Below are 114,047 nucleotides of genomic sequence, written 5' to 3'. Positions count from 1 at the left end.
CGGATCGCCGACAGCCTGTCCTCGCGGCGGCGCGGCCTGGCCGGCATGTCGCTCGGGCTGGACCCCACCCGGCGCTGACCACGGGGCTACGTCGCGTCGGTGTCGAACGGGGTGCGTTCGGGCGGAGGCGGCGGGGGCGTCTTGTTGGGCTCCGGCGCGCTGGCGGGTTGATCGAAGTTACCGGTGAAGATCGAGTCGTCGCCGTCGAGCAGGTGTTTGGTCAGCGCCGCGCGTGGGGTCATGCCGCGCAGCTTCTGCAACTCCCCGATCTGGCCGCGCAGATCGTCGAACTCGGGCCCGATGTCTTCGCGCAGCTGGTTGGTCATGCCGCTGAGGTAATCGCGGGCCTGGCGCAGCGCGCCGGTGGTCCAGCGGATGGCGCCGGGCAACCGTTCGGGTCCCAACACCACCAGCCCGACCACGAGCAGGACGAGCATCTCGCCCCAACCGATGTTGGCGAACATCAGCTGGGACGGTGATGACCCGCGGCGCCCGGCTGCGCCGCGCTTGCGATCATCAGGGTCGAATGGTGATGACCCGCGGCGCCCGGCTGCGCCGCGCTTGCGATCATCACGAGCTCGTGTCGGCGTCTGGTTTGACGGTCAGGGTGACCGGGCGTCCGTCGCGGACCACCTCGATCTGAGCGTCCTGGCCGATGGTGAGCTGCCGGACCGCCACGACCGCCTCGTCGGAATCGGCGACTTTGCGCCCGCCGATCTTGACGATCACGTCGTTCTCCAGGATGCCGCCCTTCTGCGCGGGCCCGCCCGCCTTGACATTGGCCACCTGGGCGCCCGAGGCGATCGCGTTGCTCACCGAGCGGGTGCTGATCCCCAACGTCGGGTGCTGGATCTTTCCGTCCTTGATCAGGGTTTCGGCCACCAGCTTCATCTCGTTGACCGGGATGGCGAAGCCGAGCCCGCTGGCGCTGTCGGACAGCGACTTGCCGGCGCTGTTGATACCGATCACCTGGGAGTCCATGTCGATCAGGGGCCCGCCGGAGTTGCCGTGGTTGATCGAGGCGTCGGTCTGGATGGCGTCGAGCACGGTGTCGGTGTCCGAACCCTCGCCGGACAACGGCACCGGGCGGTGCAGCGCGCTGACGATGCCGTGGGTGACGGTGCTGCGCAGGCCCAGCGGCGCGCCGGCCGCAATCACCTCATCACCCACCCGCACCTTGTTGGAGTCACCCAGCCGCGCCACGCTCAGGTTGTTGACGTTGTCGACTTTGAGCACGGCCAGGTCGGTCTTCGGGTCGCGCCCGACCAGGCTGGCCGGCACCTCTTTGCCGTCGTTGAAGACCACGGTCAGTTTGAACTGGCTGGGATTGTTGGCGGCCTCGGAGATCACGTGGTTGTTGGTGACGATGTAACCGCGCCCGTCGATGACGACGCCGGAACCCTGCATGCCCTCCTGGTCGCTTTTGGCTTCGATGGTCACCACCGAGTCGGCCACCGCGGCAGCCACCTTGGTGAACCGGCCGGCCGGTTCCTCGGCGTTGCCGGCGGTCGACAACGTCACCTTGGAGGTGGTGAACGCCTCGACCACCTCTGCCGTCTTGCGGCCGATCACACCACCGAGCGCGCCGATCACCAGCGCGATCAGCAGCAGCACCGCCAGCGCGAGGTAGGACACCTTGCCGCCGAACAGCACGTCGCGCACTCCGAGCTTGCCGGTGTGCCGCTGCTCGGCGTGTGTGACGACCGGCGGCAGCGCGGGGGTGCCCAGCGCTGCGCCCGCCGCGGGGTCGCGCCACGGATCGTCGGGCTCGTCGTCCCCGTCGCCGTTCTTCTCGGCGGCCAGCGCGGTGGCGTCGATCGGATGCCGTTGCAATGTTTCGGTGGCACCGAACGGCCGGCCGAAGGCGTCGGCCAGCACCGGGTCGGTGGGCCGGTCGTGCGGCCGGAACTCGGACTGGTCCCGGTACTTCGGCGGGCGCACCCGCTCGGCCACGAAGGATCCCTGCTGACCGGCCGGGCGGCCGAACGTCTGACGGGAGGACGGGTCGACCGGCGGCCGGTAGATGGGGCGCGGTGCCAGCCGTTCGGTGTCCTGGCCGATGTTGTTGCCTTCGTCGGAGGTCACAGTTCCTCTTCTAGATCCATTGCTGAGCCCGACACGGGCATGTCCGCATCCACCCTAGTATCCACGGGTCACCGCGGGGCGGCGTGAACCGCGGCAGGCAAAGCTCAAGCTAGCTGCGCTTCCGCTGATCACCGGGGTCGGCGAACGGGTCGGAAAATGGCGCCGAACCCTGGTGCGGACTGTGCGGGATCTGCGACAGCAACCCGAGTAGCGAACTGGGGACACGGATCGGGTGAGAGTCGCGCAGCGCGGCGCGCGCGCGAGTGTGATCGTCGACCTCGGCGGCACATTCCTGGCACAGCGACAGATGATGCGCGGCGCGCAAGTGTGCGTTCATCCGCAACTCACCGTCGACATAGGCCGCGATGGCCTCGATGGACAGGTGCTCGGTGGACCGGAACTGACGCGGCGCACCGATCGGGGCGTCACTCTGGGAGGCGAACTGAGCCGGCAGCCAGGAGAACGCGCGCCGGAACACATGCCCCCGGTCGGTCATCACTGAATCCCTTCGCACCCGCACTAGCCCTCGATACCTCGAATGTAGCGCGGCGCGGTGCTCGATAACCATGTTCAGCCCTTATAACCACCGGATTCGGAACCAGTTGGCAACCATGCGGTAGCCGAACCGGCTCACGACAGGTTCAGCTGGCCGCTCGTGCCGACGGGTCGTAGGCGCCCAGGCCATGCCCGGGATGGGCGGCCAGGTAGTCGCGCAGGGCTTGCCGCCCACGGTGGATCCTGCTGCGCACGGTGCCGAGCTTCACGCCCAGCGTGGCGCCGATCTCCTCGTAGGACAGCCCCTCGATGTCACACAACACCACCGCGGCGCGGAATTCCGGCGGCAGCGAGTCCAGCGCGGCCTGCAGATCGGGTCCCAGCCGGGAATCGTGGTAGATCTGCTCGGGGTTCGGCTCGTCGGCGGGAACCCGGTCGTAGTCGTCGGGCAGTGCTTCCATCCGGATCCGGGCGCGGCGCCGGACCATGTCGAGGAACAGGTTGGTGGTGATGCGGTGCAGCCAGCCCTCGAAGGTGCCGGGCTGGTAGTTCTGGACCGAACGGAATACCCGGATGAAGGTCTCCTGAGTCAGGTCCTCCGCGTCGTGCTGGTTGCCGGTCAGACGGTAGGCCAGGCGGTACACCCGGTCGGCGTGCTGGCGCACCAGCTCGTCCCACGACGGCAAGGTGGACTTGTCTCCCGTTGCGTCGAAGACGGCTGTGCCCAGCAGCGCGTCCGACGGCTCCACCCACTCGTCGTCGCGGACCTGCTGCGGGTGGGACATGCTGGTCGGGCTCATGGTGGTGATGGTCTGCTCCTCTGGACTTCCCCTGCCATCCAACGTCGACAGTTCGTCAACCGCGGCAACGCGCAGTTGCCACTGGGTATTCCCCATTTCGTCGCTCCAACCCACACCGCGTTCCATACCGCTCACCGTCGCCTACCCGAGTGTGGTTGAGGTATGAGCAATCTGAGCTTTGGCTGAGAAACCATACTGTTACCTGCGTTTTCCAGCGCTGATGGCGACCGGAGTGACGTTCATCGCGCCGCCGGCTCCGCGCGTGTCCGGGCGGCGCACACCGGGCGCGCCTGACCGACGGCGCAGCCGGTTCGGCATACTCTGCGGACATGTCCACTACCGACGATTCCGCCGGCCGGGTGACCCCCAGCAGAGCTGATGCGCTGGTGGCGCACGCCGAGAAATCGATATCTGAGGATGCAATCCTGACCGGCGCTCGGGAGCGGGCCGCCGACAGCGGAGCCGGCGCGGTCACCCCGGCGGTCGGTGCGCTGTTGAGCGTGCTGGCCAAGCTCAGCGGGGGCAAGGCGGTCGCCGAGGTCGGCACCGGGGTGGGCGTCAGCGGGTTGTGGCTGCTTTCCGGCATGAGCGACGACGGCGTGCTGACCACGATCGACATCGAGCCCGAGTACGTCCGGCAGGCCAAGCAGGCGTTCACCGAAGCGCAGGTGGGGCCGTCGCGTACCCGGCTGATCAGCGGGCGTGCCCAAGAGGTGCTGACCCGCCTCGCCGACAATTCCTACGACCTGGTCTTCATCGACGGCGATCCGATCGATCAGCCGGAGTACGTGGTCGAAGGCGTGCGACTGCTGCGGTCGGGCGGGGTGATCGTGGTGCACCGGGCCGCCCTGGGTGGCCGCGCCGGCGACCCGGAGGCGCGCGACGCCGAGGTGGCGGCGGTGCGCGAGGCCGCGCGACTGATCGCCGAAGACGAGCGCCTCACCCCGGCGCTGATCCCGCTGGGCGACGGCCTGCTGGCCGCCGTCCGGGAGTGAGTTACAGCGCTCCGAGCAGCGTCTCGGCGAGCGCGAACGGGAAATGCACGGTGGCCGTTGTGACCTCGCGAACGCCGTCGCGCACCGCGTTCACGATGGTCGCCGGGTCGCCGCTGAACAGCGCCGTGCCCACGTCGTAGCCCGCGAACTGCGGCGCGGTGATGAAGTTGCGCACGTCGACGAACAGCTGAGTCGGCAGGTTCGCCGGCCCGACGGGCGCGCCGTTGTAGCTCACCATGGTCCAGCCGGTGCCGGGACTGCCCTGCACCACCACCGTCCCGGTGTTCGGCAGCGAGCCGGTGACCAGCAGCAACGGATTGGGATTGTCGACCATCATCATGGTGCCGGTCTCGATGGCCAGCGCGCTGGAGTAGGCGGCGACCGTGTGACTCGGCTGTGTCAGGGCGGCGTTGTACATGGTCTGCACCGCGTCGTTGAAGTTGCTGGCGAAGGTCAGGCCGGTGGGGTTGACGGCGGAGATGCCCAGCATGGGGAAGGCGGGGAAGCCGAGCGTCCACACCACGGGTCCGGCCAGGTAGAGCAGGCCGGCCGGGATCTGCGGCATGTCTTCCAGGAGGCCGGCGTTGATCTCGTTCAGGCCGGGCAGGATGACTTGCGATATCGGCTGCGTGCCCAGCCCCACCAGGTAGGAGGCCGTCTCCTGCGTCCTGATCATCTGCGACGAGAAGATCCCGGCGAAATCGGGCTGTTGGCCGTTGAGCAGGTTGGCAATGGCCTGCGCCTGCTGCACGCCCACCGCGGTCAGCGGCGGCCCGGGCACCGCCGTGTCGAGCAGGTTGGCCACATTGCTGGCGGTCTGCCCGTGCCGGATGAACTCGATGGTGACGGTCTCGGTGCTCGGCGGGATGAAGGTGGGCCCGCCCTGGCCGATGAACAGTCCGGGGTAGCCGCGCGCCCCGATCGGCCCGGTGGTGAGCCCGGTGCCGCCGGCCCCGCCGTAGCCACCGTTGCCGAACAGCAGGGCCTGACCGCCCGCGCCGCCCGCACCGCCGGTACCACCCGCAAGAGCCCCGCCGGCACCCCCGAGCCCACCATTGCCCATCAGCCAACCGCCGACCCCGCCGGTGCCGCCGACCCCGCCGCCGAATCCGGCACCACCCATGCCGCCGGTCCCGATCAGTCCCGCATTGCCGCCGTTGCCGCCGGTCGCCAGCACCCCGCCGGTGGGGCTGTAGCCGGCGCCGCCGTCGCCGAACAGGATGCCGCCGGCACCACCGGTCGGGTTCGCCAGCGTTCCCGCGGCCCCGTTTCCGATCAGATCCCGCCCGAACAGCAGGTTGGTGGGTGCGTTGATGATCGGGTCGACCGCCTGGCCGAACGGGCTGGCTATCCAGGCCTGACCGACCGTGTGAACCGGGTTGTAGATGAGCGTCTGGAACCCGCCGGAGACGATGTCGTTGATCGCCGCCAGGGGCGCCGCGGCCGCTCCACCACCGAGCAGGGTGGCCTCCAGCTGCTGCAGGGCGGCGGCTTCGGCAGCACTGTATGACGTCGCGGCGGCACCCAGGTTCTGCACGAACTGCTGGTGGTAGGCGGCTGCCTGCGCCGCCGCTGCCTGGTATTCGCCGGCGTGGGTGCCGAACAGCGCGGCGATCGCGACGGAGACTTCGTCGGCCGCAGCCGAGGCTGGCAGTAGCGCGCTGAGGTTGCCGGTGCTCAGTGCCGATCCGATCTGCGATGCGCTTGCGGTCGCCGACTCGATGCCGTCCAGTGCCACGGTGACGAATGACATTTCGCTACTCCTCGATGCGTAATTGGCCCGACGGTCATTTTGGCACCTGAACGGCGAAAAGTTGCGGAAATCGACCAAAGTCGCCAGCCGCCGTCGCCCGCGACCTTGACGACGACTGAACAGACGTTTAGTGTCCTGAACATGCGTTCAGTCGACTTGACCGCAGCCGCCCGGATCCGCGACGCGGCCATCGCCCAGTTCGGCGAACACGGTTTCGGGATCGGCCTGCGCGCCATCGCCGAAGCGGCCGGAGTGAGCGCCGGCTTGGTCATTCATCACTTCGGCTCCAAGGACGGTCTGCGCAAGGCCTGTGACGACTACGTCGCCCAAGAGATCCGTGACTCGAAATCCGAGGCGATGAGGTCCAGTGATCCGGCCACGTGGCTGGGGCAGCTGGCCGAGATCGAGTCTTATGCACCATTGATGGCTTATCTGGTACGCAGCATGCAGTCCGGTGGCGAGCTGGCGAAGATGTTGTGGCGAAACATGATTGACAACACCGCGGCCTACCTTGAAGAGGGTGTGCAAATCGGCACCATCAAACCGAGCCGCGATCCACAGGCCCGGGCCAAATACCTGAGTATCACCGGCGGCGGCGGATTCCTGCTGTATCTGCAAATGCACGACACACCCACCGATCTGCGCAAAGTTCTGCGCGACTACGCCGAGGACATGGTGCTGCCCGCCCTCGAGATCTATTCCGAGGGCCTGCTGACCGACCACACCATGTATGACGCGTTTCTGGCCAACGAGAAAGGAGATTCCGATGTCAGCTGACCACCCGGCACCCATCGACATTCGCGGCCTCACCAAGAAATTCGGCAGCGTCCGCGCACTCGACGGTCTGGACCTGTGTGTCCGCCAAGGTGAAGTGCACGGCTTCCTGGGCCCCAACGGCGCCGGCAAGTCGACCACCATCCGCATCCTGCTGGGCGTGGTCCGGGCCGACGGTGGCACGGTCCGACTACTGGGCGGCGATCCCTGGACCGATTCCGTTCAACTGCACCGCCGAATCGCCTATGTGCCAGGCGATGTCACGCTGTGGCCGGCCTTGACCGGAGGCGAGACCATCGACCTGCTCGCTCGCATGCGCGGTGGCATCGACCAACAGATGCGCGCCGAACTGATCGAGCGGTTCGAGTTCGACCCGCACAAGAAGGTGCGGGCCTACTCCAAAGGCAACCGGCAGAAGGTATCCCTGATCTCGGCGTTCTCGTCGCGTGCCGAACTGCTGCTGCTCGACGAACCCACCAGTGGGCTGGACCCTTTGATGGAGAACGTCTTTCAGCAGTGTGTCGCTGAGGCACGCGACCGCGGCGTGACGGTGCTGCTGTCCAGCCACATCCTGGCCGAGACCGAGGCACTGTGCGAACGGGTCACCATCATCCAGTCCGGCCGGACCGTCGAGAGCGGATCGCTGGAAGCCATGCGGCACCTCAACCGCACTTCGATCAAGGCCGAACTGAGCCGCGACCCAGGCGATCTCACCCGCATCAAGGGAGTCGAAGACGTCAGCATCGAAGGCAACACGCTACGGGCCCAGGTAGACAGCGAAAGCCTGGGCGAGCTGATCCGGGTGCTCGGTGACGCCGGGGTGCGCAGCCTCATCAGCCAACCCCCCTCGCTCGAGGAATTGTTCCTGCGCCACTACCGCACCACCGGGGGCCGGCACGAACGCACGGAGGTGCCGGCCCGATGAGTACTGCCGTCCTGCAACGTCCCGCACCTGCCGCGCGGCGCAGCACGAACTTCACCGGGACCCTGAAATTGTTGCGGCTCTACCTGCGTCGAGACCGGATCGTGCTGCCGCTCTGGGTATTTCTGCTGTCGGCTCCGCTGGGCAGCGTATACATCGGCAGCATCGAAAAGGTCTATCCCACCGCAGCAGAGCGGGCTGCCTTCGCGGCGTCGATCACGGCCAGTCCCGCCCAGCGCGCGCTCTACGGTCCGATCTACGACGACGGCCTCGGCGCCGTCGGCATCTGGAAAGCCGGCATATTCCACGTTCTGATCGCGGTGGCCGTCATCCTCACCGTGATCCGGCACACCCGCGCCGACGAGGAATCCGGGCGCGCCGAGCTCATCGACTCCACCGCGGTGGGCCGCTACGCCAACCTCACCGCCGCATTGCTGTTGTCGTTCGGCGCGTCGCTGGCCACCGGTGTGATCGGCGCGGCCAGCCTGCTCGCCACCGACGTCGACCCGGCCGGGTCGGTAGCCTTCTGCGCGGCGCTGGCCGCCTCGGGCCTGGTCTTCACCGCGGTCGCCGCGGTCGCCGCGCAGCTGTCCCCGAGTGCCCGGGCGGCCCGCGGCTTCGCGTTGGCGGCGCTGGGTGCCGCGTTCACCCTGCGGGCGGTCGGCGACGCGGGTTCCGGTGCGCTGTCCTGGCTTTCGCCGTTGGGGTGGTCACTGCAGATCCGGCCGTATGCAGGCGATCGCTGGTGGGTGCTGCTGCTGCACTTGGCGGCGACCGCGCTGCTGACCGGCGTGGCTTATCGATTGCTGGCCGGCCGCGATGTCGGCGCCGGTTTGATCGCCGAACGCGCCGGACCCGGCACGGCACCGGCCACGTTGGGCAACGCGTTCGGGCTGGCCTGGCGCCTGGACCGCGGCGCGCTGCTGGTGTGGACGGCGGGACTGTCGCTGTACGGCCTGTTGATCGGCAGTGTGACGCACGGGATCGGCGACGAACTGGGCGGCGGCGCCACCGCACGCGACATCGTGGTGCGCATGGGCGGTACCAGTGCCCTGGAGCAGGCCTTCATTGGGATCGGTTTCGTGATGCTCGGCATGGTGGCGGCCGCGTTCGCCATCTCGCTGTCGCTGCGGCTGCACCAGGAAGAAGCCAGCCAGCGCGCCGAGACGGTGTTGGCCGGGTCGGTGTCGCGGACCCGACTGTTGGCCAGCCACCTGGTGCTCGCACTGGCCGGATCGGCGTTCGCCATGTTGTTGGCCGGTGTGACAGCCGGACTCGCTTACGGCCAGGCGGCCGGTGACGTGGCCGGCAAGCTGCCCGCGGTGATCGGCACCGCGGCTGTGCAGCTGCCTGCGGTGTGGCTGCTGGCAGCGGTCACCGTCGTCTTGTTCGGGTTGGTACCGCGGTTCACCCCGGCCGCATGGGGCGTGCTGGTCGGGTTCGTCGCGGTGTATCTGCTCGGTTCGCTGTCCGGGTCGCCGCAGTGGTTGCTCGATCTGGAGCCGTTCGCGCACACCCCCCGGGTCGGCGGCTCAGACTTCACCGCGGTGCCCCTGCTGTGCCTGCTGGCCCTTGACGGAGTGCTGATCACGTTGGGAGTCATAGCTTTTCGACGGCGAGACATCCGGCCGTGAACACCGCGGCGCGGCTCATATCATCCTCGGCGCTCGGTTTGATCGCCTTCGGCGCCATGCTGTTCATCCCGGCCGGCACGTTCCACTATTGGCAGGCGTGGGTTTTCCTCGCGGTGTTCGCCGTCGCGTCGCTGGGGCCCACCAGCTATCTGGCCCGCACCAATCCGGCTGCTCTGCAGCGACGTCTGCGCGTCGGGCCGGGAGCCGAAACCCGGACGATCCAGAAATTCGTCATTGCCGGCATCTTCGTCGGGTTCGGCGGGACCCTGGTGGTCAGCGCGCTCGATCAGCGGTTCGGCTGGTCGTCGGTGCCGACGGTGGTTGCGCTGACCGGTGACGTGCTGGTCGCGGTCGGTCTGGGCATCGCCATGCTGACTGTCGTCCAGAACAACTACGCCGCGTCGACCGTCACGGTAGAGGCGGACCAGTCGGTGGTCACCAACGGCCTCTACGGCGTGGTGCGGCACCCCATGTACGTCGGGAACCTCGTGCTGATGGTGGCCATACCGCTGGCGCTCGACTCCCTCTGGGGCCTGCTGTTCATGGTCCCGAATACGCTGCTGCTGGTGATACGCATCCTCGACGAGGAGCGGGCTCTGACAGCGCAGCTACCCGGGTACCGCGAGTACACCCAGCTGGTGCGATACCGGCTGGTTCCGCACCTCTGGTAGCGGGCCTAAGGTTGCGGACGTGACCCCGCAACCGGCACCCGCGCTGGACCGTCCGTGGCGTCGCCCGGGGGCGCTGCGCTATGCCCGCGACAAGCTTCGCGGCATGGCCAAACCCCCTGTCACCGTCACCGACCCGCCGTCGGACCTCGTCGTGGACCGGGACGTCGAGGTACCCACCCGCGACGGAACGGTGTTGCGCATCAACGTTTTCCGCACCCAGGCCGGGCCGCGTCCGGTCATCCTCAGCATCCACCCCTACGGCAAGGACAAGCTGCCGACCAAACGGCGCAAGCGGTGGACCTTCTCGCCGCAGTACCGGCTGCTGCGGCAAACCAAGCCGGTGAGCTTCTCGGCTTACACCGGTTGGGAGGCACCGGATCCGGCGTGGTGGACCGCTCGCGGTTTCGTCGTCGTCAACGCCGATAGCCGCGGGTGCGGCCATTCCGAGGGCACCGGCAGGTTGCTGTCGCGGCAGGAGGCCGAGGACACCTACGACGTGGTGCAGTGGCTGGCCGGACAACCGTGGAGTGACGGCCGCGTGGTCATGCTCGGTGTCTCCTACCTGGCGATCAGCCAGTTCGCGGTGGCCGCGCTGCAGCCACCGGCACTACGCGCGATCTGCCCGTGGGAAGGGTTCACCGACGCTTACCGCGACCTGTTGTTCCCCGGCGGAATACGCGAGTCGGGCTTCACCCGGTTGTGGTCACGCCAGGTGCAGGGCGCGACTCGTCAAACCTATGACCTGACCCGGATGCAGGACGAGCACCCGTTGCGCGACGAGTTCTGGCGCTCACTGGTACCCGATCTGTCGGCCATCACGGTCCCCATGCTGGTCTGCGGCAGTTTCTCGGACAACAACCTGCACAGCCGGGGCTCCATCCGGGCGTTCACCCGGGCCGGGTCGCAGCACGCGCGGCTCTACACGCATCGTGGTGGCAAGTGGGCGGAGTTCTACTCCGCTGAAGTGCGCGCCGAACAGCTGAAGTTCTTCCGCGACGTGTTGGACGGTGCGCCGCCGACCCGCAGCGTGCGCCTCGAGGTACGCGAAGATCGTGACACCATCGCCGCGGTGCGTGAGGAAACCGAGTGGCCGCTGACCCGCACCCGTTGGCGGACACTGTATCTCGCGGGCGCTGGTCAGTTGTCAGCTGAGCCGCCGCGAGCGGCAGGCAGCGTCACCTTCGAAAGTGGTTCTCGTGCCGCACTGTTCACGTGGACCGCGCCGACAGACACCGAGCTGACCGGCCCGATGGCGCTGCGGCTGTGGATTCAGCTGGACGGGTGTGCTGATGCGAATCTGTTTGTCGGAGTCGAGAAATGGCGCGATGGTCGGTATGTCGGATTCGAGGGGTCCTACGGATACGGCCGCGACCGGGTCACGACCGGGTGGCAGCGGGCCTCGCTGCGCAGGCTGGATCCCGCGCTGTCCCTGCCGTGGGAACCCGTGCCGGCATGCGATGAGCCGGAACCGATTCCGGCCGGTGCGGTGATCCCGGTGGATGTGGCACTGGGGCCGTCGGCCACGCTGTTCCGCGCCGGCGAACAGCTGCGACTGGTGGTGGCCGGGCAGTGGCTGTGCCCGCGCAATCCGCTGACCGGTCAGTTCCCGGCGGCCTATCCCGGCCCGCCGCGTGGCCTGGTGACGTTGCGCTGGGGGCCGCGCTACGACGCGCACCTGCTGATCCCGGAAATCCCCTGAGCAGGGGTCAGACCCAGACTCCCTTGCCGACGGCAACCACCCCGCCGGAACTGATCGCGAATCGCTCCCGATCCCTGTCCAGATCGACGCCCACCATCTCACCGGGCCCGACGACCACGTTCTTGTCCAGGATCGCGTGGCGTACCACCGCGCCGCGTCCGACGCGCGCCCCCGGCATGATCACGCTGCCCTCCACGATCGCGCCGTCCTCGACCACGACGTTGGAGGACAATACCGAATTGCGTACCGAGGCCGCCGAAATGATGCTGCCCGCTCCCACCACCGACTCCTGGGCTGAGCCGCCGTTGACGAATTTGGCCGGCGCCAGGTTTTCCGAGGCGCCGAGGATAGGCCAGCGCCTGTTGTACAGGTTGAACACCGGATGCACCGACACCAGATCCATGTGCGCGTCGTAGAACGCGTCGAGGGTTCCCACGTCCCGCCAGTAACCCCGGTCCCGGTCGGTGGCGCCCGGCACGTCGTTGTCTTTGAAGTCATAGACCGCGGCCATGCCGTCGGCCACCAACCGCGGAATGATGTCGCCGCCCATGTCGTGATCGGAATGGTCGTCGTCGGCGTCGGCACGGATCGCGTCGATCAACACCTTGGTGGTGAAGATGTAGTTGCCCATCGACACGAAGGTGGCGTCCGGATCGTCCGGGGTGCCGGGCGGATCCATCGGCTTCTCGACGAAATTGCGGATCCGGCCGGATTCGTCGGCGTCGATGCAGCCGAACGCGCTGGCCTCGGCTCGCGGCACCCGGATGCCGGCCACCGTGGCGCCGGCGCCGCTGTCGACGTGGAAGCGCACCATTTGCTCGGGGTCCATCCGGTACACGTGGTCGGCGCCGAAAACCACGATGTAGTCCGGATCTTCGTCGTAAATCAGGTTCAGCGACTGATAGATCGCGTCGGCCGAACCGGTGTACCAGCGCGGTCCGAGGCGCTGCTGGGCCGGGACCGGGGTGATGTACTCGCCGGCCAGACCGGACAACCGCCAGTTCTGCGAGATGTGCCGGTCCAGTGAATGCGACTTGTACTGCGTGAGAACGCAGATCCTCAGGTAGCGCGCGTTGACGAGGTTGGAGAGGACGAAGTCGATCAGCCGGTAGCCGCCGCCGAAGGGGACTGCAGGCTTGGCGCGGTCGGCTGTCAAAGGGTACAGGCGTTTGCCTTCACCGCCGGCCAGCACGATGCCCAGCACCTGTGGCGATTCCCTCATGCGCTTCAACCTATCGGCACCTGCGGACCCCTGCCACCGATCCCTCGCTCGCTCGAGAGCTCGACGACCGGATAGGTCAAGGATATTCGGCTCGCCGGCCGGCTCCACAGCAGCCCGCCATCCGCGCTCCGCCGCGCCCGAACTACGGTGCGGGTATGCGGGTGGCGATGATGACTCGGGAATACCCTCCGGAGGTCTACGGCGGTGCCGGAGTGCATGTCACCGAGTTGGTATCCCAACTGCGCAAGTTGTGCGCGGTCGACGTGCATTGCATGGGCGCGGAGCGTCCCGATGCCACCGCCCACCAGCCCGATCCGCGGCTGCGCACCGCCAACGCCGCGCTGTCCACCCTGTCGGCAGACCTGGTGATGGCCAACGCTGTCAGCGCGGCCGCCGTGGTGCATTCGCACACCTGGTACACCGGGTTGGCCGGACATCTGGCCAAACTGCTCTACGGCATCCCGCACGTGCTGACCGCGCATTCGCTCGAGCCGATGCGGCCGTGGAAGGCCGAACAGCTCGGCGGTGGCTACCAGGTGTCGTCCTGGGTGGAGAACACCGCGGTGCTGGCCGCCGACGCGGTCATCGCCGTCAGTTCCGGGATGCGCGACGACATCCTGCGCGTCTACCCGACGCTGGATCCCAACCTCGTGCACGTAATCCGCAACGGCGTCGACACCGAGGTCTGGTATCCCAGCGGACCGGTCCGCGCCGGCTCGGTGTTGCCAGAACTCGGCGTTGACATGCAACGACCCATCGTGGCCTTCGTCGGACGGATCACCCGGCAGAAAGGTGTCCCGCACCTGGTGGCGGCCGCGCACCAGTTCAGCCCGGAGGTCCAGGTGGTGTTGTGTGCCGGCGCGCCCGACACCCCGGAAATCGCCGAAGAGGTGCGGTCGGCGGTGACCGACCTGCAGCGCAGCCGCGCCGGGGTGTTCTGGATACGGGACATGTTGCCCCAGCACAAGTTGCGCGAAATACTCTCGGCTGCATCAGTTTTCGTGTGCCCGTCGATTTACGAGCCGTTGGGCATCGTGAATCTGGAGGCAATGGCCTGCGCGACGGCGGTGGTGGCGTCCGACGTGGGCGGGATCCCCGAAGTCGTCGCCGACGGCGTCACCGGCTCCCTGGTGCACTACGACGCCGACTACCCCGACGCCTACGAGGCGCGTCTGGCCGAGGCGGTCAATGCATTGATCGCGGATCCCGAGAGGGCCGAACAGTACGGCCACGCCGGGCGTCAGCGCTGTATCGAAGAGTTTTCCTGGTCACACATCGCCGAGCAAACCCTGGACATCTACCGCAAGCTGTGTGATTAGCGCAGCCGGCCGGCACGCTGACTCAGCTGGTGACGCCCTTGAGTTCGTCGCCCAGCGCGGCGGCTTCGTCGGGTGTCAGCTCGACAACCAGCCGGCCACCGCCTTCAAGTGGTACCCGCATCACGATGCCGCGCCCCTCTTTAGTCGCTTCGAGTGGACCGTCGCCGGTCCGGGGCTTCATCGCCGCCATCGAGTGCTCCCTCCAGATTCGATCTGGCCCGCACCCGCGGACCTGGTCGGCGCCGAGCATGCCCCGACAGTGAATTTCCAGCCATACCCGACATTGAACTGACAAATCACCACTCTATTGTTCCCTATCGCGGTGACCACGTGCACAAAGGCCCACTTCTGGCGGCAACGGTGGTTGTCAATCCGCGTTGGGCGGCACCCAGCAGGTGCCGATGTGGTCGTCCACCATGCCGGTCGCCTGCATCAGCGCGTAGGCGGTGGTGGGCCCGACGAAGCGGAACCCGCGGCGTTTGAGCTCGCGCGCCATCGCCTTTGATTCGGCACTGGTTGAAGGTATTTCAGCAAGGTCGGTGAACCGGGGACGGGCGGCCGGCGCGAACGACCACAGCAGCTCGGACAGGTCCTGCGGCGATCCGAGTTCGAGGGCGGCGCGTGCGTTGCCGACGGTCGCCTCGATCTTGGCCCGGTTGCGCACGATCGTCGGGTCGGTCAGCAGGCGCTGTACGTCGGCCTCGGTGAAACGGGAGATCTTCGCGACGTCGAACCCGACGAAGGCGCGGCGGAAGTCGGCCCGTTTACGCAGGATGATCAGCCACGAGAGGCCGCTCTGGAAAGCTTCCAGGCTCATCCGTTCGAACAGCGCCGTGCCGTCGGTGAGCCGCCGGCCCCACTCGTAGTCGTGGTAGTCGCGGTACAACTCGGCGTCCGGCCCCGGCGGCAGTTCCGCCCAGCCGCAGCGAACCCGGCCGTCGCTCACGGGCGGGTCACGTCGGCCCGGAACGATCCGACCCGACGGCGTCCGCGTCGGTCAGGTCGACCACCCCGGCCCCGGTCTCGGCGCTGGAGGCCTGCAGGGCGGCGACCTGAGCGCGCAAGGTGTCCAGTTCCCGGCCGAGGCGCTCCAGCACCCAGTCCACCTCGCTGGTCTTGTAACCGCGCAGCACCTGGGTGAATTTGACCGCATCGACGTCGGCGCCGGTGACACCGAACGCCGGCAGGACGGTCGCTGTGGTGGCCCGCGGCAGGGGCGGCAATGGCTCGCCGCGGCCGAACAGCAGGCTTGCCGCGCCGAACAACACGATCGCCACCAGGATCAGGACCACCAGGTAGAGCAACACCAACGCCACGGGACTGATCTTGCCCTATGACCTGACCCGGGACCGACAGCCGTTCAGCGCGGCCGGAACACGTTCATCGGCGGCCGATCGGCCAGCGACACCGGCCAGGTGTGTTGGGTGTAGCCGTCCCCGACCGGGAAGAACTGCGTCAGGCCGACGCCGGAGTCGGGAATCCCGCACCGCGACAGCAGGGTGGCGATCACCTGACGGCTCATCGCGCCCAACTCCTCGATCGGACGGTTGCGGTGCTGCCGTACACCCAGGTTGACCTGCGCGATCGCGTCCAGGCCCAGCCGGTCGAAGGTGTCCACCAGCAGGCCGATCTCCACGCCGTAACCCGGGGCGAACGGCAGCGCGGTGAGGAGCTCACGGCTGGCCGCGTATTCCCCACCCAGTGGTTGCAGCACGCAGCCCAGCTCGGGCCGCAGTGCGGCGAGCAGCGGTCGGGCCACGAGTTCGGTGACGCGCCCGCCGCCGGTGGCATTGCCGCCGGTCAGCGGTCGCCGGTAGAAGCCCTTGACCAGTGCGATGTCCTGGCCGGTGAGCAGCGGGCCGACCAGGTACGGCACGAACATCGGGTGCGGGTTGACCAGGTCGGAATCGATGAACACCACGATGTCGCCGCTGGTGGCGGCCAGCGAGCGCCACAGCGCCTCCCCTTTGCCGGGGCGGGCGGGCAGCTCGGGCAGCGCCTGCTCGCGGCTGACCACGCGGGCGCCGGCGGCGATGGCGCGGATCTCGGTGTCGTCGGTGGACCCCGAATCCAGCACGATCAGCTCGTCGACCAACCCGTCGACCAGCGGGGAGATGCTGTCGATCACCGATCCGATGGAGTCTTCTTCGTTGAGGGCCGGCAGCACCACCGAGATCGTCCGCCCGGCCTTGGCGGCGACCAGCTCGCCGACCGTCCAGCGCGGCAGGTTCCAGCTGCGGTCGGCCAGCCAGGCGTCCCCGGGTTGCGCCGAGAGCCGGGCCAGGTCCAGCTCGGAAGCCGTCATGCCAGTCCTCTCACGGTGCGCGTCGGCGCGCGCGTCCCCTGGATGGAGGCCACCATCTCCAGTACCCGCCGGGTGGCCGCGACCTGGTGCACCCGGAACATGCGCGCTCCGGCGGCCGCCGCGAGCGCGGTAGCCGCCAGCGTGCCCTCGAGCCGTTCGGTCACGTCCACACCCAGAGTCTCCCCGACGAAGTCCTTATTGCTCAACGCCATCAGCACCGGCCACCCGGTCTCGACGAGTTCGGCCACGTGCCGCAACAGGATCAGGCCGTGGAACGTGTTCTTGCCGAAATCGTGGGTGGGGTCGATCAGCACCCGGTCACGGGCCACTCCGACCGCAACGGCCCGCTCAGCGGCGGCGGTGACCTGGCGAATCACGTCGTCCACCACCCCGCGGGTAGTCGTACCGTAACTCACCCGGAAGGGTCGCGTCCTGGGCAGCGCACCGCCGGTGTGGGAGCACACCAGGCCGACGCCGAATTCGGCGGCCACCTCGGGCAGGCCCGCGTCACTGCCCGCCCAGGTGTCGTTGATGATGTCCGCGCCGGCCGCACACGCCAGCCGGGCCACCTGGGGGCGCCAGGTGTCGACGCTGATCAGCTGGTCGGGATAGGCGCCGCGCAGCCATTCGACGAACGGCACCAGTCGGGCGATCTCGGTGTCGGCGTCGACGATCTCCCCCGGTCCGGCCTTGACCCCGCCGACATCGATGACGTCGGCACCCTCGGTGATCGCCCGGTGCACGGCGTCGCGGGCAGCCTCCTCGGCGAAGGTCGCGCCCTGGTCGAAGAACGAGTCCGGGGTGCGGTTGACGATCGCCATGATCAGCGCGCGATCAGCCGCGACGGGGCGACCGCAGAAGGTTGACGACACGACTCCATGGTGCCCGGTCACCGGCGTTGACTCTGCGCTCAGGGCACGGTCTACTCGCACTTCCCCGCCCCAGACGCAGAGTCGCCGGGGGTGCGGGTCAGCCCTGCGGGCGCTTCCCCGCCGCAACCTCGCCCGGGTAGTCCTCGTAGTACTCGACATAACCCTCTTTGCGCCCGGCCAGCACGTACAGCGGGTCCTCGATATCGGAGCCGTAGGCCTGTTTGCGTAGTTCCACCTTGCGGCTCTTGAACGTGGTGGTGTGCTCCAGCGACTCCACCAACCGCACGAACAACGGCAACGCATAGGCCGGCAACTTGTCATACACCGCCCCGGCCAACGATTTCCCGTCGAAATCCTTGCCGTCGCGCAGCTTGACCGCGGCCATCCCGGCACGCCCGCCGGTATCGGGCACCTCGACGCCGAAGACAGTGCACTCCTCGACGTTCTTGTCCGACGCCACCGCCGCCTCGACCTGTGTGGTCGCCACGTTCTCGCCTTTCCAGCGGAACGTGTCGCCCAGCCGGTCGACGAACGCCGCGTGGAACATGCCCTGCGGCCGCATCACGTCGCCGGTGTTGAAGTACGTGTCGCCCTCTTTGAACGCGTTGCGCACCAGCTTCTTCTCGGTGGCTTCCTTGTCGGTGTAGCCGTCGAACGGCTGCAGCCGGTTGACCGGGCTGAGCAGCAACCCGGGCTCGCCGGCGGGCACCCGACGCACCCGCCCGTTGTCGTCGCGGACCGGCTCGCCGGTGTCCGGGTCGTATTCGACATAGGCCAGCGGCATCGGCGAAATACCGGTGGTGCGGGGCATATTGAAGAAGTTGATGAACGCGGTGGTTCCTTCGCTGGCGGCGTAGAACTCACACACCCGCTCGATGCCGAAGCGCTTGGTGAATTCGTCCCAGATGTCCGGGCGCAGCCCGTTGCCGGCGATGACGCGGACCTTGTGCTGGCGGTCGGTGGGCTTTTCCGGCTGGTTGAGCAGGTAGCGGCACACCTCGCCGATGTAGATGAACGCGGTGGCGTCGTAGGCGATCACCTCGTCCCAGAAGCGGGACGCCGAAAACGACTTGCCCAGCGCCAGGGTCGCCCCCGAGTTGATCACCGACGACACCGCGACCGTCAGCGCGTTGTTGTGGTAGAGCGGCAGGCAGCTGTACAGAGTGTCGGAGGCCTTCAACCGCAACCCCAGCCCGCCGAACGCGCCGAGGGCCTTGAGCCACCGGTAATGCGTCATCACGCTGGCCTTCGGGTAGCCGGTGGTGCCCGAAGTGAAGATGTAGAACGCGGTGTCGCGGGCCCGCACCGACGACGCCGCGGCCGGGTTGGTCGCGGGCGCGGTGGTGGCGAAGCGCTCCAGGTCTTCGATGGTCAGCACCTCACCGGCCGAACCGCCGGACTCACTGACCGCACTGACCAGGTCGGATTCGGCAATGAGCACCTTGGCGTCGAGCAGGCCCAGGCTGTGCGACAGCACGTCGCCACGCTGGTGGTAGTTGAGCATGCCGGCGACCGCGCCCAACTTCACCACCGCCAGCATCGTGAGCACCGCGTTGGGCGAATTGCGCAGCATCACACCGACCACATCACCCGGGCCCACACCTCGCGCGGCCAGCACGGCGGCGTAGCGGTTGGCGGTCGCGTTGGCCTCGCGGTAGGTCAACTGCTGATCGCCGAACTTCAGGAAAACCCGGTCGGCGTAGCGGGCCGCGCGCTCCTGGAACACCGCGCCGATCGAGGTCTTCGAACTCGGCCGCGGCAGCAGGCCGGTCTTCACCGCGCGCAGGATCGAGGGCGTGTCGGCCACCAGAGCGGGCAGCCGAAGAGCGATATCGGTCAGTTTGACTCGTGTGTGTGACTCGTGCTCGGCCACGTGGTCCCTCGATTCCCTAGCAAGCCCGCTGATACCCAATACATACAGCCCGGCCCGGCCGGGCTGTCACGCTGGTGCGCACGCCTGCAGCGCATCGCCGACCTTATCGACCACCACCAGCCGGTTGACCGCTGCCTGCGAGATGTAACCGCTGTCGAGCAAACCGAAAATCCAGGCGCGCACCCCGTCGTAATGCCCCCACGGGTCCAGGATCACGATGGGCTTGTCGTGCACCCCCAGATATCCCTCGGTCCACGCGCTCAGCAATTCGTCCAGGGTGCCGACACCGCCGGGCAACGCGATGAACGCATCTGCCCGTTGCTCCATCACCTGCTTCCGTTCGCTGAGGGTGTCGGTGATAATCAGCTCGTCGGCCTGCTGGTCGGCCAGTTCACGGTCCAGCAGCATGGTCGGGATCACCCCGACGGTCCAGCCGCCGGCGGCCCGCGCCGCGGCGGCCACCGCGCCCATCGCCGACACGTGGCCGCCGCCCCACACCAGCGTCCAGCCCTGCTGCGCTATCCCCTGACCCAGCGCGGCGGCGAGTTCGAGCAACTCCGGGTGCGTCGGCGTGGCAGCGCAGTAGACGGCCACCGCCCGCCGGCCGCCGTCGCTGTTGTCTGAGGGCATCACCGCAACGTAGACCAACTGCGCAGTTGCCATAAAGTCGAACAGTGCCGATCCGCTGGAACGTCCCGCAACACACCGAGGCGCTGGAGCGGCTGCACGGCGCGTTGCGGGAATCCGGGGGCGGGATCGTGGTCGGACCCGACGGCGTCGGCAAGTCGACGCTGGCCCGACTGGCCGCCGAACGCTGCTGCGCCGAGCACCCGAACACCGTCACCCGCTGGGTCATCGGGACCCCCACCGAGCAGGTGGTGCCCTTCGGCGCCTTCGGACATCTGATCGAATTCGCCGACATCGGGAAACCGGCCGCACTGTTGCGGGCCGCCCGGACGTCGCTGACCCGGGCCGCCCAGGAGAGCGATCTGCTGCTCGTCGTCGACGAGGCCCACGACCTGGACATCCTGTCGGCGACCCTGGTCTACCAGCTCGCCCGCGCCGGCACCGCCCGGATGATCGTCACCGCGCGGGCGGACGCGGCACCGGCCGCCATCGCCGCGTTGTGGACGGACGGCCTGCTGGACCGCATCGACATCGCTCCGCCGGGTGGGCTGACCACCGCGGCGGAGGTCGACGAATTCCTCGCCGAGCTGCCGGCGCCGGCCCGTTCGGTGCTGGACTACCTGGCCCTGGTCGAGCCGCTGACGTTGGCCGATCTCGCCGTGCTGGCCGGCGAGGGCGCGGTCGAGGAGGCAACGGACCTCGGCGCCGCCGAGACCCGGGTACGCAATGACGACGAGCCGGTCGCCTACATCGCCCATCCGCTGTTCGGCGAGCGCGTCCGGGCGACCTCGGGTGGCGACGTGCTGCGACGACGGCGCACCGAGCTGGTCGAGTTGCTCTCCGGACACCCGTGCGAGCACCCCAGCGACCGGTTGCGGCTGGCGTCGCTGGCGCTGGACTGCGACGCGTTGCAGCCGGTCGCCGAGGTGGTCGCCGCCGCGCAAGAGGCGCTGCGGCTCGGCGATCTGTGGCTTGCCGAACGGTTGGCGCGCGCCGCGCTGGACCGATCGGGCGGGCTGGATGCCCGGCTGGTGCTGGGCCAGGCACTGGCCTGGCAGGGACGCGGCCGTGACGCAGGCCAGGTGCTGGCGGCGGTGCAGCCTGCCGACTTGTCCGAAGCCGATCTGATGGCCTGGGCGGTGCCGCGGGCGGCCAACCAGTTCTGGATGTTGGGCGAGCCGGAGAAGGCCACCGCGTTCCTGCAGACGACCCGCAATCGGGTGACCGAGCCGGCCGCCCAGAATGTGCTGGACGGGCTGACCGCCACCTTCGCCATGAACTCGGGAAATCTGCAGCGTGCCCTCGCCGTGGCCACCGACGTGCTGGCCGCGCCGTCGGCCGGCGACATGGCGGTGGCGTGGGCCGCCAGTGCCGCCGCGTTGTCGTCGGCGCGGATGGGACGCTTCGCCGATGTCGGGGCCCTGGTCGACAAGGCAACGGCAGCAGAGCATCCCGGACTGCTGCGGTTCACCGCGGGACTGGCACAGATCACCTCGCTGCTGATGGCGGGTGAGGTCGCGCAGGCGCAGACCCTGGCTCAGCAGTTCACCGACTTCGCCGAACTGCAGCAACCGGGCCGGGCCATCGGTGAGGTGCTGATAGCCCTGGTGCTGAACATCCGAGGTGAATTCGGTGCTGCCGCAAAGCTGTTGGAGCCCGCCGCCGCCGAGCTGGAACGTTCGGGCTACTCCTGGGGTCCGCTGTCGCTGATCTTGTTGACCACCGCCATCGCGCGCCGGGGCGACATCCCGGGGTCGGCGAAAGCGTTGCGGCGCGCGGAGAACCGGCACGGGACCAAGTCGGCGCTGTTCGCCCCCGAACTCGGTCAGGCGCGCGCGTGGACCAGGGCGACGGCGCGCGACCGGATGGGTGCGACGTCGGCGGCGCGCGACGCCGCCCGGATGGCCGAACGCGCCGGGCAGTCGGCGGTGGCGCTGCTCGCCTGGCATGACGCCGTCCGGCTCGGCGATGTCCGGGCCGTCGAGCCGGTCACCCGGCTCGCCACTGAAATCGACTGCAAGGTAGGCGAAATCGTCGTCCGGCATGCGCGCGCACTGGCCGGCCGGGACACCGCCGGCCTGCGAGCGGTGGCCGACGAATTCGCCGCGATCGGGATGGGCGCGGCAGCGGCCGACGCCGCGGCTCAGGCGCAGGGCTGAGGCCGCTGCTCAGCGCGCAACGACGCGGACCGGGCCGTCGAGTCCGCGGCAGCGAGGTGCGCCACAGCCTGCTACCGGCTCAGGTAGCGGCGCAGCATCTCTACTGACGCCGCAATGTTGGCGACGGGCACCCGCTCGTCACGCTTGTGCGCCAGATTGGGATCGCCGGGCCCGTAGTTGACCGCCGGAATGCCCAGTGCCGCAAAGCGGGACACGTCGGTCCACCCGTACTTGGCCCGGACCTGTCCCCCTGCGGCCTCGACCAGAGACTTCGCCGCGGGATGCGTCAGGCCCGGAAGGGCGCCCGCCGCGGAGTCGGTCAGATCGATCTCGACGTCCAGCCCGTCCAGCACCTCGTGCACGTGGTGTAAAGCCGCTTCGGGCGAGCGGTCCGGGGCGAACCGGAAATTGATCGTGACCGCCGCCGCGTCCGGGATCACATTGCCGGCGACGCCGCCGTCGATACGCACCGCCGACAGGCCCTCGCGGTAGCCGCACCCGTCGATGTCAACGCTGCGCGCCCGATAGCCGGCCAACCGGTCCAGCACCGCACCGAGTTTGTGAATTGCGTTGTCGCCCAGCCACGATCGGGCCGAGTGCGCCCGGGTACCGGTGGCGCGGACCACCACCCGCAGGGTGCCCTGGCAGCCTGCCTCGATCCAGCCGTCGGTGGGCTCACCCAGGATGGCCACGTCGGCGGACAGCCACTCCGGCAACTCGCGCTGGATGCGGCCCAATCCGTTGGCCGCCGACTCGATTTCCTCACAGTCGTACATCACCAGGGTCAGGTCGTGCACCGGGTCGGCGAGGGTGGCCGCCAGATGCAGAAAAACCGCATCCCCGGCTTTCATGTCGGCGGTGCCGCAACCGTGCAGCTGGCCGTCCACCAGCCGGCTGGGCAGATTGTCGGCGACCGGAACGGTGTCCAGATGCCCGGCCAGCAACACCCGCGTCGGACGGCCCAGCGCCGTGCGCGCCAGTACCGCGTTGCCGCTGCGGACGATCTCGAAGCGGGGCGCCTGGGCACGCAGGGCCGCCTCCACCTCGGCGGCGATGCGCGCCTCGTCGCGCGATTCACTGGGAATGTCCACCAGCGCCGCGGTCAGCGCCACCGGGTCGCCGCACAAGTCCAACACGGCACCAAGTATGCCGAGCAGTCGCAAAAGCCCCTATTTTGACCGGCAAATGGGTGCTTTTGTGTCTGCTCGCGCGGGAAAGTAACCTGACCGCCGTGACTGGAGCTGCAGGCATCGGCCTGGCGACGCTGGCATCCGACGGATCTGTCCTGGACACGTGGTTCCCCGCACCGGAACTGACCGAGTCCGGCGACAGCGCCACCTCCCGGTTGGCCCTTTCCGACGTGCCCGCCGAACTGGCCGCGCTGGTCGGACGCGACGACGACCGCCGTACCGAGACCATCGCCGTGCGCACTGTGCTCGGGTCGCTGGACGATCAGGCCGCCGACGCGTACGACGCCTACCTGCGGCTGCATCTGCTGTCGCACCGCTTGGTAGCGCCGCACGGGCTGAACGCCGGCGGCTTGTTCGCAGTATTGACCAACGTGGTCTGGACGAACCGCGGCCCCTGCGCCGTCGAGGGTTTCGAGGCGGTGCGGGCGCGGTTGCGCCGGCACGGGCCGGTGACGGTCTACGGCGTCGACAAGTTCCCCCGCATGGTGGACTATGTGCTGCCCACCGGGGTGCGGATCGCCGACGCCGACCGGGTGCGCCTGGGTGCGCACCTGGCGCCGGGCACCACGGTGATGCACGAGGGTTTCGTCAACTTCAACGCCGGCACCCTGGGCGCATCGATGGTGGAGGGCCGCATTTCGGCGGGTGTCGTGGTGGGTGACGGCTCGGACGTCGGCGGCGGCGCTTCGATCATGGGCACCCTGTCCGGCGGCGGCGAGCAGGTGATCTCGATCGGCAAACGCTGCCTGCTGGGCGCCAACGCGGGCCTGGGCATCTCGTTGGGCGACGACTGCGTGGTGGAGGCGGGGCTGTATGTCACCGCCGGCACCAAGGTCAACACCCCCGACGGCAGCACACTCAAGGCAGCCGAGCTGTCCGGCGGCAACAACCTGCTGTTCCGACGCAACTCGCTGAGCGGCGCGGTCGAGGTGGTGCCGCGCGGTGGCCAGGGCATCGCGCTCAACGCGGACCTGCACGCCAACTAACGCGCGTCGAGTTCGGTCCCGCTGGTTTCCGGCAGTCGGTAGACCGAAATCAGGCTCAGTCCCGCCAGCGTCAGCAACAGGTACGCGATGCCGGCCGCGCCATAGGCTGCCAGCAGCCAGCCCGCGACCAGCGGTGGCACCGCACCGCCGGCGATACCCGCCAGATTGATGGACAGCGCCGTCGCGGTGTAGCGGTAGCGGGTGGCGAACAGTTCGGGGACGAAGGACGCAATCGGTCCGAAACAGCTCGCGGACACGGCGTACATGCCCAGAATCGCCACCGCGAACAGGACCGGGTCACGCGAATCGATCAGCGGCATCACCGCCACCGCCCAGGGCAGTGCCGCGGCCCAGCTGACCAGCAGCACGCGGCGCCGCCCGAACCGGTCGCACAGGGTGGCCGTGAGTGCGGCGAACACCAGGCAGGTCAGCCCGCCCAGCACCCCGACGGCCAGGATCAGGTTGCGGGAATACCCCAGTTGGGTATGCGCGTAGCTGGGCAGATACGCACTGGCGAGATAGGTGAAGGCGAAGCACCCCAGCACGCTGCCGCCGGCCAGCATCACCTCGGCGCGTTGCAGTCGCAGCACCTCGGTCAGCGGGGCCACGGCCGCGTGGGTTCGCTGACCGGCGAACACCGGCGTCTCGCCGACGTTCAGGCGCACGTAGAGCGCGATGGTGATCAGCACCGCGCTCAGCAGGAACGGAATCCGCCACCCCCATTGCAGGAAGGCGTGGCTGCCTTCGCCGATGGTGGCGTTGACACCCAGGAACGTCAGGCTGGTCAGCACCAGCGCGATGCCGCCGCCGAGCACGGTGAACATTCCGTAGAACCCGCGCCGATCGACCGGCGCGGATTCGGCGCTCAGCAACGCCGACCCGGCCCATTCGCCGCCGACGGCGAACCCCTGCAGCACCCGCAGCACGATCAGGATCAGCGGGGCCGCCAGGCCGACGGTCGCCGTGCTGGGCACCAGACCCACCGTCACGGTGGACAGCGCCATGATCAGCAGGGTGGCGACCAGGGTTCGCTTGCGGCCCAACCGGTCCCCGAAATGTCCGAAGACGGCCGCGCCGAGCGGTCGGGACAGGAACGCGGTGGCAAAGGTGCCCATTGAGGCGACAGTGGCCATCGTCGGACCCAGGTGCGGGTAGAACACCGTGGGAAACACCAGGGCTGCTGCGGTGCCGTAGATGAAGAAGTCGTAGTACTCGACGGCCGAGCCCACCAGACAGGACAGGGCCACCGCTCGCATCGGGCTGGACGCGGGAGCTGCGGCTTCAAGCGTGGTTGGTGGCACCCTGAAAACGGTAGCGGCCCGCAGGTGCGCGTTTGCCTGGGAAGTGCTGGCAGGATGCTGCGAGCCGGTGCGCTGCGGTCACCACCGCCACCACCGACACCACCGCCGAAGTGGCCTCCGTGCTGTTCCGTCAGCCCTCGTCGATCAACTGCTTTTTGAGCACCTTGCCCAGCGCGTTGCGGGGCAGCGAGTCCACGATCCGCACTTCGCGAGGCCGCTTGTGCGCTGACAGTTGTTGGGCGACATGGTCTATCAGCTCGGCAGGATCGGCCTGGCCTACCACGTAGGCCACGATCCGCTGGCCCAGATCCGCGTCGGGCAGGCCGACCACCGCCACCTCGGCCACGTCGGCGTGTCCGAGCAGCACGGTCTCGATCTCGCCTGCCCCGATGCGGTAACCGCCCGACTTGATCAGGTCGACCGACTCCCGGCCCACGATCCGGTGCATGCCGCCGTCGTCGACGACGGCGACGTCGCCGGTGCGGTACCAGCCGTCCGCGGTGAATGCCTCAGCGGTGGCCTCGGGGCGGTTGAGGTACCCGTCGAACAGGGTGGCGCCCCGAACCTGAAGTTTGCCAACGGTTTCCCCGTCGTGCGGAACCGGATCGCCGTGGTCGTCGACCATCCGGGTCTGCACGCCGGTCAACGGCCACCCGACCCAACCGGGGCGCCGTTCCCCGTCGGCCCGGGTGGACACGGTGATCAACGATTCGGAGGCACCGTAGCGTTCGATGGGCCGGTGCCCGGTCAACGCCTCCAGGCGTTCGAACACCGGCACCGGCAGCGCCGCACTACCGGACACCAAAAGTCGTGCTGCTCTTAGTGATTCGGCTGCCGCAGGCTCGGCCACCAGCCGCGACCAGACCGTCGGCACCCCGAAGTACAGCGACCCGCCCGCGGCCGCGTACCCGTCCGGCGTCGGTTTTCCGGTGTGCACGAAGCGATTCCCGACCCGCAGCGAGCCGAGCAGTCCGAGTACCAGACCGTGGATGTGGTACAGCGGCAGGCCGTGCACGAGCACGTCGTCGGGTGTCCACTGCCAGGCTTCGGCCAGCGCATCCAGATCGGCCGCGATGGCCCGCCTGCTCACCTGCACGCCTTTGGGCAAACCCGTTGTGCCCGAGGTGTATACCACCATCGCCAGCGCATCCGGTGCCGGTTCGGCGTACCGGTGCCAGGACCGCGCATGCAGGCGGACCGGAACGTGTTGCAGGCCATCGGGATCGTCCGGCACCGGACCCAGCCAGGCCTGGGCGCCGGAGTCGGTGAGCATGTGCCGGCGCTCGGCCACGCCGACGTCGGCGGGCACCGGCACCACCGGCACGCCGGCGATGAGGCAGCCGACGATCGCCAGGACCGTGGACGCCGTCGGGACGGCCAGTACTGCGACCATCCGCGCGCCCGCCACCCGCTCGGCGACCGATGTCGCGCCGCCGACCAGGTCGCTGCGGCTGAGCCGGAAGCCGTCGATGCTGACCGCGTCGGGGATGTCGTCGGCGGTGGCGACCGCAGGATTCAGCGAGGTCAGCAGCACGTGAGCGAGGCTACCGGGTCAGCCACGCTCGTCCCAGATCTTCATCAGGGTGGACAGGATCTCCTCGCCGCGGCCCAGGCCGGCGAGGTGGCTCTCCTCGGGCAGGTGGAACAGTTCGGCGTCGGGCAGCCGGGCGACCATGTGCTCGCCGTGCGAGAACGGGATGATGTGGTCGTGGTCGCCGTGCCACCATTTGACCGGTACCTGCACCTCGTCGAGGTGGAATCCCCAGTCCCGCGCAAACAGCATCACGTCGTTGAACGGCGCCGCCAGCTGCCGGCGGCTGCCGTTGAGCAGGTCGTCGAGGAACATCGCCTTGAATTCGGGACGGGTCAGCAGGTGCCGATCGGCCTCAGGCGAAAGCAGCGCGTAGATGTCGAGCGCGGTCGAGGCGACCGGCCGGATGCCCTGGATCAGCATGCTGGCGCCGATCCGCAGCGGGTTGCCACCGAACTTCAGCAGTGGTGCGACCCGCACGCCCAGTGTCATCGCGCCGCCGCTGATGCCGTCGGGACCCTGCGTCGGCGCCACGCCGCCGAGCACCCCGACCGCGACCACCCGGTCAGCCAGCCGCGCGCCACATGCCAGCGAATAGGGTCCGCCCCCGGACAATCCGACGACTGCCATGTGCTCGATGCCCAAGGTGTCGGCGATGGCGCGCAAGTCGCCGGCGAACTCCGAGATGGCTTCGTAGCGGTGCGGCGTCGAGGAGCCGATGCCGGGCCGGTCGATACCGATCAGGCGGATGTCGTGGTGTTCGGCGTAGATGCGGGCCTCGGTCGGGATCTGGCGCCGGGCACCCGGAGTGCCGTGCAGCCAGAACACCGCGCGCCCCTGCGGGGCCCCGAACTCGGCGAAACCGATCTGCCGGTTGTCGCCGACGGCGATGTTCCCCTCGAGTTTCGGACGGTCGATCGCGACGGCCATGCCGAACACCTTTCTATCGGATACGTTAACGCATTGGAAATCTTATCAGTGCAGCTCAGACGACTCGCGCCGGTCCACTTCGGTCCGGTTCCCGCCGGCTCGCTTGGCCCGGTACATCGCCGAATCCGCACTGTCGATGAGACGGTGCACCACATTCTGCACGGTCGCCGACGAGCAGACGCCGGTCGCGATACCGATGCTCACGGTGAAACCGGGGCCTGCCGCATCCGCGGCGAGCGCGGCATGTATCCGACCGGCCACCGCGCGTCCGGCGCTGGAGTCACCGCGCAGCACGATCACGAACTCCTCGCCGCCGATCCGCGCGGCGGCCGTATCCAACGATGCATCGGCGACACCGGCGCGGATGCACTCGGCGATGGTGGTGAGCACCCGGTCCCCGACTTCGTGCCCATGGGTGTCGTTGATCGCCTTGAATCGGTCGACATCCACCGTCAGCACCGTCACCGGTGTCACCGTCGCACCCACCAGGCCGTCCAGACTGTTCTCCAGGCCGCGGCGATTGTTCAGCCGGGTCAACGGATCGTGAAGCGCCGCAACGGCACCGGTGCGCAGCGTCAGCAGATACGCCTGCATCACGACGGGAAATCCCAAGACGATCGGCACGACTATCAGCAGGTTGATGGTGGTGACGTTGCCGGGAAACAGATGCTGGCGCAACGATTCGGCGTAGCACCAACCGATCGACCCCGCCGAGAACATCAGATGCGCTGTCAGCGCCCGCGGCCCGTGCAGGACAACGATGTAAAAGCCGTTGATGGCCAGCACCGTCAAGCCGGGCATGGCCAGGAACGTCTGACTCACGTTGACGACAGTGCCGAGGATGCACAGATTGGAAACGAGGATGAACAGCGCCGAAACCCGCTCGGAGGGGAACGGTCCGAACGCCCACCCGATGCCTGATACCGCCGCCACCGCGACGATGAAATAGCTGACTTCGGGGATCTTCAGGTAGGGGTAGACGGCGGTGAGGATGCTGATGCCGGCGTAGAACACCATCAGGATTCCCATGAACACCTGGTGTAGCCGCAGCAATCCGCGGTTGCGCAGCTGCTGCACCGTCCAGTCGAAACCCGACGGCTGGTTCCACCAGCCGACCACGAAGTCTCTGAACGCCCTGCGCACCGGCCCGACGCCCCCTCTCTGTCCAGGGCAGTCTAGGACGGCATCGGCCCGGCGCTAGGCGTTCAGCACCCGTTCGCCGATGATCCGCTGGTCGCGCAGTTCGGCCAGTGCGTCGTCGGAAAGCCCGAGCGCACGCAGGATTTCGTCGTTGTGCTGACCGAGGGTGGGCGGGGCGGTGCGGTGGTGCCGACCGGGCCCGGGTGTGATCCGGAACGGCCAGCCCGGAAAGCGGCGCGGTCCGGTGACGGGATGCTCGAACCGTTCGTAGAAATCCCGGGCGGCGAGCTGAGCAAACTCGTACATCTGGTCGCCGGTGACCACCTGCTCGGCCGGAATGCCCTGTGCGCGAAGCTGTTCGACGATGACCTGTGCTCGCTGAGTACAGGTCCAGGCGGTGACCAGTTCGTCGAACACATCGTGGTCCAGGGACGGGTCGTCGGGCAGCGACAGCGCCACCCACGTCCCGTCCTGGGTCGGGTAGACCCCTTGCAGGTGGCCGCGCCGCCGATTGCCGGCACGGGGGCACACCACACCGTTGCGCGAGTACTCGATCACCGGTTCGGCGGTCACGCAGGCGGCGACCTCGATCTGGGCGACCTCGATCAGCTGGCCCTGTCCGGTGCGGCGCCGGTGTTCCAGCGCGGCCAGCAAGGCGACCCCGGCGTGCACGCCGACGATCGGATCGGCCGGACCCTGCAGGTTGCACGGCGGCCCGTCGGGGTAGCCGGTCACCGCCGTCATCCCCGACGTCTGCTCGATGTTCAGCGCCCAGCCGACGTAGTCGCGCCACGGCCCGTCCAGTCCGAAGCCGGGCATGCGGACCGCGATCACATCCGGGTTGAGCGCCACCAGCGACTGGTAGTCCAGGCCGAATTGCTCGACCACGCGCGGGGAGAAGTTCTCCACCACGATGTCGGCCTGCGCGGCCAGCCGGTGCGCGATGTCGCGCCCGCGCCGGGTGTTCAGATCCAGGGTGAGGTCGCGCTTGTTGAGGTTGGTGGCCTGCCACAGTGCGCTGCGCTCGTACCAGTCCTCACCCTCGAAGGGATAGGCACCGGAATAGCGGTGGCCGTCGGGACGCTGGATGGACTCGATCTTGACGATGTCGGCGCCGAACGCACCCAGATAGCAGGTGAGGTAGGCGCCGGCCCAGAAGGTACTCAGATCTAGCACGCGCAGTCCCTGGAAAGGGGATTCCGGCGGCGGGGGCGGCGCAGTGGCGCAGTGCGGCGGGGCAGCATCACCGGCGCCCATCCGGAAGGGCGGACCGGGGCGGCGAAATCCGTTGCCCTCGATGAAGAATCCGCGCTCGGCGTACTGCGGCGAATCCAGGATGGTGGCGCCATCGTTGACCGGGGCCGCCGGGATCCGCATCGCCTGGCTCAGTTCGACGAGTTCGGCCACCGTCTGCGCGGCGAGCAACGGCGCTGCCTTGGCGAAGAACTCGGCACGCTCCGGGCCGCCCAGCATGATGGCGATCTGGTGCTCACCGAACTCCGGCAGTCCCAGCATCGCGCACACGTCGAGCCAGTGCTGCCCGGTCAGACAGTTGATACCGACCCACCCGTCGGCTGCGCGCACCACACCAAGCATCGGCGCCGCCCGGACATTCGGTTCCAGCCCAAGGCTTTTCATCCGCTCGGCCATCAGCATCGGATACGGCAGGGTGGACAGCAGCGACTCGAACTCCGAGACGTCGACCTGCCGGAAGCCCGTCGATCGCAACGCGGTCAATGCGGCCATCCCACCGTAGACACCGGCGACGTATTCCGAGATCCGGGCACCGGCCTGCACCGGCGGGCGCTGCGGATCCCGGGTGCTGATCCAACCGGACACCGCCTGCATGGTCAGCGGGGTGGCGATGCGGTCACGCCACGGCCCGGTCTGTCCGAAGGGAGAGATGCTCAGCAACACCAGGTTCGGGTTGATCCGCGCCAGCGTGACGGTGTCCAGGCCCCAGCCCGCCAGCGTGCCGGGTGCGTGGTTCTCCACGAGTACGTGGGTCCGCGCGATCAGGCCTTCGGCGGTCGCCCGGTCACCTGGCTGAGCGAAATCCAGTGTGATGCACTGCTTTCCGGCATTGAGATATTCGAACAGACCACTATGCTGCGGGTCGGGTATCCCGCTGGGGAAAGGCCCCCACCGGCGCAACGGATCACCGTCCGGAGGTTCGATCTTGACGACCTCGGCACCGAGGTCGGCGAGCAACTTGGCGGCGTACGGTCCGGCGATCTCGGTGGCGATTTCGACCACGTGCAGCCCCGACAGGGGCCCGGTCACGCGGGCACGCCGATGGCCATCGACTCCATGTACTGGTGCACCCCGCCGATCCCGCCGCCTTCCCGGCCCAGCCCGCTCAACTTGAATCCGCCGAACGGCGCCGCGCCGGCACCACAACCGTTGACCGCTACCTGTCCGGTCCGGATCCGGCGGGCGACGCCCACCGCCCGCTCCACGTCACCACTCCACACCGCGCCGGAGAGGCCGTAGCGCGAGTTGTTCGCGATCGCGACCGCATCGTCGTCGTCGCGGTAGCGCACCACGCTCAGCACCGGTCCGAACACTTCCTCCTGGGCGATCACCGAATCCGGCTCGACCTCGGTCAGGATCGTCGGCTCGAAGTAGAACCCGACGTCCAAGCCGGCCGGCCGGCCGCCCCCCGTCACCAACCGGGCTCCGCCGTCCAGCGCGCCGGCCACGTGGGCCGCCACCCGGTCGCGTTGCGCGTCGCTGATCAGCGGGCCCATCTGCACCTCGGCGTCGGTCGGGTCACCCACTTCGACCTCCCGGGCCAGTGCCACCAACCGGTCCACGACGTCGTCGTGCAAGGCATCGGGCAGCAGCAGCCTGCTCTGCAGAATGCAGGCCTGCCCGGCGTGCAGTGAGCAACAGTCGAACAGCAGCTGCTGCAACATCTCGTCGGTGACCTCGGTGTCGTCCAGGAGGATGCACGCCGACTTGCCCCCCAGTTCCAGCAGAATCCGCTTGAGGGTGTCGCCCGCGGCCGCCATCACCTGGCGCCCGACCACCGAGCTGCCGGTGAAGCTGACCATGTCGATCCGCGGATCGGTGGTGAGCAGCTTCGCCGCGTCGACGCCGGACGGGGTGACGACGTTGACCACCCCGGGCGGGATGTCGGTGTGCTCATCGATGAGCCGGGCCAGCGCCAGCCCGGCCAGCGGGGTCAGCGGCGAAGGCTTGAGGACGACGGTGTCGCCGGCGGCCAACGCGTGGTTGAGCTTCATCACGTTGAGGCAGTGCGGGAAGTTCCACGGCGTCAGGATCGACACCACACCCAGCGGCTGGTGCCGGAGCAGCGTGGTCCCGGCACCGATCCCGGTCACAGCGTCGTCGGCCAACTGGGTGGCCAGCTGGGCGGCGTGCATGGACATGAACGCCGCCCCGTCGACTTGCATCAGCCGCTCGTTCTGGATGCAGCCCCACTCCTGCTGAGACAGCGCGAAGAAGTCGTCGGCGTGCTTGAGCAGCGCCTCCCCGAGTTGGGTGAGGCACCTCGCCCGGTCTTCGGGTGTCGAACCGGCCCAGGGGCCGTCGTCGAATGCGCGCCGTGCCGCGCCGATCGCATCGCCGACCTGGCCGGTGCTCGCGTCGGGTGCGGTGGCGATGACCTGCTCGGTGGCCGGCGAGATGTCGTCGTAGCGACCGTTCTCCGGTTCGACCCAGCGCCCGTCGATGTAGAGCTGGTAGCTGTCCACGAGCGCCGGTAACACAGCCATCTGCTTCCTCACCCCAGAGATCGATGATGTCGGTCATCTATTCCCCTGGTGTACACCCGCCGAACCCGGGCGTCAATCACTGCACAACTGAATTCTGCGCTGTTTCATGGTGTTGCGGGCGTGTTGACAGCGCGATTACCAGCAGAGTAGACACAATGCACAAGACACTTTCGATAAATGTGTCGGATCGGAGGAACGCCCCGCCGTGCACACCGACATCCCACTGCACTCACCGGAGTTCTATGCCGGCGACCCGTATCCGGCCTACCGGGAGCTGCGTGCGACATCGCCGGTGCATTGGAACGACGTGACCGGATTCTGGGCGCTGCTCAAGTACGAGGACATCCGGTTCGTGTCGAGCAACCCGGCGCTGTTCACTTCCACCAAGGGCATCAGCATTCCGGACCCGGACATGCCGAACCCGGTGCAGGACGGCAACCTCATCTTCACCGATCCGCCGCGGCACCGGCAGATGCGCAAGCTGATCAACGCCGGCTTCACCCGGCGCCGGGTTTCGGTGCTCGAGCCCAAGATCCGCGAGATCGTGCGCGGCATCCTCGACGAGGTCGAACCCGACACGGTGCACGAATTCGCCGAGGAGATCGCCGCCCCGCTGCCCACCCGGATGATCGCCGAGCTGATCGGTGCGCCCGCCGAGGATTGGGAGCAGTTCCGGACCTGGTCGGACGCGGCCACCGGGACCGCCGACCCCGAGATCGAACTCGACGCGTTCGTGGCCATGGGCCAGCTGTTCGAGTACTTCCAGAAGCTGATCGCCGCCCGGCGCGCCGATCCACGCGACGACCTGCTCTCGGTGCTGGCGGCGGCCGAGATCGACGAGCACCGGCTCAGCGACGAGGATCTGCTCAACTTCGCCTTCCTGCTGCTGGTGGCCGGCAACGAGACGACCCGCAACCTGATAGCGCTGGGCACCCTGGCCCTGATCAACCACCCCGACCAGGCCCGCCTGCTGGTCGAGGACCCCACGTCGATTCCGGTCGCAGTGGAAGAGATGCTGCGGTGGAACAGCCCGGTGGTCAGCATGTCGCGGGTGGCGACCGCCGACGTCGACATTCGCGGCCGGCTGATCCGGGCCGGCGACGTGGTGACGATGCTCTACGGGTCGGCCAACCGCGACGAAGACGTATTCGGGGCTGACTCAGAGGACTTCAAGGTCACGCGCCATCCGAATCCGCACATCGCGTTCGGCTGCGGTGAACATTCCTGCATCGGTGCGCAATTGGCGCGGCTGGAGGCGACCGTGCTGTTCGAGGAGTTGCTGCGGCGCTTCCCGCGCCTGGACCTGGTCGGCGACGTCGACCGGATGAAGGCCACGATGGTGCCCGGGGTCAAGCGGATGCCGGTACGGCTGGGGGTCTGAGACATGGATCTCGAATACACCCCGGAACAGCAACGGCTGCGCGCCGAGATGCGTGCCACACTGCAACAGGTGATGACACCCGAACGCGTCGCGGCGATCGGCAAGAACATCGAGGGCGGCCCCGCTGTCCGGGACTGCGTACGCGCGCTGGCAGCGGCCAACCTGCTTGGCGTGGGATGGCCCAAAAAATATGGTGGACAGGGTTTTTCGGCAATCGAGCAGTACATCTTCGGCGAGGAGGCCCGCCGGGCCGGGGCACCGATCCCGTTGGTGACGCTCAATACCGTCGGTCCGACGTTGATGCAGCGCGGCACCGAGGAGCAGAAGCAGAAGTTCCTGCCGGCCATTCTGGACGGCAGCGTCGAATTCGCGATCGGTTACTCCGAACCCGGCGCAGGCAGTGACCTGGCCTCGGTGCGCACCACCGCCGTCCGCGACGGCGACGAATACGTTATCAACGGCCAGAAGATGTTCACCAGTGGCGCGGCCTACGCCGACTACATCTGGCTGGCGGTCCGCACCGATCCGAATGTGAAGAAGCACAAGGGAATCTCGATTCTGATCGTGCCGACGTCGGCGCCGGGTTTCTCCTGGCAGCCGCTGCACACCATGCCGGGCATCTCGACGTTCTACACGTTCTACGACAACGTGCGGGTTCCGGTCAGCGCGCTGGTCGGCGAGGAGAACCAGGGGTGGGAACTGATTACCACCCAGTTGAATTTCGAACGCGCCGCGCTGGGCAACCTGGGCGCACTCGAGCCGTTGTTCGAAAAGACGGTGGCCTGGGCGACCGAGACCGAACTCGACGGTGCCCGCGTCATCGACCAGCCCTGGGTCCAGCTGGCACTGGCCCGGGTCGAAGCTGAGGTCGCTGCCTACAAGCTGGTCAATCTGCGGGTGAACGCCGCGATGACCAAAGGTGTGCTGAACATGGGTGAAGCTTCGGCGGCGAAGGTGTTCGGCACCGAACTCACCCAGCAGGTGGCCCGTCAGCTGCTCGAGGTGCTCGACGGCAACGGAGTGCGCCGCGGCGCGGACGCTCCGCTGCGGGGCGCCCTGGAATCGGCGTACCGGCAGGCCGTGATCAACACGTTCGGCGGCGGCGCCAATGAAATCCAGCGTGACATCATCGCGATGGCGGGACTGCGCATGCCGCGCGCACCTCGTGATCTTCGCGCGGCCGCAGACAAAGGAGGATCGACCTAAGTGACCGACGCAGAAGTGCAAGACAGGGTGCGGGCCCTGGTCGGCAAACCGACCGGCGGCACCGGAAAGCCCTCGGTGGCTCCAGATCCGGTCAATCAGCCGATGATCCGGCACTGGGCCTACGCCATGGACGACCTGAATCCGGTGTACATCGACCCTGATTTCGCGGCGACCTCGCGGTTCGGTGGCATCGTCTCGCCGCCGGTGATGCTGCAGACCTGGACCATGCCCTCGCCGAAGCTGGACGGGATCGGGGACCGCGGGGGCGCGCCCGTCGAAATCAGGAGCAACCCAACGGCTTTCCTGGACGAGGCCGGATACCGCAGTACGGTGGCCACCAATTCCGAATTCGAGATCGAGCGTTATCCGCGGCTGGGCGACCTGATCAGCGCGACGACGGTCTACGAGTCGGTGTCGGAGGAGAAGAAGACGGCGCTGGGCACCGGATTCTTCCTGACCTGGCTGACCACCTATACCAATCAGGACGGCGAAGTGCTTGGGCGACAACGTTTCCGGGTCCTGCGATTCAAGCCGGCCAACTGATGACCACCCGGATGGCGCCCACCATCAGCGCCGACACCGAGTTCTTCTGGAACGGATTGAAGCAGAACAAACTCCTGATCCAGCGCTGCAGCGGCTGTGCGACGCTGCGGCACCCGCCCCGGCCGATGTGCGCGCAGTGCCGCTCGCTGGAGTGGGAGCCGATCGAGGCGTCCGGGCGCGGCACGGTGTACAGCTACGTGATGCCGCACCAGCCGCGCGTCCCGTTCTTCGACTACCCCTACATCGTGGTGTTGGTCGAACTCGAGGAAGGGGTTCGGCTGGTGTCCAACCTGACCGACATCGATCCGGCTGAGGTGGAAGTCGGTATGCCGGTGCAGCTGTACTTCCAGACCTACGACAACGACTTGACGCTGCACCAGTTCCGGCCGAGTCGGTAGCCATGGATTTCACCTTCACCGAAGAGCAGGAAACCATCGCCAAGCTGGCCCGGGAGATCTTTGATCGCCGGGCCACACCGGAACGGCTCACCGAACTGGAGGCCGGTGACACGCGCTACGACGAGGCCCTGTGGAAGGAACTCGCCACCGTCGACCTGCTCGGGACCGCACTGCCGGAATCGTTCGGCGGCAACGGTGGTGGCTTCGTGGAACTCGGCGTGCTGCTGGCCGAAGTCGGGTGGGCGGTGGCCCCGGTGCCGGCCTACCCGACGCTGGTGCTGGGCGCCGACCCGATCGCCCGGCACGGCAATCCCGGCCAACAGCACCGTTTCCTGCCCGATGTCATTGCCGGGCAACGCATCCTGACGGCCGGCCTGGCCGAGCCCGGCCGGTCCGACCCGACACGTCCGGCCACCACCGCCCGCCGCGACGGCGCGACCTGGCGCCTGGACGGGGCCAAAGAACTGGTGCCGGCTGCGCAACTGGCCGACACGGTGCTGATTCCGGCAGCGGTCGACGACGGGAACGTCGCGGTGTTCCTGGTGGCGACAGACGCACCCGGGGTCGAGGTCCGGGCGGTGCCGACCACCGATCGCGAACCGCACGCCGACGTACTCCTGGCCGGTGCAACCGTTTCCGACGACGACCGGATCGACGTCGACGTAGCGGCGCTGTACACGCGCGCACTGGTCGCGCTGTGCGCGGTCCAGCTCGGCGTCGCCGACCGGGCCCTGCACATCGCCGCCGAATACACCACCGGGCGGGAACAATTCGGCCGGCCGATCGGCAGCTTCCAAGCCGTGCAACAGCGGATGGCCGACGCCTTCATCGATGTCGAGGCGATCCGCTGGACCACCTGGCATGCGGCGTGGCTGATCGGCGCCGGGCAATCCGCCGACCGGGCGGCCCGCATCGCCAAATTCTGGGCCGCCGACGCCGGGGCCCGGGTCACCGCCACAGCCCAACACGTGCACGGCGGCATCGGGATCGACACCACCTATCCGCTGCACCGCTACTTCCTGTGGGCCAAACACAACGAGCTGACCCTGGGCCCGGCCTCCCAGCAACTTGCCCGCCTCGGCGCGACCTATTCGGAAGGACGCTAGATGACGACCACCGCCAGCCGGACCAGCACGTTGAAGTGGGCTGACATCGAGGTCGGTGACGAGCTCAGTCCCCTCGAAATCCCTGTCGACACCACGAAGATCGTGGCCGGGGCGATCGCCTCACGCGACTTCATGCCCGTGCACCACGACCGCGACTACGCCAAGAAGCAGGGCTCCCCCGACCTGTTCATGAACATCCTGACCACCAACGGGTACTGCGTGCGATTCCTCACCGACTGGGCCGGCCCCGAGGCGATGGTGAAGAACCTCGCGATTCGCCTTGGCGTGCCGTGCTTTCCGGGCTCCAGGCTGAGCTTCACCGGCAGCGTGTCCGCCAAGAACCCCGGCCAGGACGGCGAGAATTTCGTCGAGGTCACCTTCCGCGGCTCCAACAATCTCGGCGATCACGTCTCGGGCACCGCGGTGCTCAGTCTGCTGGACGGGCCGCAGGCATGAGCAGCACGCAACGGGGCACCCTCGCCGGCCACTGTGCAATAGCCGGGATCGGGCAGACCGAGTTCTCCAAGGAGTCCGGCCGCAGCGAGCTCCAATTAGCTTGCGAGGCAGTCAGTGCCGCGCTCGACGACGCCGGTCTGGCGCCGGCCGATGTCGACGGCATGGTCACCTTCACCATGGATTCCAGTGACGAGATCGAGATTGCCCGCAACGTCGGCATCGGCGATCTAAGCTTCTTCAGCCGGGTACACCACGGCGGTGGCGCGGCCGCCGGCACCGTGGTGCACGCCGCGATGGCGGTCGCGACCGGCGTCGCCGACGTGGTGGTGTGCTGGCGGGCCTTCAACGAGCGCTCGGGTTTCCGGTTCGGCGGCAGCGGGCGCACCAGTGCCGAGACGCCGCTGTTCATGGCGCACTATGCGCCGTTCGGTCTGATCACGCCGGCGGCGTGGGTGGCGCTGCACGCCCAGCGCTATATGTCCACCTACGGCGTCACCAACGAGGACTTCGGACGCATCGCCGTCGTCGACCGCGCGCACGCCGCCCGCAACCCCGACGCGTGGTTCTACGAGCGTCCGATCACGCTGGAAGACCATCAGAACTCGCGCTGGATCGTCGAACCCGTGCTGCGCCTGCTGGATTGCTGCCAGGAGAGCGACGGTGGCGTGGCGCTGGTGGTCACCAGCGCCGAGCGGGCGCGCGACCTGCGTCGACCGCCGGCGATCATCGCGGCGGCCGCCCAGGGCGCGGCAGCCAACGGCGAGATGATGACCAGCTACTACCGCGACGACATCACCGGACTCCCGGAGATGGGCGTCGTCGCCGACCGGCTCTGGCGTGACTCCGGGCTCAAACCGGCCGACATCCAAACCGCGTTCATCTACGACCATTTCACGCCGTTCGTGTTCACCCAGCTGGAAGAACTCGGCTTCTGCGGGCGCGGCGAGGCCAAGGACTTCGCCACCGTGGAGCGGCTGTCGCTGGGTGGTGAGTTCCCGATCAACACCAACGGCGGCCTGCTCGGCGAGGCCTACATCCACGGCATGAACGGCATCACCGAAGGTGTCCGGCAGGTCCGCGGCACGTCGTACAACCAGGTCGAGGGTGTCGAGCACGTACTGGTCACCTCGGGCACCGGGGTGCCCACCAGTGGGCTGATCCTCGCCCGGGACGGCTAGCCCGATGACCCAGGCTTCCACTTCCACCGCGACGCGTGACCTCATCCTGGAATCTGCGTATGCCTGCTTCCGCAAGCACGGGCTGTTGAAGGCGACGATCGTCGACATCGCCCGGGAGGCGGGGGTGTCCCGCAGCACCATCTACGAGTATTTCCGCGACAAGGGCGAGATTCTGGAGGCGTGCGCCGAACATGCCTCCGAGCAGTTCTACCGGGAGATGTCCCGGGCGATGGCGCCGGGCAGTTCGCTGGAGGACAAACTCGCCAATGCGGCGGTGTTCGTCACCCAGGCCCGCAGGGCCATCGCCTCTGAGGAGTACTTCGACGAAGATGCGATCAGCCTGCTGCTGACCAAGGACGCCGCGGTGCTGTTGCGGGAATGCATCGACTTCTTCGCGCCCTACCTGTCGGCCGCGAAACTCACCGGTGAGGTCCGCAAAGACCTCGACGTCGAATCGGCCGGCGAATGGTTCGCCCGAATCCTGTTCTCGTTGTTCAGCACTGCCTCACCGATCCGCGATATGGGCGATCCCGCAGTGGTGGCCGAATTCGTCAGCGCGCACGTGGTGCGCGGATTCGCCAGCGACACCACGCGTCGCGGCCCGTTGCGGAGTCGGTGAGCCGAGCCCGGCCGTCGGCGTCACTTTTGCCCGCCGGCAGGGCCGAGGCGCAATAGTTATCCTCACGCTGAACGTAACGGCAAGAGTTGCAGCGGTTTTGCGTCCGGTTAGGCTGCGATCGTGGTCGATCATCCCTCGTCGTATCTGGTGCTGGCTTCCCAGCGCAGCGGGAGCACCCTGCTGGTCGAATCGCTGCGCGCGACCGGGGTGGCCGGCGAACCACAGGAGTTCTTTCAGTACCTGCCCAGCACCAGTCAGTCCCCGCAGCCCCGGCAGTGGTTCGCCGACGTCGACGACGAGTCGATCCTGAGCCTGCTGGATCCGTTGGACGAGGGCAAACCCGACCTCGCACCTGCCGAAATCTGGCGCGACTACATCCGCACGGTGGGCCGCACGCCCAACGGCGTGTGGGGTGGCAAGCTGATGTGGAACCAGACGCCACTACTGCTGGACCGGGCCGCCGCGTTGCCGGACCGCTCCGGCGAGGGGCTGTTGTCGGCTATCCGCGACGTGGTCGGCGAGGATCCGCTGCTCATCCACATTCACCGCCCCGATGTCATCTCGCAGGCCGTGTCGTTCTGGCGTGCGGTGCAGACCCGGGTCTGGCGCGGACGGCCCGACCCGGTCCGCGACGCCCGCGCCACCTATCACGCCGGCGCGATCGCGCACGTCGTCACAATGCTGCGGGCGCAGGAGGAAGGCTGGCAGAACTGGTTCGCCGAGGAAAACGTCAAGCCGATCGAGATCTCCTATCCGGTGTTGTGGCGCAACCTGACTCAGGTAGTGGGCGACATCCTGGAGCAGTTGGGCCTCGATCCCCGGCTGGCACCCGAACCGGTACTGCAGCGCCAAGCCGATCAGCGTTCCGACGACTGGGTGGACCGTTATCGTGCTGACGCCGAAAGAGAAGGACTACCAACATGATTCGTGCCAACCACGATGCACGGCGAAACGGACAGGAGCCGCACCGATGACGACAGCGGTAGAAGCGCGGCGTGTCGACGAGCTGCGACTGCTGGAAGCCGAGGCGGTCCACATCATCCGCGAAGTGGTCGCCGAGCTGGAGCGCCCGGTGTTGCTGTTCTCCGCCGGCAAGGACTCCATCGTGCTGCTTCGGCTGGCGGAGAAGGCATTTCGGCCACTGCCGTTGCCGTTCCCGGTGATGCACGTCGACACCGGGCACAACTTCCCCGAGGTCATCGAGTTCCGGGACCGCCGGGTCACCGGCGAGGGCCACAAGCTGATCGTCGCGTCGGTGCAGGAGTCCATCGACAACGGCCGGGTACCCGATCCCGGCCCGTCGGCTTCCCGCAACCGGGCCCAGACCCGCACCCTGCTCGACGCACTCGAAGCAGGCGGCTTCGACGCGGCGTTCGGCGGCGCCCGCCGCGACGAGGAACGCGCCCGGGCCAAAGAACGGATTCTGAGTTTCCGCGACGAGTTCGGCCAGTGGGATCCGCGCGCGCAGCGTCCGGAGCCGTGGTCGCTCTACAACGGCCGGATCAAGAAGGGCGAACAGGTCCGGGTGTTCCCGCTGAGCAACTGGACAGAACTCGACGTGTGGCGCTACATCGAGCTGGAAGACCTTGAAATACCGTCGATCTACTACGCGCACGAGCGCGAGGTGTTCGCGCGGGACGGCATCCTGCTGGCGGTGTCGGAGTACACCAGCCCGGCCGACGGCGAAGAAGCGAAGAAGGAATGGGTGCGGTACCGCACCGTCGGCGACCTGACCATCACCGGAGCGGTGCGCTCCGAAGCCACCGACATCACCGGTGTGATCACCGAGATCTCGGCGGCCACGGTGTCCGAGCGCGGCGAGACGCGGGCCGATGACCGCACGTCGGCCGCCGCGATGGAGGACCGCAAGCGAGAAGGGTACTTCTGATGACTGTTTCCGAGAAGGCCGAGAAGGCCGAGAAGGTCGACAAGATCGTGCATCCCAAGGGTGTGACGCGTCAGCTGCTGCGGATCACCACCGCGGGTTCGGTGGACGACGGCAAGAGCACCCTGATCGGCCGGCTGCTGCACGACACCGACAGCCTGCCGCTGGACCACCTCGAAGCCGTCACCGACGACGAGGGCGTCGCCGACCTCGCGGCACTGTCCGACGGTCTGCGCGCCGAACGCGAGCAGGGCATCACCATCGACGTCGCGTACCGCTTCTTCTCCACCGAGACCCGCAGCTACATCCTGGCCGACACCCCCGGCCACGAGCGCTACACCCGCAACATGTTCACCGGGGCCTCCAACGCGCACGTCGCGGTCCTGTTGGTGGATGCGCGCGAAGGCGTGCTCCGCCAGACCCGCAGGCACGCGCGGATCGCAAAGTTGTTGGGTATCAAGCATTTTGTCGCGGCGGTGAACAAGATCGACCTGATCGACTTCGACCAGGCTAAGTTCGCCGAGGTGGAGGAGCAACTGAGTCAGGTCGCGGGACGGCTGGGCGAGGTGGACCTCAAGGTGATCCCGCTCGCGGCCAAACACGGCGACAACGTCGTGCACCGTTCCGACCGGACACCCTGGTATGACGGCCCCACGCTGCTGGACTACCTGGAGGGCGTCGAGCTGGCCGCGCCGCAGGCCGAAGCCTCCCGGCTGCGCCTGCCGGTGCAGTGGGTTTCGCGCCCGACCGACCACCAGCGCCGCCGCTACACCGGGCGGCTGGCGGCGGGCACGCTCAGCGTCGGCGACCCGGTGATCTCGCTGCCCGCGGGCACCACGTCGACGGTGACGGCCCTGGACACCCTCGACGACGACCGCAAGACCGCGGTGGCCCCGCTTTCGGTGTCGATCGAACTGGAAGACGATATCGACGTCGGCCGGGGCGACGTCCTGGTCAGCGGGGCCGAGGACGCGGTCCTGCCGGTGCTGGCCCGGGAACTCGACGCCACCGTGTGCTGGTTCATCGACAACCCGCTGCGGGCCGGCGACCGGTTGGCGCTCAAGCAGACCACCCGGACGGTGCGGACCACCGTGCAGGAACTGCACTCGCGCCTGGACCCCGAGACGCTCGACGAGATCGACCAGCCGGTTGAGTTGACACTCAACGACATCGGCACCGTGACGCTGCGGACCAGCTCGATCATCATCGCAGATCCCTACACCGACAACCGCGACAGCGGCGCGTTCATCCTCATCGACGAAACCACCAACGACACCGTCGGCGCCGGCACCATCATCGAGGCCCGGGAGGTCAAGCCGGGCGCCAGCCAGCGCACCGACATCCGTTGGCACCCTTCGGCGTTGGACCGCAAGCACCGTTGGAAGGCGACCGGGCAGCCGGGTGCCACCATCTGGTTCACCGGTCTGCCGGCATCAGGGAAGTCCACCGTCGCGGTGGCCGTGGAACGTGCGCTCGTCGAATCCGGGCGCGTCGCCTACCTGCTCGACGGCGACAACCTGCGCCACGGACTGTCCGACGATCTGGGCTTCTCCCCCGGCGACCGCACCGAAAACATCAGGCGGGTAGGGCATTTGACACGGTTGCTGGCCGACGCCGGCGTGGTGGCCCTCGCCTCGCTGGTGTCGCCGCTCAAATCCGACCGCGAAACCGCCCGCGCCCTCAACGACGCCGCCAAACTGCCGTTCATCGAGGTGCACATCTCCACCTCGCTCGAAGAGTGCGAGAAGCGCGACCCCAAGGGGCTGTATGCGCGGGCGCGCAGCGGCGAACTGAAAGGCCTGACCGGGGTGGATGCCCCCTACGAGCCCCCGGAGAACGCTGACCTGGTGCTCGACACCACCGGCGCCGACATCGACGAGCTCGCCGCCCAGGTGATCAGGCTGCTCGACGAGCGCAGCCCACGCAGCGGCTAGGTAGCGGCGGTGGCGCTGTCCTTGGCATGCGCGGCCGTGTAGACCTCGGCCAGAAACTGCTCCACCGCCACCGCGGCGTGCGCGGCCCGGGCGGAGCCGAAGATGTCGAAAGCATGCTGAGCACAAGGCAATTCGGCGTATACGACCGGCTGGCGGCTGACCTCGCGCAGCCGCGCGACGAAGCTGCGGGCCTGCTCCACCGGGATCAGCGAGTCGTTGACGCCGTGCAACACGAAAAAGGGCGGCGCGTCCTCGGAAACGTGCGTGATGGACGACGCCAGGCGGAACGGTTCGACGATCTCCTTGCGGCCGAGCTTGAACACCCGCTTGGCCATCATCGCGTGCATCATCGGATGTACCGCGTCGTCGCGGGTGAAGTCGTAGAACCCGTAGAACGGCACCGCCGCCTGCACCCGGGTGTCCAATTCTTCGAAGCCCGGCTGAAACAACGGGTAGTTCGGGGTGAGTGCGGCAAGGGAGGACAGGTGCCCGCCGGCCGAACCGCCGGTGATCGCGATCCAGTCCGGGTCGCCGCCGTACTCGGCGATGTGTTCCTTGGTCCAGGCGATGGCGCGCTTGACGTCCGCGATCTGGTCGGGCCAGGTGGACCGCGGGCTGAGCCGGTAGTTGACCGATACGCAGACCCAGCCCAGCTCGGCCAGGTGACTCATCAGCGGATGCGCTTGTCCGCGTTTGTTTCCCACCATCCAGGCGCCGCCATGCACCTGCAGCAGCACCGGGGCTTTGCCGCCACGGTCCAGATCGGGCCGTCGCCAGATGTCGAGGTGGTTGCGCGAACCGTACTCCCCGTAGCTGATGTCGGAGTCGTGCGCGTAATCGCGCCAGATCCGCAGCATGCGGGCCGGGCCGGGTTTCTTCGCCGTCGCACCGTCGGGCGCCGGCCGCTTCCACAGGTCGCCGGACTCGGTGCGGCGGCCGGGACCCAGGCCTTCATCCAGTGCTGCGGTCAGGGGTTCGTCGGCCTGCCGTCCCGCGCGGGCCAGACCCAGCAGGCCCAGCCAGGACGCCGCCGACAGCAGCCAGCTGAACCCGAGCACGCGGGCCGGCAACCCCCGGGACAGCGCGGCCAGCGCCGCGAAGTGTGCGGCCAGCGACGGCAGCGGAAGTTCGGAGGCGAACAGCCCGAAGCCGAACGCATATCCGGCCCCGTACCCGCGCTTGCTCAGCGGCCGGTAGCCGTTGGCGGTGAACACCACCCCGGCCAGAGACACCAGTACCGCTGCGATCCGCTGCACGGCTTTCCTCCCCAATCATCAAGTCCTGTCGAACTTAGAGTCAGCCGGTCTCGCCGGCTGCACCCGCCCCTCCTGCGTCGTGGGTCTCCACGGGCTCCTCGACCACGCTATAGCTGGGGTCGACCATCCACATCGGCCGATTCCCGCTCTGCCGGGCCTTGCCGGTGACGCGCAGCAGTTGGCCGGGCGCAATGTCGTCGCCGCCGCGTCCCGGACGGAACCTGATGCGCACCTCTCCGCTGTCGTCGCCGAGCACGATCCACCGGAACGTCCCGCGGCGCTTGGCGATGTCCTCGACCTCGGTGACCCGGCCCTCGACAGTGGCCCGCTGGCCGGGGATCAGCCCGGCCACCGTGATCACCGAGGACGACGAGGCCGGATGTTCGTAATTCTCCACGCGCCGGTCCTCACCCTGGGAGATCCACGCCTCGAGCTTGTCGATCTCGCGGGCGATGCGCTGTTCGAAGCGCTCGGGGTAGGCATCCTTGATCCGGGACTGCACGTCGTAGGGCACGATGGTGGCCGCCGCGTCGGGGATGAGGCTGACGGCTCGGGCGATCTTGTCCGCGGTGCGGTCGTGCAGCAACCGCCCCAGCAGCGGCGCATAGGTCCGACGCGGCAGCAGCACCGTCACGTTGGTGTCGGGACTTTCTTTGCTCGACTTCGCGACCAGCAGCTGGGCGGCGCGGTTGACGCGCCGGTCCGGACAGTCCACCAACCGCAGCCGGGTGTCGAGTTCGAAGTCTTCCCAACGCTTTCGGAGCTGAGCGGCATGGATCGCGTCGACCATGAAGTGCACCGCGATCAGCTCGTCGGCCCGCAGCCCTTTTCCGTACCGCAGCGCTTCGAGCACGGCCAGGTCGACGGAGTTCACGAAGATGAACACCCGGTGCCGCGCATACTTGACCAGCTCGGGCCGGTCGGTGCGGAACATCTCGAGAATGGCGGCCTCGGCCCGGTATTCACGGTTGAGCCGGATGAGCATGAACACCAGCAGCGGGAAGACGATCACCACCAGCCACGCACCCTCGGTGAACTTGGCGACCGCGAAGATGCCGACCACGACCGTCGACAGGATCCCCGCCGAGAGGTTGATCGCCAACCGACGCCGCCAACCCGGTTCCCGTTCTCGCAGATGGTGTTTGGTCATCCCGTAACCGGCCATCGAGAATCCGGTGAACACGCCGATCGCGTAGAACGGGACCAGCGCGTTGACCGATCCGCCGGTCGTCACCAGCAGCACCACCGAAAGCCCGGTCAGCGCGATGATGCCGTTGGAATACACCAACCGGTGCCCGCGCTTCATCAGCTGCCGGGGCAGGAATCGGTCCTCGGCAACGAAACTGGCCAGTGCCGGGAAGCCGTTGAAACTGGTGTTGGCGCCGGTGAACAGAATGGCCGCCGTCGACGCCTGGACCAGGAAGAAGCACACGTCGCCCACGGCGCCGTGGCCAAATACCGCGCGTCCGATCTGGGAGAGCACCGAAGGGTATTCGGAGAGGTACGGCGTGGCGTGGGTGGCATAGGCGAGGTAGGCGACACCAGCCAGCAGGAAACCCAGGATGCAGGCCATGGCGGTCAGCACCCGACGGGCGTTGCGCCCCTGCGGTTTCTGGAACACCTCGACGGTGTTGGAGATGGCTTCGACACCGGTCAGCGACGAACCGCCGTTGGCGAACGCGCGCAGCAATACCAGGATCGTCGCGCCCATCACCAGACCGTCGCCGTGCTGCACCGGCACCGCTCCGCTCAGATGCTGCGCGTCGTAGGTCGGCAGACCCCAGACGAGATGCCGCACAACGCCGGTCACGATGGTGGCGGCGATCATGAGGATGAACAGATAGGTCGCCGCCGCGAACGGTTTGCCCGCCTCCCGCATGCCGCGCAGATTCAGATAGCAGATCAGCAGGACGACGCCGATGGTGATCTCCAGGCTGAACGGGCCCAGCTTCGGCAATGCCGACACCACGGCCACCGTGCCGGCCGCGGACTGCACCGCCACCGTCACCACATAGTCGATCAGCAGCGCCGCAGCGGACACCTGGGCGACCTTCGGCCCGAAGTTGTCCCGCGCGACGATGTAGGAGCCGCCGGCCCGGGTGTAGGCCATCACCACCTGCCGGTAGGACGCGGCCACCAGCACCAGGATCAACAGGATGACCCCGGTGATCGGCAGCAGCAACGCGAACGCTGCCAGCCCGGCCTGCGGCAGCAGTTCGATCAGGATCTGCTCGGGGCCGTAGGCTGTCGACGAGATCGCATCCGGGGACAGCGCGCCGAGGGCGACGGGATTGGACAACCGCTCGTTGTTCAGCTCCTCGGTGATCAGCGGCTTGCCGAGGAACACCCGTTTGACGATGTCGCTCAACGTCAGCGGGATCCGCAGCTTGCCGACCGAATCGTCTGCCGCATCCGTCACAGGTTGCATTCTGCCGTCCCGGGGACCAGGACCGAAGAGGCGACGCGCCCCGGACGAGCAGGGGAAACTAGCGCAGGCGGGCGACCGCGGCGTCGATGCGCTCGTCGGTGGCGGTCAGCGCGATGCGCACGTGCCCGGCACCGGCGGGACCGTAGAAGTCACCGGGGGCCACCAGGATGCCGCGCTCAGCGAGCCAGGCGACGGTTTCGTGGCATCCCTCTCCCCGGCCGGCCCACAGGTACAACCCGGCTTCGGAGTGGTCGATGGTGAAACCGGCAGCACGCAGCGCCGGCAGCAGCACCGCCCGCCGCTGCGCATACCGCTCCCGCTGAAGCTTCTCGTGGTCGTCGTCGTCCAGGGCGGCCACCATGGCCGCCTGCACCGGGGTCGGCACGATCATCCCGGCGTGTTTGCGCACCGCCAGCAGCTCGGCCACCACCGCGGCGTCCCCGGCGACGAAGCCGGCCCGGTAACCCGCCAGCGACGAAGTCTTCGACAGCGAATGCACCGCGAGCAACCCGGTATGGTCGCCGTCGGACACCGACGGATGCAGCACCGACAGCGGCTCGGCCGCCCAGGCCAGGCCCAGATAACACTCGTCGGAAGCCACCAGCACGCCGCGCTCGCGGGCCCAACCGACCACCTTGCGCAGGTGCTCGACGCCCAGCACCCGGCCCGTCGGGTTACTCGGCGAGTTCAGGTACACCAGCGCCGGGGTCTGCGGGCCCAGCTGGGTCAGCGAATCCGCGCGCACGATCTGCGTCCCGGCCAGCCGCGCACCCACGTCGTAGGTCGGATAGGCGAGCTCGGGCACCACGACAGTGTGCGAGGCGCCTAAGCCGAGCAACGTCGGCAGCCAGGCGATGAGTTCTTTGGTGCCGATCACCGGCAGTACCGCCGATTCGGCGAGGCCGGTGACGCCGTAGCGACGCGCCAATGCCGACACCGCGGCCTGCCGTAGTTGCGGCGTACCGGCGGTGGCGGGGTAACCCGACGCCGAGCTCGCGGCGGCCAGCGCCTCCTGGATCAGCGGCGCGACCGGATCCACCGGCGTGCCGACCGACAGGTCGACGAGGCCATCCGGGTGGGCGGCCGCGACGGCCTTCGGGCCGGCCAGGGTGTCCCACGGGAACTCCGGCAAGGACGCCGACACGGTCTGCCGGCGGTGCACCGGCGCGTTCAGTCCTCGCCCTGCGGAGGCAGATCCTTGACCGCTTGCGGGTCGTTCTCGGTCAGGCCGACCTTGGCCGCACCGCCCGGCGATCCGAGCTCCTCGAAGAAGTCGGCGTTGATCTGCGTGTACTGCCCCCACTGTTCGGGCACGTCGTCTTCGTAGTAAATCGCCTCGACGGGGCAGACCGGTTCGCAGGCACCGCAGTCGACGCATTCATCGGGGTGGATATAGAGCATCCGGGCACCCTCGTAGATGCAGTCGACCGGGCACTCCTCAATGCACGCCTTGTCTTTGATGTCGGTGCAGGGCTGGGCAATCACGTAAGTCACGGACGTCTCCTCAACGTGTCCTCCATGAACATATGGGCTGCATTTCGCCTCACCCAAGGGGCTTCTAGGTGAGCGTTCGGTTACTGATACTAGACGTTGCACATACACCCGGCGAAAGGGCACGCCCGTAGCTGTGTCCAGTCGGTGCCTCGGTGGTCTGTGACAATGGCCGGGTGACCGTTGGGCGAGTGATGCGGTGGTTCAGGACCGCGCCGCGGCAGCCACGCCACCTGCCCGAAGGCGTCGCACCCCGGCGCTGCGTCCAGGTCGCGAAACCGATCCTCCCGGGTTCAGCGGGCGCCCGCCGATGACCCCGTATCCGCACTTGCTGTCCCCGCTGGACCTCGGTTGCACCACCCTGCGCAACCGGGTGGTGATGGGGTCGATGCACACCGGGTTGGAAGACCGAGCCCACCACATCGACCGGTTGGCCGCGTATTTCGCCGAACGCGCCCGCGGCGGCGTCGGATTGATCATCACCGGCGGTTACGCCCCCAACCGCACCGGGTGGCTGCTGCCGTTCGCCGCCGACCTGACCAGCTCGCGCCAGGCCCGACGGCATCGCCGGGTCACCGGCGCAGTGCACGACGAGGGCGGCAAGATCCTGCTGCAGATCTTGCACGCCGGACGCTATGCCTACCACCCGCTTTCGGCGAGCGCGTCGTCAATCAAGGCCCCCATCAACCCGTTTCGCCCACGCGCGCTCACCGGCCGCGGCGTGGAGTCGACTATCGCGGATTTCGTGCGGTGTGCGGAGCTGGCCCGCGAAGCCGGCTATGACGGTGTCGAAATCATGGGCAGCGAAGGCTATCTGGTCAACCAGTTCCTGGCCCCGCGCACCAATGAACGCACCGATTCCTGGGGCGGCTCGCCGGCCAACCGGCGCCGGTTCCCGGTCGAAATCGTGCGGCGCACCCGCGCCGCCGTCGGCGACGACTTCGTCATCTGCTACCGGATGTCGATGGCCGACTATGTCGAAGACGGCCAGAGCTGGGACGAAATCGTCGCGCTGGCAACCGGCGTCGAAGCCGCCGGCGCCACCATCATCAACTCCGGGTTCGGGTGGCACGAGGCGCGGGTGCCGACGATCGTCACCTCGGTGCCCAACAGCGCGTTCGTGGACATCAGCAGCGCCCTGGCCGAACACGTGGGTATTCCGGTGGTTGCGTCCAATCGGATCAACATGCCGCAATCCGCCGAGCAGATCCTGGCCGACACCCAGGTTCAGCTGATTTCAATGGCGCGGCCGCTGCTGGCGGATCCGGAGTGGGTGCGCAAGGCAGCGGCCGACCGGCCCGCAGAGATCAACACCTGCATCGCCTGCAACCAGGCCTGTCTGGACCACGCGTTCGCCCACCAGACGGTGTCCTGCCTGCTCAATCCACGCGCCGGACACGAGACCACATTGGTGCTGGAGCCGGCCCGCCACACCCGCACCGTGGCCGTCGTCGGCGCCGGACCCGCCGGACTGGCCGCCGCGGTCGCCGCTGCCCAGCGCGGACACCGGGTCACGCTGTTCGACGCCAACGAGTTCATCGGCGGCCAGTTCGACCTGGCGCGGCGCATCCCGGGCAAGGAGGAGTTCAGCCACACCATCCGGTACTTCTCGACGATGCTGGCCAAGCTCGGCGTCGAGGTCCGGCTGAGCACCCGGGTGGGCGCCGCAGATCTCGTCGACCACGAGTCTGTCGTCCTGGCCACCGGCGTGACTCCCCACGTGCCGGCCATCCCCGGCATCGACCATCCCAAGGTGCTGACCTACGCCGAGGCCATCACCGGTGTCAAAGCAGTGGGAAAGACGGTGGCCGTCATCGGCGCTGGCGGCATCGGCTTCGACGTCAGCGAACTGCTCACCACCGACCGGTCGCCGACGCTGAACCTCAAAGAGTGGCGGGCCGAATGGGGGGTGGCCGATCCGCAGGAAGCCCGGGGCGCCCTGACTACTCCCCTGCCCGCGCCGGCGGTCCGCCAGGTGTACCTGCTGCAGCGCACGAAGGGCCGGCAGGGTAAGCGGCTGGGCAAGACCACCGGCTGGGTGCACCGCGCGTCGCTGCAGGCCAAGGGCGTGCAGCAACTCTCCGGAGTGAACTACGAGCGGATCAGCGACGACGGCCTGCACATCAGCTTCGGTGCGGACCGGCAGCGCCCGCAGGTGCTCGCGGTGGACCACGTGGTGCTGTGTGCCGGGCAGGAATCGGTGCGCGACCTGGCTGACGACCTGCGCAGCCGCGGCGTGGATCCGCACATCATCGGTGGTGCGGCGGTGGCGGCGGAGTTGGATGCCAAGCGAGCGATCAAACAGGGCACCGAGCTCGCGGCCAGGCTGTGAAAAACCTTTGAAGCCGGCTCATCGAGCACCGTCATCCGGCAGTTTCGCCCTCGGCGAAACTTCCGCCAGTACGGCTCTGACCTGCGGATAGTTACGTTCGGCGGGACTATTGCGATAGAAACTTCGATAAGAGCAAGCCCAGCGAGCCTGGTAGCCTTGACCGAAGACGGCAACCGCTGGGCAGATGTCGTCGCCGTCGTGTCGGCGGTGCAATAGTTGGGGAAGGTGTCCGAAAAATGTTGTCGTTTACTAAAGCAGCTGTGGTTGCCGGGGGCTTGGCAGTGTCGCTGGGTCTTGGCGCAGGGGTCGCGTCGGCAGATCCGCTGGATGCGGCCGTCAACTCGACCTGTAACTACGGGCAGGTCATGGCCGCGCTGAACGCGCAGGACCCGGGTGCCGCCGCGCAGCTCACCGCGTCGCCGATGGCCATGGGCTGGCTGAACTCGTTCCTGGCCTCGCCGCCGGCCAAGCGTCGTTCGATGGCTCAGCAGATTCAGGCCATGCCGGGCGCCGCGCAGTACGTGGGACTCGTCGAGTCCGTCGCAGTCTCCTGCAACAACTACTGAGTAACCTCTGATCCGCGAGCGTAACGCTGCGGGGTCCCTCGAGGATTCCGCCGGCGTTACGCTCGCGGTCTTTCAGGCTGCCAGTGACGCATAGGTCGTCGTGCGCTGACGTGCGGGACGACCAATGCCCTCGGCTATCGCCACCAACTCAGCGACCGTTTTGGCCGAGCCGTGCTCAGAGCCGGCCATCCGGGAGATCGTCTCCTCCATCAGCGTGCCGCCCAGATCGTTGGCGCCGCCGTTGAGCATGGCCTGGGTGCGTTCGACCCCGAGCTTCACCCAACTGGTCTGAATGTGCGAGATGCGACCGTGCAGCATGATCCGCGCCAAGGCGTGCACCGCGCGGTTGTCGCGGTGCGTGGGCCCGGGCCGCGCCGCCCCCGCCAAGTACAGCGGTGAGTTCTGGTGCACGAACGGTAGCGGCACGAATTCGGTGAAACCGCCGGTGCGGTCCTGAATCCCGCGCAGCACGTTGAGGTGGCCTATCCAGTGCTTGGGGCTGTCGACGTGCCCGTACATCATGGTCGACGACGACCGCAGACCCACCTCGTGCGCGGTCGTCACGATCTCGATCCACAACGACGTCGGCAGCTTGCCCTTGGTCAGCACCCAGCGCACCTCGTCGTCCAGGATCTCTGCCGCCGTGCCGGGAATCGTGTCCAACCCGGCCTCGCGCAGACTGATCAACCACTCGCGGATGCTGAGCCCGCTCTTGGTCACCCCGTTGGCGATTTCCATCGGCGAGAACGCGTGCACATGCATCGACGGCACCCGGGCTTTGACCGCGCGCACCAGATCGGCGTAACCGGTCACCGGCAACTCGGGGTCGATGCCGCCCTGCATGCAGATCTCGGTGGCGCCGGCGGCATGCGCCTCCCACGCGCGGTCGGCCACTTCCTCCGCCGACAGCGAGTAGGCGTCGGCGTCACCCTTGCGCTGAGCGAAGGCACAGAACCGGCAGCCCGTGTAGCAGATATTGGTGAAATTGATGTTGCGGTTGACCACGAACGTCACGTCGTCTCCCACCACCTCCCGGCGCAACGAATCCGCCAGCGCGGCAACCGCTTCCAGCGCCGGACCGTCAGCTGTCGCCAATGCCAGGTACTCGGCGTCGGTGCACTCACCCGGAGCGCGCTCCGCCGAACGCAACGCCGCGAGCACGTCGGTGTCCAGGCGCTCTGGCGCTCTGGCGCCCTGCGCGGCCAGCTCGTGCACCCGGGACCGGATGGATTCCCAATCACCGAAAGCACTTTCGAGATCGCTACGGGTCTCGGTGTTACGTCCCTCGGTGTCGATCGCGGCGCCCAGGTCCACCCGGCCGGCCGAGGCCACCTCGTCGGGCTCCTGCCACGGCAGCCCCACCGGGGTGACGTCGCGGGCCAGGCCCGTCGTCGGATCGGCAAGCGCCGCAACGTGTTCGCGCACCCGCGGATCGATCCACGCCGCACCGGCCAGCACATATCGGGGTTGTGCGGTCAGTCGCTGCACCAGGTCATAGCCGGCCTGTTCGGTGACAGCGGCCAGGTCATCCAATGCGGGCCAGGGCCGTTCGGGGTTCACATGGTCAGGCGTCAGCGGCGAGACGCCACCCCAGTCGTCGACGCCGGCGGCCACCAGGGCCAGGCATTCCTCGCGCGACACCAGGTTCGGCGGCGCCTGGATACGCATGCCGGGCCCCAGCACCAGCCGGGCCACCGCCACCGTGGCCAGGTAGTCGTCGATGCCGGCGTCGGGAACCGCGGCCATCGCGGTGTGCTCCTTGGCCCGGAAGTTCTGCACGATCACCTCTTGGACGTGCCCGAACTCCTTGTGCGACTTACGGATCGCATGCAACGTGTCGGCTCGTTCGGCCAGCGTCTCGCCAATGCCCACCAGCAGACCCGTGGTGAACGGGATGGACAGGCGGCCGGCGTCGGTCAGGGCGCGCAACCGCACCGCGGGATCTTTGTCCGGACTGCCGTAGTGCGCAAGTCCTCTGGTTTCGAACAACCGGCGCGATGTCGTCTCCAGCATCATGCCCATCGACGGCGCCACCGGCTTGAGCCGCGACATCTCCGACCAGGTCATGACGCCCGGATTCAGATGCGGCAACAGCCCGGTCTCCTCCAGCACCCGGATCGCCATCGCGCGCACGTACGACAGGGTGGCGTCGTAGCCGCGTTCGGTCAGCCACTGCCGCGCCTCGGGCCAGCGGTCCTCCGGGCGGTCACCGAGGGTGAACAGCGCTTCCTTGCAGCCGAGCGCCGCGCCGCGCCGCGCCACGTCCAGAATCTCGTCGGGCTCCATGTACAAGCCCGCCCCCTGGGCGCGCAGCCGCCCCGGCACGGTGACGAACGTGCAGTAGTGGCAGTTGTCCCGGCACAGGTGGGTGACCGGAATGAAAACCTTGCGCGAATAGCTGATCGGCAACCGGCCGGACGGCCCGCGCCGGCCCGCCGACTCCAGGCCGGCGTCGCGAACCCGGGCCGCGCTCGCGCACAGGTCGGCGAGGTCGTCGCCACGAGCGGTCATCGCGACCGCCGCCTCGTCGACGTTCAGGGCGACGCCGTCCCGGGCGCGCCGCAGCACCCGACGCAACGCCGAGCTGCTGGCTCTGGGCGGGACTACAGGATTGGGCAGAGCCGTGGGCTCCGGAAGGTCCGGATTCAGGGGCACGTTGGTGTAACTTCCCCGCGCGACGATTTCATCCGCACGACTCTTTCTGCGGGAAACCTGAGCATCCCTGGCGCCATACGCGCAACAGTAGCCGCAGGCCGGCCGCTCGATTCGCCGGGTTGTTCGGCCAGATGGGACAATAGTTGTCACCGACAGCGATACGATCACAGGTGGGCACCGCGCGGAAGCAGCCCCGCAAGGTAGCCGCACCGATCTCGAGTAAAGGTGAATGGGATGTCGTCGTACATGCGCGCGGCGCCGGAGGCGCTCAAGGCGGCCGCGTCCAATATCGCCGGCATCGGCACCGAGATCAGCTCGGCCAACGCAGCCGCGGCGCTGCCCACCACCGGCGTGGTGGCCGCCGCCGCCGATCAGGTCTCGGCCCAGGTCGCCGCCCTGTTCTCCTCGCACGCGCAGGGATACCAACAGCTCAGCGCTGAGGTGACGGCGTTTCACGAAAAGTTCGTGCAGGTGTTGGGAGCGGGGGCGAACGCCTACTCCAACGCCGAGTCCAGCGCGGCGCGGACCCTGCTGAACGCGGTGAACGCGCCGGCCCAGCAATTGTTGGGACAACCGCTCGCCGCGGTGGAAAGCCTGGCCGGCCAGGCCGCGACCCGGGTGCAGAGCGTGCTGTCCGCCCTCCCGGGCGCCGGCGCCGCCAACCTGTTCGGCGCGCTGGGGTTGGCGCCGACCGGCGGCCTCGGCGCCCTGACCACCGGGCTGCTGGGACCTGCCGCGGCAGCGCCCGCTGCCGTCCTCCCGGTCTCGTGGGCCACCGCGATCGAGAACCTGTACCTGGAGGTCGAGCCGTGGGTGGCCTACGGTTTCGACCTGGCCTCCTACGCGGTGGGCTGGTTGCCGTGGATCGGCATCCTGGGGCCGCAGATCAACTTCTTCTATTACCTGTTCGAGCCGATAGTGCAGAGCGGGCTGTTCAACATCCTCGACTGGCTCAGCGGCACGGTCAGCTTCAGTCAGGGTCTGAGCAATTTCTGGTCGGCCACCACGTCGTCGATCAGCCAGTTCATCAACACCGAGATCAACTGGTTCTGGAGCTTCTTCCCGCCGCTGCCGCCGCTGCCGCCGTTCCCCTGAGCCACGCTTTCAGTGGCGGCGCCGCCACAACATCCACACCGGGGGTGCCACCCCGAACACGATCAACAGCAGCGCCGCGTAGGCCATCACGCCCTGTCCGCCCAGGACGATGTCGCCACCCGGTCCGCCCAGACTCAGCACCGCAACCGTCAACAGCCAGGTCCACAGCGGCAAAGCGGCCAGCCGCGGCGACGTAGTCCACCGCGCCGCAGCCCACACCAGCGCACCGTTGAGCAGTCCGCTCAGCACAGCGCTCAGTGGGAATGGGACAGAGCCGATGTAAAAGGGCAGCAGGAGCGCCCCGGCCAGGGCTGACAACACACCGTCGACGGCCAGCAGCGCCAACACGACAAACCGGATCGCCGGATCCGTCGCGCCCACCTCTTCGATCGAGGTGGCGCGTGGCTTGGTATCGGTCAGGTTGGGACGCTGTCGATCTGCGAGACGATCGATCCCAGCACCCACTGCAGGCTGTCGAGGCGGTCCTGCCAGTGCTGCAAGTTGGGGTCCAGGTCGGGGTCCATGTGAGTTTCCTCCGGTAAGACTCTCAAGGCTGCCTTATTAAAGCCTACGTGCCCGGGCCGTTGAAGCCCAGCCCGGCCAGCAGATCCGTCTCCCAACCGCGCTCGTCGCGGCCACCCGCCGCGCCGTCAATAAGGACGTAGTGTTCGGCTGCCATGATGGGCAGCGCCAGGTTGTTCGACAGTGCACAGGCCCGGCCGGTGGGGCCCACCGTCACCTGCGTGGCGTGAGCGGTGAGCGCGGCGGCCTTGGCGGCCTGCGCGTCCGCGTCGGCCTCGACGACGGCGGTGACGCTCTCGTCGGGGAAACCGAACGGAGTGTCCAGCGGCGGCAGCACCCAGTCGGGGCGCAGATCGTCAGGGACCAGCGAGCGCAGTTCAGCCGCCACCGCCGCACGCGCCAGCACGGTCCAGTAGAACTTCGGCACGCTCCACGGGTCACCGGACCCGTCCGGCTTGCCGGCCTGGGCCACGGCGGCGGTACACACCGCGTGGGTACGAATGTGGTCGGGGTGTCCGTACCCGCCGTCGGGGTCGTAGGTGACGACGACGTGTGGTCGCAGCTCGCGGATCAAGGCGACCAGCTCACCTACTGCCGCCACTTCGTCGGCGTCGACGAACCTTGGGACGGTGCGGTAGCCACCGCGCGGCTCGGTGCCGGCCATGCCCGAATCGCGCCAACGTCCGGCGCCACCCAGGTAGATGGGGTCGCCGACGCCCAACGCGGCCAGGGCTTGCCGTAGTTCGCCGATGCGGTAGCCGCCGAGCTGGTCCGCGCGGTCGGCGGCCAGTTGCGCCCAGCGGTCGCCGATGACCTCGCCCTCTTCACCGAGGGTGCACGTGACGACGTGGACCTGCGCACCGCGGGCGGTGTAGTGCGCAATGGTCGCGCCGTTGCTGAGGCTCTCGTCGTCGGGATGCGCATGCACGAACAGCAGCCGCGGCTTGGACATGGACGAACCCTACCGCCGTCGGGGAAATCGCCCCGCTGCCGCCGAGAGCCCACCCGGCTGCGGCCCCGCTGCCGCCGAACGTCACGCAGCTGCGGCCCCTTTGCCGCCGAACGTCACGCCAGCGTGACGCTGGACGCCGAACGTCACGCCAGCGTGACACTGGACGCCGGCGCCCACCCAGCTACGGCCCCTCTGCCGCCGAACGTCACGCAGCTGCGGCCCCTCTGCCGCCGAACGTCACGCCAGCGTGACGCTGGACGCCGAACGTCACGCCAGCGTGACACTGGACGCCGAACGTCACGCCAGCGTGACGCTGGACGCCGGCGCCCACCCAGCTACGGCCCCTCTGCCGCCGAACGTCACGCAGCTGCGGCCCCTCTGCCGCCGAACGTCACGCCAGCGTGACGCTGGACGCCGAACGTCACGCCAGCGTGACGCTGGACGCTGGCGCCCACCCAGCTGCGGCCCCGCTGCCGCCGAACGTCACGCCAGCGTGACGCTGGACGCTGGCGCCCACCCAGCTGCGGCCCCGCTGCCGCCGAACGTCACGGCCAGCGTGACGCTGGACGCCGAACGTCACCCCAGCGTGACGCTGGACGCTGGCGCCCACCCAGCTGCGGCCCCCGTAAACGACCAGTAGGAACGCCAACGGCTACTATCGTCAGATGTCGCAGGTGAGCCACACTGTCGGCCGGAGCCGCCGGCGCGGCGAAGTACTCGAGCGTGCGCTCTACGCCGCGACGGTGGCCGAACTGGCCGCTGTTGGATACGGCGGCCTGACGATGGAGGGCATAGCTGCGCGGGCCCACACCGGCAAGGCGGCGCTGTACCGGCGCTGGACCAGCAAGCACGACCTGGTGCAGGCCGCGCTGATCCACACCGTGCCGCCACTGCCCGAGCCGAGACCCGGGCAGTCGGCCCGGGAGAACCTGCTGACGGTCTGCACGGCGCACAGCGACGTGCTGGCCGGCAAGACCGACTTTCCCGGCCTGCAGATCATCAGCCAGCTCATCCACGAACCCGAGTTGCGCGCGATCTTCGCCGACGCCGTGGTGGCGCCCCGCATGAAGATCATCGAGTCGATCTTGCAGACCGCGGTCCGCGACGGCGAACTGGATCCCGCCACCCTGACCCCGTTGACCGTGCGGATCGGCCCCGCCTTGATCAACCACCACTTCATGCTGACCGCCACGCCACCAACGCGGCGCGAGTTGGCGCTGATCGTGGATACCGTGATACCGCCCAAACCCGTTGCAGCGCAGGCGGATTAGGCGCTGAACGGCTCGGTGACCAGCCCGACGAAGTTGAGGCCGGCCGCCAGACCCTGACCGAAAGCTCCTGCAACGCCGCCGATTTGGCCGCCGTTGTAGGACTGCGCCCCGGTACCCTGCAACAGGGTGGACGTGAAGTTCGCCGGCTCCTCGACACCGAAGAACAGGTTCACCGCCTGCTCACCGGTACCCAGCAATAGGTTCCCGGCGTTGAAGCTACGGTTGAGCACCCCGTTGAAGGCGCTGTCGGTGCCGAAGAGTTGCTGCTCGAACGCCACCTCGTTGGCCACCAGCGCCTGATTGAAAGCGATCTCGTTGGCCAACAGGTTCGAGGTGAACCCGATGTGCGACGCCTCCAACTGTCCGAACGGGATCGACGGGATCCCCGCTATGGCCACCGTGGGCGCCAGACCCAGCACATTGGCCGGGACCGTCAAGCCTTGATAAAAGGCGCCGGCCAAACCGCCGACCTGCCCACCATTGAATGGTTGTGCGCCGCTACCCAGCAGCAGGCTGGAGGTGAAACCGGCCGGCTCGGGTGCACCGAAGAACAGGTTCACCGCCTGCTCTCCAGTACCCACCAACAGATTGCCGACGTTGAAGCTGCGGTTCAGCACTCCGTTGAGTGCGCTGTCGGTGCCGAAGATCTGGCGCTCCAGCGCCACCTCGCTGGTCACCAGCGCTTTGTTGAACGCCAGCTCGTTGGCTACCAGGTTGGTGTTGAAACCGATGTGCAGCTGCTCCAGCTGCTGCAGCGGCCTCGCGGCCGCGGCATTCGCGGCCGCCTGCAGCGGAGTGGCGTTGGCCGCCTCCGCACCGGCGTAGGCATTCGCGCCGGCCCGCAACACCTGCACAAACTGGTCGTGGAACTGCGTGGCCTGGGCACTGAGTTGCTGGAACGCCCGCCCGTGCGAATCGAACAATCCCGCGATCGCCGCTGAAATCTCGTCGGCGCCGGCGGGTAGCACCCCCGTCGTCGCCCCCGCGACCGCCGAACTGGCCGCCCCGACCGCCGAACCGATACCGGCTAGATCGGTGGCCGCAGCCGCCACGAATTCCGGCACCGCCGCTACAAATGACATCGCACACCCCCGTTAGCGCCACTGCAGCCTCCCCGACTGCACATGTGGCTATCGACAATGAGCGAATGCTAGCGATATCCGTGGCGCCGCACCGGGGTTTTCTCTGAATTGCATTGGAAAATCCGGTGCAGCCCGCTGAGCAGCTGAGATCGCTACGTGCCGACGGAACCGCCGACGCTCACGCCGCCCGACAGGGCGGTGGACAGCTGGGTGAGCAACGCCGGCAATCCGCCGGTGAGCGTCAACTGAATCGGGAAGCCGAGCAGGCTGAGCAGCGCCGCGTCGAACAGCCACTTCTGTTCGAAGGCGCCGAGCAGGCCGCCGGTCTCCAACCCGCCGAAGACGTCGGCCTCGCCACCGAGTTGCAGGTCGCCGACGAATCCGCCGCCTACCGGCGCGCCGAGCAGCACATTGATGGTCTGCTGCCCCGCCCCGATCGTGAAGTTGATCATGTTCCCGAAGTTGTTCAGCGCGCCGTTCAGCGGACTGGCGGTGCCGAACAGGCCGACCTGCAACGCGATCTGGTTGGCCACCAGGTTCTGATTGAACTCCAGCTGGCTGGTGAGCAGGTTGGTGGCCAGGTCTGCCCGGAAGGCGCCGAACTGCTGCACCAGCGACGCATCGCCGCCCAAGGCCGCGTTGAGCAGCAACAGCTGGTCCACGATCCCGGTCAGGCCGCCGGTCGGGGTGATGCCCGGTACCGCGCCGCCGATGAGCAGGCTGCCAATGAAGTCGTAAGGCATCTCCGCACCCAGCAGCACGTTGACGGTTTGTTCTCCGGTGCCCAGCACCAGGTTGAACGCGTTGAAGCCGTTGCTGATGGCGCCGTTGAAGGCGAACTCGCTGCCGAACAGGGCCCGCTGCAGAGCGATTTCGCTGGAGACCAGGGCCTGGTTGAACGCCAGCTGCCCGTTGACAAAGCTGGCCAGCAAGCCGGTCTGGATCAGACCCGCCTGCGTCAGAGCCAAACTCGGCGCGCCGGCCGCGAGGTTCACCAGCGCGGCCACGCCGGAGAAGTCGCCGTTGACCGCCCCGGTGAAGGCAGCGTTGACCTGGGCGCCCAGCCCCGACAGCGCACCGTTGAAGTTGGCCGTCAACGCCGGCAGATCCAGCCCGAACGAGCCCACCAGGGCGGGCAGGCCGACATTGAAGCCACCGCCCAGGCCGGCCAGTGCGGCATTGAAATCGCCGACCAGCCTGGCTCCGGTCTGGCTCAGCACAGACAGATCCGGCAATCCGAGGTTTCCGGACAACGCCCCGGTCAGGGCGGCGTTCAGTTGCGCGTTCAGACCCGAGAGCCCGGCGTTGAGGCTGGCCGCCAGGCCGGTGAGATTGAACGGGAATCCACCCGGCAGGGCGGGAAGTACCAAACCGAAGTTCAGCGCCGGCAGCCCGGCGATGAAGTCGCTGAACAATGCGGCGCCGGTCTGCGTCAGGGCCGAGAAGTCGGGCAGGCCGACACCGAAGTTGCCCGACAGGGCTGCGTTCAGCGCCGCGTTGAACCCGGCACCCAACCCGGAGAGCTGTCCGCTGACGTTCGCCGCCAGGGCAGGCAGGTTCACCCCGAAGCTGCCTGCCAGCGCCGAAAAGTCAGGCAGCCCCCCGGCAAAGGCCCCGGTGAGCGCCGTACCCAACTGGGCGCCCAACGAGCTGCCGGTCTGAATCAGACCGTTCAGACCCGCGATCCCCGAATTCAATTGCGCGATCACCGAATTGCCCGTCTGCACCAGTGCGGAAAGGTCCGGCAGACCCGCGCTGAGGTTCCCCGAGAGGGCGGCATTGAGTTGAGCGCCGAGGGCGGACAGGTTGCCGCCGAAGGCACCCGACAACCCGCCGAATCCGACGTTTCCGGTGCCGTTGACCGCCAGGCTGGCGTTGAAGTTAGCCGGAACCTGCGCTCCCACAAGAAGATTCAGGCCTTGCTGACCCGCCCCCACAACGGAGTTGAATGCGTTGAAGCCAGCGTTGACCGCTCCGCCCAGTGCGTTGTCGGTACCGAAAATCAGTTGCTGCAAACCGAGCTCGGCGCCCACCAACGATTGGTTGAACCCGATTTCGGCGTTGACCAGGTTGGTGGTGAACGCGGCGTGCGCCTGAGCGAACACGTCCAGCGGCGCGGCCGGCGCGGCCAATAAACCGGCCAGCGCCTGCGCGGCGCCGGCTTCGGCGGTCGCGTATGCGCTCGCCCCCGCGGCCACCGTCTGGACGAACCGCCCGTAGGACTGGGCCACTTGTGCGCTGAGCTCCTGGTAGCCCACCGCATTCTGGGAGAAGAGCGCCGCTATCGCCACCGATATCTCATCCTCGGCGGCGGACAGCAGCGCGGTGGTTGATCCCGCCGCGGCTGTATTGGCGGCGCCCAGCGCCGAGCCAATTCCTTCCAACTGCGACGCGAACGAGGCAACTATTTGTGGCTCGACAAAGACAGATGACATGGTGACCCCTCACCTAGCAAGACGCTGGTTGACCCCAACTCGCCATGTTGCCCCCGACGGCACCCGGGCGAACGTATCGCGGGTGTTGACCGCTCGAGCGAAATCCAAACCATATTTTTCGTAACAATTTGGCACGAGCGCAATTAGCCGCCGAAAGCCCCGGCCAAAGGGCCGTGTGGAGGTTGATTTCCGCTGGTGAGGGCCGTCAGGGGCCGGTCTTCACCCACTGGCCGGCGTCCCCGACGATGCCCACCGGGACCGCTCCGGTCAGGCTGACGTTCTGCACGCTCGGTCCCGCCCCGACGATCGTGGTGTCCTGCAGGATCGGCAGCACCGTCGACATGTTCCACAGCCGAGGTTCGACGGCGGTGATCACGTCGTTGATGTTCTTGCTGCCGTTGAGGGCGGCGTCGATGTTGGACTCGAGGCTGGGATCGCAGGTTCCGGTGAGGTTGGACGGCGCCTTGACCAGCGCTCCCGGCTCCGGTGGGCGGCTGGAGGTCGTCGGTACCGGGGTCGTGGCCGGTCCGGCCGACGGGCTGGACGTCGTCGAGCCGGCCGGGCTGGTCGTCGACGCGATCGGCGGTGAGACCTGGGTCGCCTGCAGCGCGGCACAGCCGAACCGGGAGGCCAGCGACGCGGCGAGGTTTCCGCCGGCCTGATGCCAGCCGACCAGCGCGTCCACCTGGTGGTTGGTCAGGGCTTCGCGGTACAGCGTCACCGGATCCAGCGCCAGCACGCTGGCGGCGATGCCGACATTGCGCAGCTGGTCGGCAGCGGTGTTCGCGACTGCCACTGAGGTCGGGTCGTTGACCGCCACCCCGATCACCAGCGACAACTGCTTGCCGTCCTTGCTGATCCGGCCGTGAATGCCCTCCGATGGTCCGGTACTCACCGCAGCGCTGGGCGGCGTAGCGGATGCGGTCGTGGTGTCGACCTGGAAACCGGCGGCCTCCAACAGACCCAGCGCCGCGACCCTGCTCATCGCCGCGGGCGCCGTCGGGACATAGCCCGGGTCACTGGGCGAACGGATCAGAGCCTGGTCCAGGGTGACGGTGTTGTCACTGCCGGCCCCCACCGCCGCGAGCAGGTCGACGCCCAGCAGCCCCAGCACTGCTCTGCGGACCTGCACGTCGGCCAGCTTCGGTTCGTTCGCGCGCAGCGTCAGCTGCATGACGCGCGGTGTCACAATGCGCGCGGTCCGCACGTCGGGAATCGCCGACAGCTGGGCGAACGCAGCCGAACCACCGTGTACCTGGGCCACCTGGGTATCGCCGTTGCGCACCGAATCGGCCAACGCGGCCGGCGCCCCGGCGCGGCGGAACTGGATCAAGGCGGGCTTGGCGGGGGCACCCCAGTACCGGTCGTTGCGCGCAATCAGGATCTCGTCGCGCTGCGGGTCGATGTTCTCCACCCGGAACTGGCCGCCCGTCACCGGCAGCGCACGGGCCAGCCCGGAGGCAAACCCGCCCGGCACGTCCTTGACGATGTGCGCCGGCAGCAGGTTGTTGAACAACTCCCGCCACGCCGGGTAGGGCTGGGCGAAGGTGACGACGGCCTGCTTACCGCCCTCGAGCGACTGCACCGACGTGATCAGGTCATACCCGGCCGGGTCGACCACTCCGGGCTGGCTGACCATTTGGCGCCACAGGTACCAGAAGTCGTCCGCGGCGATCGGCGCATTGTCGGTCCATTGCGCCTCGGGACGGATCTTGTAGGAGACGGTGAACGGGTTTTCGCTGGTCACTTCGGCGGACACCAGCAGGGTTGGATCCATTTCCCAGCGCGATCCCGTTGCGGCATTCGGGTCGGGCACCGGCCGGAAGGCGCTGGGCAGCACCAGCGCGCTGATCGCGGCGTTCACCGGGGACAGATCTGAGAGCAGATGCGGATTGAACCCGGCGCCGATCGAGTCGATGCCCATGATGATCTGGGTCGGGTGCTGCGGAGGGGGCGGCGTGTTGCGTGGGGTATCGGTGCTCTGCGGCGCCGGCGGCGGACTCACCGTGCAACCTGAGAGCACCAGACCGATCGCGGCCACCAGCACGCCGAGCACCACCAGGACGTAGCGGGCTCGGTGCAGCACGCCCCACAGCGTATCGAGCAGCACCCGATTTAACCCCGAGCCTTCGCGCGCGACCGCGAGCGGGCCCGGGATGTCGCATCCAGTTCTACTTTGCGGACCCGGACGATTTCCGGGGTCACCTCGACGCATTCGTCGGCCGCACAGAATTCCATGGCCTGTTCCAGGTCGAGTTCCAGCGGCCTGGCCAGTGTCTCCATCACGTCGGCGGTCGAGGAACGCATGTTCGTCAACTTCTTCTCGCGGGTGACGTTGACGTCGAGATCCTCAGCGCGCGGATTGATCCCGACGACCATGCCTTCGTAGGTGTCCTGGCCCGGTTCGACGAAGAACTGGCCGCGGTCGGCGAGTTGCAGCATGGCGAACGGGGTGATGGTGCCGGTGCGGTCGGAGACCAGCGACCCGGTGTGCCGCGCGCGGATCTCGCCGGCCCAGGGCCGGTACCCGTCGAACACGGCGTTGGCGATGCCGGTGCCGCGGGTCAGGGTCAGGAAGTCGGTGCGGAAGCCGATCAGACCCCGGCTGGGCACGATGAAGTCCATCCGGACCCAACCGGCGGCGTGGTTCTTCATCTCCTCCATCCGGCCTTTGCGCCCGGCCATCAGTTGGGTGATGGCGCCGACGAATTCTTCGGGACAGTCGATGGTCATCGCCTCGAACGGCTCGTGCAGCTTGCCGTCGATGGTGCGCGTCACTACCTGGGGCTTGCCGACGGTGAGCTCGAAACCCTCCCGGCGCATCTGCTCGACCAGAACCGCCAACGCCAGCTCACCGCGGCCCTGCACTTCCCAGGCGTCGGGCCGGCCGATGTCGACCACCCGGATGGAGACGTTGCCGACGAGTTCGGCGTCCAGGCGGTTGCGGACCATGCGGGCGGTCAGCTTGTGCCCGGAGACCTTGCCGGCCAGTGGCGAGGTGTTGGTGCCGATGGTGACCGAGATCGCCGGTTCGTCGACGGTGATGCGCGGCAACGCGTGCGCGTGGTCGGGGTCGGGGTCGGCCAGCGTGTCGCCGATCATGATCTCGGGCAGCCCGGCAACGGCGACGATGTCCCCGGCCACCGCCTCGCTGGTGGCGCTGCGCTCGACGCCCTCGGTGGCCAGCAGTTCGGTGATCTTCGCGTTGGTGATGACCGGCAGTCCGTCCACCTCGCGCATCCACGCCACCTGCTGGCCCTTGCGCAGCTTGCCGTTGTAGATGCGCACCAGCGCGAGCCGGCCCAGGAAGGCTGACGCGTCCAGGTTGGTGACCAGGGCCTGCAGCGGCGCCTCGGGGTCACCGGTCGGAGCGGGGACGTGTTTCTCGAGGACTTCGAACAGCGGATCCAGGTTGGTGCCGTCCGGAACCTGTCCGTCCAGGGGTTGGGTGGTACTGACGACCCCGGCCCGCCCCGATGCGTACAGCGTCGGCAAACCCAGCGCATGTTCGGCGGCGGCGGCGGCCTCGTCGTCGAGGTCGGTGGCGACATCGAGCAGCAGGTCGTGGCTGGCTTCGACCACTTCGGCGATGCGCGCGTCCGGCCGGTCGGTCTTGTTGACGACGAGGATCACCGGCAGATGCGCGGCCAGCGCCTTACGTAGCACGAACCGCGTCTGCGGCAACGGCCCCTCGGACGCGTCGACCAGCAGCAACACCCCGTCCACCATGGACAGTCCGCGTTCCACCTCGCCACCGAAGTCGGCGTGACCGGGGGTGTCGATGACATTGATTACGGTGACCGTCCCATCCGGACCGTGGCGGTGCACGGCAGTGTTCTTGGCCAGGATGGTGATGCCTTTTTCCTTCTCCAGGTCACCGCTGTCCATGATGCGTTCCTGGGTGTCGTCGCCGCGGTGGGTCAGTGCGCCGGACTGCCGCAGCATCGCATCGACCAGGGTGGTTTTGCCGTGGTCGACGTGAGCGACGATGGCGACGTTACGGAATGGCACGTCGGTGATTGTGGCAGCGGGGCTCGCGGATAGCGAACTGGGTTAGGCCTGGATGGGCTGATTGTCAGCCGATTCACTCTGCGGCCAAGGCGGAGAAGTGCGAGTTCAAGACGCCCCCAGCGCAGAATCAGCGCTGGGAAAGAGGTCGCGGGTCAGAGCGCGCGGGCCAAGTCGGCCAGCCAGGCGCGGTCGGCCGGCACCCAGTCGACGTCGGGCAACTCATCGGCGGTCACCCACCGCAGCGCCTGGTGGTCGTGGGCGCGCGGTTCGCCACCGAGCAGCCGGACCCGGTAGGCCCGCAGCGTCGTCGCCGCATTCACGGTGATGTCTTCGCCCAGGCGCTCGACGACTGCCACGTCGACCCCGAGTTCCTCACTCAACTCGCGCACCAGCGCATCGGGCTCGGTCTCGCCGGGTGCCACCTTGCCGCCGGGCAGTTCCCAGCGTCCCGCCAACTCCGGTGGTCGATTGCGCTGCGCCACCAGCAGAGTCGCGTCGCGGATCAGGGCTCCCGCTACGACGATCTGGTTTGGCATGGGCAGTGAGGGTATACCTACGAGCCATGGCTGTGTTATCCGACGAGCAAGTAGACGCCGCACTTCCCGACCTCAACGGCTGGGAACGGGTCGACGGCACCATCCGGCGGGCCGTGAAGTTCCCGAAGTTCCTGGACGGTATCGACGCGGTACGCCGGGTGGGCGAGCACGCGGAAGCCAAGGACCATCACCCGGATATCGACATCCGTTGGACGACAGTCACTTTCGCCCTGGTGACGCACGCCGAGAACGGCATCACCCAGCACGACATCGACATGGCGCGCGATATCGACGGGATCGTCGGCGACTGACTCAGCGATCGCCCGGCTGCGCGGGTGCGGGCGCCTCGGTTGACGTGCGGCGCGTCCCGGCGATCCAGACCAGCGTCACCATCGCGGCCACCGGGTAGACCAGGCCCGCCCACGCCAGATACCACGGCCGGCTGATCACCCAGATCGTCGGCTGGGCGAAGCTCAGCAGCCATGGCACGCCGATCGCGGTGAGCAACAACCAGCCCCAGCCCAGAATCGTGGCACCGGCCCGTTCCCGCAGCGGCCCGTGGATCAGCCAGATCATCAACGGCACCAACCAGACCCAGTGGTGCGTCCAGGAAATCGGTGACAGCAGCAACCCGAATATCTCCACTACCAGCAACCTGCCCAGCTGGTCGGCGGCCGCCAACGCCCGCCACGCCAGGACCGCGACCAGGGCCGTCACCGCGATGGCGATCAGCACCAATGGCCCGTAACCGGCGTCGTAACCCAGGATCCGCGAGATGGCGCCGCGCCAGGACTGGTTGAACGACGTCGCGACCGGCCCGATCCGGTGCGCGTCGCCCAGCAGGTCGGTGAAGTAGTAGCGGGCCTGGTCGCCCACGATCAGTAGCGACACCCCGACCGTCGCCAGGAAAACGATCGCCGAGAACAGCGCCGCCGCCCACCGACGCGCACCCAGCAGGTACAACCCGGCCACCGCGGGAGTCAGCTTGACGCCGGCCGCAAGCCCGACCAGCAGGCCCGACCACCACCACCTGCTGGTGCACACCGCCCACAACACGGCAAGGACCAGGAAGACGTTGATCTGCCCGTAGTCGAAGTTGCTGCGCAGCGGCTCGATCCAGATGGCGGCCGCAGTCCACAGCATCGCCGCGCGCCGGTCTGCAGCCACCCCGAGCAACCGTTGGCTCAGCCGCACCACGCCATAGAGCGCCGCCACGGTCGCGGCCTGCCACAGGAAGGCCAGTACCCCAAACGGCAGGACATGCAGCGGGTAGAACACCACCGCAGCAAACGGTGGATAGGTGAAGGGCAGCGGAAAGTCGGGGGTCTGATCGGCGTAGACGTAGCTGTACAAGGTGCCGGGGTGGTTCAGAGCCGAGGCGCCTCCCACGTATACGTGCAGGTCGACGAAGTTCGCGCCGTGCGGGGCCAGGTACGTCCAGCCGAATCGCGCGCCGACGCTGAAGATCAGCGCCAGCGGTGCCAGCGAAGCGACCCATCGCCGGTTGGTGGGCATTGCCGCCGGGGCGGCCGAAGTGGTGTCTATCCGCCCGACTTTAGTCAGCGCACCATTCTGCGGGTGTGGCGCCGCGTTGCATCACGGCGGCGTAACGAATCCCAGGTGGCCGGTCACTGCTGCCACTCGTATCAGTAACGATCCCGTAAATGCCACACGTGTCACTTGAGTCACTTCTGTACCAGGCTAGCTTCGTCCACAGGGGCCTCCGGGGGCCTGCTGAAGCCAGTTGAAGACAACCAGGGAGAGTCATGCCATCCATTTGGACCTACGCACGGGCCGCCGCCGTTCTGGTCGGTTCGTCCGCCGCACTACTGACCGGCGGTATCGCCCACGCCGACCCCGCGCCGGCGCCGGCGCCGCCCAACATTCCTCAGCAGCTGATCGCTTCGGCCGCCAACGCCCCGCAGATTCTGCAGAACCTCGCCACCGCTCTGGGCGCCACCCCGCCGTTGGCGCCGGCGACGTCGCCGGCTCCGCAGGGTGTGCTGCGCGCACCGGACCCGGCGCCCGCCGCTCCGGGCGGGTTGAGCCTGCCTGCGGTGATCCCGGGTCAGGCCGCACCCGCACAGGCCGCACCCGCACAGGCCGCACCCGCACCTGCCGCGCCCTCACCCGGGACGGTCCCGACGATTCCCGGGGTGAATGCACCGATCCCAGGGATCGGCGCTGCGCCTGCTCCCGTGGCACCTGCCCCGGCCAGTGTCCCGTCCATTCCGGGCGTCAACACGCCGCTGCCGTCCCTCGCCGCGCCGGCGGCTGCCGCCCCGGCCCCGGCCGCTGTGCCGGGCATCCCCGGTGTGACGTCGCCACTTCCGGGTTTGAGCGCTCCGGCGGCGGCTCCGGCTGCACCCGCGGCGTCGCTGCCCGGGCTGGCGTCGTCACTTCCTGGACTCGCTGGCGCGATTCCGGGTCTGAGCGGAGCGATTCCGGGGTTGTCGGGCGCCGGGGCACCCGCCGCCGCCGCGCCCGCGGCAGCAGGTCCGCAGACCCTGCTTGCGGCGCTGCCCTGAATCCTGTCCGCCGACGGCTGACCAACTACTGAAAACCGGGAGAAACACCGTGGCAAGCACTTGGAGTCTGTCCAGAGGTTTGGCCGCAGTCGTCGTCATATCGGCTGCCGCGTTCGCACTCAGTCCGAGCGCGGCAGCCGACCCGGCGGCACCGCCGACCGACCCTGCCCAACAGCTACCTGGGCTGCCGGCGTTAACCCAGTTGAGTCCGATCATTCAGCAAGCAGCCAGCGACCCGACCCAAGCCACGCAACTGTTGATGGCCGCGGCGCAGGCGTTCACCCGCAACCCGGCGGCACCCGCCGAATCCAAGAACGTCGCGTCGTCGGTCCATCAGTTCGTGGCCGAACCGGCCGTGCCGGCGGCCAACCCCGCCGAGTCCGGTCCGGTGCCGCACGTCCCCGCGCCCGGGGTGGTGCCCGGCGTCCCCCAGCACCTGCCGGCCGGCGTCGATCCCGTCTACGCCGCGGGCCCGCCACCGGTGGGCGAGCCGGTCAATCCCCGTCCGGTGTCGCCACCGCTGCCCGGACCTGCGCCGGTCCGTGCCGAGGTCCCGGCACCGAGTGCGCCACCGGCCGCACCCGCACCCGTCGCCGCTCCGGCGGCCGCCGCGGCCACACCCGCACCCGCCCCTGCCCCGGCAGGCGCCCCCGCTCCCCCGCCGGGTTTCGGCCCGGACACCCCGCCCACCCAGGACTTCATGTACCCCTCGATCGGCACCAACTGCCTGGGTGAGGGCTCGAACGCCCTGGCCACGGCGCTGTCGGTGGCCGGTCCGGCCGCCATCCCGACGCCCGGCCCGGCGGCAGGCCAGACCGCCTACGTCTTCACCGCGGTCGGCACCCCGGGACCCGCCGAGGTGCAGCGGCTGCCGTTGAACGTCACCTGGATCAACCTCACCACCGGCAAGTCCGGCAGCGCCACGCTCAAGCCGCGCACCGACATCAACGGTGAGGGGCCGACGACGCTGACCGCGATCGTCGAGACCGGTTCGGGCAGCATCATGTCGACGATCTTCGGCCAGGTGACGACCAAAGACCGGCAGTGCCAGTTCATGCCCACCATCGGCACTACGGTCGTGCCCTAGCACGCAACCGCCTTCGCCAGGCGGCGCGGGGACCTGCAGCTAGTAGGCCATGAACAAGATCGCGTCGCGGTCGTAGTCCAGCCCCGGGTGCACGCTGGCCAGGTGAGCCTGGGTCAACTCCACCAGCTCGTCCTCGTCCTTGCCGACGATGGCTTCACCGCACGGACACGTAATGTGCGTCTTCACTTGGCCGCCTTTCCTGTTGCGTTCTCTTTGGCCGCAGCTTTCATCTGCTTCTTGTACGACCGCACCCGGCCGAGCGACTCGGCGTCGACGATGTCGGCGACCGACAGATGGCTGCCGGCCTTGCCGTACTCGCCCGCTGCAGCCCGCCAACCCGTCGGCGTCACGCCGTACTGCTTGCCGAGCAACGCCAGAAAGATCCGCGCCTTCTGCTCGCCGAAACCGGGCAGCGCCTTCAGGCGCTTCAACAGTTCCTTGCCGTCGGGGTCCCCGGCTTGCCACACCGCTGCCGCGTCACCGTCGTAGCGGTCCACGATGATCTGCGCCAACGTCTGGATCCGCTTTGCCATCGAACCCGGAAACCGGTGTATCGCAGGCTTTTCCGAGCACAGCGCGGCGAACTTGTCTGGGTCGTAGTCGGCGATCTCGGCGGCGTCGAGGCCACCCATCCGGTCGGCGATCTTCTTGGGGCCGGCGAAGGCGACCTCCAGCGGAATCTGCTGATCGAGCAACATGCCGACGAGCAACGCGAAGGGATTCTCGCTCAGCAGGCCGTCGGCGGCCGGCTCCTGGGCAAGCTGCAGCTTCGGCACGAGCTCAGTCTAGAACTGCACGGGCGCAACACCACAGGCTGACCGCGATCCGACGTCGACCCCGCCGTGAGTGCACCAGGACCATCTTGGTCGGACAACAGCTTTCGCGGAGCCTGACTAGCCGCTCTTGCGGCGGAATTCCCGACGATTGCCGACGGCACCGTGCGCCCGTGCCTGCTTACCGCTGCCATCCTTATGGTCAGATCCCCCCGCCGACTTCGCGGACTTGCGTTCCAAGGCTTCCCGAAACTTGCGCTTGGTCTCGTCCTCCGGGGATTGCGATTCAGCCATGCTCGGCAGCCTATCGCTTGCCGGGCGGCATCCCGTACACGTGCGAGATCGGCAACGTCAGCAGCACCCGCCGGTCGGTGACCATAGTTTCGCGGTATTCGTCCCAGTCCGGGTGTTCACCGGCGATGTTGCGGTACAAGCTGATCAACGCCTCGACCGTGGCGTCGTCGGGCGCGGCGGCCGGCGGGGTGAGTTCGGCGACGCCCTCTGCGACGGCGTAGGACCAGCCGTCGTCGGCGTCGACCAACAGCGAGGCGCGCGGATCGCGACGCAGGTTGCGCGTCTTGGCCCGCGGCTCGGTGACCGAGACCTGCAGCAGCAGCTGCCGCGGGTCGAAGTGGTACTGCACGTTGGACAGCTGGGGACGCCCGTCGCGTTTGATGGTGGCCAGCACCCCAATCGAATTGCAACTGATCACGGCAAGCAGCTTGTCGTCGAAGACTTGACGCCCCATGCCGAAAGCCTACGTCCGATACCGGCCTGGTGAAATTGAGCCATGACCAAGTACGCGGCATTCTTGCGGGGCGTCAACGTCGGCGGCGTCAATCTCAAGATGGCCGACGTGGCCGCGACCCTGACCGAAGCCGGGTTCGAGAACGTGCGAACCATCCTGGCCAGCGGCAACATCCTGCTGGAGTCGTCGGCCGGGGTCGCCGCCGTGCGTGAGAAGGCTGAGGCCGCCCTGCGCGAGAGGTTCGGGTACGAGGCGTGGGTGCTCGCGTACGACATCGACACCGTGCGCGCCATCGACGAGGCGTACCCCTTCGAACGCGAGCGCGACGGGTACCAGTCCTACGTCACGTTCGTCAGCGACGCCGACATCCTCGACGAACTCGCCGACCTCGAGCCCGTCCCGAAGGAGCAGATCAGCCGCGGCGACGGCGTCATCTACTGGCAGGTGCCCAAAGGCAGCACCCTGGACAGCACCATCGGCGCGACCATGGGCCAGAAGCGCTACAAGTCGTCGACCACCAGCCGTAATCTGCGCACCCTGGGCAAGGTGCTCAGGTGAGCCAGCAGCCGCACCAGGTGACGCTCACCGGTGTCTCGGAAACGGCGCTGCTGACCCTGAACGCCAGAGCCGGCGAAGCGCGCCGCCCCGACGCCATCATCGAGGACCCGATGGCGGTGACCCTGGCGGATTCCATCGACTTCGACTTTGCCAAGTTCGGCCGCACCGGCCAGGACATCGCGCTGCGGGCGCGGGCCTTCGACAGAGCGGCCCAGGAGTATCTCAGTACCCACCCCTCGGCCACCGTGGTAGCGCTGGCCGAGGGTCTACAGACCAGCTTCTGGCGGCTGCAAGCCGCTCTGCCTGACAGTCAATTCCGTTGGCTCACGGTCGATTTAGCGCCGATCGTGGATATCCGACGGCAGCTGCTGCCGGCGACGCCGCGGATGTCGGCGCTGGCTCAGTCGGCGTTGGACTACAGCTGGATGGACGCGGTGGACCCCACCGACGGGGTGTTCGTCACCGCTGAGGGGTTGCTGATGTATCTGCAACCCGAGCAGTCGATGGAACTGATCACCGAATGCGCCAAGCGGTTCCCCGGCGGTCAGCTGATCTTCGATGTGCCGCCGCGCTGGTTCAGCCTGTTCACCCGGGTGGGCCTGCGGACGTCGTTGCGCTACAAGGTTCCGGAGATGCCGTTCAGCCTGTCGGTGGCGCAGGCCGCCGACCTGGTCAACACGGTGCCGGGGGTGAGCGCGGTACATGACGTGAAGCTGCCACCCGGGCGCGGCCGGGTGCTCAATGCCGCCATGTCGACGGTCTACCGGGTGGGCCTGTTGGACTCGTTGCGGCCCAACATCACTCTGCTGGAGTTCAGTCGTCCGGGACGTTCGTGAGGTAGCGCATCGCGTCGTTCTTGGTCAGCCCCAGGGCGTGGGCCACGTCGACGTACTCTTTGGCGGCGGCGGCCATCGCGGCGTCGGTCGGATCGAACCGGGAGATGAAAGTGCCGAACCGCCCGCGCGTTTCGACGACGGCCGCGGACTCGAGTTCGCGGTAGGCGCGGGCCACGGTGTTGGCCGCCACGCCGAGCTGGCCGGCCAGCTCGCGCACGGTCGGCAGCCGGGTGCCCGGCGGCAGCGAACCGGCCCTGACCCCGTCGATCACCTGGGTTCTGAGCTGGTCGAACAGGGGCTTGCCCGCCTTGACGTCGACCCTCAGCAAATCGCGCAGTTCCACAGTCCCAGTATTGCCCACGCGCAGCTATGTTTGTGGGATGCGAGTGGCGGTGCTGAGCGGCGCGGGCATTTCCGCGGAGAGCGGGGTGCCGACGTTCCGGGACGACAAGAACGGTTTGTGGGCCCGCTTCGATCCGTACGAATTGTCCAGCGTGCAGGGCTGGGAACGTAATCCCGAGCGGGTGTGGGGCTGGTATCTGTGGCGCCACTACCTGGTGGGTGGCGTCCAGCCCAACGACGGTCACCGGGCGATCGCGGAGTGGCAGAACCATGCCGACGTCACCGTCGTCACCCAGAACGTCGACGACCTGCACGAGCGCGCCGGTAGCGCCCGGGTGCACCACCTGCACGGCAGTCTCTTCGAATTTCGTTGTGCGCGTTGTGGTTCACGGTATGAGCAGCAGCTGCCGGTGATGACCGAAGCCGCGATCGAAGTGGAGCCGCCGGTGTGCCACTGCGGGGGGCTGATCCGGCCCGACATCGTCTGGTTCGGTGAGGCGCTGCCACAGGGGCCGTGGCGGCACGCGATGGAGGCGACCGAGAACGCCGACGTGGTGGTGGTCGTCGGCACCTCGTCCATCGTCTACCCGGCCGCCGGCTTGCCCGAGCTGGCCTTATCGCGCGGCACCCCGGTCATCGAGGTCAACCCCGAGCCCACACCGTTGAGCAGCAGCGCCACCCTGAGCCTGCGTGAGTCGGCGAGTACGGCGCTGCCCGGGCTGCTGGAACGCCTCCCGGCGCTGCTGAACTAGAGCCTGGGCGCGTCGAACCTGCACTGGAGGCGCCGACCCTGTACTCAGGCCGTCGGCTGGGCCGGGATAGCGCCCTCACTTCAGGCTCGGCTGCGCACAGATCCAGGTTGGTGCACAGCAGCGCGTTCGCCGGGCTCATTCGGTCAGGCACCATCCTTCGAAGGCGTGATCCTGCCGTGATGACGAACTCGGAATCCTCCCCCTTCATCGGCAGCGAAGCGATAGCCTCCGGCCGGCTGCGGCGGTGTCAACTGCGGTCTCGGTATCGCGCGGTGCTGCCCGACGTCTACGTCGAGCGTGATGCAGTGTTGACGCTGCGGCAGCGTACCGAGGCGGCATGGTTGTGGTCGCTCCGCCGAGGCGTAGTGGCCGGGCTGAGTGCTGCAGCCTGGCACGGCTCGCGATGGGTGGACCAGCAATCGCCGATCGAATTGATCTGGCGAAACACCCGACCACCACGTGGTATCCGCACCTACGACGTGCACCTTAGGTCCCAAGACCACTCGGTGGTTGCCGGGCTCGCTGTCACGACGCCGCGACGCACCGCATTCGACATCGGTCGACGCAAGCCACTCGGCACGGCGGTAGCTCAGCTGGATGCGCTGCTGCGGGCCACCGCCGTCACCGTCGAGGACGTTGACGCATAGCGCAACAGCACCGCGGCGCCCGCGGACTGAGGCAACTGGAAGCGGCGATGCAGCTGGTGGATGCCGGTGCGCAATCGCCCCGAGAGACCGCGCTGCGGTTGTTGCTACTCCGGGCAGGCCTGCCCCGTCCCACTACCCAGATACCGGTGACCACCGACCCGGGGCAGCTGTACTACCTCGACATGGGTTGGCAGCACCTGATGGTCGCCGTTGAATACGACGGGGAACATCATCGCGTCGATCGTTGGCAGTACACCAGAGACAACCATCGGCGCGAAGCGTTGGAGCGGCTCGGCTGGATCGTCGTTCGGGTGACAGTGACCGATAGTCCGAACCAGATCGTCGCGCGAGTGCGCGATGCGCTGAACTATCGGGCGGCGAGCCTGTAATGGTGACGCCGACCCGGTACCCAGGCCGTCCGTGGGTCCGAAAACACGGCCTCACGACAGGCTCGGCGCAATGAGTCAGGCCCGCCGCGCCCGGCCCAACGCCAACTCCGAGACCGGCAGCGGCGCCCAGGCCGGCAGCGTCCACTCCCGGCGCGACGTGTACACCTCGAACCCGGCGTCGACGATCGCCTGCTCGGTATCGCGGTGGGTGTGACAGTTTCCGAACAGCTTCGGCCAGAGGGTCGCGTCGGCGACCCGCTGCAGTCGACCCCGGCCGCCGGTACTGGCGATGTGCTCCAGGAACCGCAGCTCCCCACCGGGCCGCAGCAACGAATGCAGCCGGCGCAGCACGCCGGTCTGATCGTGCACCGAGCACAACACCAGCGAGCAGACGACCGCGTCGAACGTCTGCCCGTCGTCGAGGTCCTCGGCCGTCTGATCGGTGACGAGCACCGAGACCGGTGCATCCGCAGCCGCCGCCCGGGCCCTGGCCACCAGCCGTGGCTCGGGTTCGGCGGCGACCACCTGGGTCACGGTGTCGGGATAGTAGGCGAAATTCGTGCCGCAGCCGGCGCCGACTTCCAGCACCCGGCCCGAAAGCCCGGCCAGATTCTCCCGACGCAACGCGCGCACCGCTTCGGCTTCGTGGGCGGCGAACACCGGCCACACCCGGGCGAAAAACGGGTTCTGCACCTTCGCGGCCGTCATGACCGCTCCCGCGCACGGTGTCCCAGCACCCACTCCGCCGACTGCTGGGGGCTGGCACCCGCGCCGACGATCCCGGCCACCAGATGCCCGCACAGCACCGTGGCCAGCACCCGGTCGGCGAATGCGTCGATGTCACCGAACGGCAGATGCGGCTTGGCGATCAGGATCGCCGCCAGCCCGTGCATCGCGGCCCACATCTCCAGCGTGATCACGGTCGGATCGTCGGCCCGGTACACGCCCTCGTCCATCAACGTCTGCACCGACGCGCGCAGGTGCCTGAACGCCGCGCTGTCCAACGCCATATCGACGTTGCTGCCCGAGCGCCACTCACCCATGGTGGCCAACCGGTACAGCTCCGGGGTGTGCAGCGCGAACCGCACGTAGGCCCGCCCTTGCGCCCGCAGCACCTCGACGGCGGATGGCTGCCCGACGACGGCATGCGCCATCTCGTCGTCGAGCCGGTCCAGGTAGTGCGCGCACACCGCGTCCAGCAGTGCGTCCTTGTCCTTGAAATGCAGGTAGATCGACGGCGACGTGACGCCCACCCGCTCGGCCACCGAGCGGATTGAGACCGCCCGGGCCTGGCCGGTTTCGAGCAGCAGATCGGTGGCCGCAGCCAGGATTTCGTGGCGCAGCCGATCCCCCAGCCCGCGGGGAGCGCGCCGGCGGCGCAGTCCGCCCCCCGCCACGTCAACCATTGCGGGTCACCGAGGCATGGATCTCGCGGCCGTTGTTGCCGGGCTGAGCCGCGGCCGGGCCGGCGTCCGCGACCGCTGCGTCCCGAGCGACACCGGTCTGCTCGGCGGCACCGCCTTCGCTGATCCCGAACCGCTCGTGCAGCCACACCAACGGCTTGGGGGCCCACCAGTTCCAGCGGCCCATCACATGCATGAAGGCCGGCACCAGGACCATTCGCACCAGGGTGGCGTCGGCGATCACGGCGAGCGTCAAGCCCAGACCGAACATCCGCATGAACGACACGTGGGCGGCAATCAGCGCCGCGAACGACATCGACATGACCAGCGCCGCCGCGGTGATCACCCGGCCGGTGCGGGCCACCCCGCGTGCCACACTCTCGTCATTGGCGGCGTGCGCCTCGGCGGGGGTCGGTGTGGCCGGTCTGGCCGCCCCGGACGCCAGCCAGTATTCGCGGATCCGGGATACCAGGAACACCTCGTAGTCCATCGAGAGTCCGAACGCGATACAGAACAACAGCACCGGCATGTTCGCGACCAGGGTGCCGCTGGGGGTCGTCCCGAGCGCGCCGAGATGACCGTCCTGGAAGATCCACACCAGCGCGCCGAACGCCGCGGTCAACGACAGCATGTTCAACACCAGGGCTTTCACCGGGAGCACCACGCTGCCGGTGAGCAGGAACAGCAGCACGACCGTGACCCCGGCCATCAGGCCGAGTACCAACGGCAGGCGATCGGTCACCGCGTCGACGCTGTCGCGGTTGACCTGTGCGACGCCGGCCATCTCGACCACCCGGTCGCCCGGACCGGCCACCTGGTGCAGCCGTTTGAGTTGGGTGTCGGAGGCCTGCGAGAACAGCGGCGCGGTGCTGCTCACGGTCAGCAAGGCGCTGCCGCCGGACATCCCGGTGGCGCCGCCGGGCGGGCCGGCGGGTTTACCTGCCACGAAGGAACCGGTCGGGGCCGCTACCGCCGCCACGTCGGGAACCTGGGACAGCGCCGCGGCGTAGGCGCTCAGGTCGTCGGGATTCAGGCCGCGGGCATCGGGCACGACGATCGGCACCGCGGTGGCCGAATCACGCGCGAAGTTGGTGCGCAACTGGTCGCCGACCTGATGCGACGACGCCGACGTCGGCAATACCCGGTCGTCGGGAAAACCCCACTTCACCGAGAAGAACGGCAACCCGAGCAGCAGCAGCAATGCCACCACCGCGCCGCCGAGTGGCAGCCAGCGGCGCATCACCAGCTTGCTGGACCGGTACCAGAACAGCTGCTCGACCGGCTTATGCACCGGTTCGGGGCGACGGAAAACGCGGCGCAACAGCCGTCGCACGTCGAGTGCGTCGATGCGCGAACCCATCAGCACGATGGCGGCGGGGGTGACCACGATCGAGGCGGTCGCCACGAAGGCCACGGTCGCAACGCCCGCGTAGGCGAAGGATTTGAGGAAGTACATGGGAAACAGCACGGTCGCCGCCATCGACAGCGCCACCGTGACCGCCGAGAAGATCACGGTCCGGCCGGAGGTGGCCATCGTGCGGATCAACGCCTGCTCGCTGTCGCACCCGTCGGCGAGTTCGTCGCGGTATCGGCTGATGATCAACAGCGTGTAGTCGATCGCCAGGGCCAGGCCCAACGCGGTACTCAGGTTGAGCGCGAAGATCGACACCTCGGTGGCGAAGGTGACCAGCCGCAGCACCGACATCGACCCCACCACGGCCAGCGCGCCGAGGGCCATCGGCAGCGCCGCGGTCAGCAGTCCGCCGAACACCCAGACCAGCACCAGGAAGCTGAACGGAATCGCGATCATCTCCATGACCAGCAGGTCGGCCTGGTTCTGTTTGTTGATCTGTGCGTATTCCATCGCCGAACCGCCGGCCTCGACCTTGACGCCGTCGCGATCGTGCACGATGCGGTCGGCGAGGGTCTGGGCGTTCTTCTGCGCGTCGTTCTCCCCGCCTTTGAGGTTGACGACGATCAGTCCTGCCCGACCGTCCTTGCTGACCAGTTCGGTCGCGGCGGCGGGCGGCGCGGTCCACGGCGACGTGGCGTTGTACACCAGCGGAGATTGTTTGAGTTCGTCGACGATCTCCGTGCCGACCTTGCGAGCCTGCTCGCTGTCAGCCCCGCCGGGGGCGGTGACCAGGATCAGCATCTGCTGGCCACTCTGCCCGAACTTGTCGGTGAGCACCGCGATAGCGCGCGCGGACTCGGAGTTCGGGTCCTGAAAGCCGCCCGGCGACAGACTGTTTGCGACCGGGATGCCGAAGATCGCCGCGGCGATGAAAACCAGGACGGCGATGCCGATGATGCGTCGTGGTGCCGCGATGGCCAGCCGGGCGATTCCCTGGAGCATGTCGATGTCCCTCCGTGGCTGCGTAAGCCACCCCGCCCGGACCCCGCACTATACTCCGCGAAAACTTAGCAACGTTAACTTACGAGTGTCAAATAGGACTCGGCGCCAGCGACGACTGCAGCTATCCGACGGTTCATCGGGTGCCGTAGTGGGTATCCTCGCGCGGCCGTGGCGAACCTACCCGTGGGTAAGAATTGCCACCATTTTCCGAATCGTGACTCAAAGATCCCTTAATCCACGCCCTTACGCTCAGTGTCATGTGGATCGACGACACCAGTGCCGATGTCATCAAAGCTGACTTCGAGGCCCTCTACCACGGCGACATGCTTGTCGAGGGCGAGACCTCGGAGCAGTTCGAAGAGTGGCAACCCCTCCCGACCGCGAGCTGAGGTGAGAGTATGGGCGTCATAGCACGGCTGCTGATGGCCGAACCGACCGCGTCCCGCTGGTTCCGCCGATAGGCGAGCAACCGCGGTTCCCGAAGTGAGCCCCCCGCATAGCGCGGGGGGCTTTTTCGTGCCTGGGGGTGGGGCCGGTGCGCCGAGCCTGAACGGGTGGCGCCGAGCCTGAACGCAGGCCGCCATAGCGCGAAAACCTACGCCCTCACTACAGCCTCGCGGCTACGGACGCGGAATGGGCTACCGCGGCGCCATCCGGATCGCACCGTCGAGCCGGATGACCTCGCCGTTGAGCATCGGGTTCTCCACGATGTGCACGGCCAGCGCACCGTACTCGTCCGGGTCGCCTAACCGGGCCGGGTGCGGCACCTGCTTGCCCAGCGATTGCTGCGCCTCCTCGGGCAGCGACCCCAGCAGCGGCGTCTTGAACAAACCCGGCGCGATGGTGACCACCCGGATCAGCTCCCGCGACAGGTCGCGTGCGATCGGCAGGGTCATGCCGACCACACCGCCCTTGGACGCGGAGTACGCGGCTTGGCCGATCTGGCCCTCGAACGCGGCGACCGAGGCGGTGTTGATGATGACGCCCCGCTCCTCTCCGATGGGTTCGGCCTTGGCGATGCGCTCTGCGGACAGCCGCAACACGTTGAACGTGCCGATCAGGTTGACCCCGACCACCTTCTTGAACGCGTCCAGCGGAAACGGTCCGTCCTTGGACAGCGTCTTGATGGCATTGCCGATGCCGGCGCAGTTGACGTTGATGCGCAGCGTGCCGAGCGATTCGGCGACGTCCAGCGCGGCGCTGACGGCGGATTCGTCGGTGACATCGGCCGCGACGAAGCGGGCGCGATCGCCCAGAGCGCTGACCGCGTCCTCACCGCGCAGGTCCAGCACCACCACCTGCGCGCCGGCGTCCAGCAACCGCTTCGTGGTGGCCAGGCCCAGACCCGATGCCCCACCGGTGACGACTGCGACGGCGTCCCTGATCTCCACGTGTATGTCCTTCCCGTCCCGCTTCCCTACCTACTGGTTGGTTGGGACTATACCCAGTCCCGCAGCACCGCTTCGACGTCCCCCAGCTCGGCCTGGCGTGGGGTGTCCGCCGGGGTCCGGGAGAACCGTGGCGCCGGCATCGGCTGCAGACCGCCATTCACCTCGTAGAAGGTGTTGCGTTCGGTGATGTGCGGCTCGGTCTCGACCTCACCGAACGCCAGGATCGGAGTCACGCAGGCGTCGGAGTCGGCGAACACCTTGGCCCAGTGGTCGCGGTCGTGGGCGGCAAACGTCCGGGTCAGCACTGCGCGCAGCTCCGGCCAGCGCGAGACGTCGTTCTGGTCGGGCAAATCGGCGGCGTCCAGGCCGAGCCCGGCCAGCAGCGCCGCATAGAACTGCGGCTCGATGGAACCCACCGCGACGTAGCGGCCGTCGGCGCACTCGTAGGTGTCGTAGTAAGGCGCCCCGCCGTCGAGCATGTTGGTGCCGCGCGTATCGGTCCACATGCCCGACGTGCGCATCTGCCACATCATCTGGATCAGCACGCTGGACCCGTCGATCATGGCGACGTCCACCACCTGACCCTGGCCGGAGGTCTGTCGTTCGAACAGCGCCGACAAAATGCCCAGTAGGCAGAACATCGAGCCCCCACCGAAGTCGCCGACCAGGTTCAACGGGGGTACCGGCCGCTCGCCCGCCCTGCCGATCGAATGCAGGATGCCGTTGAGCGAGATGTAGTTGATGTCGTGACCGGCTTGCTGGCTGCGCGGGCCGGTCTGTCCCCAGCCGGTCATCCGAGCGTAGATCAACCGCTCGTTGACCTTGGCGCAGTCTTCGGGTCCCAGACCCAGTCGTTCGGTGACGCCCGGCCGGTAGCCCTCGATTAGCACATCGGCTTTCGCGACGAGCTTGAGCACCAGCTCGCGCCCTTCGTCAGACTTCAGGTCGGCGGCGACGATCCGCCGGTTGCGATTCGTGGTGTCTTTGACGGCGCCAGCGGGGTGCGCCGATGGGCGGTTGATCCGTACTACGTCGGCACCGAGGTCGCCCAGGATCATCGAGGCGTGTGGGCCCGGGCCGATGCCGGCCAGCTCGACGACGCGCAATCCGTGCAGTGGTCCCGCCATGGTGTCCGACCCTTCGTCAGCTTCGTTGCCTAACAACCGGTTGATCACATATTCGCAGCCGCGGTCGACGGCGATGCAGCCCGGTCACTTAATCTGGGCCTCATGCCCGCATCTGCAATCGCCACCCTTGCGCCCGTCGACGGCCTCGACGTCCAGCTGACCGACGGCGTGCTGTCGGTGACCATCAACCGGCCGGACAGCCTCAACTCGCTGGTCACCCCGGTGATCACCGGCCTGGCCGACGCCATGGAGTCCGCCGCCACCGATCCGGCGGTCCGGGTGGTGCGACTGGGCGGCGCGGGGCGCGGTTTCAGCTCCGGCGCCGGGATCAGCGCCGACGACATGTCCGGCAGCGGTGGGGTGCCCCCGGACGAGATCATCCTGGAGATCAACCGGCTGATCCGGGCCATCACCACGCTGCCGCACCCGGTGGTAGCCGTCGTGCAGGGCCCGGCGGCCGGCGTCGGCGTGTCCATCGCACTGTCCTGCGACGTCGTGTTGGCTTCGGAGCAGGCGTTTTTCATGCTGGCGTTCACCAAGATCGGGTTGATGCCCGACGGCGGCGCGTCGGCCCTGATCGCGGCCGCGATCGGCCGGGTGCGCGCGATGCGGATGGCACTGTTGCCCGAGCGGTTGAGCGCCGCCGAGGCACTGCAGTGGGGGTTGGTGACGGAGGTCTATCCGGCCGAGCAGTTCGACGCCGAAGTAAACAAGGTGATCACCCGGTTGGTCGAAGGCCCGGCGGTGGCGTTCGCCAAAACCAAGACGGCGATCAACGCAGCGACGCTGACCGAACTGGACGCCGCCCTGGAGCGGGAATTTCAGGGGCAGTCCGGCCTGCTGCAGGCGCCCGATTTCAAAGAGGGCACCCGGGCTTTCCAGGAGCGCCGCTCCGCCAACTTCAGCGATTCCTAGCGATCACCGACCCGTCCACGCCGCTGTCGGCTCCGAATCACTGCCGTGACGACTGATCAAATTCGCTGCCTGGTGACCGGGGCGACCGGATATATCGGTGCCCGGCTGGTTCCGAAATTGCTCGACGAGGGCCACCGGGTGCGGGCGTTGGCCCGCACTCCGAAGAAGCTGGAGGACGTGCCCTGGCGGGACCGGGCCGAGGTGGCCAAGGGCGACCTCAGCGACGTGGACTCGCTGATCGAAGCGTTCGACGACGTCGACGTGGTCTACTACCTGGTCCACTCCATGGGCGGGTCGAAAGACTTCGCCGCCGAGGAGGACCGTGCGGTCCGCAACGTGGTGACCGCGGCGCAGCGCACCGGCGTCCGGCGCATCGTGTATCTGGGCGGCCTGCACCCGGAGAACGCCGACCTGTCACCGCATCTCGAGTCGCGCAAAGCGGTGGGCGATCACCTGATCGAGTCCGGCATCGAGACGGTGGTGCTGCAGGCCGGCGTGGTGATCGGATCCGGGTCCGCGTCCTTCGAGATGATCCGGCATCTCACCGACCGGTTGCCGGTGATGACCACCCCGAAGTGGGTGCATAACAAGATCCAGCCGATCGCGGTGCGCGACGCGCTGCATTACCTGGTCGAAGCGGCGACGGCGGCGGTGCCGGCATCCCGGACGTGGGACATCGGTGGGCCCGACGTCCTGGAATACGGCGACATGATGCGCACCTACGCCGAAGTCGCCGGCCTGCACACCCGGCGCCTGATCGTGCTGCCGTTCCTGACGCCGGGCATCGCCAGCCTCTGGGTGGGCACCGTGACTCCGATCCCGTCCACGTTGGCGCGGCCCCTGATCGAATCCCTGGAGTGTGACGCGGTGATGCGCAACTCCGACGTGGACTCCATCATCGAACCGCCGCCCGACGGTCTGATCGGCTACCGCCGGGCCGTCGAACTCGCGCTGGGCCGCGCCGCCCGCGGCCTGACCGAAGCGGACTGGGATTCGCTGTCGTCCGAGCCGGCCGACCCGCTTCCCGGCGACCCGGACTGGGCGGGCGAGATCTCCTACACCGATGTCCAGACCCTGGCGACCGCCGCGCAACCCGACGACGTCCGCCGCGCCGCCGAACTCGCCGCCGTCGACCGAGGCTGGCAGGTTGCGGTGCGCGGACCCGGTCGCACCGTGCGGTTGCGCGGTACCAGGCGCGCACCCGGACGGGACTGGCTGGAACTGACGGTCGAGCCCCGCAACGGCAGGGGCAGCGTGTATACCCAACGCGCGGCATTCATCCCGATCGGCATTCCCGGCCGGGTCTACTGGTTCGCGGTGCGCCCGGCGCGCCGGGCGGCGCTGCGGGCGCTACTGCGCGATGTGCAGAGCCGCCTGACGGTGGTCAGGCACCTGACTGTCGTCAAACCCCAAACAGGGGAGGCAGTACAAGCACCATGATCAGACCCCAGAAGAAGTGCGTCAGCATCGAGGCCAGGATGCCGCCGGTGGCCCGGCGCAGCAGCGCGCTGACCGTGCCGAGGATGATCCCGGCGAAGCCCAGCATGAAGTTTCCGGCGGCCATGGTGGCCAGCACGTACAGCACGGTCGAGATCACCAGCGGATGGTGCCGGCCCAGCGCGGTGTAGAGCGCGCCGCGGAAGAACGTTTCCTCCGCCACCCCGTTGACCAGGGTGATCAGCACAACCAGCAGGAACGACCCCTGGTTGGCATACTGCAGCACCCGGGTGATCAGGGCGGCCACCGGAGTTATCTCGCGGACGATCAGCGCGCCCACCACGAAGGCGCCGCCGAGCAGCAGCCCCACCGACGTGCCGGTGATCACCGGGCGCTGGTTGCGTCCGCGCCAACAGATCCCGCCCAGATGCAGCGGGCCGGAGACGAAGGCGCCGGCGAACCAGACCGCGGCCAGCGTCAGCGTCAGCCAATAGAAGGCCGGGTCGCCGGGCTTGCTGCGCAGCGAAAACCCGAGCACCACCGCACCGGCGACCAACGTGATGCCGACAACGATCCGCCGTCGCAACACGACGGCGGGCGGCTCGTGGTGCGGCACCGCCACTTTAAAGATCGCGTTGCGGAACTCTTCGAACGCGGAGGCGCGGCGCGGACAGGCGGCTTGGGCGGTCTGTGTCATGCAGGGCGGACCTTCGGGGTCAGGGCGAGCAGGATGTCCAGGTAGGTGCGCAGCGCACCGGCTAGCGGGCCGGGAACGCTGTTCACCAAACGCAGCGTAGGCCGCACCAGCGGCGGTGTCACCGACCCGGCCAACTGCCGGATGCGAAACGCGTCGCCGCCTGCCCACACCGGATCTGTGTCGGCGAGGTGATGTGGATCGGCCAGCGCGTTGACCGGGCGCGGCGGGGCGAAGGTGTGGCCGGAGAGCGCCAGCGCGATCGCCTGGTCGGCGGACAGCAGACCGCCGGGCGGGTCGGGGACGTGGTCGCTGAGCACGCTGGCCGAGGCTCGCATCGGGTGATCCAGCGACTCGACCAGGTCGCCGGCCAGGCCCTTGGGTACCGGCAACGCCACCGCGGTGAACAACGACGCCACCGAGGTGTCGACACCGGGTATCCGCACACCGGCGTGCCAGCGACCCGAGATACGGGCGTACTTCTTCAGCATTTCGCGGTAGGACGTGGTCTCCGGGCCGGCGATGTCGTAGGCGCCGGCCGGCACCTGCGCCGGGTCGGCCGCGGCGACCAGATAGTGCAGCACGTCGCGGATGGAGATGGGGTCCATCGGGTTGTACATCCACGCCGGCAGCGGCAGGAACGGAAACCGGTCGGCGACGTAGCGCAGGATCTCGAACGACGTGGAACCCGCGCCGATGATCATCGCGGCACCCAACCACACCAACTCCGGCCCGCCGTCGACCATCAGGGCCGCGGCCACCTCCGCACGGCTACTGAGGTGTTCCGACAGCGCCTCGTCCTCAGGCACGAACCCACCCAGGTAGATGATGCGGCGTACGCCCGCCTCCTTGGCCGCGGCGGCTACGTTGGCGGCCGAGATGTTGTCGGCGTCCCGGAAGTTGGCCTGTCCGATTCCGTGGATCAGGTAGTACACCGCGTCGATGACGCCGGACGCTTCGGTACCGCTGACGAAGGCGGCGCGCGCTGCCGCGGGGTCACTGGCGTCCAGCTTGACCGGAATGACCTGCTCGAACCAGCCGAACTGCTTGAGCCGTTCCGGATTCCGGGTGGCCGCCAGCACCTCGTGCCCCTCAGCCAGCAACGCCGTGATCAGGCGCGAGCCCACATATCCGGTGGCTCCGGTCACCAGAATCCGCATGTTGTCTACCTATCCGTCGAATGTCGGCGATCTCGTCGCCCCGAAAGTCCCCGTTGTTACGTACCCCGCCACGAGCCGTCGCAAATCGACGCAGGTCAGGACGTCGTCTGGACCCGGACCGGCCCGGCATCGTGACCCTGATCACCCAGTCGATACCGGGGGCCGAGTTAGGTTCCCGGACCAGGCAGCGCAAAGATAGCTTGGTGGCATTCGATCGGGACGACAGTGGCGGCGGCATCGCCCGTCGACCCGGAATCGGTGCCCGGCCTGGTGAAGCGATGGTAGAGCCGTGTATCAACTGCTGATCCTGGCGGTCGTGCTGGAACGCCTTGCCGAACTGCTGGTTTCGCAGCGCAACGCGAAGTGGTCTTTCGTCCAGGGCGCCAAGGAATTCGGTCGCGGCCACTACCTGGTCATGGTGGCCGTGCACACCGCGCTGCTGATCGGCTGCCTGGTCGAACCGTGGGCGCTGCACCGGCCGTTCATCCCGTGGCTCGGCTGGCCGATGGTGGTGGTGGTGGCGCTGTGCCAGGGTCTGCGCTGGTGGTGCATCAAGTCGCTGGGCAAACGCTGGAACACCCGGGTGATCGTGCTGCCGCATGCGCAGCTGGTGAAGCGCGGCCCGTACCGGTTGATGAATCACCCGAATTACGTTGCCGTTGTCGCCGAAGGAGTCGCGCTGCCGCTGGTGCACACCGCGTGGTTGACCGCGTTGTGTTTCACGCTGGTCAATGCCGCCCTGCTGGTGGTCCGGGTGCGGGTCGAGAACGCGGCCCTGGGTTACACGTGACAGGCTACGACGCGGATCTGCTGGTCGTGGGCGGCGGTCCGGGCGGTCTGGCCACCGCGTTACACGCACGGGCGCAGGGGCTTTCGGTGATCGTGGCCGAACCGCGGGAGGGCCCGATCGACAAGGCGTGCGGCGAGGGCTTGATGCCCGGCGGCCTGGCCGAATTGACCTCGCTGGGCGTCGACCCGGCCGGCCTGCCGTTCCACGGCATCGCCTACGTCACCGAGCGCCGCCGCGCGGAAGCGCATTTCCGCACCGGTCCGGGGCGCGGGGTGCGTCGCACCACACTGCACGCCTCGCTGGCGGCGCGCGCCAAAGAGCAAGACGCCGAATGGATTCGGACAAAGGTCAGCTCTGTGCAGCAGGACGCACACGGGGTGAGCGCCGCCGGGGTGCGCGCCAAGTGGCTGGTCGGCGCCGACGGGCTGCATTCAGCGGTGCGCCGCGCCGTCGGCATCGCGGCGACGACGGGCACCCCGCGCCGCCATGGCCTGCGCTGGCATTACCGGGTGGCGCCCTGGTCGGAGTTCGTCGAGGTGCACTGGTCGCGGTGGGGTGAGGCCTACGTCACGCCGGTGGAACCGGATCTGGTCGGAGTGGCCATCCTGTCCCGGCAGCGGCCCGACATCGACTGGTTCCCGACGTTGGCCCCGCGCCTGCGCGATGCCGTGCGCGGACCGGCCCGGGGGTGCGGGCCGCTGCGGCAGGTGGTGTCGCGGCGGGTGTCCGGGCGGGTGTTGCTGGTCGGCGACGCTGCCGGCTACGAGGACGCGCTGACCGGCGAGGGCATCAGCCTGGCGGTCAAGCAGGCCGCCGAGGCGGTACGCGCGATCGTCGAGGACGCACCGGCCTCCTACGAACGCGCCTGGCACCGCGTCACCCGCGATTACCGCTGGCTCACCCGGGGTCTGGTGCTGGCCAGCACACCGTGGCCGGCCCGACGCGCGATCGTGCCGGCCTGCACGCTGGTTCCGCCGTTATTCCGTTGGGGCGTCAACACATTGGCATCCTGAGCGCCGGTCCCCGATGCGTGGTCTCTGCGCTTCTCTATCGCACCTGAAATCTTGGCATTGCCGGTGCAACTACGGTGGAAAAATCGACGAAATCCCACCCTGGACTCACTCGCAATGCCCTAATGTCACAATCAATGCCGGGACTTCCGCATACTTCCCGAGTGCAACTGATCAGGATCTGCCCGCCCCTAGCGCGCCTGCCAAACCGGCTCCCGTTTCTCCGCGAACGCCAACGGCCCTTCCTTGGCGTCCTCGGAGCGGATCAGCGTCTTCATCTCCCGCACGGTGCGGTCCCAGCCGGGTTCGTCCCCGGTGATGACCCCGTCGTCCACGCCGTAGGCGATGCGTTTGCTGGCCTGCACCGATAGCGGCGCATTGGCGGTGACGCGCCCGGCCAGCGCCAGCGCCGCGTCCAACACCGAACCTTCGCCGACCACCTCGTTGATCAGACCCCACCGCAATGCATCCGCCGCGCTCAGCGGCTCCCCGGTCATCAGCAGTTCCATCGCCACCTTGCGCGGCAGGTGGTCCATGATCCGGAACACCCCGCCCGCCGCGGCGATCAGCCCGCGCTTGACCTCGGGCAGCCCGAACTGGGCGCGCTCGTCGGCCACCACCAGGTCACTGGCCAGCGCCAACTCGGTGCCACCACCGAGCGCTGTGCCGTTGACCGCGGCGATGGTCGGCTTGTCGATGAAATGGTGGACGTAGCCGGCAAAGCCGTATTCCGGGTGATCGGGGTGGTACAGGTTTTCCCGACGCGCGATGGCCTTGAGATCTGCACCGGCGCAGAACGACTTGTCCCCCGCCCCGGTGATCACCACCGCCCGCACCGCGGGATTGTGCTGTGCCTGCTCCAGCGCGTCACCGACGGCAATGCTGACCGAGGCGTTGATCGCGTTTCGCGCCTCGGGCCGGTTGATCGTGATGATCAGGACATTGCCGCGGCGCTCGGTGAGAGCGCCCGGCACGTCCGTCACAGCAGCTCGAGGATCGTGGCGTTGGCCTGCCCGCCGCCCTCACACATCGTCTGCAGTCCGTAACGAATCCCGTTGTCCCGCATGTGATATAGCAGCGTGGTCATGATCCGGGCGCCGGAGCCGCCCAGCGGGTGGCCCAGCGCGATCGCGCCGCCGTTGGGGTTGAGCTTGGTCTCGTCGGCCCCGATGTCCTTCAGCCAGGCCAGCGGTACCGGCGCGAACGCCTCGTTGACCTCGTATGCGCCGATGTCGCCGATGGACAACCCGGAGCGCTTGAGCACCTTCTGGGTGGCCGGGATGGGCGCGGTCAGCATGATCACCGGGTCGGCACCGGCCAGCGTGGCGGTGTGCACCCTGGCGATCGGCTTCATGCCCAGTTCCTTGGCCTTCTCGGCGGACATGAACAGCAGGGCCGCCGAACCGTCGGAGATCTGCGAGGAGTTGCCGGCGTGGATGACGCCGTCCTCTTTGAAGGCCGGCTTCAGTGACGCCATCTTCTCCATCGGGGTGCCGCGGCGAATGCCCTCGTCTTTGAGGACGACGTTCCCCTCACTGTCCTTGATGCCCACGATCTGGTCGTCGAAGGCACCGGAATCCTGTGCGGCCGCAGCCTTTTCGTGTGAGTCGAGAGAGAACTGGTCGAGGGTCTGCCGCGACAGTCCCCACTGCTCGGCGATCATCTCCGCGCCGATGCCCTGGTTGGGGATCTGACCGTTGTAGCGGCCCAGGAATCCCTCGGGGTAGGGACGTCCGCCGTTGGCCAGCGAGGCACCCATCGGGGTGCGCGACATCGACTCGACACCGCCGGCGACCACCACGTCGTAGTGGCCGGCCACCACGCCGGCCGCGGCGAAGTGCACCGACTGCTGGCTCGATCCGCACTGGCGGTCCACGGTCACCCCCGGCACGGTCTCCGGCCAGCCCGCGGTCAGCAGAGCGGTCCGGCCGATATCGAGGGCCTGCTCGCCGGCCTGCATGACGCAGCCCCAGATGACGTCGTCAACCAGTTCGGGGTCCAGGCCTGCCTTGTTGACCAGACCGTTGAGGACCTGCGCGGACAGTTCGGCCGGGTGCACCCCGGACAACCCGCCGTTGCGCTTGCCGACCGGGGAACGTACTGCTTCGACGATGACTGCTTCAGCCATGGGGATGTCTCCTTTGACACGTGTTATTTCTTCGATTGTCGACCAGCACGCTGCACGGTCCGGTGGCGGGGTGGGTTTAGCGGGTGTTGGTGACGACGGTCACGCCGATGAGCGCACAGTAGGCCGGCGGTCGACGAGACCAGGTCTTCGTCCGCGCGTTGAGCGTCGGTCACGTTTCGTTCACTTCGTGCAGGGCCGGCGAAGTAGGGTGCCGCCACATGACCACTCCCGCACCCGTGTCCCGGTGGGAAAGCTCGTTCATCTCGCATAAAAATGAGTCGCTGGAAGCGGTGATCGAAGAGGCACGGCACGCCGCGAACGCGCTGGGTGCGCAGGGATGGGAGATCGTCGGCTCCTCGGTGCAACGCACCCAGGTGGCCCATCACTTCAAGGACTACGACAAGGGCGGGGACCGCCTGCTGGAGTGGAGCATCGTGTGCACGTTGAAACGGCCGCTGCCGGCCGAGTAGCGGTCCGTCCTGGACTCGGGCTGGGCGGCGGTAGATTCGGGGCGTGTCGGTCCAGACCTGACGCGCCCTCGACGAAACGGAGTCCCACCATGCCATCCGTGGCCAATCCTGTTCCCGCGCAGGACCTTTCCGGAATCCTGGGCTGCCGGTTCATCTACACCTACGCCAACGGTTGGCAGTACGAGATGTACGTGAAGAATCAGCACACCATCGACTACCGGATCCACACCGGACACGTCGGTGGCCGCTGGGTCAAAGGCCAACAGGTCGACCTGGTGCAACTGGACTCCGACAGCTTCAAGATCTCGTGGACCGAACCCACCGGCACCAGCGTGGCCGTCAACGTCATGCCCGGCAAGCGGCGACTGCACGGCGTCATCTTCTTCCCGCAGTGGATCCGTCAACACGGCGAACGCACGGTGTGTTACCAGAATGACCATCTCGACGAGATGCACGCGTACCGCGATCAAGGACCGACCTACCCGATCTTCGTCGTACCCGAATTCGCCTACATCACCCTGTTCGAGCAGGTCGGTACTGACGACGAGTCAGTGATTGACCGGGCGCCCGCCGAACTCCCGCAAGGCTGGGCAGACCGCACCGACGTCCCGCACGCCTCGGACCGTTGATTCGATACGGATCGGGTGAGCCGGTCGTGCTGTTGCACGGCGTGACCGGCAGCGAGTTGATGTGGCGGCGGGTGGTGCCGTTATTGGCGCAGCAACACGAGGCGATCGCGTTGACCGCACTCGGTCACCGGGGTGGCCGCAACCCGACGGCCAGACCCGTCCGGATCGCTGACGTCGTCGACGACGCCGAACGGGCACTCGACGAACTCGGGCTCGACCGTCCACATCTGGCGGGCAATTCGATGGGCGGATGGGTGGCGCTCGAACTCGCCCGCCGGCACCGCGCACGAACGGTGTGCGCGCTGTCGCCGGCCGGTTGCTGGACGACGGGTACCGGCGACCAGCAGCACGCCACCACCGCGCTGCGGCGCGTCGTCTGGCTCACCGAGCACACCAGGCAGGTGCTCCCGGTCGCGGCACGAGTCCCGCTCGTACGGCGAATTGCCCTGCGAGACAACGTTGTTCACGGCAACCGTCTGACTCCAGAAGAATTCGTCGACCTCGCCGACGACCTGCTCGGCTGCACTGCCCGCACTGACCTCCTCAGCAGCGACGAACAACTGGAGCCGATGCACCCGCTGCCTTGCCCGGTCGTGCTGGCCTGGGCGGCACGCGACCGGATCTTCCCGCCCGCCGTCAACGGTGCGCGCGCGCGAAAGTTGTTCCCGCAGGCCCAATACCGGATCCTGCCCGATGTCGGTCACGTCGCGATGCTCGACGATCCCGACCTCGTCGCGCGCACAATCCTGGAGACGACCCAGCTTCGCTGAGCCCGCCGGCTCAGCCCGCGGGGTACCCCACCGTCTTGACCTCGGTGTACTGGTCGAATCCGACGACGCCGTTCTGACGACCCACCCCGCTGTCCTTGTATCCGCCGAACGGGGCGTCGGCCGCATACGGAGCGCCGCCGTTGACTCCCATGAAACCGGCCTTGATCCGGCGCGCGACGGCCAGCGAGCGATCCAGCGATCCGGACATCACGTTGCCGGCCAACCCGTACTTGCTGTCGTTGGCGATGCGGATCGCGTCTTCCTCGTCGTCGAAGGGGATGACCGAGAGCACCGGGCCGAAGATCTCCTCCTGGGCAATCGTCATCGAGTTGTCGACGTCGGTGAAAAGCGTTGGGCGGACGAAGAATCCCTTGTCGAAGCCGGTCTCGGCATCCGGTCCGCCGACCAGCGCGGTGGCCCCTTCTTCGACACCCTTGCGGATGTAGCCCATGACGCGGTCGCGCTGCACCTGCGAGATCACCGGGCCGCACAAGGTGCCGGGGTCCTGCGGGTCACCGCAGGTGACGTTCTCGTAGATGCTCTTCAGGATCGCCACCCCCTCCTCGTAGCGGGATCGCGGCAACAGCATCCGGGTCGGGTTGGCACAGCCCTGCCCGGCGTGCATGCACGGCGCGATGCCGATCGCGCAGGCCATCCCGAAGTCGGCGTCCTCCAGCACGATGGTGGCCGACTTGCCGCCCAACTCGAGGAACAGCCGCTTCATGGTGGCGGCACCCTTCTCCATGATCCGTTTGCCGACCACCGTCGAACCGGTGAAGGAGATCAGGTCGACCTTGGGCGACAACGTAAGTTCTTCGCCGACAAGGTGATCCGATGCGGTGACGACGTTCACGACGCCGGCCGGGATGTCCGTCTTCTCGGCGATCAGCCGGCCCAGCCGGGTGGCGTTGAACGGCGTATTGGGCGCCGGTTTGAGCACCACGGTGTTGCCGGCGCCCAGCGCCTGGCCGAGCTTGTTGACGGTCACTTCGAACGGGAAGTTCCACGGCACGATCGCGCCGACCACGCCCACCGGCTCCCGCCAGACTTTGATGGTGGTGTTCGTGCCGGTCAGGCTGATCACCCGGTCACCCAGGTCGGTCTCCCACGCGTACTCGTCGATCAGGCGGGCCGGATACTTCAGCCCGTCGGCCAGCGGGGCGTCCAGCTGGGGGCCGAACGTAATCGCCCGGGGCGCGCCGACCTCGAGGATGAGCTCCTCGCGCAGCTCCTCCTTCTCCTCCTCGATCGCGTCGTGCAGCTGCAACAGACAGCGCTTGCGCAGCTCGCGGTTCGTCGACCAGTCGGTCTCGTCGAACGCCCGGCGGGCGGCGTCGATGGCCCGCTGCATGTCCTCCTTGGAAGCATCCGCGACCTCGCCGAGCGGCTCCTCGGTGGCGGGGTTGATGTTGGTGAAGGTGCCGGCCTGACCGTCGACGAGCTTGCCGTCGATCATCATCTTCGGCTCAAACCGGACCTTTACAGTTTCAGTCATACCTGTCACTCTCTTCTGACTCGTACGAGGGGCTACGGAGAGCCTTACCGGAAACTAGCCGATTGGCAAGTTGCGGCCGCTGCGGGGTCCCGCTACCGGGGGTCGAACAGCACCGGAACCGAGGTGGGCGACCGGAAGACCTGCCCGCGGACGTGCGGGTCGTCGGCGTCGGGGTCCAGCCGCAGGTTGGGCAACCGGTCCAGCAGCAGATTGATCGCGGTGCGCATCTCCAGCCGGGCCAGGTGCATGCCCAGGCAGACGTGGACGCCGTGTCCCCAGCCGAGGTTCGCCTTGGGAGGGCGGTGGATGTTGAACGTGTCCGGGTCGTCGTACCGGTCTTCCTGCCGGTTCGCCGAACCCAGCATCGGCATCACCGTGGCACCGGCCGGGATGGCCACCCCGCCTAATTCGGTGTCACGGGTGGTCACCCGGGTGATGGTGAGCAGCGGCGACTCCCACCGCACGCCTTCCTCGATCGCCTGCGGCAGCAGCGAGCGGTCCGCGCGGATCGCTTCCAATTGGGCGGGGTCTTTCAGCAGTGCGAGCAGCAGACTGCCCAGCGACCGGTATGTCGTCTCCACGCCGGCCGGCAGCAACAGGCGCAGAAACGAGAAGATCTCCTCGTCGGCGAGCTTCTGCCCGTCGATCTCGGCCGCGCCGAGGGCACTGATCAGATCGTCCTTCGGCTCGGCGCGCCGAGCCTCGAGAATCGGCGCGAAGTACTCACACAGCGCCGCGGCGGCGGCGAGCCCGCGCTCGGGGTTCATCAGCCAGCTCAGCAGCGAGATCGACCACCGCTGGAACTGCGGGTAGTCCTCTTCCGGCAGGCCCAGCAACCCCGCGATGATCTGGCTGGGGTAATCGAAGGTGAACTCCTTGACCAGATCCGCCCTGCCGTTGGGCGCGAACTCGTCGATCAGGCTGTTGGCCACCCGGGCGACCAATTCGTCTTGGTAGCGCGCCAGGGACTTCTGGGAGAACGCCTTGGAGACCAGCGACCGCAGCCGGCCGTGGACCGGCTCGTCCATGCCGAGCATCACCCGGTCACCGAGCACCGGACCGAAGGCCGCAATGACCGCTGCCGAGGAGTAGGTTTCGTTGTCGCGCAACATCTGCTGGATGTCCTCGTGCCGGTACACGATGAACATCGGCAGCGATTCCTCGTGCGGCAGCGCCCCCGACGTCTCGAGGCGCTGTACCGGCTCCTCGCGGCGCAGCCTCGCCAGTTCGGTGTACGGGTCGCGGACATCCCCCGAGATCGCGTCGTCGAAAGCGCCGAAGTCGTCCAGATCGTCAAACAGCTGTTCCATGCGCATCCTCCCCATCACTTGCCTCCCGGCGGCGCGCCGCCAGGCGCTGCAGTACCGACTGCGGCAGCACCCGTGCCGCGAACACCATGGCGCGCTGATCGATCGTCAACGGCCATGCCCCGTCCTGCATAGACCCTTGTCTCGGTATGCCCAGGACGACCCGCGACATGTGGTGCATACCTGCTGCGGGCAGAATCCTGCTCAACGCCAACAACATTGACGCATCCGGCCCCACCCCGCGGCGCCGGAACGGCACCCGGTCGTCCAGTGCCTTGACCAGTCCGTCGGTGAAGCGCTCGGGCGGCCTGGCGAGTTTCATCGCAAAGCGCCCGCGGGTGTCCATCGTGGTGTGCAACCGGGCGTACGGCCCACTGAAGTCGCGGTCGTCGATGGTGCCTGCGTCGGTAATGATGTCGGTGTCGTAGGTGCCGGACACCAAGACGGTGACGCCGAGGCCGAATGGCGCGACTTCGCAGGCCATGGCTTCACCCCAACGCTCCAGTGCGCCCTTGGCCGCCGAGTACGGCGCGGTGGCAGGCTGTCCGCGCACGCCGGCGGCGCTGGACACCAGCACGATGCGCCCCCGTCCGGCGGCGCGCATCGAGGGCAGCAACGCCTGCGTGAGCGCAACGGGTCCCAGGACGCTGGTGTCGAACATCCTCTGCCACAACGCCATATCGGTCTCTTCCACCATTCCGGCGGCGGAGATGCCCGCGTTGTGCACCAGCGCATACGGAGCGCCGGCGGCTGCTTCGATCGACTTTGCAGCCGCCGCAATGGACGCGGCGTCGGTGAGCTCGAGCTCCACCCCGATCAGCCGGTCGTCCTCCGGTGTCGCCCCGGTGGCCTGTCGCAGCAGCGCAAGTGCCGCTTCTGGCGATCGCATGGCCGCAACAACGCGCCACCCCTCACGGTACAACCGCACCGCGGAGGCGAATCCCAGCCCGCGGGACGCCCCGGTGATGACGACGGTGCGCGGCTCAGCCATGTTTGTCGGTGCCTTGCCCGACGGCGCACGCGCCCTCACCCGGCGGCGGCGGGTCGACGTGCGGCCGTCCGTTCGGCATCCCACTCGCCCACGTCGACCAGATGCCCACCGAGTACGGTCCCGGGGCACCGGCCTTCTCGTAAAAGCCCTGCGGGTCATACACTTTGGCTTCCGGGTACGGCCACGGACAGGCGACCGACGTGGCCAACCCACTGGCTTTGATGGCGGCGAACCAAGCGCCGTAGGCGAAGTAGGACACGTTGATGATGGCGAACATGACCAGGAAGGTGCCCAGCACCGGTCTACTCGGGAAGAGCTTCGCTTTCGCGGCCAGCTTTTCGGCCACAGCTTTTCCGGTGTCGTCGCGATAGCAGAGGATCGCCGCGGGCACCATCACGAAGGTCACCGAGAACGATTCCCAGATCAGCGGGAACTGGAAGGTGGTCCCGGTGAACACCGATCCCCACGGAATCACCTGCGAGTAGATGTACATGCCCCAGTGCACAAGGGTGTTCTCCAGCAAGGCATCCATCACGAAGCCGATCGCACAGGTGATCAGACCCAAACTGACCAACGGGTGCTTGGACACGAAATGCTGGGGCCCTTTCCTGGCCTGCAGTTTGCGCAGAATCCACACCGCCGGGAAGTACGGGCCGAAATAGAACATCACGTAACCGAAGACGACGAACGGCTCCACCGTCGGCGACAACGACACCAGCGGCCAGGACTCCGGCCAGTGGATGAGGTCGGGGTTGTAGACCGCGAACGGCGCCCAGTTCATGATCGGGTCCTGCCACACAATCAGCGTGGTGCACAGGAACATCAGCATCGCCGGACTGCCCGGATTGCGTCGCCATCCCCTGATGAACACCACCAGCAGCACCACCAACGCCACCGCGGTAGCACTGTCCAGGAAGGTGATGTAGTCCAGGCCGAACATGAATTCGACGGGGCGTGGCCGGCCCTGCACGTTGGGGTTGGCCACCCGCGGATCAAGGGCGGTGCGGCAGTTGACGATGAAGAACAGCGCGAACGCCGCCAGCGCGGCGCCCGCGACCCAGCCGCCCCACTTGCGCTTCTCGGCCGGCGCGAGTGACTTCTGTTCTGCCACAACGGTTTGATCAGTACTCATCGCTGGCGCGCCTCACTCTCCGAACCGATCGACCAAATGCGAGTTGACCCCATCGGCGTCCAGGGTTCGCGCCACCAGATAGCCGGCGCCCATCCACGCCCGACGGGTCCACTTGCCGAACGACACCCGAGTGCCGGGCGCGCCGGAGGCCGCAGGCATCATCTTGACCCGCTCCAGTGCTTCCTTGACCCCGCGTGGACTCAGCGGGTGGGCATCGGTGAACGCCCGCACCAGGGTGGCGGCGACATCGCGATTCACCACGGTCACACAGAATTCGGGGCGACTGCCGTCGTATTTCTGCGCATAGGCGTCCAGGAAGTCCTGCCCGATCTGGTTGGCCTCGTCGTACTGGTCCACCCCGGTCCAGCCCATGAACGCGTTCCACATGATCGGGTTGACCCACGCGTTCTGCCAGGCGGTGGTGGTGAAGCGGGGCGGGTCCCAGTCGACGGCCTGCAACGCGGGATTGATGAAGACGATCCCGAAGCCGAAGCCCAGGTGCACGATCGCTTCGGACTTGGCCTCGTGCAGGGTTCGCACCGCCTCGTTGATGTCCTGGGCGGTCTGTGCCACCGTCACCTCGGCGACGATTCGAATCCCTTTGCGCCGACAGGCACTTCGCAGGTTCTTCAGGTAGCTCTCACCGATCAGGCTCTGCTCCACCAGAACCCCGATCTCGGTGAGTTCGCGTTTCGCGATGAGGTCGGCCAGGAAGATGGGCTCGTCGGTCATCGAGCCCTGGGGGAACGCGAAGGTCCACTCCCCCAGCCAGTCGTCGGTGCCCGTCACGCTGATGGCCGGAACCTTGAATCGCTCCTCGATCGCTTCGCGCAACGGAACGCAGTTGTCGGTGATGTTCGGACCGAAGACCACCAGACAGCCCTCGTCGACGAGTTCGCCGTAAGCGTCGATCACCGCTTTCACCGAACCTTTGGGTAGACCTTCGACCTCGCGGTAGATCATCTGCACCGGACGGTCCATCAGGCCCTGGGCGACGGCCTCTTCGAAGATGAGGTCGAAAGTCTGGGTGAAGGAGGCGAACAGGTCCTCCGGGAAGCCCGGCGGCAGCTTGAAATCCATCAGGTAGCCGACCTTGATCGGTTCCGCCTGGCTTTCGTAGGACATCTGACCTCCCCGGACGACTGCGTGGGACCGCAATCATCACAAACCTAATATTTGTTCAGACCCTAACGCCGGTGATATGCGGCGTCAATTGCCAGCCCCGTTGGCAGCGCCGAGGTACACCTCGATCATCTCGGCCAGGGCCTTACCCACTGCCGCGTCGTCGGTCAGCGGTCCGGCTATCGCGGCCAGCGCCGCCTCCGGCATGCTCAGCCCCTCCGCCACCAGCCTGCCGGCTGCGATGAGCACCCGGGTCGAGGCGACCTCGCGGAGTCCACCGGTCTCCAGCCGGCGGATGGCCTGTCCGAATCGCACCAGTTCGGCAGCCGTGTCCGCATCCACCCCCGCCTCGTGCGCCACGATCCCCTCTTCGACATCCGGTGCGGGGAAATCGAATTCGATGGCGACCATACGTTGGCGCGTCGAGTCCTTGAGATCCTTGAGCACGCTCTGGTAGCCGGGGTTGTACGACACCACCAGACCGAATCCGGGTGCCGCGTCCAGCGTTTCGCCCAGCCGCTCGATGGGCAGTTGCCGCCGGTAGTCTGCGAGCGGATGCAACACCACCGTGGTGTCCTGCCGAGCCTCCACCACCTCGTCCAGATAACAGATCGCGCCTTCGCGCACCGCCCGGGTCAGTGGGCCGTCCACCCACACCGTCTCGTCGCCGCGCAACAGATACCGCCCGACCAGATCGGCAGTGGTGAGGTCGTCGTGACAGGCGACGGTGATCAATGGCCGGCCCAGGTCGTGTGCCATCGCTTCGACGAACCGGGTCTTGCCGCAGCCCGTCGGGCCTTTCAGGACCAGCGCCAGGCCCTGGCGGTACGCCGCTTTGAACACGGCCTCCTCCCGGCCGACCGCCTTGTAGTAGGGCCGCAAGTTCTTCACCTCAGGGGTTGCGCCGTTCCGGTAAGCGAGTCCGGACTCGTTGGCCATGGCTTCCCTTCTCCCGCCGTAGGTAGCAGCGTAGCCGGAACAGATGTTTGTTTCAAGTGCGAGGGCCGCTGCTGTACCGATCGGCGTGAACACGCGAACGCTGTTCTGGGACAACAGATCATGACACGCGGCGCTGGACCTCCGCGGCGCGCAGGGCGGACCTAAACAGTGGACCGATCACTCCGGCGAGCTGATCCGGGCGGGCGATTGTCGCGTGCGCGGTGCTGCCGAAAACACGGCGCAACGACTGCACATCCGTTCCCGCGCCGATCGTCAGACACACGCATCCGGTGCCTCGCCGACGCGCTTCGGACAAGGCGCGGCGCGCGTCGGCCGCACCGTAGGGCCGCTCGTAGCCGTGGTCATAGGCCAGGCCGTCGGACAACACCACCAGCAACCGTCGCGCCGTGCCGCCGCGCGCCTCCAGCACCGTCGAACCGTGCCGGATCGCCGCGCCCAACCGTGAATACGCACCCGGCTCCAGGCTGTTGAGCCGTCTCATCACGCGCGTGTCGAAATGGTCATCAAACCGCTTGACCGGCACCATGTTCACCGCACCCCGCCCTTGCGAGTAGTACGCGTAGAGCGCCACCCGGTCCCCCAGGTCGTGCAGCGCAACGGCCAGGTTGGCGACCGCCGCGCGCTGCTGCTCGTGCACCGTGCGCCCCACCGTGCCGGGCTCGGCGGTCGACCCTGACACGTCAAGCAACAACAGCACCGACAGGTCCCGCCGTCGCCGCAGACTGTCCAGGTACACCGCTTCATCGGGCGCCGAGCCGGCCCGTATCTCGACGCGGGCCTCCACCGCTGCGTCGATGTCGATGTCGTCGCCCTGCGACTGACGATGGCGGCGGTGCAGACCCATGCCGAGTCGAGACAGCGGACGCCGCACGAAGATCGCGCCGTCGATCGCCTGGGTGGCGGCGGCCTTGATCGTGGGTTCGACCTCGCGCACGGTGCACCAGGCAGGCCGATAGCGTTTGTTGCCCGCATCCCATTCGGGATATCGCGCACCGCCGGCCTGCGCCTGATGAATCCGGTCGTCCTCACTCGACGTCGACGCCAGCGACGACACGGCGTACGCCCCGCGCTTTCCGGAGTCGGTGCGATGCGTCGGGTCGTCCGCGCCGGGCGGTCCGCCCCCGCCGCCGGTCTTGCGTGCGGACGACAGCATCTTCTTGAGCCACTTGCCGATGAAACCGCCGCCGCCGACCGGGCTGGTGAACAGGTCGGGATCGTCGGAATCGTCGATCTCGTCGTCGTCCAGCTCCTCGAGCCGCTCCGGCTCCTGCGCCTTAGTGCTCCGCGGAACATGTTGGGCACCAGCCTGTTCCGTGGCTTCCACCTGCCGCTCGCACGCGGCCAGCACCTTAGCGGCGCGGATAACACCGAATACTTGCGCGGGGTCGTCGAGCACGGTGCGTCCTTCGGCGATTCGCAATGAAGCAGCCGGCGAGTCGCTGCGATCGGCGATGTCGCAATCACCCAGGGAAGCCAGCGCTGTCGGCAAGAGGTCGCGGTTGGCGACCAGGGCGCGGTGCGCTTCGATCGACAGATAGCGGTTGGCCAGTCGTCGGTGCCGGACCAGTGCTCGCACGACCTCAGGTTGGAGGCTGCCCGCCGCGATCAATGAGGCCTGCACCGCAACCATCTCGCGCTGACGGCGGACGGTGTCCGACGGATCCAGATAGATCGTCTGGCCGTCGGTCCACGCCGCCGCACCCGATTGCAGGGCCACGACCGCTACCGGACGACCGGCCAGGGCGGAGGCGAGCATGCCCAGCCCCGCACCTACTGGTGCGTCCTTCCCCACCCGCGACCACCACCTTTCGATGACCAAATATCTGTTCCACCGTAGGGTCGGGTCGCGGCGCAGTCAACGAGAGTCGCTCCACCGACGGGGATGCGCCGTGATTGACCAAATATCTGTTCCAACGTAGAGTTCGGCTTGGCCGTAGCCGATCGCATGGGGTCGAATAGGAAACGTGGACTTCTCATACCCGGTGGAAGTTGAGCGCTTCCGCGACGAGTTGCGCAACTGGTTGTCGGCGAATCTGACCGACGAATTGCGCGCCGCCCGGCGACCGTCCGCCCGTGATGACGCGGTATTCGAACAGCTGCGCGCCTGGGACGCGACCGCGGCCGACGCGGGCTGGGGTGCCGTCGCCTGGCCGCGGGAATACGGTGGCCGCGGTGCCACCGTCCTCGAACAACTGGTGTACACCGAGGAGACCACCCGGGCGCGAGCGCCGTTGCCGCTCAATGTGATCGGGATGAACAATATTGCGCCGGCGATCATGCAGTACGGCACCGAATCGCAGAAGACCACCCTGCTGCCCCGGATGATGCGAGCCGACGACATCTGGTGCCAGGGCATGTCCGAGCCCGAGGCAGGTTCCGACCTGGCCGCACTACGCACCAAGGCGGTTCGCGACGGCGACGAATTCGTGGTCACCGGGCAGAAGATCTGGACCTCGCTGGGCCATAAGGCCAAGTGGTGCCAGCTCTACGTCCGCACCGATCCGGACGCCCCGAAACACAAGGGCATCTCGTGCCTGATCGTGGACATGACGCTGCCCGGCATCGAGGCGCGTCCGCTGGTGACCCTCAACGGCGACACCGATTTTGCCGAGGTGTTCTTCCACGACGTGCGGGTGCCCGCCGACGCGCTGCTCGGGCCGCTCAACGCGGGCTGGCAGGTCGCCACCACCACGCTGAGCCACGAACGTGCCGGTGCGGCGCGGCTTTACGCCGAATTGCATGTGCGACTGGACGAGCTGATCGCCGACCTGGCGGCGGTGGATGGTGGCGCCGCGCTGGAGGACCCGGTAGTGCTGCGCCGGCTGGGTGAACTCGGCGTGCGGATCAAGTATCTGGAAGTGCTCTGCCTGCGCGGCATTTCCGCGACGTTGCACGGCGGATCCGAGCAGCAGGCACTTGCGGCGGCCAGCCTGGCCAAGACCGTATGGGGTGAGGTCGGGCAGAGCCTGGCCGCTCTGGCTTTCGACGTACTGGGCACCCGCGGCGTGCACGGCCACTGGGCCGACTACCGGTTGTCGTCGCGGTCGCTGACCATCGCCGGCGGCACGAGTCAGATCAACAAGAACATCACCGCACAGCGCGTCCTGGGGTTGCCGCGCCGATGAACCTCGAACTGACCGAAGAGCAACTCGCCCTGCGTGCCACGGTGCGACGCTTTCTCGTTGAGCAGGCACCGATTTCGGAGCATGTACGTCTGCTGCTCGACGATCCCACCGGTACCACCGATGCGGTGTGGCGCGGCCTGGCCGAGCTCGGGGCCACCGGCCTGCTGGTGCCGGACGAACTCGGCGGCGCCGGGATGACGATGGTGGAGGCCGGCATCGTCGCCGAAGAACTCGGCGCCGCGCTGCACCCGGGCCCCTGGTTGTCCACTGCCGTGGCGGCCGCGCGGATCCTGACCCGTCTCGGCGGCGATCCGGCCGGGCGGATCCTGCGCGGGATCGCCGACGGCACCACAGTTGCGGTCTTGGCCGAGCAGTCACAAAAGCCCCTCATTTCGTCCCGAAACGGGGGCGTTTGTGTCTGCTCGCCGCCGTTGACGGTGCCCGACGCGGCGGCGGCCGATCTGCTGCTGGTCCTTGCCGAAGACGAGGACGGCACCGCGCTGTTCGCGGTCGACACCACCGACCCCGGCGTCACGATGACACCCGAGCGCGGTATCGACAAGACCCGCAAGCAGTTTCGGGTCGATTTCGACAACGCCGGCGCACAGCGGATCGGTACGCTGACCCCCGACGCCATCGACGCGGTGATCGACGACGTCCTCATCGCGATGGCCGCCGACGCACTCGGGGCCGCGCGGGCCGTGCTGGACATGACCGTCGAATATGCCAAGACGCGAAGGCAATTCGACCAGCCGATCGGGTCTTTCCAGGCCGTCCAACATCTCTGCGTCGACATGTATGAGACGGTGGAGCTGGCGCGCAGCGGTGTGGTGCACGCCCTGTGGGCCGCCGACTCGTGTCCCGAGCAGCGGCACCTGGCGGCGTTGCGGGCCAAAGCTTTCGCCGGCCGGTTGGCCGCCGTCGGCGACACCGCGATTCAGGTTTTCGGCGGCATCGGTTTCACCTGGGAACACGATGCGCACCTCTACCTCAAGCGGCTGCTCAGTTGGAGCGCTTATCTCGGCAGCCCCGATCGTTATCTCACCGAGGTGGGCGTACAGCTCGCCGGAAGCACCTGATCATGGATATCGATTACCTGCTCAGCGCCACCCGGTCCGCGCGCAAGTCCCTGGACCTGGATGCTCCCGTCGATCCGGCCGAGATTCGCGCCTGCCTGCAAACCGGGCTGCAGGCCGCGAACGGCTCGAATTCGCAGACCTGGCGGTGGCTGGTGGTCACCGACCCGGATGTGCGCGAGCAGATCGCACAGTTCTATCGGGAGGCCTATCTGCGTCGGGTCGGCGGCCAACTGCTCGCCAAGTTCCTGCCGGCCGGGACGCCGGAGAGTCGGCTGATGTCATCCACCGAGTGGCTGGTCGACAACATGTCCCGGGTGCCGGTGCTCGTCATCCCGTGCTACCAGCCGTATCTGCCGCGCATCGAGGGTGACGAGTCGTTCCATCTGGCGACGCTGTACGGCTCGATCTTCCCCGCGGTATGGAACTTCCAGCTGGCGCTGCACACCCGCGGCTACGGCACGTGCATCACGACGCTGCACCTGCATCACGAGGCCGCGGTCGGCGAGTTGCTCGGCATTCCAGCGAGCTACGTCCAGGGTTGTCTGCTACCTGTCGGGCGGCTGCGCGCCGGCCACACGTTCCGGCCAGCTCCGCGAGTGCCGATCGAGAAAGTCGTTGCATCCAACCACTGGACCGGCCCGCCCATTTAGCATGGTCAACGCGTCCGTCGCGGGTCTGTAAGCAGCGCGTTTGCCGCGGCCAGTCTGATAACCTCTAACAAAGATTTGGTTCGGCGGGAGGACGCGATTCGCATGGTGTTCGCTCTGCGATCCGCGTCGTCCGGCAGGCTGGCACGCCGCCGACCATGACCGACAGCGCAATCGAAAGCGGGACCCGGCGGACCGAGATCCTCGAGACCGCTGCTTCGCTGATCGCTTCCTCGGGTCTGCGTACCTCGCTGCAGGAGATCGCCGATGCGGCAGGCATTCTCCCAGGTAGCCTCTACCACCATTTCGAGTCCAAAGAGGCGATTCTGGTCGAGCTGATTCGTCGCTACCAGGCCGATTTGGACCGCATCGGGCAGAGCGCTCAGGCCAAGCTGGACGAGCCGGATCCGCGTCCGCCCGCCGAAAAGATCGTCGAGTTGGGCCGCGCGATCGCCAACTGCGCGGTGCGACACCGGGCTGCGCTGCAGATGTCGTTCTACGAGGGCCCCAGCGCGGACCCCGAATTGATGAAGCTGACCCGCCAGCAGCCCACCGCAGTGCAGGAGGCGATGCTGCAGACGCTGCGCGCCGCTCGATCCAGTGGCTACATCACCGACGCCGATCTGCCGATCCTGGCCGATCGGATTTGTCAGACCATGCTGCAGGTCGGTCTGGACGTCATGCGGCACAATTCCTCAGCCGACCAGGTGGCGGCATTGCTGTGTCGAATCATCCTGCAGGGCTTGGCATCCCGACCACCTGCGGATCGGGTGCTGGATCGGTCGAAGGCTTTCAGCGCGGCCACCGACGTCATCGACACATGGGCCGACGACAGCGAAGCCGACCCGAGCGATAAAGCGGCCCACTTACGTGCAGTGGCCCGAACGGAGTTCGGCCGCAAGGGGTACGAAGTCACCACCATCCGCGACATCGCATCGGCAGCCGGATTGGGTACCGGCACCGTCTACCGGGTGATCGGTTCCAAAGACGAACTGCTGGCGTCGATCATGCGCTCGTTCGGCCAGAAGGTCGAAGCCGGATGGGTCGCCGTGTTGCGTGCGGAGGCGACGACCATCGAAAAGTTGGACGCGCTGAGCTGGGTCAATGTCAACGCTCTGGACCAGTTCTCCGATGAGTTCAGGATTCAACTCGCGTGGATGCGTCAGTCTCCGCCCCGCGACGCGGTCAACCCGGGTTGGTCCTACACGACCCGGTTGCGTCAGATGAAATCGCTGCTCTCCGAAGGCATCCGGTCTGCAGAGATCGGCCTCGAGGCGCCGTCGGCCACCATGTTGGCGCGCTGCGTCATCGGCATGCAGTGGATACCGGAGAACATCCTGCGCGAGGTGGGCACCCGCACGTCGCTCATCCTGGCGCGGGACACCGTGTTGCGCGGGGTCGCGGTGCGCGGCAAGTAGACCAGTCATCCGTTTCGGGTGCCACGCGTAACGTCGACGTCATGGCGAACATCATCATCATCGGCGGCCACGGCAAGGTCGCATTGCAGCTGGCCCGAATCCTGACCGAGCGTGGCGACCAGGTGACCTCGATCGTCCGCAATCCCGGCCACACCAGCGACGTTGCGGACACCGGTGCCGAACCGACCACGGCCGACATCGAGGAGCTCGGCACCGACGACATTGCCGGCCTGCTGGCGGGACACGACGCCGTCGTCTTCGCCGCCGGGGCCGGTGGCGGCGACGCGGCGCGCACCTATGCCGTGGACCGCGATGCCGCGATCCGGGTGATCGACGCGGCAGCGCAGGCCGGCGTCAGCCGGTTCGTCATGGTGTCCTACTTCGGCGCCGGGGCGAACCACGGTGTGCCTGAGGATGACTCGTTCTTCGCCTACGCCAAGGCCAAAGCGGCCGCGGACGAACACCTGCGCGCCACCGACCTGGACTGGACCGTGCTGGGACCGGGCCGACTCACCGAAGACCCGGGAACCGGGCGCATCGCGATAGGCGAAGCCAAAGGATCGGTAGCGCGGGCCGACGTGGCAGCCGTCGCCGCCGCCGTCCTCGCCGACGACTCGACAATCGGCCGAACCGTCGAGTTCAACAACGGCGACGTCCCGATCGCCGAAGCGCTGGCGACCTGAAGATCGCGCACAGAGTAGCCTTGGCGACGCAGCTGGTCTGCCGTCGTCGCACCTGTGGCGCCGGCATCGAGCGAGGCCTTGATGGCTCGCGAGAGGGAATCCGGTGAGAATCCGGAACTGTCCCGCAGCGGTATGCAGGAACGACCGCCGTCTTTGACAAGCACTGGTCCCGAGAACGGACTGGGAAGCGACGGCCAGTAGGAGCACCACCCGGTGCGCGCCTGTGAGTCCGAAGACCTGCCAGCTGTGCCGGACGCGCCGCGTTCGGCGGCACATCGCCTCGTGGAATGGGCGTTTGGCCGGGGCCGTTGCGGTTGATGCATGCCGTAACGCGATCGGTTGCGCGTCCGCGGGCGGTGTCCACACCGTCGAATCCGAAGGACCAGCTCGTGACCGCACCAACTTCTCCGAAATTCACCGCCACCATTACCGGCTCCCCCCGCATCGGCCCGCGCCGCGAACTCAAGCGCGCAACCGAGGGCTACTGGGCCGGCCGCACCAGCCGATCCGACCTGGAGTCGGTCGCCGCGTCGCTGCGCCGCGACACCTGGACTCAGCTGGCCGCCGCCGGCCTGGACTCGGTGCCGGTGAACACGTTCTCCTACTACGACCAGATGCTCGACACCGCGGTCCTGCTCGGCGCGCTGCCGGCCCGCGTCAGTGGGGTCTCCGACGAGCTGGACCGCTACTTCGCGGCGGCGCGCGGCAACGACGACATCTCGCCGCTGGAAATGACCAAGTGGTTCGACACCAACTACCACTATCTGGTCCCTGAGATAGGCCCGTCCACCCGGTTCGGGCTGCACCCCCACAAGGTGCTCGCCGAGCTGAAGGAAGCCCACGAGCTGGGCGTCCCCGCGCGTCCCGTCATCATCGGTCCGGTCACGTTCCTGCTGCTCAGCAAGGCCGTAGACGGCGCTACGGCTCCGATCGAACGATTGCAGGAACTGGTGCCGATCTACGCCGAACTGCTGGCGCTGATCGCCGACAGCGGCGCCCAATGGGTCCAGTTCGACGAGCCCGCCCTGGTCACTGACATCTCCCCCGACGCTCCGGCACTCGCGGAGGCGGTCTACAACGCTCTGGGTGGAGTGGCCCACCGGCCGTCGATCTACGTCGCCACCTACTTCGGCAACCCGGGCGCGTCGCTGGCAGGGCTGGCCCGCACACCCGTCGAGGCCATCGGCGTCGACCTGGTCTACGGCGCTGACACGGGGATCGCGGCCGTTCCAGAACTGGCCGACAAGACGCTGGTGGCCGGCGTGGTGGACGGCCGCAACATCTGGCGCACGGACTTGCAGTCCGCGCTGAGCAAGCTGGCGAGTCTGCTGGGCTCGGCGGCCACGGTGGCGGTGTCGACGTCGTGCTCAACCTTGCACGTCCCGTATTCGCTGGAACCGGAAACCGGCCTGGACGATGCACTGCGCAGTTGGCTGGCGTTCGGCGCCGAGAAGGTGCAAGAGGTCGTCGTTCTCGCGCGTGCACTGCGCGAGGGACGCGAGGCGGTCGCCGATGAGATCGAGGCATCCAATGCGGCGGTGGCCTCGCGCAAGCAGGATCCGCGCTTGCACAACGATCGCGTCCGCGCCCGCATCAATGACATCGTGGCGTCCGGCACGCATCGCGGTGACCCGGCTGAGCGGCGGGCCAGTCAGGAGGCGCGGCTGCAGCTGCCTGTGTTGCCCACCACGACGATCGGTTCTTACCCGCAGACCTCGGCGATCCGCGTCACACGGGCCGCGCTGCGATCCGGCGAGATCGACCAGTCCGAGTACGAGCGTCGGATGAAAGCCGAGATCGCCGACGTCATCAAACTGCAGGAGCAACTCGGGCTGGACGTGTTGGTGCACGGCGAGCCGGAACGCAACGACATGGTGCAGTACTTCGCCGAACAGCTCGACGGCTTCTTCGCCACCGACAACGGCTGGGTGCAGTCCTACGGCAGCCGCTGTGTGCGGCCGCCGATCCTGTTCGGCGATGTGTCCCGGCCGCAGCCGATGACGGTCGAGTGGATCACCTATGCGCAGTCGCTGACCGAACAGCCGGTGAAGGGCATGCTGACCGGTCCGGTGACCATCCTGGCGTGGTCGTTCGTCCGCGACGATCAGCCGCTGGCCGACACCGCCAACCAGGTCGCCCTGGCGATCCGGGACGAGACGGTGGATCTGCAGTCGGCCGGGATCGCGGTGATCCAGGTCGACGAGCCGGCGTTGCGGGAATTGCTGCCGCTGCGACGCGCCGATCAGGACGGGTACCTGCAGTGGGCGGTGGCGGCGTTCCGGCTGGCCACCTCCGGGGTGGACGACTCCACCCAGATCCACACCCATCTGTGCTATTCGGAGTTCGGCGAGGTGATCGGCGCCATCGCCGACCTGGATGCCGACGTCACCTCCATCGAGGCGGCCCGGTCGCATATGGAGGTCCTCGACGACCTCAACGCGATCGGATTCTCCAACAGTGTCGGGCCCGGCGTCTACGACATCCACTCACCACGGGTGCCGAGTACGCAGGAGATGGTCAAGTCGTTGCGGGAAGCATTGAAAGCTGTTCCCTCACAGCGTCTTTGGGTAAACCCCGACTGCGGCCTCAAGACCCGCCGGACCGATGAGGTGACCGCGTCGCTCGAGCACATGGTGGCCGCGGCGCAGGAGGTGCGCGCGGGTCTGTAGCGCCCACGCTCGCCGAGCGTCACGCCAGCGTGACGTTCGGCGTCCACCGCCACCCCAGCGTGACACTGGACGCAAGGAGAGACTCGCCACGCTGCCACGCTCGCCGAGCGTCACGCCAGCGTGACGTTCGGCGTCCACCGCCACCCCAGCGTGACACTCGACGCAAGGAGAGACTCGCCACGCTGCCACGCTCGCCGAGCGTCACGCCAGCGTGACGTTCGGCGTCCACCGCCACGCCAGCGTGACACTCGACGCGAGGAGAATCACTCCGACAGCACCTGGACCGGCACGTCGTCGGCCCAGGGCTGCCGGGTCACCATGTCGGCGACCCGCAGGTAGCCGTGCTCGAATTCGCCGGTGGCAGCGTCGTATAGCCGGTAGCGCTGGGTTTGCCGGTGGATCGGCTGTGCGTCGAGCAGCACCACCCGCACCTCGCCGGGCTCGAATTGGCACCGGCGCTGCATCGCCTGGATCAACTGCTCGTTGTGCATGTGGCCGTCGCCGAAATTCCAGCCGATCGCGGTGCTGCAGATCCGCTCCCCGTCGGTGATCACGTAGTCGTCCTCGTTCTGCCCGGCCATCGCCCGATGCGCCAGGGTGAACAACGCCCGGCCGTGCGTGTTGAACCCACGAAACGCATAACCCATGTAGATCGGTATCTGCGCAGCTTCCGGGCTGCCGTAGAACCGCTCCAGCTGCGCCTGCGGCATGCTGGAGATCGCGACGATGCCGCGCGAAATCTTCTCGCTCCCTGAGGGTTTGATGCACCACAGGGTGGTGTCCCAGTTTCCGGCGTAGTACCGCATGCCGGGCAGGAACGAGATCTTGCGCGGTACCAGATTGCCCGCGATTACCACGCCCACCAACAACGCGAACAGAATCGCCACCGGCACAGGGTGTTTGAGATCGCCCAGGCCGATCTTGGCATGGCCGACGAACAGCGTCAGCACGCCGAAGATCATGAACACGTTCCATTCCAGCGGCACCCCCATCGGGATGGCGGACAGGATCCCCAGATGGAAGAGCACCATGACGGTGGCGGCAACCGTCAGCGGCCAACCGCCGTCGGCGAAGAACAGCGCCAGCGGCACACACATCTCGATGAACGTGCTGATATGGGCGATGATTCGGGACAGCCGGCCGGGGCGCAGGTCGTCGGGAAACTTCTCGAAGAAGCGCCGCTTGAGCCAACGAGTCCGCATCAGCGGGTTGTTCGACATCATCGTCGAGATGACGAACGGGAAGTGCTTGTTGAGCTTTGAGGTGGCTGCGCCCATCCAGATCACCAGGAACACCAGCTTGGCGGCCACGATCATGTCTGGCACGCTCCACGCGCCGAGCAGGAAGGTCACGGTCAGCGAACCGTAGACCTCACCGCGCGCGGCCAGGAAAATGACCTTGTCGCGCAGCCCACAAACGCCCAGCACCAACAGGATCGTCACGATCTGCCACGTCGGCAGCAGCCCCACCTTGCTGCCCACCGCCGGTATCGGACCGCTGCCGTCCGTGAACAGCGCGGTGATCAGCAGGATCAACAGCAGGGCATACAGTCCCACGTCGACCGGCTTGCGTTTGGTGCCGAAAGTCAGCGGAACGCGATCCGGCCACGGTGGCAGCCGGATGGTGCCGAACCGCAGCCAGTACAGGATCGAACCCAGTGGCGGGAAGAACCGGTTGTTCAGCGGTCCGAAGCCGCAGCCCAGACCGACCACTTCGAACAGCATCGTGTAGAGCACGACCTTCTCGAACACGATGGGCTCGGCGTACCAGGCCCGCACATTGGTGAAACCATCAATTCCCTTGGTACTGAACACAATCAGCCACGCCACGAGGATGTACAGCAGGATCTTGCCGACATAGAACAGGTGCAGCACCACCGGCGTGCCGAACCCCACCTCGGCCCAGTGCCGGGCCATCGGGCGGATCTTCTCGGCGCGGGTGCCCTTACTCCATTCGGCGAAGTCGACTTCCGGCAGTTGGGGCTTCAGGAATCCCATAAATTGACACACTAGAACGTGTTCTAGAGGTTCGTTGCATCAACTGGTCGCAGCGGGCCCGGAGTGGTCAAGGCGCTCCCGGCGGGAGGAAAGGCAGTGTCGGTGGGCACCCGCGCCGAGTCAACTCGAGTAGGGCGTCGACGTCGAGGTGCTGTTCGACGAGATCGCCCAGCAGGTCGAGGCGGCGCTCGCGAGCGGCGGCGAAGCGGGTACCCGACGGGACGAGCCCGAGCGTCTCGCGCAGAAAGGTCTCGCGCAGGGCGTCACCCTCCAGAGACCCGTGCCACATGGTGCCGAACACCTGACCGTCGCGCGCACCGCCGAGAAACTGCTCGGCCGAGCCGACCGCGGTCCTGCCGTGGTGAATCTCGTACCCGGACGCCGGCACGCCCAGCCCCTCCCCCCGCGGCAGTCGCAGCACCTTCTGCGCTTCGAATGTCGTTGTGACGTCGAGCAGGCCCAGGCCGTCGACTTCGGCAGGCGGCCCCTCTATCCCGTGCGGGTCCCGGATCGCCCGGCCCAGCATCTGAAATCCACCGCAGATGCCCAACAGCGGCTTTCCCGCAGCGGCGTGCGCCAGCACCGCGCGGTCCAAGCGCCTGGACCGAAGCCAGGCCAGATCGGCGATCGTCGCACGGGTTCCCGGCAGTACGACCAGGTCCGCATCGTCCAGGGCGCGGGGGTCCGCGGCGAACACCACGTCCACCTCGGGTTCCAGCCCTAAAGCGTCGATGTCGGTGAAGTTGCTGATCCGGGGAAGGCGCACCACGACCACCCGGCGGGCCGCCGATCCCGACGCGCGCCGGCCCGCCAGATCAAGCGCATCCTCTGAATCCAGCCACAGGTCGGGGTGCCACGGCAGAGTGCCGTACACCGGTCGCCCGGTGACCCGTTCCAAGTCGCGTAACCCCGGCGCGAGCAGGTCGAGATCACCGCGGAACTTGTTGACCACGAACCCTGCCAGCAACGCCTGGTCCTCGGCGGACAGCAGCGCGACGGTGCCCAGGAACGCGGCGAACACCCCGCCGCGGTCGATGTCACCGACCACCACCGTCGGCAGTCCCGCGTGCCGAGCCAGCCCCATGTTCACGTAATCTCCTGCGCGCAGGTTGATTTCGGCCGGGCTGCCAGCCCCTTCGGCGACGACCGCGTCGTAACGGCCGGCGAGGTCGTCGAACGCAAGGTGTGCCGCCTCGGCCAGCGCCCGGCGTCCGTCGAACCAGTCCGCCGAGTCCAGTTCGCCCCACGGTCTGCCCAGCAACACCACGTGGCTGCGGTGGTCGCTGCCCGGCTTGAGCAGGACCGGATTCATCGCGGGCTCAGGTGCCGCCTTCGCCGCGAGGGCCTGCACCCACTGGGCCCGCCCGATCTCCGCACCCGCCCCGTCCGGACCCGTGCAGACCATCGAGTTGTTGGACATGTTCTGCGCTTTGAAGGGCGCCACCCGCACCCCGCGCCGGGTCAGGGCACGGCACAGACCGGCGGTGACGGTGCTCTTCCCCGCGTCACTCGTCGTACCTGCCACCAGCAGACCTGACATCAGCACGAGCATGCCACCGCCGCCGGATGCGCGCGTCAGCGGACCCAGCGCAGCCGGTGACTCAAGTCACTCATCTCGCTACCTGGGGGCCGAGTAAAATTGTGGCTGCAGCTGGTTTGCTGGCGACATCGTTACCTTCGTCGGCATCGAGCGGCGAACGCTCATTCCAGGTTCGCCACAAGAGGGAACCTGGTGTGATTCCAGGACTGTCCCGCAGCGGTATGCAGGAACGACCACCGTCTTAAGCACTGGTCCACTAGCCCGGACCGGGAAGCGACGGTCAGTAGGTGCATCGCATTCGCGATGCGTGACTGCGAGTCCGAAGACCTGCCAGTTGCACCGGACGCGTCGCGCCCGGTGCGCGTCGCCTCGTGGATTGGGCGTATGGTCTTTGCTGGAACGTAGTCGTTCCGGCGGCGGGACGTCCCAGGATGGCGGCGGGCATCCCGTCGTACCGAAGGAACGTCGATGACTGCCCCGATCTGGCTGGCCTCGCCGCCGGAAGTGCATTCGGCGCTGCTGAGCAGCGGCCCCGGGCCCGGCCCGGTGCAGGCATCCGCGGCCGAGTGGACTGCGCTCAGCGTCACCTACACCGAAGCGGCTGACGAATTGTCCGCCGTGCTGGCCGGCGTGACGGCCGCAGCCTGGGAAGGTCCGACCACCGCCGCCTACGTGGCTGCCCATGCGCCGTATCTGGCGTGGCTGACACAAGCCAGTGCCGACAGCGCCGCCACCGCTGCTGCGCAGGAATCCACGGCTGTCGCTTACACGACCGCCCTGGCAGCAATGCCGACCCTGGCGGAGCTGGCCGTCAACCACACCGTCCATGCGGTGCTGACCGCAACGAATTTCTTCGGCGTCAACACCATTCCGATCGCGCTCAATGAAGCAGACTATGCGCGGATGTGGATTCAAGCCGCGACAATAATGGGCACCTACCAGGCGGTGTCCGATGCGGCCGTCGCTGCCACGCCGCAGACCGGCCCGGCTCCGCAGATTGTGAAGGCGGACGCAATGGCTGCGGCCGAAGCGGCAACGACGGCCAACCCGTTGGAGCAATTCCTGCAATGGGTGTGGCAGATGTATACCGCGTTCTACAACAACGTGATTCAGCCGCTCGTCGACTGGATGACGAGCATCCCATTCCTCCAGGCCATGTTCAGCGGGTTCGACCCTTACCTGATCATTCTGGGCAACCCGCTGACCTATCTCAGTCCGCTCAACATCGCGTTCGCGATTGGCTACCCGATGGACATCGGCACCTATGTGGCGCTGCTGTCGCAGATGTTCTCTTTTGTCGCACTTGATCTCACCGCAGCGTTCGCATCGGGCAATCCGTTGACGATCGGCTTCACCATCATGTTTGTCACCGTCGAGATCTTCGGCACGGTAATCACCGACACCATCGCATTGTTGAAAACCACGCTGGAGAGCACTCTTGCGCTGACTATGGCGATCGTTCCGCTGCTCACCGCGCCATTGGTGCCGCTGGCGGCCGGTGCGGTGCTGGCGCCCGTGGGCGTCAAAGGTTTGATGGCGCTCGCTGCGGTGGCGCCGCCGCCGGTAATCGCCGTGCCCACCGCACCCGCGCTAGCCACGCTGGCGCCGAGTGCGCCGCCCTCCACCCCCGGCGCACCACATTCTCCGTTTCAGCTGACGGCTTCGACTTCTGCGCCCGCAACGCCGCCGTCGGCCGCCGCGCCGCCGACGACGACCGGTACGGGTGTGGGCGCGCATATGGATGCGTTCGGCTACCTGATGGGTGACCTGGGTTCAGAGGTCAGGCGCGCAGCGAGCGGCCGTGCCCGCAGACAGGCGCCGGAAACCGACAGCGCCGAGATTCCGGCGCCTATCCCGGCGCCCGACGAGTCGGCCCGCGCAACGAGGCGCCGACGGAGGACGACCAGCATGGTTGGCCGTGGTTACCAGTACGCAGATCTGGAGCCGGACGTTGAATCACCGGTGGCAGCCGGCGACGACCGGTTTACGGCGGTCAGCGCCTCGGACAAGAACGCGGGAACCCTGGGGTTCGCCGGCGTCGCCCGCAAGCGAGGCGCCAGACCTGCAGGGCTGATCACACCTGCCGGTAACGAGATGAACGCCGGGCCGCGCGTACCGATGTTGCCCAGCACGTGGGAAGCGGAAGAATTCGAAGACAAACAACCACTAAGCACACAAAACTTCGGCTCCTACCCCGATAATTGGACAAACAAAGCAGAGGAGTGGGTGTCATGACGTTGCGAGTGGTCCCCGAAGGACTCGCCGCCGCCAGCGCTGCGGTGGAAGCGCTGACCGCGCGCTTGGCCGCCGCGCATGCCGCTGCAGCGCCATTGATCACTGCGGTGGTGCCGCCGGCGGCGGACCCGGTCTCCCTGCAGACCGCCGCCGGGTTCAGCGCTCAGGGCCAGGAACATGCGGCGGTCGCCGCTCAGGGCGTCAAAGAACTCGGGCGCGCGGGCGTCGGAGTCGGAGCGGCAGGGGCGAGCTACATCGCCGGTGATGCAGCGGCCGCCGCGACCTATGGGATTGCCGGCGGCTAGCCGGAATCGAATTCGAATCGAGAAGGTAGACAAGGAGAATC

At 67.7% G+C, this 114,047-nt stretch carries 103 protein-coding genes, 1 pseudogene and 2 riboswitches (1 of these 106 running past the window's edge); of the genes and pseudogenes, 48 read left to right on the top strand and 56 right to left on the bottom strand.

Going from position 1 to position 114,047, the window contains the following annotated elements; translation table 11 throughout:
* Window positions 1-78, top strand: the end of a protein-coding gene (locus AC5Y5Z_RS18800; protein ID WP_463826703.1) for an Mrp/NBP35 family ATP-binding protein. 1,074 nt of this gene lie to the left of the window's left edge; 78 of the gene's 1,152 nt are visible here — the last part of the coding sequence; its start codon lies beyond the left edge, outside the window; it ends in the stop codon at window positions 76-78.
* Window positions 79-86: 8 nt separating this feature from the next.
* Here AC5Y5Z_RS18800 and tatB read toward each other — a convergent pair whose 3' ends face one another.
* The 4 genes from tatB to sigE form a co-directional block, all read right to left on the bottom strand.
* Window positions 87-464, bottom strand: coding sequence for a Sec-independent protein translocase protein TatB (tatB, locus tag AC5Y5Z_RS18795; RefSeq protein WP_499926857.1), 378 nt, complete (start codon window positions 462-464; stop codon window positions 87-89).
* Window positions 465-570: 106 nt separating this feature from the next.
* Window positions 571-2,085: a serine protease HtrA gene (htrA, locus tag AC5Y5Z_RS18790; protein WP_499926855.1), complete on the bottom strand. Its 1,515-nt coding sequence runs from the start codon at window positions 2,083-2,085 to the stop codon at window positions 571-573.
* Between the two features lie 109 nt (window positions 2,086-2,194).
* On the bottom strand, window positions 2,195-2,581 hold the full coding sequence (rseA, locus tag AC5Y5Z_RS18785; protein WP_463826706.1) for an anti-sigma E factor RseA: 387 nt from the start codon (window positions 2,579-2,581) through the stop codon (window positions 2,195-2,197).
* A 145-nt stretch (window positions 2,582-2,726) separates the two neighbouring features.
* Window positions 2,727-3,506, bottom strand: coding sequence for an RNA polymerase sigma factor SigE (sigE, locus tag AC5Y5Z_RS18780; RefSeq protein ID WP_499926853.1), 780 nt, complete (start codon window positions 3,504-3,506; stop codon window positions 2,727-2,729).
* Between the two features lie 203 nt (window positions 3,507-3,709).
* Here sigE and AC5Y5Z_RS18775 point away from each other — a divergent pair, with 203 nt between their 5' ends.
* Window positions 3,710-4,375, top strand: a complete 666-nt coding sequence (locus AC5Y5Z_RS18775) for an O-methyltransferase (protein ID WP_463826708.1) — start codon at window positions 3,710-3,712, stop codon at window positions 4,373-4,375.
* Between the two features lies 1 nt (window position 4,376).
* Here the strand turns inward: AC5Y5Z_RS18775 and AC5Y5Z_RS18770 are convergent, their stop codons facing one another.
* Window positions 4,377-6,128, bottom strand: a complete 1,752-nt coding sequence (locus AC5Y5Z_RS18770; RefSeq protein ID WP_499926851.1) for a PE domain-containing protein — start codon at window positions 6,126-6,128, stop codon at window positions 4,377-4,379.
* 141 nt (window positions 6,129-6,269) lie between these two features.
* Here AC5Y5Z_RS18770 and AC5Y5Z_RS18765 point away from each other — a divergent pair, with 141 nt between their 5' ends.
* From AC5Y5Z_RS18765 to AC5Y5Z_RS18745, 5 genes are read left to right on the top strand one after another with little or no spacing between them, the layout of a single operon-like run.
* Entirely contained in the window at window positions 6,270-6,905 is a 636-nt protein-coding gene (locus AC5Y5Z_RS18765) for a TetR/AcrR family transcriptional regulator (protein ID WP_463826710.1), read from the top strand.
* Entirely contained in the window at window positions 6,895-7,827 is a 933-nt protein-coding gene (locus tag AC5Y5Z_RS18760; protein WP_499926849.1) for an ABC transporter ATP-binding protein, read from the top strand. The genes AC5Y5Z_RS18765 and AC5Y5Z_RS18760 overlap by 11 nt, the downstream gene beginning before the upstream one ends.
* On the top strand, window positions 7,824-9,458 hold the full coding sequence (locus AC5Y5Z_RS18755) for an ABC transporter permease (RefSeq protein ID WP_499926847.1): 1,635 nt from the start codon (window positions 7,824-7,826) through the stop codon (window positions 9,456-9,458). Before AC5Y5Z_RS18760 ends, AC5Y5Z_RS18755 begins: the two co-directional genes overlap by 4 nt.
* A 56-nt stretch (window positions 9,459-9,514) precedes the next feature.
* Window positions 9,515-10,129, top strand: coding sequence for a methyltransferase family protein (locus AC5Y5Z_RS18750; RefSeq protein ID WP_499926901.1), 615 nt, complete (start codon window positions 9,515-9,517; stop codon window positions 10,127-10,129).
* Window positions 10,130-10,172: 43 nt separating this feature from the next.
* Entirely contained in the window at window positions 10,173-11,828 is a 1,656-nt protein-coding gene (locus tag AC5Y5Z_RS18745; protein WP_499926899.1) for a CocE/NonD family hydrolase, read from the top strand.
* A gap of 7 nt (window positions 11,829-11,835) precedes the next feature.
* Here the strand turns inward: AC5Y5Z_RS18745 and glgC are convergent, their stop codons facing one another.
* Window positions 11,836-13,050: a glucose-1-phosphate adenylyltransferase gene (gene glgC / locus AC5Y5Z_RS18740; RefSeq protein WP_463826713.1), complete on the bottom strand. Its 1,215-nt coding sequence runs from the start codon at window positions 13,048-13,050 to the stop codon at window positions 11,836-11,838.
* A 155-nt stretch (window positions 13,051-13,205) separates the two neighbouring features.
* Between glgC and glgA the strand changes: the two genes are divergently transcribed.
* A complete protein-coding gene (gene glgA, locus AC5Y5Z_RS18735) occupies window positions 13,206-14,369 on the top strand; it encodes a glycogen synthase (RefSeq protein ID WP_499926845.1) in 1,164 nt (387 codons plus the stop codon).
* Window positions 14,370-14,391: 22 nt separating this feature from the next.
* On the opposite strand, the gene AC5Y5Z_RS18730 is transcribed toward glgA, so the two are convergent.
* The 7 genes from AC5Y5Z_RS18730 to log form a co-directional block, all read right to left on the bottom strand.
* On the bottom strand, window positions 14,392-14,559 hold the full coding sequence (locus AC5Y5Z_RS18730; RefSeq protein WP_003406247.1) for a DUF3117 domain-containing protein: 168 nt from the start codon (window positions 14,557-14,559) through the stop codon (window positions 14,392-14,394).
* Between the two features lie 177 nt (window positions 14,560-14,736).
* Window positions 14,737-15,315, bottom strand: a complete 579-nt coding sequence (locus AC5Y5Z_RS18725) for a DNA-3-methyladenine glycosylase I (RefSeq protein ID WP_463826715.1) — start codon at window positions 15,313-15,315, stop codon at window positions 14,737-14,739.
* Between the two features lie 7 nt (window positions 15,316-15,322).
* A complete protein-coding gene (locus AC5Y5Z_RS18720; protein WP_463826716.1) occupies window positions 15,323-15,685 on the bottom strand; it encodes a DivIVA domain-containing protein in 363 nt (120 codons plus the stop codon).
* Window positions 15,686-15,729: 44 nt separating this feature from the next.
* Window positions 15,730-16,674 carry a glucosyl-3-phosphoglycerate synthase gene (locus AC5Y5Z_RS18715; protein WP_463826717.1) on the bottom strand — a complete coding sequence of 315 codons (945 nt, stop codon included), beginning with the start codon at window positions 16,672-16,674 and terminating at the stop codon, window positions 15,730-15,732.
* Window positions 16,671-17,546, bottom strand: coding sequence for a dihydropteroate synthase (folP, locus tag AC5Y5Z_RS18710; RefSeq protein WP_499926842.1), 876 nt, complete (start codon window positions 17,544-17,546; stop codon window positions 16,671-16,673). Before folP ends, AC5Y5Z_RS18715 begins: the two co-directional genes overlap by 4 nt.
* Before the next feature lie 97 nt (window positions 17,547-17,643).
* Window positions 17,644-19,419 (bottom strand): long-chain-acyl-CoA synthetase FadD6, encoded by a 1,776-nt coding sequence (fadD6, locus tag AC5Y5Z_RS18705; RefSeq protein ID WP_463826719.1) that lies wholly within the window; start codon window positions 19,417-19,419, stop codon window positions 17,644-17,646.
* Between the two features lie 66 nt (window positions 19,420-19,485).
* Window positions 19,486-20,049, bottom strand: coding sequence for a cytokinin riboside 5'-monophosphate phosphoribohydrolase (log, locus tag AC5Y5Z_RS18700; RefSeq protein ID WP_499926897.1), 564 nt, complete (start codon window positions 20,047-20,049; stop codon window positions 19,486-19,488).
* Window positions 20,050-20,093: 44 nt separating this feature from the next.
* Here log and AC5Y5Z_RS18695 point away from each other — a divergent pair, with 44 nt between their 5' ends.
* Window positions 20,094-22,205 (top strand): AAA family ATPase, encoded by a 2,112-nt coding sequence (locus AC5Y5Z_RS18695; RefSeq protein ID WP_499926840.1) that lies wholly within the window; start codon window positions 20,094-20,096, stop codon window positions 22,203-22,205.
* Window positions 22,206-22,276: 71 nt separating this feature from the next.
* Here AC5Y5Z_RS18695 and dapE read toward each other — a convergent pair whose 3' ends face one another.
* Complete coding sequence (dapE, locus tag AC5Y5Z_RS18690; RefSeq protein ID WP_499926838.1) at window positions 22,277-23,341, bottom strand: succinyl-diaminopimelate desuccinylase; 1,065 nt, start codon at window positions 23,339-23,341, stop codon at window positions 22,277-22,279.
* Between the two features lie 86 nt (window positions 23,342-23,427).
* On the opposite strand from dapE, the gene dapD reads away from it, so the two are divergent.
* Window positions 23,428-24,381: a 2,3,4,5-tetrahydropyridine-2,6-dicarboxylate N-succinyltransferase gene (gene dapD, locus AC5Y5Z_RS18685; protein WP_499926895.1), complete on the top strand. Its 954-nt coding sequence runs from the start codon at window positions 23,428-23,430 to the stop codon at window positions 24,379-24,381.
* On the opposite strand, the gene AC5Y5Z_RS18680 is transcribed toward dapD, so the two are convergent.
* From AC5Y5Z_RS18680 to AC5Y5Z_RS18655, 6 genes are all read right to left on the bottom strand, one after another.
* Window positions 24,378-25,637, bottom strand: a complete 1,260-nt coding sequence (locus AC5Y5Z_RS18680; RefSeq protein WP_499926893.1) for an MFS transporter — start codon at window positions 25,635-25,637, stop codon at window positions 24,378-24,380. The genes dapD and AC5Y5Z_RS18680 overlap by 4 nt on opposite strands.
* A 175-nt stretch (window positions 25,638-25,812) precedes the next feature.
* Window positions 25,813-27,216 (bottom strand): acyl-CoA synthetase, encoded by a 1,404-nt coding sequence (locus AC5Y5Z_RS18675; protein ID WP_499926836.1) that lies wholly within the window; start codon window positions 27,214-27,216, stop codon window positions 25,813-25,815.
* An 18-nt stretch (window positions 27,217-27,234) separates the two neighbouring features.
* Entirely contained in the window at window positions 27,235-28,143 is a 909-nt protein-coding gene (locus tag AC5Y5Z_RS18670) for an alpha/beta fold hydrolase (protein ID WP_463826723.1), read from the bottom strand.
* Between the two features lie 45 nt (window positions 28,144-28,188).
* Window positions 28,189-29,286, bottom strand: a complete 1,098-nt coding sequence (locus AC5Y5Z_RS18665; RefSeq protein WP_499926834.1) for a GGDEF domain-containing protein — start codon at window positions 29,284-29,286, stop codon at window positions 28,189-28,191.
* 54 nt (window positions 29,287-29,340) lie between these two features.
* On the bottom strand, window positions 29,341-31,566 hold the full coding sequence (locus AC5Y5Z_RS18660) for a CaiB/BaiF CoA transferase family protein (RefSeq protein ID WP_499926832.1): 2,226 nt from the start codon (window positions 31,564-31,566) through the stop codon (window positions 29,341-29,343).
* The gene (locus AC5Y5Z_RS18655) at window positions 31,563-33,023 is read right to left on the bottom strand and encodes an aldehyde dehydrogenase family protein (RefSeq protein WP_499926830.1); all 1,461 of its coding nucleotides are present in this window, start codon (window positions 33,021-33,023) and stop codon (window positions 31,563-31,565) included. The genes AC5Y5Z_RS18660 and AC5Y5Z_RS18655 overlap by 4 nt, the downstream gene beginning before the upstream one ends.
* A 205-nt stretch (window positions 33,024-33,228) precedes the next feature.
* On the opposite strand from AC5Y5Z_RS18655, the gene AC5Y5Z_RS18650 reads away from it, so the two are divergent.
* The 11 genes from AC5Y5Z_RS18650 to cysC all read left to right on the top strand — a co-directional run bounded on the left by AC5Y5Z_RS18650 (window position 33,229) and on the right by cysC (window position 43,729).
* Window positions 33,229-34,404, top strand: a complete 1,176-nt coding sequence (locus tag AC5Y5Z_RS18650; protein WP_499926828.1) for a cytochrome P450 — start codon at window positions 33,229-33,231, stop codon at window positions 34,402-34,404.
* Between the two features lie 3 nt (window positions 34,405-34,407).
* Window positions 34,408-35,610 (top strand): acyl-CoA dehydrogenase family protein, encoded by a 1,203-nt coding sequence (locus AC5Y5Z_RS18645; RefSeq protein ID WP_499926826.1) that lies wholly within the window; start codon window positions 34,408-34,410, stop codon window positions 35,608-35,610.
* Entirely contained in the window at window positions 35,611-36,153 is a 543-nt protein-coding gene (locus AC5Y5Z_RS18640) for an FAS1-like dehydratase domain-containing protein (RefSeq protein WP_499926824.1), read from the top strand. It abuts the gene before it with no gap.
* Window positions 36,153-36,551 (top strand): Zn-ribbon domain-containing OB-fold protein, encoded by a 399-nt coding sequence (locus AC5Y5Z_RS18635; protein ID WP_499926822.1) that lies wholly within the window; start codon window positions 36,153-36,155, stop codon window positions 36,549-36,551. Before AC5Y5Z_RS18640 ends, AC5Y5Z_RS18635 begins: the two co-directional genes overlap by 1 nt.
* Before the next feature lie 2 nt (window positions 36,552-36,553).
* Window positions 36,554-37,657, top strand: a complete 1,104-nt coding sequence (locus AC5Y5Z_RS18630) for an acyl-CoA dehydrogenase family protein (RefSeq protein WP_499926820.1) — start codon at window positions 36,554-36,556, stop codon at window positions 37,655-37,657.
* Entirely contained in the window at window positions 37,658-38,113 is a 456-nt protein-coding gene (locus AC5Y5Z_RS18625; protein WP_499926818.1) for a MaoC family dehydratase, read from the top strand.
* The gene (locus AC5Y5Z_RS18620) at window positions 38,110-39,291 is read left to right on the top strand and encodes a lipid-transfer protein (RefSeq protein ID WP_499926816.1); all 1,182 of its coding nucleotides are present in this window, start codon (window positions 38,110-38,112) and stop codon (window positions 39,289-39,291) included. The genes AC5Y5Z_RS18625 and AC5Y5Z_RS18620 overlap by 4 nt, the downstream gene beginning before the upstream one ends.
* Window positions 39,292-39,295: 4 nt before the next feature.
* A complete protein-coding gene (locus AC5Y5Z_RS18615) occupies window positions 39,296-39,910 on the top strand; it encodes a TetR/AcrR family transcriptional regulator (RefSeq protein WP_463826734.1) in 615 nt (204 codons plus the stop codon).
* 120 nt (window positions 39,911-40,030) lie between these two features.
* Window positions 40,031-40,834, top strand: a complete 804-nt coding sequence (gene stf0, locus AC5Y5Z_RS18610; protein ID WP_463826735.1) for a trehalose 2-sulfotransferase — start codon at window positions 40,031-40,033, stop codon at window positions 40,832-40,834.
* 46 nt (window positions 40,835-40,880) lie between these two features.
* Window positions 40,881-41,798: a sulfate adenylyltransferase subunit CysD gene (cysD, locus tag AC5Y5Z_RS18605; protein WP_463826736.1), complete on the top strand. Its 918-nt coding sequence runs from the start codon at window positions 40,881-40,883 to the stop codon at window positions 41,796-41,798.
* On the top strand, window positions 41,798-43,729 hold the full coding sequence (gene cysC / locus AC5Y5Z_RS18600; protein ID WP_499926814.1) for an adenylyl-sulfate kinase: 1,932 nt from the start codon (window positions 41,798-41,800) through the stop codon (window positions 43,727-43,729). The genes cysD and cysC overlap by 1 nt, the downstream gene beginning before the upstream one ends.
* Here cysC and AC5Y5Z_RS18595 read toward each other — a convergent pair.
* From AC5Y5Z_RS18595 to fdxA, 4 genes are all read right to left on the bottom strand, one after another.
* The gene (locus AC5Y5Z_RS18595; RefSeq protein ID WP_463826738.1) at window positions 43,726-44,985 is read right to left on the bottom strand and encodes an alpha/beta hydrolase fold domain-containing protein; all 1,260 of its coding nucleotides are present in this window, start codon (window positions 44,983-44,985) and stop codon (window positions 43,726-43,728) included. The two genes, cysC and AC5Y5Z_RS18595, sit on opposite strands and share 4 nt — an antisense overlap.
* A gap of 40 nt (window positions 44,986-45,025) precedes the next feature.
* Entirely contained in the window at window positions 45,026-47,404 is a 2,379-nt protein-coding gene (locus tag AC5Y5Z_RS18590; RefSeq protein WP_463826739.1) for an APC family permease, read from the bottom strand.
* 67 nt (window positions 47,405-47,471) lie between these two features.
* The gene (dapC, locus tag AC5Y5Z_RS18585) at window positions 47,472-48,557 is read right to left on the bottom strand and encodes a succinyldiaminopimelate transaminase (protein WP_499926891.1); all 1,086 of its coding nucleotides are present in this window, start codon (window positions 48,555-48,557) and stop codon (window positions 47,472-47,474) included.
* Between the two features lie 26 nt (window positions 48,558-48,583).
* Window positions 48,584-48,907: a ferredoxin gene (gene fdxA, locus AC5Y5Z_RS18580; protein ID WP_463826740.1), complete on the bottom strand. Its 324-nt coding sequence runs from the start codon at window positions 48,905-48,907 to the stop codon at window positions 48,584-48,586.
* Between the two features lie 307 nt (window positions 48,908-49,214).
* Between fdxA and AC5Y5Z_RS18575 the strand changes: the two genes are divergently transcribed.
* Complete coding sequence (locus tag AC5Y5Z_RS18575) at window positions 49,215-51,236, top strand: FAD-dependent oxidoreductase (RefSeq protein WP_499926811.1); 2,022 nt, start codon at window positions 49,215-49,217, stop codon at window positions 51,234-51,236.
* A 236-nt stretch (window positions 51,237-51,472) separates the two neighbouring features.
* Entirely contained in the window at window positions 51,473-51,802 is a 330-nt protein-coding gene (locus AC5Y5Z_RS18570) for a hemophore-related protein (protein WP_463826742.1), read from the top strand.
* Between the two features lie 72 nt (window positions 51,803-51,874).
* On the opposite strand, the gene AC5Y5Z_RS18565 is transcribed toward AC5Y5Z_RS18570, so the two are convergent.
* Entirely contained in the window at window positions 51,875-54,451 is a 2,577-nt protein-coding gene (locus tag AC5Y5Z_RS18565; protein ID WP_463826824.1) for a bifunctional FO biosynthesis protein CofGH, read from the bottom strand.
* A 240-nt stretch (window positions 54,452-54,691) separates the two neighbouring features.
* Between AC5Y5Z_RS18565 and AC5Y5Z_RS18560 the strand changes: the two genes are divergently transcribed.
* Window positions 54,692-55,552: a PE family protein gene (locus tag AC5Y5Z_RS18560; protein WP_499926809.1), complete on the top strand. Its 861-nt coding sequence runs from the start codon at window positions 54,692-54,694 to the stop codon at window positions 55,550-55,552.
* A gap of 9 nt (window positions 55,553-55,561) precedes the next feature.
* Here AC5Y5Z_RS18560 and AC5Y5Z_RS18555 read toward each other — a convergent pair whose 3' ends face one another.
* Both AC5Y5Z_RS18555 and mshB read right to left on the bottom strand, forming a co-directional pair.
* Window positions 55,562-56,017 (bottom strand): hypothetical protein, encoded by a 456-nt coding sequence (locus AC5Y5Z_RS18555; protein ID WP_499926808.1) that lies wholly within the window; start codon window positions 56,015-56,017, stop codon window positions 55,562-55,564.
* Window positions 56,018-56,120: 103 nt separating this feature from the next.
* On the bottom strand, window positions 56,121-57,026 hold the full coding sequence (gene mshB, locus AC5Y5Z_RS18550) for an N-acetyl-1-D-myo-inositol-2-amino-2-deoxy-alpha-D-glucopyranoside deacetylase (protein ID WP_463826745.1): 906 nt from the start codon (window positions 57,024-57,026) through the stop codon (window positions 56,121-56,123).
* Between the two features lie 665 nt (window positions 57,027-57,691).
* On the opposite strand from mshB, the gene AC5Y5Z_RS18545 reads away from it, so the two are divergent.
* Window positions 57,692-58,297 carry a TetR/AcrR family transcriptional regulator gene (locus tag AC5Y5Z_RS18545; RefSeq protein ID WP_463826746.1) on the top strand — a complete coding sequence of 202 codons (606 nt, stop codon included), beginning with the start codon at window positions 57,692-57,694 and terminating at the stop codon, window positions 58,295-58,297.
* Here AC5Y5Z_RS18545 and AC5Y5Z_RS18540 read toward each other — a convergent pair.
* The 5 genes from AC5Y5Z_RS18540 to AC5Y5Z_RS18520 all read right to left on the bottom strand — a co-directional run bounded on the left by AC5Y5Z_RS18540 (window position 58,294) and on the right by AC5Y5Z_RS18520 (window position 66,361).
* A complete protein-coding gene (locus AC5Y5Z_RS18540; protein ID WP_499926805.1) occupies window positions 58,294-59,379 on the bottom strand; it encodes a PE family protein in 1,086 nt (361 codons plus the stop codon). The genes AC5Y5Z_RS18545 and AC5Y5Z_RS18540 overlap by 4 nt on opposite strands.
* A gap of 152 nt (window positions 59,380-59,531) precedes the next feature.
* On the bottom strand, window positions 59,532-61,814 hold the full coding sequence (locus tag AC5Y5Z_RS18535) for a PE domain-containing protein (RefSeq protein WP_499926803.1): 2,283 nt from the start codon (window positions 61,812-61,814) through the stop codon (window positions 59,532-59,534).
* A gap of 205 nt (window positions 61,815-62,019) precedes the next feature.
* The gene (locus AC5Y5Z_RS18530; protein ID WP_499926888.1) at window positions 62,020-63,900 is read right to left on the bottom strand and encodes an ABC transporter family substrate-binding protein; all 1,881 of its coding nucleotides are present in this window, start codon (window positions 63,898-63,900) and stop codon (window positions 62,020-62,022) included.
* A 29-nt stretch (window positions 63,901-63,929) separates the two neighbouring features.
* Window positions 63,930-65,825 carry a translational GTPase TypA gene (gene typA, locus AC5Y5Z_RS18525; protein ID WP_499926801.1) on the bottom strand — a complete coding sequence of 632 codons (1,896 nt, stop codon included), beginning with the start codon at window positions 65,823-65,825 and terminating at the stop codon, window positions 63,930-63,932.
* Between the two features lie 152 nt (window positions 65,826-65,977).
* The gene (locus AC5Y5Z_RS18520; protein ID WP_463826750.1) at window positions 65,978-66,361 is read right to left on the bottom strand and encodes a (deoxy)nucleoside triphosphate pyrophosphohydrolase; all 384 of its coding nucleotides are present in this window, start codon (window positions 66,359-66,361) and stop codon (window positions 65,978-65,980) included.
* A gap of 26 nt (window positions 66,362-66,387) precedes the next feature.
* On the opposite strand from AC5Y5Z_RS18520, the gene AC5Y5Z_RS18515 reads away from it, so the two are divergent.
* Window positions 66,388-66,672: a 4a-hydroxytetrahydrobiopterin dehydratase gene (locus AC5Y5Z_RS18515; RefSeq protein WP_499926799.1), complete on the top strand. Its 285-nt coding sequence runs from the start codon at window positions 66,388-66,390 to the stop codon at window positions 66,670-66,672.
* A gap of 1 nt (window position 66,673) precedes the next feature.
* Here the strand turns inward: AC5Y5Z_RS18515 and AC5Y5Z_RS18510 are convergent, their stop codons facing one another.
* Entirely contained in the window at window positions 66,674-67,924 is a 1,251-nt protein-coding gene (locus AC5Y5Z_RS18510) for a mannosyltransferase (protein WP_499926886.1), read from the bottom strand.
* A gap of 203 nt (window positions 67,925-68,127) precedes the next feature.
* Here AC5Y5Z_RS18510 and AC5Y5Z_RS18505 point away from each other — a divergent pair, with 203 nt between their 5' ends.
* Entirely contained in the window at window positions 68,128-68,889 is a 762-nt protein-coding gene (locus AC5Y5Z_RS18505; protein WP_499926797.1) for a hypothetical protein, read from the top strand.
* A 49-nt stretch (window positions 68,890-68,938) separates the two neighbouring features.
* On the top strand, window positions 68,939-69,976 hold the full coding sequence (locus AC5Y5Z_RS18500) for an Rv1157c family protein (RefSeq protein ID WP_463826753.1): 1,038 nt from the start codon (window positions 68,939-68,941) through the stop codon (window positions 69,974-69,976).
* A gap of 39 nt (window positions 69,977-70,015) precedes the next feature.
* Here the strand turns inward: AC5Y5Z_RS18500 and AC5Y5Z_RS18495 are convergent, their stop codons facing one another.
* The 4 genes from AC5Y5Z_RS18495 to AC5Y5Z_RS18480 form a co-directional block, all read right to left on the bottom strand.
* Entirely contained in the window at window positions 70,016-70,162 is a 147-nt protein-coding gene (locus AC5Y5Z_RS18495) for a hypothetical protein (protein ID WP_063892814.1), read from the bottom strand.
* Window positions 70,159-70,752, bottom strand: coding sequence for an HhH-GPD-type base excision DNA repair protein (locus tag AC5Y5Z_RS18490; protein WP_499926794.1), 594 nt, complete (start codon window positions 70,750-70,752; stop codon window positions 70,159-70,161). Before AC5Y5Z_RS18490 ends, AC5Y5Z_RS18495 begins: the two co-directional genes overlap by 4 nt.
* A gap of 117 nt (window positions 70,753-70,869) precedes the next feature.
* Complete coding sequence (locus AC5Y5Z_RS18485; protein WP_463826755.1) at window positions 70,870-71,043, bottom strand: DUF5302 domain-containing protein; 174 nt, start codon at window positions 71,041-71,043, stop codon at window positions 70,870-70,872.
* Between the two features lie 10 nt (window positions 71,044-71,053).
* Window positions 71,054-71,497 carry a PPOX class F420-dependent oxidoreductase gene (locus tag AC5Y5Z_RS18480; RefSeq protein ID WP_463826756.1) on the bottom strand — a complete coding sequence of 148 codons (444 nt, stop codon included), beginning with the start codon at window positions 71,495-71,497 and terminating at the stop codon, window positions 71,054-71,056.
* A gap of 42 nt (window positions 71,498-71,539) precedes the next feature.
* On the opposite strand from AC5Y5Z_RS18480, the gene AC5Y5Z_RS18475 reads away from it, so the two are divergent.
* Together AC5Y5Z_RS18475 and AC5Y5Z_RS18470 are read left to right on the top strand one after the other, a co-directional pair.
* Window positions 71,540-72,055: a DUF1697 domain-containing protein gene (locus tag AC5Y5Z_RS18475; protein ID WP_499926791.1), complete on the top strand. Its 516-nt coding sequence runs from the start codon at window positions 71,540-71,542 to the stop codon at window positions 72,053-72,055.
* Window positions 72,052-72,891: a class I SAM-dependent methyltransferase gene (locus AC5Y5Z_RS18470; protein WP_499926789.1), complete on the top strand. Its 840-nt coding sequence runs from the start codon at window positions 72,052-72,054 to the stop codon at window positions 72,889-72,891. Before AC5Y5Z_RS18475 ends, AC5Y5Z_RS18470 begins: the two co-directional genes overlap by 4 nt.
* On the opposite strand, the gene AC5Y5Z_RS18465 is transcribed toward AC5Y5Z_RS18470, so the two are convergent.
* On the bottom strand, window positions 72,869-73,234 hold the full coding sequence (locus AC5Y5Z_RS18465) for an Rv1152 family transcriptional regulator (protein ID WP_463826759.1): 366 nt from the start codon (window positions 73,232-73,234) through the stop codon (window positions 72,869-72,871). The two genes, AC5Y5Z_RS18470 and AC5Y5Z_RS18465, sit on opposite strands and share 23 nt — an antisense overlap.
* A 37-nt stretch (window positions 73,235-73,271) precedes the next feature.
* Between AC5Y5Z_RS18465 and AC5Y5Z_RS18460 the strand changes: the two genes are divergently transcribed.
* Window positions 73,272-73,985 carry an NAD-dependent deacylase gene (locus tag AC5Y5Z_RS18460; RefSeq protein WP_499926787.1) on the top strand — a complete coding sequence of 238 codons (714 nt, stop codon included), beginning with the start codon at window positions 73,272-73,274 and terminating at the stop codon, window positions 73,983-73,985.
* A gap of 179 nt (window positions 73,986-74,164) precedes the next feature.
* Window positions 74,165-75,021 (top strand): annotated as a pseudogene (locus AC5Y5Z_RS18455) (endonuclease domain-containing protein).
* Window positions 75,022-75,096: 75 nt separating this feature from the next.
* On the opposite strand, the gene AC5Y5Z_RS18450 reads toward AC5Y5Z_RS18455, so the two are convergent.
* The 3 genes from AC5Y5Z_RS18450 to AC5Y5Z_RS18440 are packed head-to-tail and all read right to left on the bottom strand — an operon-like array spanning window position 75,097 to window position 78,780.
* The gene (locus tag AC5Y5Z_RS18450) at window positions 75,097-75,729 is read right to left on the bottom strand and encodes a class I SAM-dependent methyltransferase (protein ID WP_463826762.1); all 633 of its coding nucleotides are present in this window, start codon (window positions 75,727-75,729) and stop codon (window positions 75,097-75,099) included.
* Window positions 75,726-76,427, bottom strand: coding sequence for a TetR/AcrR family transcriptional regulator (locus tag AC5Y5Z_RS18445; RefSeq protein ID WP_499926785.1), 702 nt, complete (start codon window positions 76,425-76,427; stop codon window positions 75,726-75,728). The genes AC5Y5Z_RS18450 and AC5Y5Z_RS18445 overlap by 4 nt, the downstream gene beginning before the upstream one ends.
* On the bottom strand, window positions 76,420-78,780 hold the full coding sequence (locus AC5Y5Z_RS18440) for an MMPL family transporter (protein WP_499926783.1): 2,361 nt from the start codon (window positions 78,778-78,780) through the stop codon (window positions 76,420-76,422). The genes AC5Y5Z_RS18445 and AC5Y5Z_RS18440 overlap by 8 nt, the downstream gene beginning before the upstream one ends.
* Window positions 78,781-79,037: 257 nt before the next feature.
* On the opposite strand from AC5Y5Z_RS18440, the gene AC5Y5Z_RS18435 reads away from it, so the two are divergent.
* A complete protein-coding gene (locus tag AC5Y5Z_RS18435) occupies window positions 79,038-79,169 on the top strand; it encodes a hypothetical protein (protein ID WP_463826765.1) in 132 nt (43 codons plus the stop codon).
* A 249-nt stretch (window positions 79,170-79,418) separates the two neighbouring features.
* Here AC5Y5Z_RS18435 and AC5Y5Z_RS18430 read toward each other — a convergent pair whose 3' ends face one another.
* Window positions 79,419-80,171, bottom strand: coding sequence for a 3-hydroxyacyl-CoA dehydrogenase (locus AC5Y5Z_RS18430; protein WP_463826766.1), 753 nt, complete (start codon window positions 80,169-80,171; stop codon window positions 79,419-79,421).
* Window positions 80,172-80,218: 47 nt separating this feature from the next.
* Window positions 80,219-81,298 carry a CaiB/BaiF CoA transferase family protein gene (locus AC5Y5Z_RS18425; RefSeq protein ID WP_499926782.1) on the bottom strand — a complete coding sequence of 360 codons (1,080 nt, stop codon included), beginning with the start codon at window positions 81,296-81,298 and terminating at the stop codon, window positions 80,219-80,221.
* Between the two features lie 102 nt (window positions 81,299-81,400).
* On the opposite strand from AC5Y5Z_RS18425, the gene AC5Y5Z_RS18420 reads away from it, so the two are divergent.
* Entirely contained in the window at window positions 81,401-82,213 is an 813-nt protein-coding gene (locus AC5Y5Z_RS18420; protein WP_499926780.1) for an enoyl-CoA hydratase, read from the top strand.
* Between the two features lie 45 nt (window positions 82,214-82,258).
* The gene (locus AC5Y5Z_RS18415; protein WP_499926778.1) at window positions 82,259-83,653 is read left to right on the top strand and encodes a DUF2867 domain-containing protein; all 1,395 of its coding nucleotides are present in this window, start codon (window positions 82,259-82,261) and stop codon (window positions 83,651-83,653) included.
* Here AC5Y5Z_RS18415 and AC5Y5Z_RS18410 read toward each other — a convergent pair.
* Both AC5Y5Z_RS18410 and AC5Y5Z_RS18405 read right to left on the bottom strand, forming a co-directional pair.
* Window positions 83,616-84,347: a CPBP family intramembrane glutamic endopeptidase gene (locus AC5Y5Z_RS18410; RefSeq protein ID WP_463826770.1), complete on the bottom strand. Its 732-nt coding sequence runs from the start codon at window positions 84,345-84,347 to the stop codon at window positions 83,616-83,618. The genes AC5Y5Z_RS18415 and AC5Y5Z_RS18410 overlap by 38 nt on opposite strands.
* Window positions 84,344-85,504: an NAD(P)H-binding protein gene (locus AC5Y5Z_RS18405; RefSeq protein WP_499926776.1), complete on the bottom strand. Its 1,161-nt coding sequence runs from the start codon at window positions 85,502-85,504 to the stop codon at window positions 84,344-84,346. Before AC5Y5Z_RS18405 ends, AC5Y5Z_RS18410 begins: the two co-directional genes overlap by 4 nt.
* A 289-nt stretch (window positions 85,505-85,793) precedes the next feature.
* On the opposite strand from AC5Y5Z_RS18405, the gene AC5Y5Z_RS18400 reads away from it, so the two are divergent.
* Both AC5Y5Z_RS18400 and AC5Y5Z_RS18395 read left to right on the top strand, forming a co-directional pair.
* Window positions 85,794-86,294 (top strand): isoprenylcysteine carboxyl methyltransferase family protein, encoded by a 501-nt coding sequence (locus AC5Y5Z_RS18400; RefSeq protein ID WP_463826772.1) that lies wholly within the window; start codon window positions 85,794-85,796, stop codon window positions 86,292-86,294.
* Window positions 86,291-87,307, top strand: coding sequence for an NAD(P)/FAD-dependent oxidoreductase (locus tag AC5Y5Z_RS18395; RefSeq protein ID WP_499926774.1), 1,017 nt, complete (start codon window positions 86,291-86,293; stop codon window positions 87,305-87,307). The genes AC5Y5Z_RS18400 and AC5Y5Z_RS18395 overlap by 4 nt, the downstream gene beginning before the upstream one ends.
* 188 nt (window positions 87,308-87,495) lie before the next feature.
* Here AC5Y5Z_RS18395 and AC5Y5Z_RS18390 read toward each other — a convergent pair whose 3' ends face one another.
* Both AC5Y5Z_RS18390 and AC5Y5Z_RS18385 read right to left on the bottom strand, forming a co-directional pair.
* Window positions 87,496-88,287 carry a crotonase/enoyl-CoA hydratase family protein gene (locus tag AC5Y5Z_RS18390; RefSeq protein WP_499926773.1) on the bottom strand — a complete coding sequence of 264 codons (792 nt, stop codon included), beginning with the start codon at window positions 88,285-88,287 and terminating at the stop codon, window positions 87,496-87,498.
* Entirely contained in the window at window positions 88,284-89,432 is a 1,149-nt protein-coding gene (locus AC5Y5Z_RS18385; protein ID WP_463826775.1) for a thiolase family protein, read from the bottom strand. Before AC5Y5Z_RS18385 ends, AC5Y5Z_RS18390 begins: the two co-directional genes overlap by 4 nt.
* 218 nt (window positions 89,433-89,650) lie before the next feature.
* Between AC5Y5Z_RS18385 and AC5Y5Z_RS18380 the strand changes: the two genes are divergently transcribed.
* From AC5Y5Z_RS18380 to AC5Y5Z_RS18370, 3 genes are all read left to right on the top strand, one after another.
* Entirely contained in the window at window positions 89,651-89,902 is a 252-nt protein-coding gene (locus AC5Y5Z_RS18380; RefSeq protein ID WP_463826776.1) for a hypothetical protein, read from the top strand.
* Window positions 89,903-89,991: 89 nt separating this feature from the next.
* The gene (locus AC5Y5Z_RS18375) at window positions 89,992-90,531 is read left to right on the top strand and encodes a phenolic acid decarboxylase (protein WP_463826777.1); all 540 of its coding nucleotides are present in this window, start codon (window positions 89,992-89,994) and stop codon (window positions 90,529-90,531) included.
* A gap of 26 nt (window positions 90,532-90,557) precedes the next feature.
* Window positions 90,558-91,301 (top strand): alpha/beta fold hydrolase, encoded by a 744-nt coding sequence (locus tag AC5Y5Z_RS18370; RefSeq protein ID WP_499926770.1) that lies wholly within the window; start codon window positions 90,558-90,560, stop codon window positions 91,299-91,301.
* Between the two features lie 10 nt (window positions 91,302-91,311).
* Here the strand turns inward: AC5Y5Z_RS18370 and AC5Y5Z_RS18365 are convergent, their stop codons facing one another.
* The 7 genes from AC5Y5Z_RS18365 to AC5Y5Z_RS18335 form a co-directional block, all read right to left on the bottom strand.
* Window positions 91,312-92,796, bottom strand: coding sequence for an aldehyde dehydrogenase family protein (locus AC5Y5Z_RS18365; protein ID WP_463826779.1), 1,485 nt, complete (start codon window positions 92,794-92,796; stop codon window positions 91,312-91,314).
* Between the two features lie 92 nt (window positions 92,797-92,888).
* On the bottom strand, window positions 92,889-94,106 hold the full coding sequence (locus AC5Y5Z_RS18360) for a cytochrome P450 (protein ID WP_463826780.1): 1,218 nt from the start codon (window positions 94,104-94,106) through the stop codon (window positions 92,889-92,891).
* On the bottom strand, window positions 94,090-95,094 hold the full coding sequence (locus AC5Y5Z_RS18355) for an SDR family oxidoreductase (RefSeq protein WP_499926767.1): 1,005 nt from the start codon (window positions 95,092-95,094) through the stop codon (window positions 94,090-94,092). The genes AC5Y5Z_RS18360 and AC5Y5Z_RS18355 overlap by 17 nt, the downstream gene beginning before the upstream one ends.
* Entirely contained in the window at window positions 95,087-96,226 is a 1,140-nt protein-coding gene (locus AC5Y5Z_RS18350) for a spirocyclase AveC family protein (protein WP_499926765.1), read from the bottom strand. Before AC5Y5Z_RS18350 ends, AC5Y5Z_RS18355 begins: the two co-directional genes overlap by 8 nt.
* 12 nt (window positions 96,227-96,238) lie before the next feature.
* Window positions 96,239-97,351 (bottom strand): ABC transporter substrate-binding protein, encoded by a 1,113-nt coding sequence (locus AC5Y5Z_RS18345; RefSeq protein WP_463826783.1) that lies wholly within the window; start codon window positions 97,349-97,351, stop codon window positions 96,239-96,241.
* Between the two features lie 84 nt (window positions 97,352-97,435).
* The gene (locus AC5Y5Z_RS18340; RefSeq protein WP_463826784.1) at window positions 97,436-98,287 is read right to left on the bottom strand and encodes a CbbQ/NirQ/NorQ/GpvN family protein; all 852 of its coding nucleotides are present in this window, start codon (window positions 98,285-98,287) and stop codon (window positions 97,436-97,438) included.
* Window positions 98,288-98,405: 118 nt separating this feature from the next.
* A complete protein-coding gene (locus AC5Y5Z_RS18335; protein WP_499926885.1) occupies window positions 98,406-100,064 on the bottom strand; it encodes a nitric oxide reductase activation protein NorD in 1,659 nt (552 codons plus the stop codon).
* Between the two features lie 208 nt (window positions 100,065-100,272).
* On the opposite strand from AC5Y5Z_RS18335, the gene AC5Y5Z_RS18330 reads away from it, so the two are divergent.
* The 6 genes from AC5Y5Z_RS18330 (at window position 100,273) to metE (ending at window position 107,929) form a co-directional block, all read left to right on the top strand.
* Entirely contained in the window at window positions 100,273-101,433 is a 1,161-nt protein-coding gene (locus AC5Y5Z_RS18330; RefSeq protein WP_499926762.1) for an acyl-CoA dehydrogenase family protein, read from the top strand.
* Window positions 101,430-102,512: an acyl-CoA dehydrogenase family protein gene (locus AC5Y5Z_RS18325; RefSeq protein ID WP_499926760.1), complete on the top strand. Its 1,083-nt coding sequence runs from the start codon at window positions 101,430-101,432 to the stop codon at window positions 102,510-102,512. Before AC5Y5Z_RS18330 ends, AC5Y5Z_RS18325 begins: the two co-directional genes overlap by 4 nt.
* Before the next feature lie 2 nt (window positions 102,513-102,514).
* Window positions 102,515-103,162, top strand: a complete 648-nt coding sequence (locus tag AC5Y5Z_RS18320; RefSeq protein ID WP_499926758.1) for a nitroreductase family protein — start codon at window positions 102,515-102,517, stop codon at window positions 103,160-103,162.
* A 155-nt stretch (window positions 103,163-103,317) separates the two neighbouring features.
* Window positions 103,318-104,577, top strand: a complete 1,260-nt coding sequence (locus tag AC5Y5Z_RS18315) for a TetR/AcrR family transcriptional regulator (protein ID WP_499926756.1) — start codon at window positions 103,318-103,320, stop codon at window positions 104,575-104,577.
* Between the two features lie 41 nt (window positions 104,578-104,618).
* Window positions 104,619-105,260 (top strand): NAD(P)H-binding protein, encoded by a 642-nt coding sequence (locus AC5Y5Z_RS18310; protein WP_499926754.1) that lies wholly within the window; start codon window positions 104,619-104,621, stop codon window positions 105,258-105,260.
* Window positions 105,261-105,325: 65 nt separating this feature from the next.
* A riboswitch (cobalamin riboswitch) is annotated at window positions 105,326-105,519 on the top strand.
* Window positions 105,520-105,577: 58 nt separating this feature from the next.
* The gene (gene metE, locus AC5Y5Z_RS18305) at window positions 105,578-107,929 is read left to right on the top strand and encodes a 5-methyltetrahydropteroyltriglutamate--homocysteine S-methyltransferase (RefSeq protein WP_499926883.1); all 2,352 of its coding nucleotides are present in this window, start codon (window positions 105,578-105,580) and stop codon (window positions 107,927-107,929) included.
* Window positions 107,930-108,192: 263 nt separating this feature from the next.
* Here metE and AC5Y5Z_RS18300 read toward each other — a convergent pair whose 3' ends face one another.
* The gene (locus AC5Y5Z_RS18300) at window positions 108,193-109,926 is read right to left on the bottom strand and encodes a DUF3556 domain-containing protein (protein WP_499926752.1); all 1,734 of its coding nucleotides are present in this window, start codon (window positions 109,924-109,926) and stop codon (window positions 108,193-108,195) included.
* Window positions 109,927-109,993: 67 nt separating this feature from the next.
* Window positions 109,994-111,466, bottom strand: coding sequence for a cobyric acid synthase (locus AC5Y5Z_RS18295; protein ID WP_499926750.1), 1,473 nt, complete (start codon window positions 111,464-111,466; stop codon window positions 109,994-109,996).
* Between the two features lie 131 nt (window positions 111,467-111,597).
* Window positions 111,598-111,815: riboswitch (cobalamin riboswitch) on the top strand.
* A gap of 119 nt (window positions 111,816-111,934) precedes the next feature.
* Between AC5Y5Z_RS18295 and AC5Y5Z_RS18290 the strand changes: the two genes are divergently transcribed.
* Together AC5Y5Z_RS18290 and AC5Y5Z_RS18285 are read left to right on the top strand one after the other, a co-directional pair.
* A complete protein-coding gene (locus AC5Y5Z_RS18290) occupies window positions 111,935-113,701 on the top strand; it encodes a PPE family protein (protein ID WP_499926748.1) in 1,767 nt (588 codons plus the stop codon).
* Window positions 113,698-114,006 carry a PE family protein gene (locus AC5Y5Z_RS18285; protein WP_499926746.1) on the top strand — a complete coding sequence of 103 codons (309 nt, stop codon included), beginning with the start codon at window positions 113,698-113,700 and terminating at the stop codon, window positions 114,004-114,006. The genes AC5Y5Z_RS18290 and AC5Y5Z_RS18285 overlap by 4 nt, the downstream gene beginning before the upstream one ends.
* Window positions 114,007-114,047: the final 41 nt, after the last annotated feature.

The organism is Mycobacterium sp. NGS29, from assembly GCF_059812965.1.
This window is presented reverse-complemented; position numbering and strand designations above follow the sequence as displayed.

What these genes read in the sequence shown, in the direction of transcription:
- AC5Y5Z_RS18410 (WP_463826770.1), bottom strand. Translation starts at nt 84,347, where the DNA reads ATGACACAGACCGCCCAAGCCGCCTGTCCGCGCCGCGCCTCCGCGTTC.
- AC5Y5Z_RS18775 (WP_463826708.1), top strand. Translation starts at nt 3,710, where the DNA reads ATGTCCACTACCGACGATTCCGCCGGCCGGGTGACCCCCAGCAGAGCT.
- AC5Y5Z_RS18515 (WP_499926799.1), top strand. Translation starts at nt 66,388, where the DNA reads ATGGCTGTGTTATCCGACGAGCAAGTAGACGCCGCACTTCCCGACCTC.
- cysD (WP_463826736.1), top strand. Translation starts at nt 40,881, where the DNA reads ATGACGACAGCGGTAGAAGCGCGGCGTGTCGACGAGCTGCGACTGCTG.
- AC5Y5Z_RS18630 (WP_499926820.1), top strand. Translation starts at nt 36,554, where the DNA reads ATGGATTTCACCTTCACCGAAGAGCAGGAAACCATCGCCAAGCTGGCC.
- AC5Y5Z_RS18405 (WP_499926776.1), bottom strand. Translation starts at nt 85,504, where the DNA reads ATGCGGATTCTGGTGACCGGAGCCACCGGATATGTGGGCTCGCGCCTG.
- AC5Y5Z_RS18450 (WP_463826762.1), bottom strand. Translation starts at nt 75,729, where the DNA reads ATGACGGCCGCGAAGGTGCAGAACCCGTTTTTCGCCCGGGTGTGGCCG.
- AC5Y5Z_RS18315 (WP_499926756.1), top strand. Translation starts at nt 103,318, where the DNA reads ATGACCGACAGCGCAATCGAAAGCGGGACCCGGCGGACCGAGATCCTC.
- tatB (WP_499926857.1), bottom strand. Translation starts at nt 464, where the DNA reads ATGTTCGCCAACATCGGTTGGGGCGAGATGCTCGTCCTGCTCGTGGTC.
- sigE (WP_499926853.1), bottom strand. Translation starts at nt 3,506, where the DNA reads ATGGAACGCGGTGTGGGTTGGAGCGACGAAATGGGGAATACCCAGTGG.
- mshB (WP_463826745.1), bottom strand. Translation starts at nt 57,026, where the DNA reads ATGTCCAAGCCGCGGCTGCTGTTCGTGCATGCGCATCCCGACGACGAG.
- AC5Y5Z_RS18295 (WP_499926750.1), bottom strand. Translation starts at nt 111,466, where the DNA reads ATGTCAGGTCTGCTGGTGGCAGGTACGACGAGTGACGCGGGGAAGAGC.
- AC5Y5Z_RS18335 (WP_499926885.1), bottom strand. Translation starts at nt 100,064, where the DNA reads ATGCTCGCCTCCGCCCTGGCCGGTCGTCCGGTAGCGGTCGTGGCCCTG.
- AC5Y5Z_RS18480 (WP_463826756.1), bottom strand. Translation starts at nt 71,497, where the DNA reads ATGGGGCGTCAAGTCTTCGACGACAAGCTGCTTGCCGTGATCAGTTGC.
- cysC (WP_499926814.1), top strand. Translation starts at nt 41,798, where the DNA reads ATGACTGTTTCCGAGAAGGCCGAGAAGGCCGAGAAGGTCGACAAGATC.
- AC5Y5Z_RS18620 (WP_499926816.1), top strand. Translation starts at nt 38,110, where the DNA reads ATGAGCAGCACGCAACGGGGCACCCTCGCCGGCCACTGTGCAATAGCC.
- AC5Y5Z_RS18645 (WP_499926826.1), top strand. Translation starts at nt 34,408, where the DNA reads ATGGATCTCGAATACACCCCGGAACAGCAACGGCTGCGCGCCGAGATG.
- AC5Y5Z_RS18300 (WP_499926752.1), bottom strand. Translation starts at nt 109,926, where the DNA reads ATGGGATTCCTGAAGCCCCAACTGCCGGAAGTCGACTTCGCCGAATGG.
- AC5Y5Z_RS18360 (WP_463826780.1), bottom strand. Translation starts at nt 94,106, where the DNA reads ATGGAACAGCTGTTTGACGATCTGGACGACTTCGGCGCTTTCGACGAC.
- AC5Y5Z_RS18380 (WP_463826776.1), top strand. Translation starts at nt 89,651, where the DNA reads ATGACCACTCCCGCACCCGTGTCCCGGTGGGAAAGCTCGTTCATCTCG.
- AC5Y5Z_RS18320 (WP_499926758.1), top strand. Translation starts at nt 102,515, where the DNA reads ATGGATATCGATTACCTGCTCAGCGCCACCCGGTCCGCGCGCAAGTCC.
- AC5Y5Z_RS18445 (WP_499926785.1), bottom strand. Translation starts at nt 76,427, where the DNA reads ATGGTTGACGTGGCGGGGGGCGGACTGCGCCGCCGGCGCGCTCCCCGC.
- AC5Y5Z_RS18425 (WP_499926782.1), bottom strand. Translation starts at nt 81,298, where the DNA reads ATGGCGGGACCACTGCACGGATTGCGCGTCGTCGAGCTGGCCGGCATC.
- AC5Y5Z_RS18310 (WP_499926754.1), top strand. Translation starts at nt 104,619, where the DNA reads ATGGCGAACATCATCATCATCGGCGGCCACGGCAAGGTCGCATTGCAG.
- AC5Y5Z_RS18520 (WP_463826750.1), bottom strand. Translation starts at nt 66,361, where the DNA reads ATGCCAAACCAGATCGTCGTAGCGGGAGCCCTGATCCGCGACGCGACT.
- AC5Y5Z_RS18765 (WP_463826710.1), top strand. Translation starts at nt 6,270, where the DNA reads ATGCGTTCAGTCGACTTGACCGCAGCCGCCCGGATCCGCGACGCGGCC.
- AC5Y5Z_RS18545 (WP_463826746.1), top strand. Translation starts at nt 57,692, where the DNA reads ATGTCGCAGGTGAGCCACACTGTCGGCCGGAGCCGCCGGCGCGGCGAA.
- AC5Y5Z_RS18325 (WP_499926760.1), top strand. Translation starts at nt 101,430, where the DNA reads ATGAACCTCGAACTGACCGAAGAGCAACTCGCCCTGCGTGCCACGGTG.
- AC5Y5Z_RS18655 (WP_499926830.1), bottom strand. Translation starts at nt 33,023, where the DNA reads ATGGCTGTGTTACCGGCGCTCGTGGACAGCTACCAGCTCTACATCGAC.
- AC5Y5Z_RS18680 (WP_499926893.1), bottom strand. Translation starts at nt 25,637, where the DNA reads ATGCGAGCGGTGGCCCTGTCCTGTCTGGTGGGCTCGGCCGTCGAGTAC.
- log (WP_499926897.1), bottom strand. Translation starts at nt 20,049, where the DNA reads ATGCCCTCAGACAACAGCGACGGCGGCCGGCGGGCGGTGGCCGTCTAC.
- AC5Y5Z_RS18670 (WP_463826723.1), bottom strand. Translation starts at nt 28,143, where the DNA reads ATGGCCGTCGCGATCGACCGTCCGAAACTCGAGGGGAACATCGCCGTC.
- AC5Y5Z_RS18475 (WP_499926791.1), top strand. Translation starts at nt 71,540, where the DNA reads ATGACCAAGTACGCGGCATTCTTGCGGGGCGTCAACGTCGGCGGCGTC.
- AC5Y5Z_RS18285 (WP_499926746.1), top strand. Translation starts at nt 113,698, where the DNA reads ATGACGTTGCGAGTGGTCCCCGAAGGACTCGCCGCCGCCAGCGCTGCG.
- AC5Y5Z_RS18290 (WP_499926748.1), top strand. Translation starts at nt 111,935, where the DNA reads ATGACTGCCCCGATCTGGCTGGCCTCGCCGCCGGAAGTGCATTCGGCG.
- AC5Y5Z_RS18750 (WP_499926901.1), top strand. Translation starts at nt 9,515, where the DNA reads ATGCTGTTCATCCCGGCCGGCACGTTCCACTATTGGCAGGCGTGGGTT.
- AC5Y5Z_RS18755 (WP_499926847.1), top strand. Translation starts at nt 7,824, where the DNA reads ATGAGTACTGCCGTCCTGCAACGTCCCGCACCTGCCGCGCGGCGCAGC.
- AC5Y5Z_RS18535 (WP_499926803.1), bottom strand. Translation starts at nt 61,814, where the DNA reads ATGTCATCTGTCTTTGTCGAGCCACAAATAGTTGCCTCGTTCGCGTCG.
- AC5Y5Z_RS18435 (WP_463826765.1), top strand. Translation starts at nt 79,038, where the DNA reads ATGTGGATCGACGACACCAGTGCCGATGTCATCAAAGCTGACTTCGAG.
- AC5Y5Z_RS18505 (WP_499926797.1), top strand. Translation starts at nt 68,128, where the DNA reads ATGCCATCCATTTGGACCTACGCACGGGCCGCCGCCGTTCTGGTCGGT.
- rseA (WP_463826706.1), bottom strand. Translation starts at nt 2,581, where the DNA reads ATGACCGACCGGGGGCATGTGTTCCGGCGCGCGTTCTCCTGGCTGCCG.
- AC5Y5Z_RS18350 (WP_499926765.1), bottom strand. Translation starts at nt 96,226, where the DNA reads ATGAGTACTGATCAAACCGTTGTGGCAGAACAGAAGTCACTCGCGCCG.
- AC5Y5Z_RS18625 (WP_499926818.1), top strand. Translation starts at nt 37,658, where the DNA reads ATGACGACCACCGCCAGCCGGACCAGCACGTTGAAGTGGGCTGACATC.
- AC5Y5Z_RS18715 (WP_463826717.1), bottom strand. Translation starts at nt 16,674, where the DNA reads ATGACGGCTTCCGAGCTGGACCTGGCCCGGCTCTCGGCGCAACCCGGG.
- AC5Y5Z_RS18575 (WP_499926811.1), top strand. Translation starts at nt 49,215, where the DNA reads ATGACCCCGTATCCGCACTTGCTGTCCCCGCTGGACCTCGGTTGCACC.
- AC5Y5Z_RS18365 (WP_463826779.1), bottom strand. Translation starts at nt 92,796, where the DNA reads ATGACTGAAACTGTAAAGGTCCGGTTTGAGCCGAAGATGATGATCGAC.
- AC5Y5Z_RS18760 (WP_499926849.1), top strand. Translation starts at nt 6,895, where the DNA reads ATGTCAGCTGACCACCCGGCACCCATCGACATTCGCGGCCTCACCAAG.
- glgC (WP_463826713.1), bottom strand. Translation starts at nt 13,050, where the DNA reads ATGAGGGAATCGCCACAGGTGCTGGGCATCGTGCTGGCCGGCGGTGAA.
- AC5Y5Z_RS18340 (WP_463826784.1), bottom strand. Translation starts at nt 98,287, where the DNA reads ATGGCCAACGAGTCCGGACTCGCTTACCGGAACGGCGCAACCCCTGAG.
- AC5Y5Z_RS18615 (WP_463826734.1), top strand. Translation starts at nt 39,296, where the DNA reads ATGACCCAGGCTTCCACTTCCACCGCGACGCGTGACCTCATCCTGGAA.
- AC5Y5Z_RS18635 (WP_499926822.1), top strand. Translation starts at nt 36,153, where the DNA reads ATGACCACCCGGATGGCGCCCACCATCAGCGCCGACACCGAGTTCTTC.
- AC5Y5Z_RS18770 (WP_499926851.1), bottom strand. Translation starts at nt 6,128, where the DNA reads ATGTCATTCGTCACCGTGGCACTGGACGGCATCGAGTCGGCGACCGCA.
- AC5Y5Z_RS18570 (WP_463826742.1), top strand. Translation starts at nt 51,473, where the DNA reads ATGTTGTCGTTTACTAAAGCAGCTGTGGTTGCCGGGGGCTTGGCAGTG.
- AC5Y5Z_RS18355 (WP_499926767.1), bottom strand. Translation starts at nt 95,094, where the DNA reads ATGGCTGAGCCGCGCACCGTCGTCATCACCGGGGCGTCCCGCGGGCTG.
- metE (WP_499926883.1), top strand. Translation starts at nt 105,578, where the DNA reads ATGCATGCCGTAACGCGATCGGTTGCGCGTCCGCGGGCGGTGTCCACA.
- AC5Y5Z_RS18485 (WP_463826755.1), bottom strand. Translation starts at nt 71,043, where the DNA reads ATGGCTGAATCGCAATCCCCGGAGGACGAGACCAAGCGCAAGTTTCGG.
- AC5Y5Z_RS18540 (WP_499926805.1), bottom strand. Translation starts at nt 59,379, where the DNA reads ATGTCATTTGTAGCGGCGGTGCCGGAATTCGTGGCGGCTGCGGCCACC.
- glgA (WP_499926845.1), top strand. Translation starts at nt 13,206, where the DNA reads ATGCGGGTGGCGATGATGACTCGGGAATACCCTCCGGAGGTCTACGGC.
- AC5Y5Z_RS18460 (WP_499926787.1), top strand. Translation starts at nt 73,272, where the DNA reads ATGCGAGTGGCGGTGCTGAGCGGCGCGGGCATTTCCGCGGAGAGCGGG.
- AC5Y5Z_RS18420 (WP_499926780.1), top strand. Translation starts at nt 81,401, where the DNA reads ATGCCCGCATCTGCAATCGCCACCCTTGCGCCCGTCGACGGCCTCGAC.
- AC5Y5Z_RS18345 (WP_463826783.1), bottom strand. Translation starts at nt 97,351, where the DNA reads ATGTCCTACGAAAGCCAGGCGGAACCGATCAAGGTCGGCTACCTGATG.
- AC5Y5Z_RS18440 (WP_499926783.1), bottom strand. Translation starts at nt 78,780, where the DNA reads ATGCTCCAGGGAATCGCCCGGCTGGCCATCGCGGCACCACGACGCATC.
- AC5Y5Z_RS18730 (WP_003406247.1), bottom strand. Translation starts at nt 14,559, where the DNA reads ATGGCGGCGATGAAGCCCCGGACCGGCGACGGTCCACTCGAAGCGACT.
- AC5Y5Z_RS18385 (WP_463826775.1), bottom strand. Translation starts at nt 89,432, where the DNA reads ATGGCTGAAGCAGTCATCGTCGAAGCAGTACGTTCCCCGGTCGGCAAG.
- AC5Y5Z_RS18560 (WP_499926809.1), top strand. Translation starts at nt 54,692, where the DNA reads ATGTCGTCGTACATGCGCGCGGCGCCGGAGGCGCTCAAGGCGGCCGCG.
- AC5Y5Z_RS18375 (WP_463826777.1), top strand. Translation starts at nt 89,992, where the DNA reads ATGCCATCCGTGGCCAATCCTGTTCCCGCGCAGGACCTTTCCGGAATC.